The sequence below is a fragment of the Propionicicella superfundia DSM 22317 genome, assembly GCF_000423465.1.
GTDB classification, from domain to species: domain Bacteria; phylum Actinomycetota; class Actinomycetes; order Propionibacteriales; family Propionibacteriaceae; genus Propionicicella; species Propionicicella superfundia.
Genome location: NZ_KE384022.1, coordinates 56,381 through 171,723 on the forward strand (window position 1 = coordinate 56,381; position 115,343 = coordinate 171,723).

The following is a 115,343-nucleotide window of genomic DNA, read 5'->3' on the forward strand; positions in this document are numbered from 1 at the left end:
CGCGGGTGACGCTGCCCGAGGTCGTCGCCCACATCGAGCACGCCCGCGAGGTCATGGGCATCGACCACATCGGCCTCGGCGGAGACTACGACGGCTTCGATGCCCCCGGACCGGAGGGGCTGGAGGACGTATCCCGGTACCCGGCGCTCTTCGCGGAGCTGCGCGACCGTGGCTGGTCGGACGACGACCTGCACAGGCTCGGCCACCGCAACATCCTGCGCGTCCTGCACGACAACGACGCGGCCCTGCGGACGGCCGCCGACCTCGCCTGATGCGGGCCGCTCCGTGCCCCTGTCGGCGTGCCCCGACGACGGGGCAATCGGTTCGCGAAACCTCCGCGGGCTTGCTAAGCTTCGATGGCTGTCCGGAGCGATCCGGACGGGTCCGGGTGGCGGAATAGGTAGACGCGCTAGCTTGAGGTGCTAGTGCCCGTTATAGGGCGTGGAGGTTCAAGTCCTCTCTCGGACACAAACCGGAGCCCCTGTCAGCCAGGGCGAAAGCCCAAGCTGGCGGGGGCTTTCGCATGTCCGGTCGGGCGGGCCGCTCGCCGCCGGACGGGTGCAGGCCGCGCCGGGCTCATGCAGGCCCGGGCCACCCCGCTACGGTGAGCCCAGGAGGAGCGCATGGCTGAGCCCAAGAACGTCGAGCACGGCGACCCCCAGGTTGCCCTGCCGAACGAGATCCTGCGATCTGTCGTCGGCAGCGGCGTCCACGGCATCGCCATCGCGGGTACCGACGACCACGACGAGATGGGTGTCTACATCGAGCCGCCCGAGTACCTGCTCGGCGTGGAGCCGCGTCGCCAGGACTACATCTGGCGCAGTCAGCCTGAAGGTGTGCGCAGTCGCCACGGCGACACCGACCTCGTCCTGTACTCGCTGCGGAAGTATCTGCGGCTGGCGATCAAGGGCAACCCGACCGTGATGCTGCCGCTGTTCGCACCCGAGGAGTCGCTGGTCATCGTGACGCCGCTGGGCGAGGAGCTCCGGTCGATGCGGACGTCCTTCCTCTCGCAGCAGGCCGTCGAGCGGTTCCTGGGCTACATGCACTCCCAGCATGAACGGATGCTGGGTCGGTCGAAACGCAACGTCCCCAGTCGTCCCGAACTCATCGAGCTGTACGGCTGGGATGTCAAGTACGGCAGCCACGCGCTCCGCCTGGCCCACCAGGGGTTCGAGATCGCGAGCACGGGTCACCTGACGCTGCCGATGCCGCCGGCCCAACGGAAGCGAGTCCTCGCGGTGAAGCGGGGCGAGATCCCGCGTGACGAGGTCTCAGCCGAGATCGCGCAACTCGAAGCCCACGTGCGCGAACTGCTCGACACCAGGCGTACTCCGCTCCGGGAGGCGGCCGACCTCGATGCCATCACCGCCTGGGCGGTCAGCGCCCACCGCCGCCACTGGGGTTGGGCATAGGACGCTCTCGACGCGGGCGTCCAGGGGATTCGCCGAGGACCTACAGGATCTTCTCGAAGACCATCGTCGCCTGGATTCGATCGCCGCCGCCGAGCCCCTTGCTGCCCGATGCTGCGGTGGTGATCGTGTGCAGCCGGTATCCGAGCGCGGCCTGAGAGTTGATCGCCTTCTCCAACTCGGTCAGGTTCCCGGAGCCCGTTCCCCACATCTTCTCTTTGAGGATGACCTGGAGGACGACATAACTCGCTCCCCGCGGCGCAGGGCGAGCCTGGCCGCCCGCCACGGCATCCGCTGCGATCCGATCGATCAGGCCGCCAGGGCCCTGCGGTCCAGGGGGCGCGGTCTGCACCTTGTCGGTCCAGTCCTTTCCGTCCCACCACCGCATTGTTCCCGAACCATCGTTGTACCAACCCGCCTGCGTCTGAGCCACCGGACTCCATCCCTCCTACGCCTGCCGACCTCGGCACACTAGCAGCGGCCGACTCACGGCATTCCGGCCCCGAGAGCAGGAACTCCCGCTCCACGGAAGACAACAGCCTCCACCAGGCGTGGTTCGCCACCGCGACGGTGGGGTCGCCCGCGAAGCCGCACAGGGGCGTCCTCAAACCCGAGAGGGATCAGCCCTCGTCGGCCTCGCGCACCAGCGTCCGGCCCGGCTCTGCCAGCAACCACCGCACGCCGGCGCGCGAAAGCAGGAGCACCAGGATCAACCCGGTCACGGCGAAGAACCCACCGAGCTTCACCTGATCCGCGAAGACCAACGCCACCAGTTCGAGCACGACGAACTTGCTGCCCACGAGGAGCGCCCACAAGAGCAGGGCGGCCGCGACCTTGCCCGGGACGGTCGTGGCGGCCTTCAGCCGTCGTTTGACGCGGTTCTTCGCCAGAACCACGACGTCGAGCACCAGCTTCAGCAGAACCGCGGTCAACAGTGACAGCGTGAACGTCTCCGCGATGACCAGCGGGACGTACTCCGCCGCCAGGTTGAGCACGACCACGTAGACGAACACGTCGACCACGTCGGCCGGATTCACGATCCGGGCCCGCGGCATCGCCGATCCCCCCACGGCCCCTCCTCCGGGTACAGAATCCGCCGCCCGCGATCGCAGGTTCATCGAGGCTAGCCTCCCGGCGAGCGCTTGCCCAGATCGTCATCCGCATGACCCCGGAGACAGGTTCCAGGAAACGAGCACTCCTCCGCGCTCGGGCTCCCGGGCCGTCGGGCCCCGCTCCGGCCTCATGCCCGCCGGGGGCGATCCGGGGATGCTCGCCGACACGATCGGCGCGCCGCTCCACCGTAAACCGGTTGCGCGAACACCGGTGCGTCCATACCGTTGCTGGCCGGCCAGAAGGAGGCTACCGGCATGCGATGCGAGGCGAAGCAGTTCCCCGCCACGGGGCTCGTCCCGCATGCCCGCCCAGGATCCTGACAGCATGCCAGCGAGCCCCGGACGCATCCGTCCGGGGCTCTTTCACATTCACGAAAAGAGGAACGACCATGAAACGGCTTGGCACGCGGCTCTTCGCCTGGGCCTCCGTCCTCGACGACCAGGCACGGGACCAGGCCCTCGCGGCGAGCCGGTTGCCGTTCGTCCACCCGCACATCGCACTGATGCCGGACGCGCACCTGGGCAAGGGAGCAACCGTCGGATCGGTCATCCCCACGCTGGGGGCGATCATCCCCGCGGCGGTCGGAGTGGACATCGGCTGCGGCATGATCGCGGTCCGCACCCCGCTGACCGTCGCCGACCTGCCGGCGGACCGGACGTCGGTCCGCGAGGCGATCGAGGCAGCCGTCCCGACATCCGCAGGCTCCTACAACACGCAGATCGCCCATGTACACACGCAGGAGCGGATCACCGAGCTGGAGGCCGAAGCCGAGAAGGCGAGGTTCGATCCCGAGGACTACGCGGCGAACTGGCGGCTCCAGGTGGGGACCCTCGGCTCCGGCAACCATTTCATCGAGTTGTCCGCCGACGAGCTGGGACGGGTGTGGGCGTTCCTGCACTCCGGCTCCCGGGGCGTGGGGAACAAGATCGCCCTCCACCACATCGCGGTCGCCCGGCGGCTGGCCACGCAGTGGTGGATCGACCTGCCCGATCCCGACCTGGCGTACCTGGTCGAGCGGACCGACGAGTTCTGGGCCTACATCCGGCATCTGCGGTGGGCGCAGCGGTTCGCGCTCCTCAACCGTGAGGAGATGATGGACCGGGTTCTCGCGTGCGTCGCCGGCTGGCTCGGCGTGGACCGGCTGGACCGGCTCGAAGAGGTCAACTGCCACCACAACTACACCGAATCCGAACGACACTTCGGCAAGCAGGTGTGGCTGTCCCGGAAGGGCGCGATCGACGCATCGGAGGGGGTCGCGGGCCTGATCCCGGGGTCCATGGGAACGGCGTCCTACGTCGTGACCGGCCGGGGCAACCCGATGGCGCTGCGGTCCGCCCCGCACGGCGCCGGACGGCAGCTCAGCAGGTCGCAGGCCCGCAAGAGGTTCACCGCCGACGACCTCGAGCGGGCGATGGGCGGGATCGAGTACCGTCACACGCCGGCGTTCATCGACGAGATCCCGGCCGCCTACAAGGACATCGACCAGGTCATGGCCGATGCCGCCGATCTCGTGGAGGTGCGGCACGTCCTGCGGCAGCTCGTCAACGTGAAGGGCGACTGAGGGCCCCGCATGGCCGCCCCGGCCGGTGTCACCTGCCGGGACGGCCTCGCCACCGGGGAGCGGTGCCTACAACCAGCGCCGCCCCTTCAGCAGGCCGATCAGGTGGTCGATGACGCCCGGGCTCATCCGCAGGCCGTTGTGCTCGTACTCGCTCGTCACCCACGTGCGGCAGTCCGGCAGCAGCGCGGCGGTCTCGAGCGAGAACCCCAGCGGCACGTACGCGTCGGCGTGGTACACCGCGGCCGCGACGGGGACATCGGCCTGCGCCAGCCGCTCGGGGAAGTAGAGCTGGTTCCACTCGTGGTCGGCGAGCAGATCTGCCGCCGCGGCGAACGGCATGAGCTCGGAGTCCTCGGCGAACAGCGTCCGGTGGATGTGCTCGCCCCCGAGCAGCGTGACATCTGAGCGGACCCGGTCGGGCATCGTCCGGTCCGCCGACCACCGCGTCGCGACGCCGTCGGCATAGCTCGACTCGTGGAGAACGGCGTAGACGGGATTCCGGCCCGCGAACGGCAGCGCGGCGGCGAGATCGTGCGAGAACGCCGACGATTCGGGATCGAGCTCCAGCAGGTAGTGGAGTTGCTCGGCCCCGCCCTGCATGCCGAGCCGGTGACCGACGGTGCGGAAGCGGTCGGACGAGACGAGATCGCCGTTCGGCAGGCTCACCCGCCCCTGCGCACACAGCTCGCTCAGCCGCCGGACGCGATCCCGATCGTCCGGGAAACGCCGGTAGTACGCCTCGGACTTGTCGATCATGATCCGCCACGTGTCCGCGTACACGTCGTCGGCCGAATGCCGCACGGCGCTCAGCCCGCCGGTGATCAGGGCTCCGGCGAGCGATTCCGGATGCACGGACAGATAGTGCAAGGTGGTGAACCCGCCGAAGGACTGGCCCAGCACCGTCCACGTCGGAGCCCCCAGTGCCTCGCGCACCAGCTCGCAGTCGTTGACGATCTCGTCGGCCCGCATATGGGTGAGGTAGGCCGCCTGGTCCGGTGCGGCCAGGCCCGTCAGCGGCCCGCCGACCTCGGCCTCGACCCGGCCATTCCGGCTGACGACCCGCGACGACACCGGCGTCGAGCGCCCCGTACCCCGCTGGTCGAGCATCACGACCTGGTATTCCTCCAGCACCCGTGGCAGCCACGGCGGACTCGCCGGCACCAGCGTCGGACGCGGAGCCTCACTCCCCGGCCCTCCCTGGAGGAAGACGAGATACGGCTTGTCACCGCCGCCCTCGCCGGTCACGACGCGGGCGAAGACCTCGATGGTTCCTGCGTCGGGGTCGGCGTGGTCCAAAGGAGCGTCGAGGGTGATGTCGGTCAAGGTCAGGCCCGCAAGGGTGTTCTTCGTCGTTCGCACAGGTTCCAGGCTATGCCGTCCCTCCGACATCCTCGGTCTCCGAGCCGAACGGGCAGGGAGCCCACCGCCGGGAACCGCACGGGCTAGGATCGAGCCAAAGGGCGGTGGGGCTCGCCCTGACAAACCTCCGCACACGCGGACAACGGTCCCTGCCCGGTGCCGATGGCATCGGGGCGGGATCCATTGCTCCTCCCCGACTCCGCGGCACCCTCGACCACGGCCCGATCCGGGCCCGACATCAGGGAGTGCATCATGTTCGAGATCGCATCGGTATCCGCGCTGGAGATCCTCGATTCGCGCAGTCGGCCGACCCTTCAGGTCACGGTGACCCTCGCCGACGGGACGACCGCCGACGCCGGGGTCCCCTCCGGAGCGTCGACCGGCACCCGCGAAGCCGTCGAGCTGCGGGACGGGGACACGGATCGCTACGGCGGTCTCGGTGTCCGCACGGCCCGCGACCATGTCGACGGCGAGATCTCCGCAGCGCTCCAGGGTCGCTCCTGGTCGTCTCTGGCCGACGTGGACGAGGCGCTGCGCGCCCTCGACGGGACTCCCGCCAAGGCCCGCCTCGGTGCCAACAGCATCATCGGGACGTCCATGGCGCTCGCCCGAGCCCTGGCGGTGTCCGCACGAACGCCGCTGTACGCGTCGCTGCCGGGCGTGGGGCGATCGCCGCGGCTGCCGGTTCCCTGCTTCAACGTCCTCAATGGCGGCGTCCACGCCCCCAACCCCCTCGATTTCCAGGAGTTCATGATCTCGCCTCTCGGTGCGCCGTCGCTGGCCGAGGCGGTCCGGGCCGGGGCCGAGGTCTACGCCGCGCTGCGGAGGCGGCTCGCCGACGGCGGGCACACGACGGGGCTCGGCGACGAGGGCGGATTCGCCCCCGACCTGGCCGAGCCGACGGACGTCCTACGGCTCATCGTCGACGCCATCACCGATGCCGGCTACACCCCGGGCACGGACGGGGTTGCGATCGCGCTCGACCCGGCGTCCTCGGAGTTCCAGCAGGCCGACGGCACCTACTCCGTCAACGGCCGTCCCTACTCCAGCGACGACATGATCGCCCTGTACACCCAGCTCGTGGACGACTTCCCGGTGTGGAGCATCGAGGACGGCCTGTCCGAGTCCGACCGGGCAGGGTGGCAGAGGCTCACCGCGGCGCTGGGAGAACGGATCCAACTCGTCGGCGACGACATCTTCTGCACCAACCCCGCCATCATCCGTGAGGCGATCGGCGACGGCATCGGGAACGCGGCTCTCATCAAGGTCAACCAGATCGGGACCGTGACCGAGACGCTCGCCGCAATGCGCGTGTGTCACGAGGCCGGGTACGCGCAGATGGTGTCGCATCGCTCCGGGGAGACCCCCGACACCTTCATCGCCGACCTGGCCGTCGCGACGGGGTGCGGCCAGATCAAGACCGGGGCCCCGGCCCGCGGCGAGCGCGTCGCGAAGTACAACAGACTCATCCGCATCGAGGCCGAGACCGGCCTGCCCTACGGTCTGAGGTGATGCCTTCGCGTGTTCTCCATGCCGAGCGCGGAGGGTGACTCGGGTGCGTCATCCCGTCGCTGCGACGCCTACCCGGCGTCCGGCAACCCGGTCGCCGAGGCCGCGGGCGTCGCGCTCCCTGACGAGACCGGCGCGACGCTGGCGGTCGCCGTCGCCGTCGCCGTCGCCGTCGCCTGCGATGTCGGCAGCGTCAACGCGACGCTGCTCCCGACGGCGAAGACGCCCATGCCGACCACTCCGATCGCGGCCGCCGTCACAAGCGCCGAGGACACCAGGATCGTCGGCTCCCGCAGCCCCTCCCGCACTCGGTTCCACACCTGCTGCAGCTGTTCGGTTCGCCTCGGCATTCCGACCGCCGCCCCCCTCGCGTTCGTCCGTCAACACCAGCCAGTGTCGCAAGCCCGGCCAGGAGCGAGCGTGGTGTTTCCTGTGCCGAGCCGATCAGTTTCCGTCCGGGTAAAGTACGACGATGGGATGACGTCGCGATGGGCGTGGACGGCGGCGCGAACGACGTCGAGTGGCTACAGTCCGTGAGTCGACGGCCATCATCCGAGGGAGACGCCATGGATCATCCGATCCGCTGCGCACGCGCCCTCGTCACGGGCGCGGTGACGATTCTCCGGCTTCCCGGACCGCGATCGGGCGGCCGGCGAGGAGGCTGAGGTCCCGTGCGTACCCGGGCGTCGATCCTGCACCTCGACCTGGACGCGTTCTTCGCGGCGGTCGAACAGCGCGACAAGCCCTCCCTGCGCGGCAAGCCCGTCATCGTCGGCGGAGTGGGGCCGCGGGGCGTGGTGTCGACCGCGTCCTACGAGGCCCGCCGCTTCGGGGTCGGCTCCGCGATGGCCATGGCGGAGGCGCGTCGCCGCTGCCCGCACGCGGCCTTCCTGTCAGGCCGGTTCGGGGCCTATCGCGACGCCAGCCGGATCGTGATGGCGTTGCTCGGGGAACTGTCCCCCCGGGTGGAGCCGCTCAGCCTGGACGAGGCGTTCGTCGACCTGGAGGCCGGCGAGCCGCGCCCGCTCGACGACGGCTCCCTGCTGCGCCTGGCGGAGGAACTGCGCACCCGGCTGACGGAGGCCACGGGTGGACTGACGGCGTCGGTCGGGCTCGGCAGCTCCAAGTTCATCGCCAAGGTCGCCAGCGAACTGGCCAAACCCGACGGGGTCCGCCTGGTTCTTCCCGGGTCAGAGGTGGACACGATCGCCCCCCTGTCCGCCCGGGCCGTTCCCGGTGTCGGGCCGGCGACGATGGAGCGGCTTGCGCGCCTCGGCGTCGAGACGATCGCCGACCTCCAGCGGCTCACGCGCGCCGACCTCGTGCGGGAGCTGGGGCGTTCGGCCGGGGAGCATCTCCACGACCTCGTGTTCGCGCGGGACGACCGCGCCGTCGAACCCGAGCGGGAGACGAAGTCCATCTCGGTCGAGGACACGTTCGAGCGCGACATCGTCGATCCGGAGACGCTCGCCGGGATCGCCGCGCGGCAGGCGGCCCATGTCGTGCAACGGCTGACCGGAAACGGGTTGTTCGCCCGGACGGTCACGTTGAAGGTCCGCCGGCCCGACTTCACGTCCGTCACCCGGTCGCGCACCCTCGACGGGGCGACCGGACGCCTCGATGTGGTGGCCCGGATGGCCCGTGACCTGCTCGCCGGGCTGGACGTCACCGGGGGCGTCCGACTGCTCGGCGTGGGCGTGTCCGGCCTGGTCGAAGTCGCACAGGAGCCGTTGTTCGACCTGGTGGACCCCGCGGCGCCCGCCGGCCGCGTCGTGGAGGAGTCCTCGGTGCCGGCGCGACGCGCCCCCGGATGGCACCCGGGGGCCGACGTGATCCATGACGCGTTCGGCTCCGGGTGGGTCTGGGGCACGGGTCTCGGTCGCGTCACGGTCCGGTTCGAGACCGCCGACACGCCGCCGGGGCCGGTGCGAACGTTCTCGATCGACGACCCTGCACTGCGACCGGCGGACGGCTCGACGGCCGACGGCGCGCCGCCTGAGGGCTGAGCCCGGCGATCAGGTCGGGTCTCCCCTGCTGCACGACCTGGCCATCACTCGGTCCGACGGACCTGTGCGGACTCCCCGAGAGGGCGTATGATTAGTTAGCTAGGTTAATGAGTTTAGTTAAGGATTTGGAGACGAATGCCGCAGACAGAAGGCCTGACGGAGCTCGCCAATGAAGTGCGTCTCGCGTGCCAGCGCGTCAGCCGCCGGGTGCGGTACGACAGCGATGGGGTGCTTCCGCCCCACCAGATGGCCGTCCTGTTCAGCCTGCTGCGCGGACGCCGGACGCCGGGCGACCTGGCCGCGTTCGAACGGGTCAGCGCGCCGAGCATGTCGAAGACCGTCGCCGCGCTCGCCGAGCAGGGTCTCGTGGAGAAGACCCCCGATCCCGAGGACGGACGTCGCTGCCAGGTCCTGCTGACCGAGCGGGGACACGATGTCGTCCAGGCTGCGATGGCGAACCGGGATTCGTTCATGGTGCAGCGCCTCGCCGGCCTTCCGGAGGCGGACCGCGAGACCCTCCGAAAGGCGGCTCACATCCTCACCGAGGTGATCTCGCAGTGACCGTGGACATCGCTCACAGCCGGACGTTCGCCTCGCTGTCGGTGCGCAACTACCGGTTCTTCTGGACAGGCTCCTTCGTCTCGAACGTGGGCACCTGGATGAACCGCGTCGCCCAGGACTGGCTGGTGCTCACGGTCCTCACTGACCATTCCTCCACCGCTCTCGGCCTCGTCACCGGGCTGCAGTTCCTGCCGATCGCCCTCATGTCGCCGCTGGCCGGAGCGTTCGCCGACCGGTTCCAGAAGCGGCACATGCTGATGATCACGCAGATCTCGCTCGCCCTGAACGCCGCGATTCTGGCCGTGCTGGTCAGCCTGGGCGTGTCCCAACTGTGGCACGTGTTCGTCCTGGCGACGATGGGCGGGGTCATCGCGGCCTTCGACCAGCCGGCACGCCAGGCGTTCGCGTCCGAGATGGTCGGGTCGGACCTCCTGACCAACGCGGTCGGGCTGAACAGCGCCTCGTTCAACGCCGCCCGCCTCATCGGCCCCGGCCTGGCGGGGCTGATCATCGCGTGGGTCGGCATCGCTCCCGCCCTGTGGATCAACGCCGCCAGCTTCGCGGCGGTCATCTTCGCGCTGACGGCCATGGACCCGTCGGAGCTGGAGCCGGCTCCCCAGCGGCGCGGCCGCGGGGCGATCCGGGAGGGATTCGCCTACGTCCGCAGGCGCCCCGACCTGCAATTGATCCTCGTGATGGTGTTCGTCCTCGGAACCTTCGGCATGAACTTCCAGGTGACGAACGCGCTCATGGCGACCGAGGTCTACGGGGTCGGGGCCGAGGCGTACGGATTACTCGGTTCCGTCATGGCAGCGGGATCCCTGTCCGCCGCACTCATCGCGGCCCGGCGGGAGCGACCTCGGCTGCGCGTCCTCATCGGCTCGATGGCCGGGTTCGCCCTCGGGACGTTCCTGCTCGCGTCCTCGCCGTGGTACTGGCTGTACGCCGTCCTCCTCATCCCGGTCGGACTGGCGGCGCTCACCGTCATGACGAACGCCAACGCCTCGGTGCAGTTGTCGACTCCGGCCCCGCTGCGCGGCCGGGTGATGGCCCTGTACATGGCGATCTTCCAGGGCGGAACTCCCCTCGGTGCGCCGTTCATCGGCTGGGTCGGGGACGTCTTCGGGGCACGGGCGACCCTGTACGTGGGGGCCGTGGCGACCGGGATCGCCGCGGTCGCCGCAGGCACTCTGCTGCTGTGGCGCTACCCCTCGCTGCGGGCGTCGGTGCGCCGATACGGACCGCACCGGCGGCACCCGGCCGTGCCCGCGCCGTTCGACACCGAGGAAGCACCGCGCTGACCTCGCCGAACGCTCCCGAACTGCCGGATTCCGGCCCATTTCCGGAAGTTCGGGAGCGTTCGGCGGACCGTCCGGACGCCCGTCTCCCGCTGAAGCCGGTCGAGGTGTTCGGGCAGGAAGTTGCATACGCCGATCTCACGCACGAGCCCCCGCTCGCGAGCTGCGACGAGCGCCTCCCACGCCTCGACATAGCGGTTCTGGATCGGGTTCGGCCAGTGAACGAGATAGAGGCCGAGCCGGTCCAGACCCGTGCGGTACAGGCTTTCCTCGACGGCGGCCAGCGCCTCGTCGTACGCATGGTGGCGCCCGGGAAGCTTGGACGGGACGATCACGTCGTCGCGTGGGACGCCGGCGGCGCGCACTCCCGCACCCAACGGCACCCTCGTTCTCGTAGGTGAACGCCGAGTCGATCAGCGTGTAGCCCGCACGGATCGCCGACGCAACCGACTAGGCCCCGGCCGAACCGGTGAGAGTGTACGTCCCGAAGCCGATGACGGGCAGGGTCAAGCCGCCGGCGGCGGTCACGGTGGGAATCATGGTGCCTCCTCGCCGTCCGCCCTAGACGGGTGCGCCGGCGCTGCTCCCGGCACTGCGCCGGCGCCGGCATGCCTCGCCCCGGCCCGGCCGCGCGCGACCGCGAGGCGCCACTCGCCGGAGTCCGTCGGCTCCACGATGCCTCGGTCGGCGAGCACGCCGAGCGATCCGAGGCATGCGCCGTACGGAAGGCCGCTCGCGACCGCGAGCTCGGCCGAGGTTCGCGACGCACGGGCCGGCAGCGCGTCGACGACCGCCCGCTGGCCCGCGTCCAGGTCGTCCCAGGTCGCCCGCACGTCGAGCAACGGCGGCTGCCGCCCGTCGAGCGGTCCGAGCTCAGCGATCACGTCGAGCGCGGACGTGACGAGCACGGCCTCCTGCTCGCGGATGAGGCGATTGGGCGTCACAGAGGCGGCCGACAGCACCGAACCCGGGACCGCCATCAGCACCCGGCCGAGCCGCGTCGTCCAGCTCGCCGTGTTCCGCGCGCCGCTGCGCACGGCGGCCTCCACGAGCACGGTTCCCTGTGCGAGTGCCGCGATGAGCCGGTTGCGCGCGAGGAAGCCGATGCGCGTCGGGTGCGCGCCGGGCGGGAGTTCCGAGACGAGCAGGTGCGCGGAGCGGATCTGCTCCAGCAAGGCGGCGTTGCCCGCGGGGTAGACACGATCGAGCCCACAGGCGAGCACCGCGACCGTCGCGGCGCCTCCGCCCAGCGCACCGCGGTGAGCGGCCGCATCCACGCCGTAGGCGCCGCCCGACACGACCGTCATGCCCTCCACCCCGACCTCTGCCGCGATGTCCCCCGCCACGGTGCGGCCGTAGGCGGTCGCCGCCCGCGACCCGACGATCGCCACGGCCCGACCGCACAGCTCGACCGGATCCGCCGGACCACGCAGCCACAGCCCCAGCGGCGGGCCGCCACGATCGGCGAGCGGCTCAGCGCCGCTCAGCCCGGCCAGCCGCTCGGGCCACTCGTCCTCGCCCGGGGTCACGAAACGGATGCCCTTCACCCGCGCGAAGCGCTCCACCTCGCCCAGCGACACCGACGCCGCCCGGGCCGCCCACCGCTCCGGGCTCCCACGCAGGACCGCCTGCCACACCTCCACGGCCCCGAACTCGCCGACGAGCGCGGCCGCCTGCGGATCACCGGGATCCACCACGCAGCTCAACGCCATTCGCGCCTCCCGCTCCTCCACATCCCCTCCTGCCTCGAACCGTCGACATCGTCGTTCACACCGCACTGCTCAACTCGTGCCCCAGACGCATCAGCAGAGCGGTCCGGACATCGGAGCCGCTCGGCTGGTCGCGCCCCGCGAGATCGCACAGCGTCCAGGCCACCCGCAGCACCTTGTCCACGCCACGGGCACTCAACTGGCCGCGGCTCACCGCTCGATCGAGGACGTCCGTCCCCTCGCGTGGCGCCAGGTCCCGGCGCAGATGCGCGCCGGGAACCTCGCCGTTCGTCGACCACGGCGTCCCGGCGAGACGCCACCCCTGCCGCTCCCGCGCGAGCCGGACCCGCTCCGCCACCGCCGCGGAGGGCTCTGCCCGCTCATCGGTCAGGTAGGCACGCCGCAGGGGACGCAACTGCTGCTGGATGTCGATCCGGTCGAGGATCGGCCCGGACAGACGCTCGGCGTACCGCCGGATGGTGAGGGGCGTGCACCGGCACTCGCTGCCCGGTGTCGTCGCGTATCCGCACGGACACGGGTTCGCGGCCAGCACGAGCTGGAAGCGCGCCGGGTAGGTCACCTGCCCCGCCGCTCGCGACAGCGTCACCTCGCCCGACTCCAGCGGCACCCGGAGCGCTTCGAGCGCCCGCGGGGAGAACTCGGGAGCCTCGTCGAGAAAGAGGACGCCGCGGTGCGCCACGGAGATCGCGCCCGGCATCGGCATCCGGGGGCCGCCGCCCACGAGCGACGCCACCGAGGCCGAATGGTGCGGGCTCGACAGCGGCGGCCGCCGCGACAGCCCCTCGACGGCGAGCCCGGCCAACGACCGGATCGCTGTGACCTCCAGAGCCTCGCCGAGCCCGAGCTCGGGCAGGATGCCCGGCAGCCGTTCTGCGAGCAGGGTCTTCCCCGCGCCCGGAGCCCCGTGGAAGAACACGTGGTGACGCCCCGCCGCGGCGACCTCCAGCGCCCACCGGGCGTCGGGCTGACCGGAGACATCGGCCAGGTCCTTCCCCGGCGCTGCGTTCTCGGGGGCGGGAGCGGTGTCTTCCGCCGACACCGCGGACACCGGCACCGGCCGGCCGTGCAGGATCTCGACCATGTCTGCCAGCGACCGGGCGCCCCACACCGTCATGCCCTCGACCAGAGACGCCTCGCCCACCTGCGGCATCGGCACGATCGCCCTGACCAGACCGGCCGCACGGGCACCGAGCAGGGCCGGAAGCAGCCCTCGCACCGGCCGCAGCCTGCCGTCGAGACCCAGCTCGCCGAGGAACACGGTCGCCGGAAGGAGCTCGGCGGGAACGACGCCGCTGGCGGCCAGCACGGCGGCCACGATCCCCACGTCGTAGTGGCTTCCGGTCTTGGGCAACGACGCCGGCGAGAGATTGATGGTCACCAACTGCGCCGGCCAGGCCAGCCCGGAACTGGCCACTGCCGCCCGGCACCGATCACGGGCCTCGTAGAGCGCCGTGTCGGGAAGCCCGACCAGGATGGTCCGGGGGAGGCCGCCGCCGATCGCCGCCTCGATCTCGATCGGAACTCCTCGCACGCCGATCAGCCCGATCGACGTCGCGATCGCCAGACTCACGAGATTCCCCGCACATGGGTGATCAACGGATCCCAGCCGGGACGCAGCAGAATGCCGATGCCGTCCACCCGGGACATCGTGCGCGGGTGGCGCTCCCGCATCCACTGCGCGGCGAGGATGCGCAATCGGGCCATCTTGGCCCTCGTGATCGCCTCCAGCGGTTCACCGAAGCCGAGCCCGGATCGCGTCTTGACCTCGCAGAACACCGTGACGGGGCGCTCCCCCGGCTCGACCGCGACGAGGTCGACCTCGCCGGCCGCGCACCGCCACCGGCGCTCCACGACCCGCCAGCCGAGCCCCTCCAGGTACTCCGCCGCCAGGTCTTCGCCCCGTTTTCCGAGCGTCTGCCGATCCATGCCGGTCACCTCCGACCGTGCCATGCGACGCCGCGAGCGCATCTGCTCGGCCGCCGCAGGTCTGTGGACACGTCGAGGATCTATCCACAGACTCCGGGAATCACCGGACATGGCGACGGCCACGCACGAGTCGCGCGTGGCCGTCGAGCACGAGGGCGAAGCCGTCAGGGGACGACGTCGAGCGTCGCGTCGTCCGCGCTCCCCCTCGTCGCGGTGCCGGCGGCGACGGGACCGCCGGCAGGATCCGGAGCGACCTCGGGCGCTCCGTCGCTGCCCGGACCGGCGGAGACGACAGCGCCGAGTCGCCGTCCGCGCAGCCAGTACGCGACGCCGAGAACGACGAACCACAGCGGCGTCACCAGGAGGGCCTGCCGCGTGTCGGGCTCGAGCGCCAGGATCGCGATCATCGCCGCGAAGAAGCCCAGGACGGCCCAGCAGGCCACGATGCCGACCGGCATCTTGTAGACCGACGCCGCATGCCTCTCCGGCGACCTGCGCCGGTACACCAGGTAGGACACGACGATGAGGCCCCACACGAAGATGAACAGCACCGACGCGACGGTCGTCGCCAGCGTGAAGGCGGCGATGATCGAGTCGGTCGTGTACAGGAGGATGATCCCCGGCACCAGGCAGGTGCAGGAGAACACCAGCGCCTTCGCGGGCACCCTGCTCTTCGACAACCGTCCGAACGCGCGCGGCGCCATCCGGTCCAGCGCGAGCCCGAAGAGCATCCGCGACGTCGAGAAGATGCCGGCGTTGGCCGACGACGACGCCGACGTGAGGACGACGAAGTTCACCACCGAGGCGGCGGCTCCGAGCCCGGCGAGCGCGAACATCGACACGAACGGGCTCACTTCCGGGTCGATCGACCGCCACGGGGTGACGGCCATGATCGCCGCCAGCGCACAGATGTAGAACAGCATCACGCGCACGGGGATGGCGTTGATCGCCTTGGGCAGCGTCCGCACAGGGTCCTTGGTCTCGGCAGCGGCGGTGCCGACGAGTTCGATCCCCAGGAAGGCGAAGAAGGCGATCTGGAATCCGGCCAGGAACCCGCCCGCGCCGGTCGGGAAGAAGCCCCCGTCGGCGACCATGTTCGTGAGCGACGCCTGATGCCCGTCAGGGGCGACGAACCCGGTCACGATCATGATGATCGCCACGGCGATGAGCGCGACGATCGCCACGATCTTGATGAGCGCGAACCAGAACTCGATCTCGCCGAACAACCGGACGGCGATCAGGTTGAGGCCGAGCAGCAGGGCGACCAGGACGGTCGCCGCGACCCACTTCGGCAGGTCGGGCCACCAGAACCGGACATACGCCGTCACGGCGGTCAGATCGGCGACGCCGATGACGATCCAGCAGAACCAGTAGGTCCAGCCGGCGAAGAAGCCGGCCCACGGACCGAGGATGTCCTCGGCGATGTCGCGGAACGACTTGTACTTCAGGTTGGACAGCAGCAACTCCCCCATCGCCCGCATGACGAAGAAGAGGAACGCGCCGATGATGGCGTAGACGAGCAGGATCGACGGACCGGCCAGGGAAATGGTCTTCCCCGAGCCCATGAACAGACCGGTGCCGATGGCACCGCCGATCGCGATCAGTTGCAGATGGCGGTTCCCGAGACCGCGATGGAGGGTCTGCTCGCCCTCCGGAACGGGATCCGCGTCGTGGGCGGGATGGTCGTGTGAACGCATGGAAACTCCTTTGTCTCCGCGTGCGGCCGCCGTGGGGCCGGCGCACGCTCGGGGTGGGACCGGCCGTCGTGGCCGGACCGGAGCACAGGCATGCCGGTGTACAGGCCTGCGGGGCGCGATCCAGCGATTCGGGACTGGACCGGGCACGGGGTTCGGCGGAACGACACCGCACGCGGACAGAGGCCGCGCGGATCGTCGGGACCCACCGGCCGGCTGATGAGGGGGTTGTGCCGGCCGGTGGGCGTCGTCCCGCCGCGTCAGGCCGCGAGCACGTGCTCGATCGGCGTGTAGCTGTGCTCCCAGGCCGAGGCGACAGGTTCGCTGGTGAGCTGACCGGCCGTCGTCGACAGGCCGCGCGCGAGGGTCCGGTCGGCGCGCAGCGCGTCGATCCAGCCGAGATCGGCGATCCTCGTGACATACGGCAGGGTCGCGTTCGTCAACGCGTAGGTCGACGTCACGGGGACCGCGCCGGGCATGTTCGCGACGGCGTAGAACACGCTCTCGTGCACCCGGTAGATGGGCTCGGCGTGGGTCGTCGCGTGGGTGTCGGCGAAGCAGCCGCCCTGGTCCACGGCGATGTCGACGAAGACCGATCCGGGCTTGGCCTGCGCGACCATCTCGTTGGTCACGAGCTTCGGCGCGCGTGCGCCCGGGACGAGCACGGAGCCGATGACGAGGTCGGCGTCGCGGACGGCGTCCTCGATCGCGTACGCGGTCGACATGAGCGTCTTGACGCGGCCCTGGAACTCGCTGTCGATATCGACCAGGCGCGATGCGCTGATGTCGAGGACGGTGACGTCCGCGCGCAGCCCGAAGGCGACCTGCGCCGCGTTGCGCCCGGCGGTGCCGCCGCCGATGATGACGACCTTGCCCGGCGCGACGCCCGGCACGCCCGGAAGCAGGATGCCGTCGCCGCCGTGATGCTTCATGAGCGCCTCTGCGCCGACCATGGTCGACAGGCGTCCTGCGACCTCGCTCATGGGCTGGAGGAGAGGGAGGGCGCCGGTGTCGGTCTGGACGGTCTCGTAGGCGATGGAGGTGACGCCCGAGGACACGAGGGCGTCGGTCTGCGGCTGGTCGGCCGCGAGGTGGAGGTAGGTGAACAGCACCAGGTCGGGGCGCAGGTACTGGTATTCGGCCGCGATCGGTTCCTTGACCTTCACGACCATGTCGACGCCCGACCAGAGGTCGGCGGCGGTGGGAACGATGGTGGCGCCGGCGCGCGAGTAGTCGTCGTCGCTGATCGCAGATCCGAGGCCTGCCCCGGACTGGATGAGCACCGAATGACCACGCTGGGTGAGCTGATGCGCGCCGGCCGGCGTTATGGCGACGCGGTTCTCCTGCATCTTGATCTCTGTCGGGATTCCGACCTTCATGGATGTGCCCTTTCTGATGTCACCTGACGCGGCCTCATTGCCACGTCTTGCGGTGGGACGAGTCTTGGGGCGCCCGGGGACGGCTGGAAGGGGTCTTGTTGCCGCGCCGAGGATCCTTCGACTACCCTGCGCGAATGGGCAGCAAGGAGTCCCGATCAGACGACCCCCGGTCGAAGAATCCTCGGGGACTGGACGCCACAGACATCCGCATCCTCCAACTGCTCATCGCGAACGCCCGGCTGACGTACCACGCGATCGCCACCTCCCTCCACATCGCCGAATCGACGGCGCACGCACGGCTGGCGGCTCTGGCGGAGCGAGGGGTCGTCCGCGGCTACCACGCCGATGTCGACCTCGCGGCTGTGGGCCGGCCGATCCAGGCCCTCATCCAGGTTCGGCTGCAGGAGCGTTCCCGCGACCGATTGCAGCAGGAGGCCGACCGCCTCAGCGCCGCCCCCGGCGTTCTCGAGGTGTTCTTTCTCGCCGGTCAGAGCGATCTGGTGGTGCGCGTGGCCTGTGGGGGGCCCGAACAGTTGCGCGACTTCGTTCTCAACGAGCTCAGCCGCCACGCCGCGGTGGCGGCGACCGAGACATCGGTCATCCTCGAGCACACCCGCGGACGCGGTCCGCTCATCGAGATCTAACGACGGCCCGGTCGACGGGGGCATGCCGACACCGCGTTGACAAGGGGAGACCTCCTCGGCGACTAGGATTACGCGCCGTGGGCCCGACATCGGGTCGTGGTCACGCGAAGGAGCGACCGTGAATGTCCTCATCCTCCAGTCCAGTCGATTCGGGCACACGTTGCGCATGGCGGAGCGGATCGCGGAACGCCTGACCGAGGCGGGCATGGCTGTCACGGTCGGGGACCTGGCACGGCATCGCTCCATCCCGCTCGACGATGTCGACGCCGTCGTGGTCGGCGCCTCCATCCGATACGGATACTTCACACCCGCGCTGAAGTCGTTCGCGGCCCGCAACGCGGACTTCCTGAACTCCCACCCCACGGCGTTCTTCGGCGTGAATCTCGTCGCGACCAAACCCGGCAAGGACACCGTCGACACCAACGCGTACACCTCGAAGTTCCTTGCGGCGACCCCGTGGCGCCCGACGGTGCGGGAGGTGTTCGCCGGCGAGTTGAACTATCCGGCCTACAACCCCGTGGACCGGTGGCTCATCCAGCTCATCATGAAGCAGACGGGCAAGCCCACCGACCCCACCGTCCACATCGACTACACCGACTGGGACAAGGTGGACGAGTTCGCGCACCGTTTCGCGGCGGCGGTGTCCGGCCCGTCGTCCTGAGGGTGGTCGGCCCGCCTCCCACGGCGTGGACGAGCACCGGACGGTGACGCGCGCGGGGGCAAGGGATTACGCTGTGCGCACCCGATTCCCGGGACTCCGGAACGGACGAGGAGACGCACCCATGGCCGTGATGTTCCACACCCCGCCCGCCTGGCCCGCGCCCCCCGCCGGATTCGTCCCGCCCGCCGGCTGGCAACCGGACCCGTCCTGGGGCGCGGCCCCGGCCGGCTGGGTCTTCTACACCGACAACGGGGCACCGGTCGCACCTCCCCCCGGCGCCTGGCAGCCGCCGGCCCCGGCTCCGCAGCAGCCCGGACCGTACGGTCCACCGCCCGGCTCGCCCGCGCAGCAGGGTTTCGGGGTGCCGCCGCAGCAGCCTCCCGCGCCGGCCAAGCGGTCCCGTACGCCGCTTCTGATCGGCATCGGAGTCCTCGTCCTCGTGCTCGCCCTGGGCGCCGTGTTCGCCGTGCTGTGGAACAGGTCGCGAGTCGCCGACCCGTCGCCGCCGGTGTCGTCGACGACGACGACAACCGAGGAGGTCGATGCCGGGCCGACGCTCACCCTGACACAGTTCGACGGCATCTACGAGCTCGGCGAGACCTTCCAGGGCGCGACGGTCACCGACCGCTGGACGAGCGCCAACTCTCCCACGCCGCGGTCCAATGCCTGCGAGCAGATCCTCATCGACGTCGTGCTCGGCGCCTCGGACCTGATCATCAGCGAGACGACCGAGGGCAACATCAACGCGGGCCGCTACCTCACACCGGCCGCCGCCGCCGGTGCGTTCGCCGATGTCACGGCTCACTGCAGCGATCGGGGATCCGGCACGCTGGAGGGCGGCAGCTACCTCAACACCGACTTCAGCAGCGGCTCCGGCACGACGCACGCCGTCGCGGTGGCCTACGGCAATGTGGTCATCATCGCCTACGTGCGCGACACCCCTGCCGACGACTCGATCGCGCGTGAACTGCGCGACGAGGTCGCCGACGCGGCCTCCTGAGTGCGCGCGCGGTTCAGCCGCGCACTTCGAAGGATCGCATCCGCTCCGGTTCGACCTCGGCCACCTCGACATCGGTGACCTGCGCGTACCGGGGACCGTGCTCCAACCATGTGAGCATTCGCGCGACCCGTTCGGGTGCGCCTTGAACGAGGCACCGCACCGTACCGTCGAACTCGTTGCTGACCCATCCCGTCAGTCCGAGATCGGTGGCGGCATTCAGCGCCGACCACCGGAATCCGACACCTTGGACGAGCCCGTGAACGACGACCGAGCGGGCGACAACCTGCCTGGTCATGACACTATCCTGCCTCAGAAAACCTGCTGCGGGGCGCGGTCGGGCGATGCGACGATGACCCGGTGACCGAGGATGTGCGCGGCCGGCTGCTGCGAGAACACGACGAGCAGGTGCGCTGCAGCGCGGAGGTGGACGGCGCCACCGATGTCGCCCGCATCGGCCCCCTGTGGCTGGGACGGTTCGGGACGCGCGGGTTCGTCTCGTACCGCGACCTCGACGGCGCCACAGGCGGCGCCGTCGACACGCTCATCGGGGCGGCGATCGCCCATTTCCGAGCCACGCCCGAGGTACGGCGATTCGAGTGGAAGACGCGCGGTCACGACGCTCCGGCCGATCTGGAGGATCGGCTCCTCGCGGCCGGACTGAGTCCCGAGCCGATCGAGACGGTCATGGCCGGGGCCGCGCACAGGCCGGCGGGGGACGTCCGGCTCGGCCCGGAGGTCACCGTGCGCCGCCTGACGCCCGGGCCCGGACTCGCGGCGGAGGTACGCGCCGTGGGCGTCCTGCACAAGAACGTCTTCGGCCCCGGCTCTCCCGATCTGGACGCCGACGTCCTCGCCGCGCTCACCACCGCGCCGGAGCGCAACGAGGTGTGGATCGTGGAGACCGGCGACCGGCGCGTCGTCGGGGCGGCGCGCCTGAGCCTGCCGCCGGGCACCCGGTTCGCCGGACTGTGGGGCGGCGCGGTCGATCCGTCCTGGCGGCACCACGGCCTGTACCGGGCACTGACGGCCGCCCGCGCGCGGTCGGCGCTGGCCATGGGCGCCACCCACGTCTACGCGGAGTGCACCCCGGCCAGCCGCCCGATCCTGGAACGCTCCGGTCTGCTGGCGATCACCACCACCACGCCGTACGTGTGGACGGCCTAGGATCTGCCCGTGGCGGGCGTCCTCCCGGCGCTGTCTCCGCCGTGTGCCCGCTCACGGCTGCACCCGCCCCGGAAGGGTGAGAATCTCGACCCCGTCGTCTGTCACGGCGATCGTGTGCTCACTGTGCGCGGTCCGGCAGCCTGTCGCGCTTCGGAGCGTCCAGCCGTCGGCATCGGTGACGAGTTCGGCGGTGTCGGCCATGATCCATGGTTCCAGCGCCAGGAGCAGTCCGGGGCGCAGTCTGTACCCGCGACCGGGTCGCCCCGTGTTCGGGATGTGCGGGTCCTGGTGCATCGTCGATCCGAGGCCGTGTCCGCCGAACTCGGTGTTGATCGGGTAGCCCGCCTCGTCGAGGACCGAGCCGATGGCATGGGAGATGTCACCGATGCGAGCGCCCGGTCCGGCTGCGGCGATCCCGGCTGCCAATGCGCGCTCGGTCGCGCTGATCATCGCGGTGCTCTCGGGAGAGGTCGCATCGCCCACGATGAAGCTGATGGCGGAGTCCGCGACGACTCCGGAGCGGGCGATGGCGAAGTCGAGCGTCAGGAGGTCTCCGTCGGCGAGGGCATAGTCGTGCGGGAGCCCGTGGAGCACGGCGTCGTTGACCGACGTGCAGATGTAGTGCCCGAACGGCCCCCGCCCGAAGGAAGGCTCGTAGTCGACATAGCAGGAGCGGGCCCCGGCCTCGACGATCAGGTCGTGGGTCCATCGGTCGATGTCCAGAAGGTTCACCCCCACCTCGCAGCGACTCCGCAGCGTTTGCAGGATGCCGCCGACCAGGGCGCCGGTGTCCCTCGCATGTGCCAGTCCGGTGGCGTTCAGGATCTCGATCATGTGGCCCCTCTCATGCCAATAACTATCCCGGCCATGTTATACCGGTACTAGAATCCCAGCCATGGTCAGGTTGCCACTCAGTCCCGCAGAGATCGAACGCGGCCGCCGTCTCGGCGCCCTCCTCCGCCGGGCGAGGGGGAACCGTTCGATGCTGGACACCGCGCTGGACGCCGGCGTGTCCCCGGAGACCCTTCGGAAGATCGAGTCGGGGCGCGTGGCCACCCCCGCCTTTCCGACCATCGCGGCGATCGCCGCTGTTCTCGATCTCTCCCTCGACGACCTCTGGGCCGAGATCAGCAGGCCCGACCCGGCCCGGCAGGCGGGTTCAGACCGCCCTGCGCGCGAACGCCTGGCGTCCTAGGCCGAGGCGGGAACCGGTGCCGACGCCGCGCGCGGCTCCGGTCTCCTCACGCCACGACATTGGCCAGGGCCTCCCCGTCGGCGTAGCGGCGCACCTGGTCACGCAGCAGACGGTGATAGTGCACGAACTCGATATCGGTCGTGCTCCCCACATGCGGCAGGACGATCGCATTGGGAGCGTCCCACAAGGGGTGTTCGGGAGGAAGCGGCTCGGGATCCACCACGTCGAGACCCGCCGACACCCGTCCTGACGCCAACTCGGCGAGCAACGCGCCGGTATCGACCACCGAGCCCCGCGCGGTGTTCACGAGCACCGCGCCGTCCTTCAGCAGCGCGAGCATCCCGGCGTCGAACAGCCCGTCCGTCTCCGGCGTCGACGGGCACTGCAGGATGACGACGTCGGCCTGCGGCAGCAGCTCGGCGAGTTCGGATGCCGGATGCACGACCGGGTCGGTGCGGGGCCGCCGCGCCACACGGACGACGCGGGCAGGCTCGAACCCGGCCAGGCGCGCCTCGATGGCCGCCCCGATCCTGCCGTAGCCGAAGATGAGGACGCTCTTCCCGGCCAGGCCCGGGGTGCGATGCCAGTTCCACTGGTGAGCGTTCTGGGATGCCTGGAATCCCGGCAGGTCGCGCAGCAACGCGAGGGTCAGCAGGACGGCGGTCTCGGCAGTGGCGGCATCGTGAACACCGGCCGCGTTGCAGATCGCGAGGCCCGGGCGTCGCACGGGCAGCGCGTGCTCGAACCCGGCCGAGCCGAGCTGCAGCACCTCCAGACGCGGCATCGACGGCACCCTGGGCACCCACGCCCCGGCGGTTCCGGCCTTGTTCAGGGGCGCGAAGAACGTGATCCGGCCGAGCGACGCATCCGGGAACGGAGCATCGGGGGACGGCCAGAAGACGTACTCGACCTCCGCCGGCAACGGGCCGAGGAACACCTCGGCCTCCTCGCGCGACGAGAACGGGATACAGGCCACCTTGCTCATGCGCTGTTCTCCTCTCACTCCGGCCCGCTCAGCGGCGGACCTCGATCCCGGCGGCGGCCATGGCCGCCTTGACCTCAGGAATGCCGAGCGTGCCGTAGTGGAACACGCTCGCGGCGAGGACCGCATCGGCCCCCGCCTGCGCGGCCGCGACGAAGTCGGCGGCGGTGCCCGCTCCGCCCGAGGCGACGATGGGAACGTCCACGACGGCACGCACCGCCTCGATCATCTCGATGTCGAAGCCGGCCGTGGTCCCGTCCGCGTCCATCGAGTTGAGCAGAACCTCACCGGCTCCGCGATCCACGGCCTCCTTCACCCATGCGAGCGCGTCCAGCCCCGCCGCCCGGCGACCGCCGTGCGTGGTGACGCCGAAACCGGAGGGGTGGCCCTGCTCGCGGCGCGCATCGAGGGACAGCACCAGCACCTGGTTGCCGAACCGTGCCGCGATCTCGTCGACGACCTCCGGGCGCCGGATCGCGCCCGTGTTGATGCTCACCTTGTCGGCGCCGCTGCGCAGCAGCAGGTCGACATCGGCGACGGAGCCGACGCCACCGCCGACGCACAGCGGGATGAAGACGGACTCGGCCGTGCGCCGCACCATGTCGCGCGTCGTGTCGCGCCCCTCCGCGGAGGCGGAGATGTCGAGGAACGTGACCTCGTCGGCTCCCTCGGCGCTGTACCGGGACGCGAGTTCGACAGGATCGCCCGCATCGCGCAGGTTCAAGAAGTTGACGCCCTTGACCACCCGTCCTGCGTGGACATCCAGGCAGGGGATCACCCGTACAGCGACGCTCATGCCCCGACCCTAGCCGGATACCCGCACGGGGTCACTCGAATCGGGGCCGGGCGGCCGGCGATGGCTACAGTGCGATCATGACCTCGATCGACGAGTCGTTCCTCGCCCTGCCGATCGCCGACCTGGCCGCCGTGGCGCTTCAGCGCGCGACCGACCTGGGGGCGGCCCACGCCGACGTCCGCGTCCACCGCAAACGGGTCGGGCGACGGATGCTGCGTGACCTCGAACTGGACAGGGCCGGCGACGACAGCGTCCTGGGCCTGGCGGTCCGTGTCGTGCACGGCGGCGCGTGGGGATTCGCCTCCGGCATCACACTCACCGCCGACGCGGCCGCCGCCCTCGCCGAGCAGGCGGTCGCGACGGCGAGGGTGGCCGCTGCGCTGACCCCGAGACCGGTCGAGCTCGCGCCCGAGCCCATGCACACGGGCGACTGGGCGGCGCCCTCCGAGATCGATCCGTTCACCGTCGACGAGACCGAGCGCCTGGGCAGGCTGCGCGACCTCTCCGAACGGCTGCTGGCCCACCCCTCCGTCACGCACACCCGGACCATGCTCGTCTACGTCCAGGAGACGACGGCCTACGTCGACACCACGGGCACGGACGTCCGCCAGCAGAGGGGTCGCATCTATCCCGCCTTCGAGGCCGTCTCGGTCACAGCCGACGGGTTCTCCTCGATGCGTACCCTCGCACCCCCGACAGGCCGTGGGTGGGAGTACCTGACCGGCACCGCCTGGGACTTCGATGCCGAGATCGCCGAGCTCGGCGACCATCTCGCCGCGCACGTCGCCGCCCCGAGCGTCGAGCCCGGCCCGACCGATCTGGTCATCGCCCCCACCAACCTGTGGCTCACGATCCACGAATCGGTTGCCCACGCCACCGAGCTCGACAGGGCCCTCGGCTATGAGGCGGCGTACGCGGGCACGTCGTTCGCGACGGTCGACAAGCTCGGCAGCCTGCAGTACGGGTCCGCAGCGATGAACGTCACCGGGGACCGGACCACCGAGCACGGGATGGCGACCGTCGCATGGGACGACGAGGGCGTGGCCGCCCAGCGGTTCGACATCGTCCGCGACGGCGTGCTCGTCGGGTACCAGCTCAACCGGCAGATGGCCGCCGAACGGGGCCTTGGCCGCTCCAACGGCTGCGCCTACGCCGACTCGCCCGGCCACATCCCGCTCCAGCGGATGCCGAACGTCAGCCTGGAGCCCGCACCCGACGGCCCGGGGCTGGCGGAGCTCATTTCCCGCGTGGACGACGGGATCCTCGTCGAGGGCGACAAGTCCTGGTCGATCGACATGCAGCGCTACAACTTCCAGTTCACGGGCCAGCGCTTCCACCGCATCCGCAACGGGCGTCTTGCCGGGCAGGTCCGCGATGTGGCCTACCAGGCGACCACGACCGACTTCTGGGGGTCGATGGAGGCCGTCGGCGGGCCGCAGACGTACCTGCTGGCCGGCGCCATCAACTGCGGGAAGGGCCAGCCGGGCCAGGAGGCGGCCGTCAGCCACGGGTCGCCGGCCGCCTTGTTCCGCGGCATCAACATCCTCAACACCGTCGCCGAGGGAGGCCAGTGATGCCCGTCGCAAGCTGGATCGAGGACGCGTTCTCCGCGCAGCGCAGCAGCGAACTCACCGTCATCGTCACCGAGACCTCCGAGGCCAATCTTCGCTGGGCGCACAACTCGCTCACGACCAACGGGCAGATGCACGACAGGACGGCGACCGTCATCGCCTACGACGTCACGGGCGACGAAGCCGCGACCGCCGTCGTCAGCGGTCCGCTCCCGTTCCGGGAGGCGCTGCTCGACCTCGTGGCGCGCGCCACCGACGGTCTCGCGAAGGCACCCCGGGAACAACCAGGGACGCTGCCCGCCGGGCGCGCCGACGCCGGCTTCGCCGCCCCCCATCCGGCGGAGCAGGCGGGCATCGAGGTGCTGGCCGGCATCGCCGCGGACCTCGGAGTCGCCTTCGGCGCAGCCCGTGAGAGCCAGGCCTTCTTCGGGTTCGCCGAGCACCGGCTGACGACGACCTGGCTGGCGACGAGCACGGGCACGCGGCGCCGCCATGTCCAGCCGGCAGGACGGTTCGAGCTCAATGTGAAGGACTCCGCCACCGGCGGCTCGGCCTGGGTCGGCGCCGCGACGCGCGACTTCACCGACGTCCGGGTCGGATCCCTCGTGGCCGAGGCGCTGCGCCGGCTGGAGTGGTCGCGTCGCAGGATCTCCCTGCCGCCGGGACGTTACGAGACGCTGCTGCCCCCGTCGGCCGTGGCCGACCTGATGCTCGACGCGTACTGGGCGATGAACGGACGCGACGCCGACGAGGGACGCAACGTCTACGCCGGACCGCGGACCGGGTCCAACCGGATCGGCGAACGACTCGCGGTGCTGCCCGTCACGATGGCCAGCGACCCGCACGAGCCCGGCATGGAGCTGGCCGACTTCGCCGTCGTCCCGGCCTCCAGCGACGGCATGGTCTCTGTCTGGGACAACGGAGCCCCGGTCGACCGCGTCGAGTGGATCCGGGGCGGGACGCTGGAACGCCTCGTCCGCACCCGCGCAGGTCACCGTGCATCCGGGGAGACGACGCCGTGGGCGTTCCCCAGCGAGAACCTCGTCATCGACACCGGCAGCGAGGACACGCTCGCCGACATGATCGCCGCCACCGAGCGCGGGCTGCTGCTGACCTGCCTGTGGTACATCCGCGAGGTCGATCCCGAGACGCTCCTCCTCACCGGCCTGACCCGTGACGGCGTGTATCTCATCGAGGACGGCGAGGTGGTGGCGGAGGTCAACAACTTCCGGTTCAACGAGTCTCCGATCGGCCTGCTGCGACGCGCGACCCAGGCCTCCGTGGCCGAACGCACTCTGTGCCGGGAATGGAACGACTACTTCCTGTGGACGGTCGCGCCGGCGCTGCGCATCCCCGACTTCAACATGTCGACCGTCTCGCAGGCCACCTGAGCGACGCGGGAGCCCCGCCGCCCACGACGCGGTCGGGGCGGCGGCCCGAACGCGCCGTCTGCACTTGTGCGGACCTTCGCGACGACGGGCCGCGACGGGGAGGGACCGCGCTAGGTTGAGATCATGACGCTTTCCTATCGACCGCTCGGGCACAGCGGCCTGATGGTCTCGAAGGTGGGTGTCGGCACGAACGCCTTCGGGGCGCGCGTCGACCAGGCGACCACCACCGAGATCGTCTCGGCCGCCATCGACCAGGGCATCAATCTCTTCGACACCGCCGACCTCTACGCCGACGGGCGGAGCGAGGAGTTCCTCGGCAACGCTCTCGGCAGCCGTCGCGAGCACGTGATCCTGGCGACCAAGTTCGGGCTCACCCAGGCCCCCGGGGAGCCCTGGGACGCGATCGGGTCCCGGCGCTTCATCCGCCGCGCCGTCGAGGCGAGCCTGCGCCGCCTGGGCACCGACTACATCGACCTGTACCAGATCCACCGCCCCGACCCGGGCACGCCGATCGCCGAGACGTTGCGGGCGATGGCCGCGCTCGTCGACGAGGGCAAGGTCCGCTACATCGGGTGCTCGAACTTCTCCGCGTGGCAGGTCACCGAGGCGCACTGGGCGGCTCGCGAACTCGGCATCGAAGGGTTCGTGTCCGCGCAGAACGAGTACTCGCTGTACAACCGATCCGCGCAGCTCGAGCTCACCCCCGCCTGCGCAGCGGCCGGGATGGGCGTCCTGCCGTACTATCCGCTCGCGGCAGGCCTGCTGACCGGCAAGTACCGGCGCGGCGAGGCCGCCCCCGAGGGCAGCCGACTCGCCCATCCCAGCCAGGCGAAGAAGCTCACCGGTGCCGATTTCGACAAGGTCGAGGCGCTGGCGGCCTACGCCGAGGAACGCGGGATCCCCCTGCTCACCCTCGCGATCTCCGGCCTCGCCGCCCAGCCGATGGTCGCCTCGGTCATCTCGGGTGTGAGCCGTCCCGAGCAGATCGCGGTGAACATCGAGGCGGCGTCCTGGGAGCCGACGAGCGCCGACCTGGACGCCCTCGACGAGATCCCCGGCCTCCACGCGGGTTCGTACACGGGCTTCGCGACGTCCGACCCCAACCCCTACTGGCTCAGTCGCCGGCTGCGCTGACGTCGACCACGCCGCGCCGCATCCGGTACACGACCTCCCGGCACGTCGCCTGCAGGTCGGTCCCGGCTGCGGCGACGGCGACCTGGCCCGCGAAGTCGATGACCTGGCGTGCCCAGCGCACGAAGTCGCCGGCCGTGAGACCCGACAGATCCAGCACCTCGGTCAGCGGCCGTCCGGCACACCAGGCGAACGCGGCCTCCGCGAAGCCGATGTCGGGGTCGCGTCCCTTGTCGACCTTGAAGTCCCGCTCGACGTCGGCGACGTCGCGCCACACGCGCCGGACCGCCGACTGGACGGCCTCGCTGGCGCGATCGGGCATGCGACGCGGTGCGCCGTCGCCCGCACGGGACTCGTAGACCAGACTGGACAGGACGGCGGCCACCTGCGGGGCGTCCAACGCGTCGAGCAGCCGTCCTCGGAGGCACTCCGCCGTCACGAGATCCAGTTCCGTGTACAGGCGGGCGAGGACGCGCCCGCTGTCGGTGACGCGGTTTCCGTCGAGGTAGCCGAGCGATTCGAGGACGCCGCAGATCCTGTCGAACCTCACCCCGATGGTGTTGGTGCGCCGGTCGATCTGCGCCTGCAGGCGATCGGTCTCCCGCTCGATGCGCAATGCCTGCTCCGCCCATCGGGCGTGGTTCTCGCGGTCGGGGCAGTCGGCGCACGGGTGCGCGGCGAGAGCGGCGCGCAGCTCGACGACGCGGGCGCGTGCCGCCGCGTCCATCGCGGCGGGTTCGTAGCGCTCCGGCTGCGGGTCGAGTTCGGCGAGCCGGCTGCGAAAGGCCGCCTGCAGGCTGCGGCGGGCATCGGGCCGGCGCGGGTCGAAGTGCTTGGGGATGCGCACGCGACCGGCGACCGCGCCCGGGGTCGGGAAGTCGTCGGGGGTGAGTCGCTTGACCTGGCGGTCCGCGGTCAGCACGAGCGGTTTCGGCCCCTGCCTGTCGGAGGCGTCGCCCGGATCGATGACCACCACCCATCCGGCCCGCCGACCGCCGGGGACGAACAGGATGTCCCCCGGCTTGAGACCGAGCAGCACATCGTGCGCCTCGGCTCGCCGGTCGGCCTTGCGCTGCCGGGCGGCGGCCGTCTCCACGGCTCCCAGCTCCGATCGCAGCCGTGCGTACTCGGCGAAGTCGCCACGGTCGCAGGCCGCTTGCGCCAGGTGCTCGGCGATGAGCCGACGGTTCGTGGCGACCGTCCGCGAGACGCCCACGATCGACGCGTCGGACTGGAACTGCGCGAAGGACTGCTCCAGCAGCAGCCGTGCCCGTTCCCGGCCCGCCGAGCCCACCAGGTTCACGGCCATGTTGTAGGTCGGGGTGAAGGACGACCTCAGCGGGTAGGTCCGCCGCGACGCGAGCCCGGCCAGGGCCCGCGGGTCGAGCCCGGGCTGCCAGCACACGACGGCGTGACCCTCGACGTCGATGCCGCGGCGTCCGGCCCGCCCCGTGAGCTGCGTGTACTCCCCGGGGGTGATGTCGGCGTGGGTCTCGCCGTTGTACTTCACGAGCCGCTCGAGGACGACGGACCGGGCGGGCATGTTGATGCCGAGGGCCAGCGTCTCGGTCGCGAACACGACCTTGACCAGCCCCTTGCCGAAGGCCTCCTCGACGCACTCCTTGAACGCGGGCAGCAGACCGGCGTGGTGCGCCGCGATGCCTGCCCGCAGCGCGTCGGCGAACTCGTCGTAGTGCAGCGCGGCGAGATCGGCCGGGTTGAGCCCCCCTGCGTGCCGTCGGGCGATCTCGTCGAGCTGGGCGGCCTCGGCCCGCGTGGTGAGCCGGAGCCGGTCGCCCAACAGGTGCCGGACGGCCGCGTCGCATCCCTGCCGGGAGAAGATGAAGTAGATGGCCGGAAGAAGACCGGCCGCGTCGAGTTCCCGAACGACGTCGGACCGGCGCGGGACCAGGGAGCGCGACCGCTCCTGCCGGTCGCGGGCCGCTGCACCGCCGAAGCTGCCCGATCCGTACCTGGTGTGCGTCATCCCCTTGCCGCTGCGGCCACGCGGACGTCGTGCATCGTCGCGGACCCCGCGCGCCTCCTGCTTGGCGATCCGCACCAGCTCGGGATTCACCTCCGTCTGTGCGACGCCCTCGCCCGCGAACAGGTCGTAGAGCCGCCTGCCCGCGATGACGTGCTGGAAGAGCGGCACGGGGCGGCGTTCGGACAGCACGACCCTGACGTCGCCACGCACTTCGTTCAGCCAGTCGCCGAACTCCTCGGCGTTGCTGACGGTCGCCGACAGGGATACGAGCTGGACGTCGGGCGCCAGACCCAGGATGACCTCCTCCCACACCGCTCCGCGGAACCGGTCGGCGAGGTAGTGCACCTCGTCCATCACGACATAGCCGAGATTCCGCAGGGTCGGGCTTCCGGCGTAGATCATGTTCCGCAGCACCTCGGTCGTCATGACGACGACGGACGCCTCGGAGTTGACGGTCGTGTCGCCGGTCAGCAGCCCGACCCTGTCGGATCCGTACCGGGCGACCAGGTCGCGGTGTTTCTGGTTGGACAGCGCCTTGATCGGCGTCGTGTAGAAGCACTTGCGTCCGCCGCCGAGGGCGAGGTGCACCGCGAACTCCCCCACCACCGTCTTGCCCGCGCCGGTCGGTGCCGCGACCAGGACCCCCGACCCCGCCTCGACGTACCGGCACGCCTCGACCTGGTAGGGGTCGAGCGGGAAGTCGTAGCCTGCTGCGAACGCGCGCAGCTCCGGGCTCTCGGCAGGCAGATCGGGCACGTCAGGGAACATACACGGTGAGCGCACGAGGAACCGCGCGCAACCGGAGCGGCACGTTGCCGAGCTCCTCGCCGTCGGCCATGCCGTACAGGCCCTCGCCGTCGACGAGCACCTCGCGAGCACGCAGCCGCTCCACGCACGGATCCTTCACGAACGTGCCGTCGTACATCGACGGCAGCAGCCGCACCAGGGTCATCCGGCTGACGGGGTGCACGATCGTGATGTCGAGCAGCCCGTCGGCGACGTCGGCGCTGGGGCAGATGCGCATACCGCCGCCGAAGACGCCCGCGTTTCCGACGGCGACGAACATGGCCGGGATCGACCGGGGGTGACCGTCGATCATCAGCCGGTACGGCAACGGCTCCCAATGACGGGTCTCGGCCAGCGCCGCATACCCGTACGACAGCGGGCCGAGGTTCATGCTCACGCTGTTGGCCCGCCGGTTCACCCGCCCGTCGTAGCCTGTCGAGACCACCGCGCCGACGAACCGGCGCTCCGCCCCGCCCACGAGCGGCCCCTGCGCCTCGGTGAGGTCGATCCGCTGCGTGCGTCCCTGCACGACGACCTTGGTGGCGCCGAGAGGGTCCGCCGGGACGCCCAGCCCGCGACAGAAGTCGTTGCCGCTGCCGGCCGGGATCAGGCCCACGGGGACGTCGGTCTCGGCCGCGGCGTTGAGCCCGAGGTGCATCATCCCGTCGCCGCCCATCACGAGCAGCGCGTCGGGCCGGTGCCCCTCGATCCGGGGCCGGGCGTGGGCGACCGTGCTGATGCAGCGGAGCCGGGCCTCGTCGTAGCTGGACGTCTGGAACACCCGGAGCTGCGCACCCGGGATCTGGGTCAGAAGCTGGGTCGCCACGCGTGGCAGCAGCCGCTGAGCCCGACCGCGCCCGGCGGTCGGGTTGACGACAAGAGTCAGGGTCGGCCCGTTGTAGCTCGTCAGCACGCGCTCAGAGTTCCACAAGCAGGTCGGATTCGGCCAGCCGCTTGGCTTTCCTCTTGTCGAGCGAGCGGCAGACGACCTCGGCGGCGATGTACAGGACGGCCATCGGGACGGCGATCGCGCTCATCGAGAACGGATCGGTCGACGGCGTGACCACCGCTCCGAAGACGAAGCAGCCGAAGACCGCATAGGCGCGGAACTTGCCGAGAGAGGCCCCCTTCACCACGCCGGCGAGGTTCAGCCCGACGAGGAAGACCGGCAGCAGGAACGCCACGCCGGAGGCCAGCATCAGTTGCAGCAGCATCACGAGGAACGAGTTGATGTCGAGCATGTTGGTGACCTCCACCGAGTCGGGGGTGAAGGTCAGCATGACGGCGATCCCCTGCGGCAGGATCAGGTATCCGACGACGATCCCGGCGAGGAACAACGGCACCGCCGCACCGATGAACAACAGCGCTGCCTTCTTCTCGTTCTGCTTCAGGCCCGGCATGACGAACGCCCACACCTGATACAGCCAGAACGGGCTGGACAGGACGATCCCCGCGGCGGCCGTGACGCGCATGGCGAGGGCGAAGGGCGCCACGATGCCGATGTTGACGACCGAGGTGGAGATGTCGGGGCGCGACACGCGCAGGGCTTCGACCGCCGTCGACCACGGCTGCAGCAGCAACGCGTACAACGGCTGGTAGAAGAAGGCCATGACGATCATGCCGAGGATGATCGAGACGATCGCCGCAACGAGCCGGTATCGCAGCTCGCGGAGATGATCGCTCAGCGACATGACGCCGTCGGGCGGTACCGGCGGCGGCTTGAGCCACGCGAGGCTGAACCTCTTGCGTGCCACGGAACTCGATCAGTCGTTCGGCTTCTCGGAGGGCGGCTCGGCCTCGACAGCCTTGGGAGCGGCCTCGGTGCCGGCCTGCTCGGCCTTCTCCTTGGCGTCCTTGGCGCTCAAGCCCTGGGTCTCCTCCTTGAACTCGCGGATGGCCCTGCCCGCGCCCTTGCCGAGCCCGGCCAGTCGCGCACCCGCGGTGCCGCCGAAGATCAGCAACGCGACGAGGGCGATGATCACCCACTCCATGCCCCCCGGCAAACCCATTCTGCGCACCCTCCTCGAAGAAACCCCTGCCAAGTCTAACCGTGGTAGGCCTCGGGCCGTTCCAGCCGGTCGAACTCGATCTGCTCCAGCAGCGTCGACAACTCCTCGGCCTGCACGCCCAGGCGCTGCAGCTCGAACATGAGATCCGATGCCTTGTGCCACAGCCAGATCCCGTACATGACGAGCATGATCACGCCGGCGACGGCGATGCCTCCGAAGATCAATGCCCACATCATGGGGACGACACTAGTCCATCCGCCGGACGTTCCGACCGTCCCGGAAGACCCGCCCGGGGGGATCACGATCCGGCGAGGCCGGCCCCGGCGTAGGCGGCGAGGGCGGCCCGCGCGGCCTCCCGCACGGCCGCCGCCGCATCGTCCTCGACGACCGTCGCGTCGCCGCCCAGTCGCAGCAGGAGCGCATCCAGCCAGCCCTGGTCCAGCACCGACAACTCGACACGCAGCCCACCGGGCGTCTCGGCCACGGACCGGACCGGATAGTACTCGGCGACCCAGCGCGCGGGCCGGTCGAGCATCAAGGTGACGGTCGTGCCCCGCGCCAGCCAGTCGGTGTCGTCGGCGGGTGGTTCGGGATGTGCGCCCACCGGCCGGCCTGTCGGCGTCGCCTCGGCGATCCGGTCGAGCCGGTAGGTACGCCAGGCTCCGGCATCGTGGCTCCATGCCCGCAGGTACCCGACGCCGTCCCGCGTGTAGAGCTGGGCAGGGTCCACGACGGGCTCGGTCGTGCTCCCCCGCCGCGCGCCGTCGTACACCAGGCGCACGGCCTGTCCGTTCTCGATCGCCGCGTTCAGAGCATCGCGGACGTCCTCGCGGCCGCTTGCGAGGACGACCTGCACGATCTCGTCGGCGGCCGGCGCGGCGCCGCTCAGCTTCGCGATGGCGGCGTCGACCACGGCCGCCTGTTCCCCGGCGGCGAGTTCCCGGACGGTTCGCAGCGCGACGGACAGGCTGAGCGCCTCGTCGGGGGTGAACCGCATCGGGCGGGCGAGGAACGACGCGTTCGAGAGGTGGATCACGCCCTCGCTGTCGAGGGCGTCCATGTCGATCTCGGTGAGCAGCCCCGGGCCGGGGCCGACCATCCACAGCACTTCGAGGTCGGACCTCACCTGACGGGCGGTGACGCCGAAGACCCGTGCGACCTCCGCGACCGCCACGCCTGGGTGCTGCAGCAGATACGGGGTCAGCGCCAGAATGCGGCGCACCTGCTCCTGGGAGGTCATGCCGCCCCCGCGACGCGCCGCAGCCCCGCCAGCACGGCCTCGCGGAGCGGCGCCGGTTCGAGGACGAGGACGTCGGCGCCGTCCGATCGGAGAATCCCCGCGAACTGTTCGAGATCGGCGAAGGGGACGCGGTATGGGTCGTACCCGGCCGGCGCGGCGATGTCGGTGGCACGCGTGCCCTGCCTGCGCACGGCGGGAGCGCGTCCGGGCCGGATCGCCAGCACGGCCTCGGCGACGGGCGCATCGGGCGCGAACCGCGCGGTCAGCGCGTCCAGGTCGACATCCTCGGGGACGGTGTACGTGACGGCGGTGATCGTCACGTCGGAGGAGATCCGCGACAGCCGGAACATCCGGGGCTGGCCTTTGTCGACGTCCCGCCCGACCACGTACCAGGCGCCGTTGCGACTGAGGATGCGCCACGACTCCACGGTGCGCACTCGGCCGGGGCCCTTGTACGCGAAGCGCACCCGACGGCGCGTCGCCGTGGCGCGCCACAGCGGCAGGAACGCGGGCTCGTGCGCGGTCATGGTCGGCGCGAGGGCGGCGATGCGGTCCGCGTCGACCTCGACGCCGGCGGCTCGCAGCTTGGCCACCGCGGCCACCGTCGAATCCGCCATCGCCGCCTGCTCCCACACGTGGGCCGCGATCGCGAGGATCTGCGCCTCGGCGGCGGTGAACGAGATCGGCGGGAGTTCGAACTCGCTGCGCGCGATGCGGTAGCCGACCTCGTCGTCGAACAGCGACGAGTTGCTCCCTGTCTGGATCGGCACGCCGAGGGAGCGCAGTTCGTCCTTGTCCCGCTCGAACGCCCGCTCGAAGGCCTCGTCGGAGAGCCCCGCGTATCCTTCGACGCCCTCGCGGATCCGGTCGCGCCCGACGTACCGGCCTGCGCTGAGCAGATAGAGGGTCAGGTTCAGGATTCTCTCGGACTTCGCTCTCGCCACGAACACCCCCTGCCCTCGGCGGTGACGTTACCATCACACGAGTCGGTCCACAGGCGCATCGGGGAGGGACACGTGGCAGGCAGATTCGCGCCCAGCCCGACGTCCGACCTGCACGCGGGCAACCTCCGCACCGCCCTGCTGGCCTGGTTGTTCGCCCGCACGACGAGCCGCGAATGCGTGCTGCGCGTGGAGGATCTCGACCAGCAGCGGGTCGCGGCGGCGCACGGCGTGGCGAACCGGCAGGTGGCCGACCTCGCCGCCCTCGGGCTGCGCTTCGACGGGGACGTGTGGTGGCAGTCGTCACGACGCGACGCCTACGGCGCGGCCGTCGCCCGGCTCGGCGGCGACGTGTACGAGTGCTTCTGCACGCGGCGCGAGATCGCCGAGGCGGCCGGAGCGCCGCACGCCGACGGGCACCGCCCCTATCCCGGGACCTGTGCGACGCTCACCCCCGCCGAGCGCGCGAGGCGCCGGGCGGCGCGCCCCCCGGCCCTCCGGGTTCGGGCGCGCGGGGTTGTGCAGACGATCCGCGACCTGTACGCGGGCGAGGTCACGGGCACGGTGGACGACTTCGTCCTCGTCCGCAACGACGGCGTCGCCGCGTACAACCTGGCCGTGGTCGTCGACGACCTCGCGCAGGGTGTGGATCAGGTGGTGCGGGGCGACGACCTGCTCAGTTCCTCCCCGCGCCAGGCCTGGCTGGCGCTACGGCTCGGCGGGACGCCGCCGGAGTATGCCCACGTCCCGCTCGCGGTCAACACCGAAGGGGTCCGGCTCGCCAAGCGTGACGGTGCGGTGAGCCTCGCGGATCTGGGCCGGCTGGGTATCGCGCCGGCCGCCGTCCTGTCGTGGATCGCGGAGTCGCTGGGGCTGGCCGCTCCGGGGGAGTCCGTCACGGTGGAGGTTCTCGCGGAGCGGTTCGACCCCGCCGCACTCCCCCGCTCCCCGTGGGTGGTGCGCCCCCCGCAGCCCGGCGACGCCGTCGGTTGAGACGCGCCGCGGCGCTCAGCCGGCCGCGTACAGGATGTCGATCACGTAGACGAGCGTGTCGCCCGCCTCGACCTTCGGGGCGCGACGACCGGTCGGGTAGGCGAGCCCGGGCGGGATGACCAGCAGGACGCGCGAACCGACGGTCTGCCCCGGCAGCCCCTGCTGCCACCCGCTGATGAGGCTGCTGAGCGCGGAGGTCTCACCGGTCGTCCAGTTCTCCTCGACGACTTCCTTGGTCTTCCAGGACACGCCGGTGTACTTCACGAGGACCGTCGAGGACGACGTCAGCTTGGCCCCGTCCCCGGTGATGAGCGTCTGTACCTGCAGGGTCGCCGGCGGGTCGGCGTCGGGGATGGTGATGGTGGGCTTCCCGTCGGCGAACGTCACGGTCGGCAGGCCCTCCTTCGGGGTGACGGCCGTCCCGGACGCGACCTCGTAGGAGGTGTCGAGGATGTCCACGACGAACAGGATCGTGTCGCCGGTCTGGATGCTGCCGTCGGACGAGCCGCCGTTCGCGTCGTAGCCGTCCTTGCCGGGGATGCCGATGAGGATCCGGCTGCCGACCTGCTGCCCGAGCAGGCCCGTCTTGAAGCCGGTGATCACCTGGTCGATCGCGAACTCGGCGGGCGTGCCCCCCGAGAACGACTCGTCGAAGACCGTGCCGTCCCGGCCGTTGACGCCGTAGTAGTTGATCTTCACGATCCCGTTGGCGGGGACCTTCCGCCCTGTGCCGGCCTTGAGCACCTTCACCATGGTCTCGCCGACGTAGAAGGGCTTCGCGAAGGTGACCGTCGGCGTCGCGCCGACGTCTCCCTTCACCGTGATGCTGCTCAGGTCCTTCGCTGTGGCCACCGCCGATGCGGTCGGCGTCGTCCCGGCCGTCGTCCCGGTCGTTCCGGTGGGGCTGGGGCTGGGCGATGCGCAGGCCGCGAGGGACAGCGCGAGCGGGATCAGACCGGCGATCAGGACGGCGCGAGCTTTCGACACGCGTTCGAGGGTACCGGACGCCGCAGGCGAGAATCGCACCGGTGGGGTCTGTGGGCACAACCCACAGGAAGTGGATGCCGCGTGCCCCGGGCCGGCGGGGGCGTATCCGCCGGGCGGCGGGAGCTCACAGGCCCACGAGATCCATGAGGGCGCCGAGCTCTTCCCGGGTGAGCGGGCGCGTCGCGCCTTCCTTGAGGGTGCCCAGCCGGACGGGGCCGATGGCGATCCGCGACAGGCGTGCGACCGGATGCCCGACCGCGTCGAACATGCGCCGCACGATCCGGTTTCGCCCCTCGTGCAGGACGACGCGGACGAGCGTCCGGTGCGCGGACTTCTCCACGACGCGCACCTGGTCGGGCCGGACCGGGCCGTCCTCGAGCGTCACGCCCTTCTCCAGGCGCCGCACGGTCTTGGCCGTCAGCAGCCCCTCCACCTGGGCGAGGTAGGTCTTGGTCACCTCGTACGACGGATGTGCCAGCCGGTGCCCGAACTCGCCGTCGTTGGTCAGCAGCAGCAGGCCCTCGGTGTCGGCGTCGAGCCGCCCGACATGGAACAGCCTCTCGTGGCGGTGCTTGCCGAGCAGATCGCCGATCGCACGCCGCCCCTCGGGGTCGGACATGGTCGAGACGACCCCCCGTGGCTTGTTGAGGACCAGGTACAGGTGTCGCTGCGGCGGCGGGACCCGGGAGCCGTCCACGCGGATGACGTCGGCCATGGGGTCGACGCGCCGCCCCTGCTCGGTGACGAGCTTCCCGTTCACCTCGACCCTGCCCTCGGCGATGAGGATCTCGCTCGCGCGGCGTGAGGCGATCCCCGCTTCGGCGAGCACCTTCTGCAGCCGGACTCCCGTCGGTTGTTCCATGCAGGCATCATCGCACCTCTTCGGACGCGGTCCTCGGCAGCACGGCTCAGCGCGACACGGTGACGGTGTACGTACGCGGCGCGTAGTCGGTGATCGTGTAGCGCCCGCAGTCGATCGTGACGGACGGGCCCGTGGCGAGCGCGTCCGGGATCGACGGCTTCTCCCCTGTCGTCGTCACGACGAAGCTCACCGGGACGTCGTAGTCGGAGCTGTTGACGAGCCAGGCGTGAGGACGGAAGTCGGTTCGCACCTGGACGAGCCGCGAGGGGTCGACCAGGTACGCCTTGATCGGCCGGATCGTCCAGAACGTGCCCGCGCCCGCGCGGCCCGATGCGTCCACCCACTCCACGACGCAGTCCACGGAGTCGTCGACCATGGCCGTCCGCGCCGCCGACGCCACAGCGAGCCCGGACGCGGCGAGCACGCCGACGGCGGTCACCCCCGCCGTCAGAGGAAGCGCCCGGGCGAGCACGCCGTCGATCCGTGCGAGGGCGAGCGCAGCGACGCACGCGGCGACGGGCAGCGTCGCGAACAGGATCGGCTGGAGATACCGCGCCGCGAGGTTCACTCCGGTGAGGTTCCACGCGGGCGTGATGACGAGTGTCGCCACGACGGTGGCGCTGAGCGCCAGCGCCGCGGGCCGGCCGGTCCGCCGACTCCACAGGAGCAGGGCCACGACCGACGCCAGGCATGCCGCGTACAGCGCGACGGCGATCCAGCCCGACGTCCCGGCAAGCCGTTGCAGCACACGGCCCCCGTAGAAGCGGATCGCGCGCCACGGGGTCGAGTGCAGGTAGGTCTGCGCGGTGCCGCCCGTGAGGCCGGAGAAGGGCACTCGGCCGAGCAGCCCGGCGGCACAGCCGACGATCAGGCTCGCCGCGATCCCGGCGGCCCGCCGCAGGTGCTCCCGCCCGGCCAGCACGAGCGTTCCGGCGGCGGCGACGACCGGGGCGACGGACCACAGGGCGTACAGGGGATTCACGAGGACGGCACCGGCCGCCAGCAGGCCGAGGACGACCGCGAGGACGACGACGCGGCGCCCCTCGGCGTCCGCGAGGGCCGCCACCAGGGCCAGCGTGACCAGCAGCGCGACGACGGTGGACGCGTAGTACGTCGAGGTGGTGACGAGCGACGCGAGTTCGAGGTCGTTGTGGCTCCGGGTTCGATCGAGGCAGACGAAGACCGCGAGCGTCCCGAACCCCAGCAGCGAGCCGGCGACCTGGACAGGGGGCGACAGGTCGGGCAGGACGATGCGGACGGCGAGGCGCAGGCAGGCCGACACCAGCAGGAGGTTGACGACCGCGACGATGAGGATCGTCGGGTGGATCCCCAGGCCCAGTGCGCCGACCGCCAGGTAGACCGCCAGTTCGGGGAAGAACAGCACCGGCGAGAAGATCCAGTCCTGAGCCTGCCCGGACTGCAGCGAGCCGGCGACGAGCGTGGGAAGCACCGAGTCTCCGTCGTAGAACAGCAGCCACGCCCGGTCGCTCTGCGCGAGCATCGCGACCGCCCCGCAGGCGAGCGCCGTGGAAAGAACGAGCCACGCCACCTCGGCGCGCCAGCCCCGACGGGCGGAGGCGTTCCTGCCCGCCTCGCGATCCCCGCGGCGCGCCGCTCCGCCTCCCCGCTCCCGCCGGGTTCGGTCGGACGCGAGCGAGGAGGCAGGTGACCCGGTCACGGGCGCGAAGCTACGCCGCCCCGCTGTGCTCTCGGTGGGGGCCGGCTCGCATCCGTCCCAGAATCGCCTCGCTGTCATCGGGGTGTGGCACGATGGTCGGCATTCAGCACCCGGTTCCGGAGAAAAGGAGTCGACATGCGCGCCCTGTCCGACCGCCTGATCCTCGAACACGTGCAGACGCTCGGGCACGAGCATCCGCCGATCCCGCTGGAGAGCGTGGACTATTCCGTGAAGGATCCCGTCGGCATGTCCCGGCGATTCGGCCGCGTGCTGGATTTCCTGGCGCGTGTGGAGCTGGAGGTCGAGCGCAACGTCCTCGAACTGCTCGTGCTCCTGCCCGGCGTCGGCGAGGCCGATCGCATGTTCTATGCCGACGTGTGGGCCGACCAGGAGATTCGCCACGGCGTGATCCTCGACAAGCTGCAGAACGACATCGGACGTCCTCCGGCCGAGCCCGACACCACCGTGTCCACCGGGGTGCGGATCCTCGGCATGCTCGCCCACTTCCCGGCGATCCACGACATCATCCGGCTGCTGTACTACCTCACCGGCGCGGCGACCGAGCGCCAGGCCGTGCTCGCGTACAACCGCCTCGAAGCGGGGCTGATCGAGATGGACGAGCAGGCCATCGCCCGCACGGTCATCGGCCAGATCAAACGCCAGGAGCCGGGCCATTACGCGTTCTACAACATGTCGGCGACGCTGATGTTCCAGCAGGGGGAGTTGCGTCCGTGGCAGGTCTTCCTCGCCCGGCAGTTGCGCAAGCTGTCGTTCGAGCCGGTGGGGATGTACGGGGACCGCACCCGCCAGGCGGAGTTCGGCGGGGTCGCGATCGCGCTCGGCCTGGACGAGGACCTCGCCCGGATCGCCCGTGACGTCGGCCGGGTCGAGCACAGCCTCCTGTGGGCGAGCAAGAACGGGATGGAGGTGCCGCCCTACATCCTGAAGGCGTTCGAGGAGTCCGTGGCCGCGTTCCGCAGCGGCCGTTCGTTCGCCGCCTGAGCAGCCCGCCGCGCGCCCGTTTGACTCCGGCCCGGGCGGGCGCCACGCTGGCGAGGTGGCCACGAACATGGGCGTCTTGCCGACCCCCCGCGACGCGCGCATCCTCGCCGCCGCCGCCGGGGCGGCCGCTACCGCCCTCGTGCTGGCCGCCGGGTGGGGTTCGGTCACCTTCGACTCGATGCAGACATACGTCTCGGAGGGCGCGACGGTCACGGTGACCGCGGAGTCGTCGTGGGTCACCCAGGTCCTGATGCAGCTCGTGACGTATGCCGGCACAGCGGCCGGCCCGCTGCTCGCGGCGGCGGTCCTCCTGCTCGCCTACAGCTTCGTGTTCCGGGTGCGCGGGGCGGCGCCCGGCGGCGACGGCGAGACCGGATCGCCCGAGGCGTCCGACACTCCGGACGCCGAGACACCGAGACGCGCAGCCGAGACGCCGGGGGACGCGGACGCTGCCGCCACGACCCCCGGCTCCGCCCGCACCGATCCGGAGCCCCTCCGGGAGCCGCCCTCCGACCTGCGTGCCTTCATGCGCCCGGAGCCAGGCCATGACTGAGCCCGCCGCGTCAACCCCGGTGACTCCCCCCGCGTCGGCCCCTCGGCCGGAACGGCGCCGGGAGCGCCTGCTGGCCGCGATCGCGTGTCTGGCCGCACTGGTGCTGGTCGCGGTCGGCGGCCTCGTCGACCAGGCATCCTCCGGCGTCATGGACATCGTCGTGGTGGACGGCGGCTGGTACAGCCACCCCACGGTGGCGTCCACGATCCTGGTGTACGCCGCCGGGGCGGCGCGGAGCGCCGTGGGGCTGCTGCTGGCCGCAGCGATCCTGCTCGTCACCCACAGCCTCCTGCCCCGCCCGCGCCCTCAGACCCCGCCGAACGCTCCGAAACTGCCGGAAAACGACGGCTTTCCGGCAGTTTCGGAGCGTTCGGCGGGGGCTTCCTGACGGTCACGAGGACGAGGACGCCTCCGGCGGATCGGCGAGCTGCACCAACTCGGCCTCCAGCACCGACGCATCGGGCAGGTGCGGCGCGATGGGCGGCAGCTCGTCGAGGGAATCCAGGCCGAGCCGCTCGAGGAACGACGACGTGGTCGCGAACAGCGCGGCACCGGTGACCGGGTCACGACCCACCTCGCCGATGAGATCCCGCAGCACGAGCGTGCGGACGACCCCGTCGACGTTCACCCCGCGGATCGCCGCGATCCGGCTGCGCGGCACCGGCTGCAGGTACGCGACGATGGCGAGCGTCTCCAAAGCGGCCTGCGACAGCTTCGCCTGCTGCCCGTCGATCACCCACGCCGCGATCGCATCGGCATGCTCGGCGCGGGTGTAGTAGCGCCACCCCCCGGCGACCCGGCGGAGTTCGAACCCACGCCCGGTCTCGTCGTAGAACGCCACGAGCGCCGCGAGCGCGCGCTCGACGTCAGGCACCGGCGCGCCGACGGCACGGGCCAGGTCGACGGCGGCCACCGGCTCGGTCGCCTGCATCAGGATCGCCTCGATCGGGCCGGCCAGTTCGGCGGATCCGGCGTCATGCGTCATCGGGGTTCTCCTCGCCCTGGGTGCCTTCATAGTCGTCGGTGATCTCGTGCACGTCGCCTCCCAGCCACCGCACGGTCAGCTCACCGAGCGGCGTGAGCTGTTCGAACACCACGACGCGGTCGCGGAACAACTCCAGCAGGGCCAGGAAGCGCGCCACCACGACGAGGGTGGACGTCGCGTCCGCGACGAGCGTGCGGAAGGACGACACCGGCGAGGCGGACAGCTTGTCCACCAGCAGCGCCGCCTGCTCGCGAACGCTCACCTGCGGAGCATGGAGGTGCGTGAGCGACACGTGAACGGGCTCGGGCGGTGTCAGCGCCCTCCCGGCGAGAAACGCCAGCTCCTCGGCCGAATGCTCGAACCGCAGTTCGGGCAGCAGTCGCGCATACGCCTCCTCGAGGCCACCGGGGCGCGGCTGTCGCAGATCCTCGACGGCCAGCCTCTCCGCCAGTTCGCCGGCGACGATCTTGAACGCCCGGTACTGCAGCAACCGCGCGAACAGCAGGTCACGCGCCTCCAGCGCGGCGATGTCCTCGGCATCCTCGACCTCGCCGGACGGCAGCAGCCGAGCGGCTTTCAGGTCCAGCAGCGTCGCGGCCACCACCACGAACTCGCTCACCTCGTCGAGGTCCCACGCATCTCCGGCGTCGGCCTGCATGCGCCGCAGATACGCCAGGAACTCGTCGGTCACGGCCGAGAGCGCGATCTCGGTGACATCGAGCCTCCGCCGGCCGATGAGCTGGAGCAGGAGATCGAAGGGGCCCTCGAAGTTGTCCAGGTGGAGAGCGAAACCGGTCCCCCCGTCCGCCGGACTGCCGGGCGCGTCGTCGTCGGTGCGCTCGACGGTCATCGCCCCAACCGGAGCACGAGGTCGGCGCCGGCGCCGGCGGAGGTCAGCTCGGAGAGCGCCCCCGCGACCGCGGCGCGCACGATGCGGCCCCTGTCGACCGAGATCCCGAACTCGCGCCGGAGCCGGATGCGGGCGTCCTCGATCGCCTCCAGTTCCCCGGTGCTGAGGTACACCGTGATCTTCTGGTCGTGGCGGACGCGTCCCGACGCCTCGCTCCCCGGCTCGGCGGCATCGGCGGCGTTCACGGGGACGTCCGCTGCCGGATCGGGCGCGGTCGAGCGGAAGAGCTCGCCGGCTCCCGGCAGCCTCACGCGCCGGGGCACCGGAGCAGAACCTCTCGCGCGAGCAGCCGGTACTGTTCGGCGCCGGCGCTGTCGGGTGCGTACGCCGTGATCGGCTCGCCGGCGGCGGATGCCTCGGGAAACCGGACCGTGCGCCGGATGACCGTGTGGAAGACCCTGTCGCCGAACCTCTCGACGACCCGGTCCATGACCTCACGGCTGTGCAGGGTACGCGTGTCGAACCGGGTCGCGACGATGCCCAGCAGTTCCAGGTCGGGGTTGATGCGCTCGCGCACCTTGGCGATCGTGTCCTCCAGCAGGGCCACCCCGCGGAGGGCGAAGAACTCGGCCTCCAGCGGGATGATCACCCGGTCGGCACAGGTGAGCGCGTTCACCGTGAGCAGCCCGAGCGATGGCGCGCAGTCGATGAGGATGACGTCGTACACATGACGCACCTTGTCCAGGACGCGCTTCAGCGTGTGCTCCCGTGCGACCTCGGAGACCAGTTGCACCTCGGCCGCCGACAGATCGATGTTCGCCGGCAGCAGGTCCATCCCCGGTGTGGCCGTCGCCTGGATGACGTCCTCGATCGCGACCTCCCGGCCCAGCAGGAGGTTGTACACGCTCCGGTCGAGCGTGTGCGGGTTCACTCCGAGCCCGACCGACAGCGAGCCCTGCGGGTCGAAGTCCACCAGCAGGACCGCCCTCCCGGTCTCCGCGAGCGCCGCGCCCAGGTTGATCGTGGTCGTGGTCTTCCCCACGCCGCCCTTCTGGTTGCACATCGCAATGATCACGGCGTGAGTGTTCTCGGGTGCGGGCGGCGCCGGCGGGATGTCGGGCAGCGGCCGGCCTGTCGGTCCGTACTCGCCGGCGTCGACCTCGCCGGCATCGGCGCCGGCGCTCTGCCTGCTCCGATCGGGGCCGAACAACCCGGACTGCATCTCTTCAACGCTGCTCACACGTACTCCTCGGTTTGCGGGCAGCCTAGTACGCGCGCGGGTGGGAGGATGCGAAGACTTCCCGGAGGTGGTCGACGGTCACGAGGGTGTAGAGCTGCGTCGTGGTCACCGACGCATGCCCGAGCAGTTCCTGCACGACTCGGACGTCGGCGCCGCCGTCCAGCAGGTGCGTGGCGTACGAATGGCGCAGGGTGTGCGGCGAGACCTCCGCCGTGAGCCCGGCCGCCGCGGCACGGTCCTTGAGGATCGCCCACGCGGACTGCCGCGAGAGCCGCCCGCCACGGGCGTTGAGGAACAACGCCGGGCCCGGGGACGGCCCCCGCAGGAACGCCGCACGCCCCGCGCCCAGCCAGCGCGACAGCGCCGCTCGAGCGAAGGTGCCGACGGGCACGACCCTCTCCTTGCCGCCCTTGCCGAGCAACCGCAGGCCGGTCGACTCGTCGGCGGAGAGCAGGACGCGGGTGATGTCGTCCACGTCGAGGGACACGACCTCGGAGATGCGCGCGCCGGTGCCGTACAGGAGCTCCAGCAGGGCCTTGTCGCGCAGCCCGGCCGGGTCGGAGGTGTCGATCCCGTCGAGCAGCGCCTGCGTGTCGGCGATCGACAACGCCTTCGGCAGCCGTCTTCCGACGGACGGCAGGTCCACGTCCGCCGCCGGGTCGGACGGCGTCCGGCCCTCGGTCGCCGCGAACCTGTGGAGACTGCGCACCGCCACGAGCGTCCGGGTGACGCTCGCCGGCGCCAGATGCTGCCCGCCGGAGAGTTCCCGCGCGAAGGCCTCGACGTCGGAAGGGGTCACCGCGGCGAGGTCGGCGATGCCGCGTGCGGCGCAGAACTCCGCGTAGCGGGCCAGGTCCCGCCCGTAGGCCAGCAACGTGTTGCGCGCGAGTCCGCGCTCGACGGTCAGGTGGTCGAGGAAGGCCGCGATCTGCGCGCCGACCGTCTCGGGCACCCGCTCTCCCCTAGTCCGCCGCGCGTCGCGCCGCCCACGCCTCGCGGGCGGGCCAGAGCGCGTCCGCCGGACGCAGCGTGTCGAGTCCGCGCTCCAGGGCCAGCGCGAGCGCGAGCGTTCCCGACACCATGGACGGGCTTTGGACCCGGCCGGCGAGGACGGCGTCGACGAGGTCGGCGACGGGAACCCACACGGCGTCCATGTGGGCCTCTTCGCCCTCCAACTCGAAGCCGTCGGGCCGGTCGGTGGGCGTCAGACCCGTGGCGAGGAACATCCGGATCGACTCCTCGCAGCCGCCCGGGGTGGTGAACAGGTCGACCAGCACCCGCCAGTCGGACGCTGCGAGTTGCGCCTCCTCGGCCAGTTCGCGCCGGGCCGCGACGAGGTAGTCCTCGCCGGCGTGGTCCAGCAGGCCGGCCGGCGGTTCGTAGAGGCGGTAGCCGACAGGGTGCCGGTACTGGCGAACGACGGCGACCCGACCGGCGTCGTCCAGCGCCATCACGCCGACCGCTCCGGGATGGGCCATGTATTCGCGGGTCATCCGGCCGCCGTCGGGTGTCTGCACCACGTCCCGGATGAAGTCGCACACCCGACCCCGGGCCAGGACGTCATGGTGCAGCACCGGCCACGGATCGGGGACGTCGGCGATGTCGAGCCCCGCGACCTCCTCGTCGCCGCCGTTCACTGGTCGTCCTCCGGCAGGCGCGACGAGAGCTTGCGGGTGAGAGCGGCCCGGATGAGCCCCGCGAACAGCGGGTGCGCCTTGGTCGGGCGCGACTTCATCTCGGGATGCGCCTGCGTCGCCACGAAATACGGATGCCGGGCGCGGTCGAGTTCCACGAACTCGACGAGGTTCCCGTCCGGAGACGTCCCGCTGATGTGCAGGCCGACCGACTCCAGCCGTTCCCGATAGGAGTTGTTGACCTCGTAGCGGTGCCGGTGCCGCTCGCTGACCTGCGTCGTGCCGTACTGCTCGGCCACGATCGAGCCCGGGGTGAGCGTCGCCGGGTACGCGCCGAGCCGCATCGACCCGCCGAGGTCCCCGCCGCCGGACACGATGTCCACCTGCTCGGCCATCGTGGCGATGACGGGGTGAGCGGTGCCGGGGTCGAACTCGGTCGATGCGGCGCCGTCGAGCCCCGCCAGGCTGCGGGCGACCTCCATCACCATGCACTGCAGCCCCAGGCAGAGGCCGAGCACGGGAAGCTGGTTCTCACGGGCGTGCGTGATCGCGCCGATCTTCCCCTCGACGCCGCGGATGCCGAATCCGCCCGGGATCACGACCCCGTCGACGTCGCCGAGCGCCGCCGCCGCCCCGGCCGGCGTCGCGCAGTCGTCGCTGGCGACCCACCGGATGTGGACCTTCGCCCAGGCGGCGAAGCCGGCGGCGCGCAGCGCCTCGGAGACGGACAGATACGCATCGGGCAGGTCGATGTACTTGCCCACGAGGGCGATCGTCAGATCCTCCTTGGGCTGGTGGACGCGCAGCAGCAGGTCGTCCCACTCGGTCCAGTTCACGTCACGGAAGTGGACGCCGAGCCGGCGCACCACGTACGCGTCGAGACCCTCGGCGAACAGCACCCGCGGAATGTCGTAGATCGACGGGGCGTCGGGGCAGGACACCACCGCCTCCTCGTCGACGTCGCATGCGAGCGAGATCTTTCGCTTCACCGACTCGGGGACGTCCCGGTTCGACCGGCACACGATCGCGTCCGGCTGGATGCCGACCTCACGCAGCGCAGCCACCGAATGCTGGGTGGGCTTCGTCTTGAGTTCTCCGCTCGGCCCGATGTAGGGCACCAGGGAGACGTGCAGGAAGAGGACGTTCGCGCGGCCGACGTCCCGGCGGACCTGACGGGCGGCCTCCAGGAACGGCAGCGACTCGATGTCGCCGACCGTGCCGCCGATCTCGTGGATCACGATGTCGACGCCCTTGCCCGCCTTGGCGAGCATCCGGTCCTTGATCTCGTTGGTGATGTGCGGGATGACCTGGACGGTGTCTCCCAGATAGTCGCCGCGGCGCTCCTTGGCGATCACCGTGGAATAGACCTGGCCGGTCGTCACGTTGGCGGCGGCGCTCAGGTCGACGCCGAGGAATCGCTCGTAGTGGCCGATGTCGAGATCCGTCTCGGCGCCGTCCTCGGTCACGAACACCTCGCCGTGCTGGAAGGGGTTCATCGTCCCAGGATCGACGTTGAGATACGGATCGAGCTTCTGCATGGACACCCGTAATCCGCGTGCCACCAGGAGCGTCCCGAGGCTGGATGCGGTCAGCCCTTTGCCGAGTGAGGAGGCCACGCCTCCGGTCACGAAGATGTGCTTGGTCTGTTTCCCGTTCCCCACGGGGTTTCAGCCTATATCGAATCTGCCCCGTCGCGCGCACCGGTCCCAGGCGCGCCGGATCACTCCGGCCGACGGAAGAGCCGGCCGAGGAAGTGCAGCGCCGTTCCGGGCGGATCGGAGCGCGTGAACGCCCACTCGGGATCGGTGAGCATCCGCGCCCCCGCGAGGCCCGCGACCATCGCGATCACCGCGAGAACCGTCGTCACTCCGTTCCCGGTGGCCGCGACCACATCGGCCTGGTCGAAGTAGATCAGCGTGCGCAGCGCGGCGGATCCCGGGATCGACACCAGCAGCGTCGGCACGGTCATGATGATCTTCTCCATGTCGAACAGCTTCGCGACGACCGCACAGAGGAGCCCCATCAGGAAGCAGCCCACGAAGGTGGCCACGTGCATCTTCACGCCGGCGTCCAGCAGCAGCAGCCGCGGCACGTTGCCGATCAGGCCGATCACTCCCGAGGCGACCGCCATCCAGAACGGCGTGTTGAACATCATCGCCCAGCCGAAGACGGCGAAGAAGCTGGCCAGCAGCAGGGCGAGCCAGATCAGGACCGGGTTCCCGGTGAGCGCGGGCACGGGATCCGGGGAGGCACCGGCGACGGTGATGACGATCCACACCCCGATCGTCATGGCCAGCAGCACCATCGCGGCGTAGGTGAGCCGGGGAATGCCCGCCATCAGGTCGATTCGGGTGAGGTCCAGGCCCGCCGTGACCAGGGGGAATCCGGGAATCAGGAAGATGGCGGCGCAGATCAGCCCGGCCGACATGCGCGCGCTGGAATCGCCCATCGCCAGGTCGAGCAGCCGCGTGAGGCCGACGTAGAGGCCGGTGGCGAGCGCCGCCGAGGTGAGGACCACCGCGAGGTGGTTGAGCTGTCGGCTGCTGAGTGCCCGGTGCACCCCGTAGGCCAGCGCGGACGCCGGAAGGACGGCGACCACCTCGCGCCAGCCGCCGTTGGTCAGGATCGTGATGGATGCGCAGGCGAGAGCCACCAGCGGGATCAGCAGCCACGCCGGGTAGAGCCGGGGTGTCCGCTCGATCCGGTCGAGCATGGCGTCGACCTCGGCGACCGTGGCCCGCTCCGGCAGTGAGTGCGCGAAGTCCTTGAGCAGCGCGATCCGGTGGGCGTTCACGCCGGGGGCGTTGATCTCCTCCACCTGCGTGCGAAAGGTGTTGCGTCGCCGCACCGTGAGGGTGATGTCGGTGAAGGTCACCTCCGCCCGGATCCGGCGCAGGCCGACCGTCGCGGCGACGGCCCGCATCACCTCGCGCACACGCAGCCCGGAGGTGCCCGCACCCAGCATCAGGATCCCCGACCGCAGCACCACGTCGGAGCGGCGGATCAGGTGTCGGGGTTCGAGGGCGTCCTCGTGCTCGTGCTCGTGCTCGCCGGCGTGTTTCACGCCCCAAAGGTAGCGATCCGCGCCCCCGCCGACATCCACGACCTTCGCGGCGGACGGGTTCGTCCGGGCGCCGGGGATCCGGCGCCCCGCCTACGCACCGTCCGTCGCCGCGTCGTAGGCGAGGATCGTGTCGCCGCCTTCGGTGATCCGCGCACCGACGCCGTCGTCGGTCCACAGCTCGACGTCGATCTCCCCCGCCCCGCCGGGGTCGTAGGCGCGATAGACGTACCGGCGGTTGTCGAGGTGGAGCGTCGCGATGCGGGAGGTCGCGACCCAGGGACGTTCACGGCGCACCGCGAGCAGGGCGGAGTGGAGCCGGAACATCGCCGCGCCGTCGTCGTCGAGGTCGGCGGGCGACGCGGGCAGCGCGGGACGGATGGCGTCGTCGCCGCCGAGGCGCTCCTCCTTGACCGCCTCGTAGCCGCGTTCGTCCCCGTAGTAGATGCTGGGGATGCCGGGCACGGTGAGGAGCACGACGGCCGCCAGTCCCGCCTTCGCCCGGCCCACCTGCGTCGCGATCCGGGTGACGTCGTGATTCCCGACGAAGGTCTGGGGGACGAAGTAGCGCAGGAAGTCGTCGCTGTGCTCGCGCAGGGTCCAGTCCAGTTCGTAGAAGTTGTCGTCCTTCAAAGAACTCCAGACGGCCTTCCACAGGCGGTACTGGGTCACGGTGTCCATGGTCGACAGGTCCACGATGCTGGGATAGTCGCCGTGGATGACCTCGCCGAGGAACCATGCCTCCCGATGCCGCGCCCGGACCGCCGGAAGAACGTCCCGCCAGAACTCCAGCGGCACGGCATAGGCGGCGTCGAGCCGCCAGCCGGCCACTCCGCGGTCCAGCCAGTACGTCATGACGTCGACGACGTAGTCCCTCGTCCTGCGGGACGAGTGGTCCAACTCGACGAGGCCGGGGTGTCCCTCGAACACGCCGGGCCGGGGATCGCGGGGATCGGACCAGTCGATCGCGAACAGCGCCGCATCGGGATGGCCCGGGCCCTCGCGCAGGACATCTCTGTACGCCGGGTGCTCCGATCCGACGTGGTTGAAGACCCCGTCCAGCACGACCCGCAGGCCGCGCGTGGACGCCGTCGCGATCAGGTCGGCGAGATCGGTCCCGTCCCCGAGCCGCGGATCGATCCGGTAGTGGTCCAGCGTGTCGTATCCGTGGGAGGTGGACGCGAAGACCGGGCCGAGCAGCAGGCCCGAGACACCGAGGTCGGCGGCGTAGTGGACCCAGGGCAGCAACCGCCGCAGCCGGTGGGAGCCGGGGGTGTCGTCCGTGTCACGGATGGGCGCTCCGACGGATCCGAGCGGGTACACCTGCCACCACGTCGATTCGGTCGCCCACATCTGCGCATCCCTTCCAGGAGGGGCACCCATGCTACCGGCGCCCGTGTGACGGGCTCTGTCAACCGGCCCCGAGCTCCAGCAGTTCCGCGGCGCGCGCCCTGCCCGCGGCCGTCGCCTCCCCACCCATCATGCGCGCGAGCTCGTCCAGCCGGGCATCGCCGGCCACCGACACGATCCCGCTCGTGGTGACCTCGCCGGTGTCCGTCTTCGTCACGACGAAGTGCCGGTCGGCGAACGCCGCCACCTGCGCCAGGTGCGTGACGACGATGACCTGGGAATGGGCCGACAGACTCCGCAGCCGGCGGCCGACCTCGAGCGCCGTCGCACCCCCGATGCCCGCGTCCACCTCGTCGAAGATGAACACCTGCCCCGGCGTGTCGCCCGCCAGCACGACCTCGAGCGCGAGGCGCACCCTCGACAGCTCGCCGCCCGAGGCCACCTTCGCCAGGGGTCCGGGAGCGCTGCCCGGGTTCGCGGCGAACAGGAGCGCGATGTCGTCGGCACCGTCGGGGCCGAGGCGTCCGAGCGGCCCGACCTCGAACCTCAACACTGCGTGCGGCATCGCCAGGGCGGCCAGTTCGGCGACCGCCGTCTCCGCCAGGCTGGTCGCCGCCGCGGTCCGCAGCCGGGTCATGGCGTCCGCCATCTCGGTGAGATCCGCGCTGAGAGCGTCGACCCGCCCGGCAAGCTCCTCGATGCGTTCGTCGGCACCGCGCAGGGACGCCGCTCGCGAGGTCCCTTCGGCCGCCCACGCCAGCACCTCGTCGCAGTCGGCCCCGTACTTGCGGGTGAGCGTCTGCAGCGCGGATCGGCGTCCGGCGATCCACTCCAACCGGCTCGGGTCGGCGTCGAGATCCGCCAGGTACGACGCCAGGTCCTGAGCGACGTCGGCCACCTCGTATCCCAGGACGGCCAGGCGTTCCGCCTGCGCTGCGAGGGCCGGGTCCTGACGGGAGGCGCTCTCCAGAGTCCTGCGCGCGGCCGCGAGCAGTCCCGTCGCGTCGGGAGCGTCGAGGTCGTCGGTGGTGCCGGCGAGACCTGCGAGCGCCGTCGACGCGGCGAGGCGCAGGTCGTCGGCCGATTGAAGCCGCTGCGCCTCGGCCGCGAGCGCGACGTCCTCGCCCGGCTGGGGTCCGATCCGCTCGATCTCGTCCAGGCCGAACTGGAGCACGTCGAGTTCCCGGGCGCGCTCCCGGGCAGCCGTCTGCAGGCCGGCGAGCTCGGTGGCGGCCTGTGCTCGTTCCGCATACGCGGCCTGGTACCGCTGGAGGACCTGCGCGAGCTCCGGTCCGGCGTGAAGGTCGATGACCTCGCGCTGCCGATCCGGTGTCCCGAGGCGGAGCTGCTCGGACTGGCCGTGCAGCGTGACCCATTCGGCCAGCAGCCCGGCCGCCACTTTGACGGGGACGGCCGACCCGCCGGCGAACGCACGGGACCGCGTCCCCGTGAGCTGCCTGGCCACGAGCAGCTCGCCGTCGTCGAGCTCCGCGCCCAGTCCCTCGGCCGCTGCGGCCACTCCCGCGTCGACCACGAAGCGCCCCTCCACGATCGCCCGGCCGGCACCGATCCGGATCAGCCGAGGATCGGCCTTCGCCCCCAGCAGCAGCGCGAGCCCCGTGACGACCATCGTCTTCCCCGCCCCGGTCTCGCCCGTGATGGCGGTGAAACCGGGGCCCGGCTCGATGGCCGCGTCGGCGATCACTCCGACGTCGCGGATGCGCAGCTCAGTCAACACGGGGGCCACCCGCATTGCGCCACCCGTCGACGGGGAGGCCGAACTTCCGCACGAGACGTGTCGTGAACGGCTGTTCGGACGTCCGTGCCAGCAGCAGCGGGTGCGCGCCCTGCGTGGCCTCGATCTCCATCCCGGCGGCGATGTCGAAGGTCCGGCGACCGTCGCACCACACGACGCCGTGGGAATCGTGCCCGCTGAGCATCCGGATGCGGACCGTCGACAGCGGGCTGAGCACCATCGGGCGGGCGAACAGGGCGTGCGCGCTGAGCGGCACCAGCAGGAGCGCGAAGACGTCGGGCCACACGACCGGTCCCGAGGCGCTGAACGCATAGGCCGTCGACCCCGACGGCGTCGACACGAGCAGTCCGTCCGCCCACCAGCGGGACAGGGGGCGACCGTCCACCTCCACCAGGACGTCGATCATGCGTTCGCGTGCCTGCTTCTCCAGCGACACCTCGTTGATCGCGAAGGACGACCAGATCTGTTCCCCTCCCGGCGCGTCGCGGACGGTGACGTCGACGGTGAGCCTCCGCTCGACGCGGTAGGTCTTGTTGACGACGCAGTCGATGAGGGACGGGATCTGGGACGCCTCCAGTTCGGCGAGGAAGCCGACATGGCCGAGGTTCACTCCGAGGATCGGGATCCCGCGGGGCACCGCCCACTCGGCGGCGCGCAGGATCGTGCCGTCGCCGCCGAAGGCGACCGACAGCTCCGCCGGGTCGAGGCCCGTGTGCGGGCCCAGATGTGCGTCGGGAAGGAGGGCGCGGAACTCGTCGAGCCGATCGGGCTGGACCAGGCACAGGATTCCGGTGCCGCGGAGGCCGGAGATGAACTCGACTGCCGAGTCGAAGGCCTGCTGCCGCGCCGGATGCAGAGCCAGCGCGATAACCCGGGTGTCAGCCACACTCGCAGCCTAGACGACGCGGCTCCCGCCGTGCGGTGGTGCCCCCAGGAGCAGGAAGTGCTCGATGTTCCCGTCCTGGCCGGGCAGGCGCGACGGCCCGCTCCACGTGGGCGGATGGCCGAGATCGGCCGCCAGCGCCGCCACCGCGGCGACGGCCTCGTCCCGCCGGGCCGCATCCCGGACGACACCGCCGCGCCCGAGTCGCTGCCGTCCGACCTCGAACTGAGGCTTCACGAGCAGCAGAGCGGCGCCCCCCGGTCGCAGCGCGTCCAGCAGCGGCGCGAGCAGCAGCCGCAGGGAGATGAACGACACATCCGCCACGACCCAGTCGACGGGTTCCTCGTCGAGGTCGGCACGGGTGAGATCGCGTAGGTTCACCCCCTCGCGGACGCGGACCCGCGGATCCGCGGCCAGCGTCGGCGCGAGCTGTCCGTGCCCGACGTCCACCGCGTACACGGGGGCGCAGCCCGATTCCAGCAGCACCTGCGTGAACCCGCCTGTGGACGCCCCGGCGTCCAATGCCCGGCCGGACGGGCGCAGGCCGGTGTCGGCGAGCGCACCCAGCAGCTTGTGCGCGGCCCGGGACACGTAGGGATCCCGCTGAGCGAGCGTCACCTCGTCGGCGTCGCCGACGAGCGTCGATCCCTTCGTGATCGTCCGGCCGTTGACCCGTACCCAGCCGGCGTCGAGACACGCCCGCGCCTGGGATCGGGAGCGCACCAGCCCGCGGGCCGCGAGTTCGGCATCCAGCCGTCTGCGGGGAACGGCGCCGTCCATCACCGGTCCGGGGAGTCGTCCGCCCCCGGCCCGGGCGCACGAGGCTCGTCGAGGATCTTCGCCAGCGCGTCCGACAATGCCCTCAACCCGGCGACCTGGTCGGCGGGGTCGTCCGTCAGCCGGCCGAGCGACGCCAGCGCGCCGTCGACCTCCGCCTGCCCCGTGATGGGCACGGCAACCGGCTCCGGCGAATCCATGGGCGGGATTCTAGCGCCCGTCCGCAGCGCTGGACTCCCCCAGCCCGCGGGCCGCCAGAGCCTCTCCGGTGACCTGAGCGAACCGGACGCCGCGGATCACGACCGGGGTGAGGAACAGCGCCGGGTTGTGGCGCCCGCCCCGTGCGCGAAGGGCGTCGCGAACGTCGCCGACGCAGCCGACGATGTACGGGATGCTGCGCAGCATGAGGCCGCACGCCAACGCGATGCGCTCCGGGTCGATGCCGATGCGACGAAGAGGCCCGAGGAAGGATGCGAGGGCGTCCAGCAGGACCGACCCCGGAGTCGTCGCCATGAGCAGCCGGCTGGCGTACAGCGCCACCACGATGTTGCCGACGACGACGATCGCGGCGTCCCACGCACCCACCACCCCCTGATAGGCACCGAGGAACGCCAGCATCGCCAGCATCCCCCACGGCAGGACCAGCACGCCGAATCCCACCCGCGCCACGGACAGGCACGCAGCCGCCGACACCAGGAAGACGAGTGTGACCGGCGCCCGTTGCACGAACAACGGAGGCACCGCGATCAGGAGGGTGACCAGATAGGTGACGCCGACGTTCATCCGGTGGAAGACCGACGTACCGGGGGTGTAGATCCCGAGGAAGTCCTGGCGCACGGCTCAGCCCATCGCGGCGCGGTAGTGGGCGACGGCCGGGCCAGGGCGGCCGTCGAAGGAGATCCGGCCACCGTCGATGACGAGAATCCGGTCGGCCGTGGCGGCGAACTCGAGGTCGTGCGTGGAGAAGACGACCTGCTGGTCGAGCGCGGCGAGCTCGCGGAGGAAGCGGTTGCGGTTGCGCAGGTCGAGCAGGGTCGTGGGCTCGTCCGCGACCACGATCGAGGGGTTCACCGCGAGCACCGCGGTGAGGGCGACGAGTTGCCGCTCACCACCCGACAGGGCGTACACGCTCTGTTCGGCGACCCCGTCGAGTCCGCGTTCGGCGAGCAGCGCCCTGGCGCGCCGCATCCGCTCCTGCCGCGGGCGGATCGACGCCCGCAGGCTCAGGGCGACGTCGTCGAGAGGGGTGGCCATGACGAGCTGGGCGAGCGGGTCGGTGAAGACGAACCCCACCTGGGCGCGGACGGCCCTTCCGTTCTGTGCGACGTCGAGCCCGTCGACGACGACGGTGCCCTCGGTCGGGACGATGAGACCGTTGAGAAGACGCAGCAGCGTCGACTTTCCCGATCCGTTGGCACCGATCACGGCGACGCGCCGCTCGTCGAGATCGGCCGTGATGCCCGCGAGGAGCGTCTTGGCCGGGTGGCCGGGGACGGGGACGGCGACGGTGACGTCGCGGAGGCGGATCACCTCAGGCGGCGGCCGGACCGGCGGCGGTCCGACGGCGCTCGCGAGAGCCGAGCAGGGCAGGGAACGCCTTGTGCACGCCCACCGCGACGCCGGCGGCGATGACCAGCTTCACGATGTCTCCCGGCCAGAAGACCAGGTCGGCGGCGAACGCCTTCGCGAATGTCCAGTTCGGCAGGGTGCTCCACCACGCGACGCCGATCGCGTGGGTGAGGACCGTGGCCAGCGCTCCGCCGACGAGGAACCACACGAACAGCAGGGACGACCCGCGGCGCGCGGCCCAGGCGGCCACCAGGCCCGCGACGAGGGCGGCCAGCGGGAACGACAGCAGATATCCGGCCGTCGGGCCGGCCAGGACCGACAGACCCGAGCGTCCCCCGGCGAAGACGGGAAGGTTCGCGAACCCCATGACCAGGTACAGCGAGGTGGCCAGGAGGCCACGCCATGGGCCGAGCACGAGCCCGGTGAGGATGACGCCGAGCGTCTGCAGCGTGAGCGGGACCGCACCGCCGATCGTGATCAGGGACGATGCGGAGATGAGTGCCGCGAACACGGCGATCAGCGCCACGTCCGTGGCGGCCGACGGCGTGCCGGTCTGGGCCATGCGAGGGCTCCTTCGAGTGGCGGGCGGCCGCCGGTGTCACCGCCGACGGCGTTGCGGCGCGATCTCTGCCGTCACTGGCCCTGTCCGGCGGGAACGAGGTCGAGCTCGTCCAGCGCCTGAGTGTAGTCGAGCCCCGGCTGCGCCCATGCGAGCTGGGCCACCGCCCACAGGCCGTCGAGCTGATCCTCGAGGTCGCCGCCGGGTTGGTCGAGCCGGATCTCGCTGCCGACGATCGTGGCTTCGGCCGCACCGCACGTCGCCCGGCCGCCCGCCAGGCTCGCCACCCGCGGCGGCGCCAGGAGGGCGCGCATGTCGGCGCCGATGTACGTCGGGCGTCCTTCGGGCCCGGCACCGAGCAGGTCCAGCTTGCCGTGGGCCCCGGTGAAGACGAAGAGCGAGTCCATCGCGACGTTGTTCGCGCCGATGATGTCGGTGTCGATCCGGTCGCCGACGAAGATCGGCCGGTCGGCGGACCACCGGCGGACCGCCTCGTCGAGCAGCGGCCGGTCGGGCTTCCCCGCCGTGACAGGCTCGACGGCGACCGAGGAGCGGACGGCGTCGATCTGGGGGCCCGCACCGGGGACGAGGCCCCGCTCGGTGGGCCGGTTCCTGTCGAGATTCGTCGCGAAATAGACCGCACCGGCATGGATCGCGTAACACGCCTCGTTGACCGAACTCCAGTCGAGGTTCGGGTCGTAGCCCTGGATGACGGCGGCAGGCTCGTCGGTGGCCGAGGCGACGACGGTCAGCCCCACGGCGCGGACCTCGTCGGCCAGCGCGGACGTCCCCACCACGAGGACCTTCGCGCCCGGCTGCAGATGCTGAGCGAGCAGGTGCGCGCCGGCCTGGGAACTGGTGAGCACCTCGTCGACGCTGGCCGGGATGCCGAGGCTGGTGAGGTGATCGCTCACGGTCGTGGCGGCACGAGCGGCGTTGTTGGTGATGAAACCGACGCGCTTGCCGCGCTCGTGCAGTCCCGCGATGCCTTCGGCGGACCCCCCGATGGCATGGGGACCCAGGTAGATCACCCCGTCCAGGTCGAACATCGCCGTGTCGTACGCATCGATCAGCTCTGCCATCTTCGCTCCGTTCCTCGTCGAGCCGTGCCCGTCCGACATTACCGAGCGCGACGGCGGCGCAGGCGCGTGCCCAAGGGAGTGCGCAGATGCGTGCCGTCGGTCGTCAGTGCGCGGAATCGGTGCGTTCGTCCTCCTCGAGCGGCAGAAGGCCCTGTTCGGCGGGGCCGGTCGCCTCCCCGTGGCCGGCCGGCCCGGTCTCCGATGAGGGGTCGTCCGGCGTCGAGCTCACCGGCTGCCCCTCGACCCGCGGGTCTCCGGGTGGCGCCTCGGGCGACGGGGCCAGCGGCTGCTCCTGTTCGGCGGCATCGCCCGCCTCGTCGTCGTCGCCGCCGGCGTCCGGAGAGTTCAGCGACTCGCCCTCGAGCAGGTCCAGGTCGACCGCGAGGACGAGGCCGCAGAGGCGTTCCACGCGTTCGGCGGCGTCGGTCTCACCCGTCGTGTCGAGGCGTGCCGCGCGGGAGAACCACTCCAGCGCTGCCGGCTCGTCCCCGGTCTGCTCGTGCAGATCGGCATACGCGTAGGCGAGGCGCGCCCGCAGCGGCGCGGCCAGGTGAGGCCGATCCAGTTCGGTCGCGAGGATCCGCTGCGCCTCGGCCGTCTGCCCGAGATCCACGCGGGCACCCGCCTGCACGAGCTTCAGTTCGATGTACAGCTCCGGAGCGGGCGTCGCGCCCAATCCCTCGCTCACGAGGGTGAGCGCCGCCTGCGGGCGGCCAAGCCCTCGCTCGCAGTCGGCCGCCAGCGCCAGGAAGTCGTTCGATCCCGTCATGCGACGGACGGCACGGAACTCGTTCAACGCCGCACCGTACTCCCCGGCGGCATAGGCGGTCTCTCCTGCGACCTGTCGCACCACCGGCAGCCGCGCCGCCCTCCGGCGCGCGGCCTCGGCATGCGCGTGGGCGAGGACAGGATCGGAGTCGACCAGCATCCCGGCCATCAGGAGATGGCTGCCGACGACCTCGGCCATGCGTTCGGAAAGCCCGCGCAACTCCGCCCGGATCGGCGCGGGAAGCTGGCGCAGATTGAGATCGTCCGGGTAGGAGGGCTCGTCGGCGCGCGGACGCAGACCGGGACGGACCTCCTCGCCGACGAATCGCCGTGACTCCTGGCGCGCGGCATCCCTGGTCCGGTCGTCTCCGCCGCGGTGATCGCGCGGCCCTCGGCCACGCCCGTCGTCGTTCGTCCCGCCGCCGCGATCGCCCGGCCTCGGGCGGCGCTCGGCCGGCCTCCGGTCGCCGCCACGTCCGTCCTGGACGTCACGCTCCGGCCGTGGCCCCGCGCCTCGCCGCGTCGTGTCCCGACCGCCACGATCCCGAGCGTCGCCGTCCCGAGCGTCCCTCTGCCGGGTGCCGCGACCCGCGTTCGGCCCGCGGGCGTCCCTCGGCGCGCCGCTCTCGCCCGACCACGCACGCCCCGAGTTCCTCGCGCCCCGGGGATCGGTCGCCGCCGGGCGGCTCCGCCCTCGTCCCTGCGACCCCGTGCGCTCACCCGACCGGCCCCCGTCGCGACGACGCCCGTCCGTCTCGGACGACGGGCGGGTCCTCTCCCGCCCTTCCGACCAGGGCCGGGGCCCCGCCGACCGACCGTCGCCGCGCCGGGCACCCGCCCGGGTCCCGGATCCGCCCGGACCGCCGTTCCACGCACCATCGCCGCGCCGACGCCCGTCGGAGCCCGCAGGCCGTCGCCGGGCTCCGTCCCCGCCGGCGTCCCAACGCCGCGCGCGCCCCGAGCCGGAATCCGCCGACCCCGACGGGCGCTCGCCCGCCGCTCGCTGTTCCGGCCGCGATCGGCCGGTCGCACCGCCTCGTCCCGCTGATCCGCCACGGCTGCCGCTTCTCGCGCTTCGCCCCTGGGACCAGTCGCCACGCCGCTCCGTGCGCTCCTGCGAGCCGCCCTCAGCGCCGGCACGTTCCTTTCGTCCCGCTGATCCGCCACGGCCGCCGCTTCTCGCGCCTCGCCCCTGGGACCAGTCGCCACGCCGCTCCGTGCGCTCCTGCGAGCCGCCCTCAGCGCCGGCACGTTCCTTCCTCGACCCGCTCTGCGGGCCTCGCCCGGTACGCGGCTTCGATCCGCGCGGCTCCGGCCTCCCGCTCCGGCCTCGTCCTGCTCCTCGCGCCCCACCGGGGTTCGACGAGCGACGACGTCCGTCGCCATCGGGCCGGCGCGCGTCCTCGCGCCTCCCGTCCTCGGATCCGCTCACCATCGTCCTCCTGCGGCCATCGCCTCGCGTACGACCTGCCAGCCTACGCGCTCCGGAAAAGAAAAACACCTCCGTGGGTTTCCCCACGGAGGTGTTGAATGTCCGGCAATGTCCTACTCTCCCACACAGTCCCCCGTGCAGTACCATCGGCGCTGAGAGGCTTAGCTTCCGGGTTCGGAATGGAGCCGGGCGTTTCCCTCTCGCCATGATCACCGTAACTCTGTGGAGTTGTGGCGACTCACCCATTCCTGGGGAGCTCCGACCGTTCCTCCAGAACTACACAGTGGACGCGAAACAAGTGTTGTGTGTAAACAAGCCCTCGGCCTATTAGTATCGGTCAGCTCCATGCATTACTGCACTTCCACGTCCGACCTATCAACCCGGTGGTCTACCGGGGGCCTTACCAGATTAACTCTGTGGGAGTCCTCATCTTGAAGCATGCTTCCCGCTTAGATGCTTTCAGCGGTTATCACTCCCCAACGTAGCCAACCAGCCGTGCTCTTGGCAGAACAACTGGCACACCAGAGGTTGGTCCGTCCCGGTCCTCTCGTACTAAGGACAGCCCTTCTCAAGACTCCTACGCGCGCAGCGGATAGGGACCGAACTGTCTCACGACGTTCTAAACCCAGCTCGCGTGCCGCTTTAATGGGCGAACAGCCCAACCCTTGGGACCGACTCCAGCCCCAGGATGCGACGAGCCGACATCGAGGTGCCAAACCATGCCGTCGCTATGGACGCTCGGGCAAGATCAGCCTGTTATCCCCGGGGTACCTTTTATCCGTTGAGTGACGGCGCTTCCACGTGCCACCGTCAGATCACTAATCCCGACTTTCGTCCCTGCTCGAGATGTCTCTCTCACAGTCAAGCTCCCTTGTGCATTTACACTCGACACCTGATTGCCAACCAGGCTGAGGGAACCTTTGGGCGCCTCCGTTACCTTTTGGGAGGCGACCGCCCCAGTCAAACTACCCATCAGGCACTGTCCCTGATCCGGATAACGGATCTAGGTTAGATAACTAGTACAGCCAGAGTGGTATTTCAACGTTGACTCCACACGAACTGGCGTCCATGCTTCAAAGTCTCCCACCTATCCTACACAAGCTGCACCAATCACCAATACCAAACTATAGTAAAGGTCCCGGGGTCTTTCCGTCCTGCTGCGCGTAACGAGCATCTTTACTCGTAGTGCAATTTCGCCGAGTTCGTGGTGGAGACAGCGCCCAAATCGTTACTCCATTCGTGCAGGTCGGAACTTACCCGACAAGGAATTTCGCTACCTTAGGATGGTTATAGTTACCACCGCCGTTTACTGGGGCTTAAGTTCAGTGCTTCGCTTGCGCTAACACGTCCCCTTAACCTTCCAGCACCGGGCAGGAGTCAGTCCGTATACATCGTCTTGCAACTTGGCACGGACCTGTGTTTTTAGTAAACAGTCGCTTGGGCCTGGTCTCTGCGACCCTCAATGCTCAGGGAGCAAGTCCCGTCACACATCAGGTCCCCCTTCTCCCGAAGTTACGGGGGTATTTTGCCGAGTTCCTTCACCACGATTCTCTCGATCGCCTTGGTATTCTCTACCTATCCACCTGAGTCGGTTTAGGGTACGGGCGGCGCACAACTCGCTCACGAAGATTTTCTAGGCAGCATAGGATCACCGCAATACGCCAGCCGGAGCTGGCCACTCATCATGTCTCAGGCGCATGGGGTGCGGATTTGCCAACACCCCGCCCTACACATTTAAACAAGGACTACCATCGCCTTGCGCGGTTACCTTCCTGCGTCCCTCCGCAGCTTGCCTAATACAAGATTGGGTCACAGACTCAGTGGGCTCGGACCGAAGTCCTCCTCCACCTCGCGTGCTTAGCATCACTCGCCTCGGCAGGATCGTTGTTTTGCCGGTACGGGAATATCAACCCGTTGTCCATCGACTACGCCTGTCGGCCTCGCCTTAGGTCCCGACTTACCCAGGGCAGATTATCTTGACCCTGGAACCCTTGGATATTCGGCGGACGGGTTTCTCACCCGTCTGTTGCTACTCATGCCTGCATTCTCACTCGTGTGAACTCCACGGTCGGGTCACCCCACCGCTTCGCAGCGCACACGACGCTCCCCTACCCATCCACAATAATGTGAATGCCACAGCTTCGGCGGATTGCTTGAGCCCCGCTATATTGTCGGCGCAGAATCACTTGACCAGTGAGCTATTACGCACTCTTTCAAGGGTGGCTGCTTCCAAGCCAACCTCCTGGTTGTCTCTGCAACTCCACATCCTTTTCCACTTAGCAATCTCTTAGGGGCCTTAGCTGGTGATCTGGGCTGTTTCCCTTTCGACTATGAAGCTTATCCCCCACAGTCTCACTGCCGTACTCTAACTTGCCGGCATTCGGAGTTTGGCTGATTTCAGTAAGCTTGTAGGCCCCCTAGACCATCCAGTGCTCTACCTCCGGCAAGAAACGTACGACGCTGCACCTATATGCATTTCGGGGAGAACCAGCTATCACGGAGTTTGATTGGCCTTTCACCCCTACCCACAGCTCATCCCCCAGGTTTGCAACCCTGGTGGGTTCGGGCCTCCACGACGTCTTACCGTCGCTTCACCCTGGCCATGGGTAGATCACTCCGCTTCGGGTCTAGAGCACGCGACTAATCGCCCTATTCGGACTTGCTTTCGCTACGGCTTCCCCACACGGGTTAACCTCGCCACGTACCACTAACTCGCAGGCTCATTCTTCAAAAGGCACGCCGTCACCCCCGCCCACGAGGGGCGTTAAAGGCTCCGACGGATTGTAGGCAATCGGTTTCAGGTACTATTTCACTCCCCTCCCGGGGTACTTTTCACCTTTCCCTCACGGTACTTGTCCGCTATCGGTCATCAAGGAGTATTTAGGCTTAACGGGTGGTCCCGCCAGATTCACACGGAATTTCAGGGGTTCCGTGTTACTTGGGGTGACGCTCGAGAGGGTATGGTTTACGTCTACAGGGGTGTTACCTTCTGTGCCGGACCTTTCCTGAGTCCTTCGACTTCACCAAACCTTTGTAACTCTCTGACCGATCGACAGCTCGGTCTGAGCGGCCCCACAACACCGCACATGCAACGCCTGTCAGCTATCACACACGTACGGTTTGGCCTCTTCCGCGTTCGCTCGCCACTACTTACGGAATCACTTTTGTTTTCTTTTCCTATGGGTACTGAGATGTTTCACTTCCCCACGTTCCCTCCAACTGCCCTATGTGTTCAGGCAGAGGTCGCCAGACATGACTCTGGTTTCTTTCGAGGTTTCCCTATTCGGAGATCCCCGGATCGAAGCTCGTTTACCAGCTCCCCGGGGCTTATCGCAGGTTACAACGTCCTTCATCGGCTCTTGATGCCTAGGCATCCACCGATTGCCCTTAGTAGCTTGTTGTTCACTACTAGATGCTCGCGTCCACTGTGTAGTTCTCAAGTAACGGGCGGAACCGGTCACGTCACTCCAACGGAGATCAGTCGGCCGGCCGCAGAAGGGATTGCAGCTTGCGCCACCGACCCTTCAGGACCCAACAGCGTGCTCAGGTATCGGACTCACTCACACGATTTCCACTCCCTGACGGGTTGTACTGACGCGTGACCGTGCCCTCCACTTAATAGTCAATGTTCCACTTCGGTGCCTACAGCCCCTGAGACATTCGCCCAGGATGACTGTGCTGGACAGGTTGATTAGGCCTGCCATGGGCTCCTTAGAAAGGAGGTGATCCAGCCGCACCTTCCGGTACGGCTACCTTGTTACGACTTAGTCCTAATTACCGGTCCCACCTTCGACAGCTCCCTCCACAAGGGTTAGGCCACCGGCTTCGGGTGTTACCGACTTTCATGACTTGACGGGCGGTGTGTACAAGGCCCGGGAACGTATTCACCGCAGCAATGCTGATCTGCGATTACTAGCGACTCCGACTTCATGGGGTCGAGTTGCAGACCCCAATCCGAACTGAGACTGGCTTTCTGGGATTCGCTCCATCTTGCGATATTGCAGCCCTTTGTACCAGCCATTGTAGCATGCGTGAAGCCCTGGACATAAGGGGCATGATGACTTGACGTCATCCCCACCTTCCTCCGAGTTGACCCCGGCAGTCTTCTATGAGTCCCCGGCCGAACCGCTGGCAACATAGAACGAGGGTTGCGCTCGTTGCGGGACTTAACCCAACATCTCACGACACGAGCTGACGACAGCCATGCACCACCTGTATACCGACCTTGCGGGGCACCTGTCTCCAGATGTTTCCGGCATATGTCAAACCCAGGTAAGGTTCTTCGCGTTGCATCGAATTAATCCGCATGCTCCGCCGCTTGTGCGGGCCCCCGTCAATTCCTTTGAGTTTTAGCCTTGCGGCCGTACTCCCCAGGCGGGGCACTTAATGCGTTAGCTACGGCACGGAGAACGTGGAATGTCCCCCACACCTAGTGCCCACCGTTTACGGCGTGGACTACCAGGGTATCTAAGCCTGTTTGCTCCCCACGCTTTCGCTCCTCAGCGTCAGGAAAGGTCCAGAGAACCGCCTTCGCCACCGGTGTTCCTCCTGATATCTGCGCATTCCACCGCTCCACCAGGAATTCCGTTCTCCCCTACCTTCCTCTAGTCTGCCCGTATCGAAAGCAGGCTCAGGGTTAAGCCCTGAGTTTTCACTTCCGACGCAACAGACCGCCTACGAGCTCTTTACGCCCAATAATTCCGGACAACGCTCGCACCCTACGTATCACCGCGGCTGCTGGCACGTAGTTAGCCGGTGCTTCTTCTGCAGGTACCGTCAGAAACCCTTCGTCCCTGCTGAAAGCGGTTTACAACCCGAAGGCCGTCATCCCGCACGCGGCGTTGCTGCATCAGGCTTGCGCCCATTGTGCAATATTCCCCACTGCTGCCTCCCGTAGGAGTCTGGGCCGTATCTCAGTCCCAGTGTGGCCGGTCGCCCTCTCAGGCCGGCTACCCGTCGCTGCCTTGGTAGGCCATTACCCCACCAACAAGCTGATAGGCCGCGAGCCCATCCTTGACCGTCGGAGCTTTCCACCTCACTGGATGCCCAGCGAGGTCATATCCGGTATTAGCAGCTGTTTCCAACTGTTATCCCAGAGTCAAGGGTAGGTTGCTCACGTGTTACTCACCCGTTCGCCACTGATCAGAAGAGCAAGCTCTCCGTCACCGTTCGACTTGCATGTGTTAAGCACGCCGCCAGCGTTCGTCCTGAGCCAGGATCAAACTCTCCGTTGAAAAATTTCGGTGTGGCTTTTATGCCGTTACCGTCAACTTCAGTTTGACACTGACACAATCCATTGCTGGATTGATCAATAATCAAAGGAATCCGTTCTCGTGTCTGCCGAATCGCTACGCTCATCGCACATTCCCGAGGACGGGGTTTTTATTATTGTGCATTGACTTTAAGCACGCTGTTGAGTTCTCAAGTTTCGGGTGCGCACCGCGCCTTTGGATCTCTCCGCCAGCTTGGGGCAACTCGCCTTACTTTAGTGACCCTCCGAGGCCTTGTCAACTTGGCCTCTTTCAGGTTACTTTCCTGCAAATCGTCGCTTTCCGATCGGCTCAATCGCCGCCCGGGGCAACCCGACTTACTCTAGCCACCTTCGGAGCCGAAGTCAACTCGCTCTTCGGATCCATCCCCTCCCCCTCTTCTGCCGAGCAGGTGGAGCCCCGTTCTGGGCACACACCTGTTCACTGCGGTTGAGTGAGTGTGGGATGGCCTCCCGATCCGGCCGCCGAGCTGTCAGGCTCTTCGTCCGTGCCACCGAGGAGGCTTGAAGAACATTACCCAGTCGGCGGGCACGCGTCAAATCGCGTCGCTCGCCGGGCATAACACCTAGTCACGCGCGATTTCGACGGCGCCGACGGTCTTCCGGCCGCGACGGACGACGGCGTAGCGGCCGTACAGCAGGTCGCCGGCGCCCACGCGCGCGTCGACGGACGACACCCGCTGGTTCTTCACGTAGGCCCCGCCCTCCTCGATCGCACGCCTCGCCGCCGATCGCGTCGCGACGACCCCCGCGGCCTCCAGGACCTCCACGACGGTCGGGTTCTCCTCGCCGACATGCAGGACGCGTCCGCCGAGCTCGGCGAACACGGCGCGCACCGTCGGCTCCGTGAGCGCATCCAACTCGGATCGCCCGAACAAGGCCGCCGCGGCGGCGACCGCCGCCTTTCTCTCGGTCGGTGAGTGCACGAGATCGGTCACATCGTCTGCGAGCGCCCGCTGGGCGGCGCGCAGATGCGGCTTCTCCCGCGTCAGCGCCTCCAGCTCCGCGATCTCCTCGGGCGGTCGCTCCGTGAAGATTCGCACGTACTCGATCACCTTCTCGTCCTCGGCGTTCAAGAAGAACTGATGGAACGCGTACGGACTGGTCATCTCGGGATCGAGCCAGACGGTGCCAGCCTCCGTCTTGCCGAATTTGGTCCCGTCGGCCTTCGTGACCAACGGTGTCGCCAGCGCGTGGACCCGTGCCTGATCCGATCTGCGGATCAGCTCCACCCCGGCCGTCAGGTTGCCCCACTGATCGGAGCCACCGGTCTGCAGGGTGCAGCCGTACTGCCTGTGCAACTCACGGAAGTCGAGGGACTGCAGCAACACGTAGCTGAACTCCGAGTAGGAGATCCCCGACTCCAGCCGCGACCGCACGACCTCACGGTCGAGCATCCGGTTGACCGAGAAGTGCTTGCCGACGTCCCGCAGGAAGTCCAGCGTCGACAGCGTCGACGTCCAGTCGTAGTTGTTCACCATGCGGGCCGCCGCCGACCCGTCGAAGTCGACGAATCTCGTCAACTGCGTATGGATCCGCGCCGCCCACTCGCCGACGACGTCCCGCGGATTCATCACCCGCTCCCCGGCCGCCTTCGGATCGCCGATCAGGCCCGTGGACCCGCCGACGAGGAGCAACGGCCGGTGACCCCCGCGCTGGAGTGCCCTGACGACCATGATCTGCACGAGGTTGCCCATGTGGATGCTCGGCGCGGTCGGATCGAACCCCACATAGAACGTGATCGGCCCCGCGTCCATCTCGGCCTTCAACGCCGCGAGGTCGGTGGAATGGGCGATCAGCCCCCTGCTGCTCAGTTCGTCGATAACCGGGTTCACGCGTCGCACCCTACCGGCTGCCCGGGGAGGACCGCCTCAGGATTCCCCGTGCGGAAGTGCCTCCGCCCAGATGCGCGCCGCCTCCACAGCCTCACGCACCGCCACAAGCTGCTCGGCGACCCGTGCGGGCGCCGTCCCGCCGACGGCGTCGCGCGACGAGATCGACCCCTCCACGGTGAGCACCTCCAGGACGCCGGGCGTGAGACGTTCGTCGATCGCCGCCAACTGCTCCGGCACGAGATCCGCCAGTTCGATCCCCTCGGCCTCGCACAGCCGGACCGCGGCGCCGGCGATGTCGTGCGCCTGCGCGAACGGCACCCGTCGCCGGACGAGCCAATCGGCGAGGTCCGTCGCGAGCGAGAAGCCACGCGGCGCCAGCTCGGCCATCCGAGCGGTCCGGAACCTCAGGGTCCGGACCATGCCGGCGACCGCCGGAAGAACCATCCCGAGCTGGTCGATCCCGTCGAACAGAGGCTCCTTGTCCTCCTGGAGATCCCGGTTGTACGCCAGCGGCAGGCCTTTCAGCGTCGCGAGCAGCCCGGCCAGGTTGCCGATCAAACGGCCCGCCTTGCCCCTCGCCAGTTCGGCGACGTCCGGGTTCTTCTTCTGCGGCATGATGGACGACCCCGTCGACCACGCGTCGTCCAGCTCGGCGAAGCCGAACTCGTGGGTGACCCACAGGATCACGTCCTCCGAGAGGCGCGAGAGATCGACCGCGATCTGAGCGAGGACATAGGCAGCCTCCGCCACGAGATCGCGGGCGGCCGTGCCGTCGATCGAGTTCGCCACGGCGCCGCGGAACCCCAGACGGTGCGCGACGAACCCCGGATCCAGACCGAGAGAGGTCCCCGCGAGCGCGGCCGACCCGTAGGGAGACAGACTCAGCCGCGCATCCAGATCGCGGAATCGCTCCAGGTCGCGGACCAGCGGCCAGGCGTGGGCCAGCAGCGCGTGGGACAGGAGCACCGGCTGGGCATGCTGCAGGTGGGTGCGGCCCGGCATGGGGACGCCCAGGTTCGTCTCCGCCTGCCCCGCAAGCGCCTCGATCACGCCCGCGACGAGTTCGCCCAGATGCCGCAGCTCGAATCGGAGGTACCGCCGGATCAGCGTCGCGATCTGGTCGTTGCGGGACCGTCCCGCCCGCAGCCGGCCACCGAGCTCGGGGCCGACCTCGGCCACGAGCCCGCGTTCCAGAGCGCCGTGGACATCCTCGTCGGCCTCCGAGGGGCGGAATCTCCCCTCCGCCACCGCGACGTCGAGCCGGTTCAGCCCGGCGAGCATCTCCCGGCATTCGTCGTCGGTGAGCAGCCCCGCCCTCAGCAGCGCCTCCGCGTGCGCTTTCGACCCCGCGATGTCGTGATGTGCCAGCCGCCAGTCGAAGTGCGTCGACCGGGACAGATCGGCCATGGCCGCCGCCGGGTCGGTCCCGAACCGGCCGCCCCAGAGGCGGCCTTCGTGGCTGTCAGTCATCGGTGCTGTCTCCCGTGTCGGTGTAGGACATGAACTCGTCGGCGAACGCCGCCCCCGCGTCGGTCCCGCGGTGGATCACCAGGACCGTATCGTCTCCGGCGATCGTCCCCGCGATGGTCCGGCTCGGGGTGTGGTCGAGGCCCGAGGCCAGCAGTTGCGCGGCACCCGGCGCGGTCTTGATGACGGTGAAGTTGCCGAACCCCTCCACCGCCACCACCAGTTCGGCCGCGAGGCGCGCGAGGCGTCGGCGCTGGCTGCTGGCGAGGCGCTCCTCGGACGGCACCGTGTAACTCATGCCGTCGTCGTCGCGCACCCGCCTGGCGCCGAGCTCGGTCAGATCCTTCGACAGGGTCGGCTGTGTCACCTGGATGCCGATGTCGGCCAGACGAGCCACCAGTTCCGTCTGCGTCCGGATGCGCTCGGTACGGATCAGCTCGGCTATCCGCGCCTGCCGGGAGACCTTCGTCATCGGCCCCGGCTCCTCGGGCTCATGACGCCTCCAGAAGAGCCGGCAGCGCGCCGAGGAACGCATCCGCCTGGGCGGCCGTGAGGATGAGCGGCGGGGCCAGGCGGATCACGTCCGGCCGCGGGGCGTTGACGATGAACCCGGCATCGAGCGCGGCGGCAGCGACCGCCTTGGCGGTGTCGCGGGTGAGGACGATGGCGCGCAGCAGGCCCTCTCCGCGCACACCGGCGACGGCCGGATGCCCGAGTCCTTCGACCCCGCGCGCGAGCCGATCGCCGATGGCGACGGCGTTGTCCAGCAGGTGCTCGCGCTCGATGGTGTCCAGGACGGCCAGCGCGGCCGCGGTCGCGACCGGGTTCCCCCCGAACGTGCTGCCGTGCGAACCGGGCCCGAGGGCGTCGGCCTGGTCCCCGACGGCGACGCAGGCTCCGATCGGGATGCCGCCGGCGAGGCCCTTCGCGAGCGTCACGACGTCGGGCAGAATGCCGGCGGACTGGTGGGCGAGCCAGCGGCCGGTGCGGCCGATGCCGGTCTGCACCTCGTCGATCCACAGCAGCGCACCCACGCGCGTCGCCGCCGCGCGCACCGCGGCGAGGAAGCCCTCGGGTGCCGGGACGACGCCCGCCTCCCCCTGGATCGCCTCGACCACGACGGCCGCCACGGTCTCGTCGAGCGCCGCCTCGACCGCCGCCGTGTCGCCGTACGGCAGGAACGTCACGTCGCCGGGCAGCGGCGCGAACGGCTCGCGATACGCGGGGTTCGCGGTGAGCGCGAGCGCACCCATCGTGCGTCCGTGGAAGCTGCCCTCGAACGCGATCACCCGGGTGCGCCCCGTCGTCCGGGTGAGCTTGAAGGCCGCCTCGTTGGCCTCGGTGCCGGAGTTCGTGAAGAACACCCGCGCCGGCGTCCCCGGAGACGTCGCCGTCACGAGCGCGGACAGACGCTCGGCAAGCGCGATCTGCGGCTCCGACGCGAAGAAATTCGACACGTGCCCGAGGGTGCTCAACTGCGTGGTCACCGCCTCGATCAGGGCCGGGTGACCGTGCCCGAGGACGTTCACCGCGATCCCGCCGAGCAGATCCAGATACTCCTTGCCCGCGGCATCCCAGACGCGCGCGCCCTCACCGCGCACCAGCACCGCCTGCGGAGGACCGAAGGTGTTCATCACCGCCTGCGCGTACCGCTCGACGGCCGTCGCGCCCGCCACCTGTGTCATTGCTCGCCTTTCTGTTTCACGACCATCGTCCCGATGCCCTCGTCGGTGAAGACCTCCAGCAACAACGAGTGCGGCTGACGCCCGTCGATCACGGTCGCGCGCGGCACGCCGCCCTCGACGGCGCGCAGGCACGCCTCCATCTTCGGGACCATGCCCGATTCCAGCTCCGGCAGCAGATCCTCCAGTTCGGCCGTGGTCAGCTCGCTGATGACCTCGTCGCTGTTCGGCCAGTCCGCGTAGAGGCCCTCGACGTCGGTGAGGACGACGAGCCGCTCGGCACCGAGCGCGATCGCCAGCGCGGCGGCCGCGGTGTCGGCGTTCACGTTCCGCACGGCGCCCTCGTCGTCGGGTGCGACCGTCGCGACGACCGGGATGCGCCCGGCATCCATGAGGTCGAGGACCGAGTCGGGATTCACCTCGACGACATCGCCGACAAGGCCGAGGTCGACCTCCTCGCCTTCCACGACGACGCCCAGCTTCTCCGACCGGAACAGGCCCGCGTCCTCGCCGGACAGGCCGACCGCCAGCGGCCCGTGCGCGTTCAACAGGCCCACGAGCTCCCTGCCGACCTTGCCGACGAGAACCATGCGGACGACGTCCATCGCCTCGGGCGTCGTGACCCGCAGCCCCCCGCGGAACTCCGAGGAGATGCCGAGCTTGCCGAGCATCTGCGAGATCTGCGGACCTCCGCCGTGCACCACGACCGGCCGCAGTCCGCACCGGCGCAGGAACACGACATCATCGGCGAAAGCGCGCTTCAAGTCGTCGTTCAGCATCGCGTTGCCGCCGTACTTGATGACGATCGTCGACCCCGCGTACCGCTCCAGCCACGGCAGCGCCTCGATGAGGACGGCGGCCTTCGCCTGGGTGGTGGCGAGGGCTCCGGCGACGGTGTGCAGTTCTGGGCTCACGACGAGTACTCCGCGTTCTCCTTGACGTAGCCGTACGTCAGGTCGTTGGTGAGGACGGTGGCAGCGGCCGGACCGGCGTGCAGATCGATCTCGAGGACGACGTCCCGCCCCGTGAGATCGACGAGGCCGCGATCCTCGCCGATCCCGCCCTGGCGGAACACGGTCACGCCGTTGAACGTGACGTCCACCCGCTCGGGCTCGAAGGCGGCCGCGGTCGTCCCGATCGCGGACAGCACACGGCCCCAGTTGGGATCGGCTCCGAAGATCGCGCACTTGAACAGGTTGCTGCGCGCCACCGAACGCGCCACCTCCAGCGCGTCGGCCTCCGACAGGGCGCCGGTCACGACGACCTGGATGTCGTGCGCGGCACCCTCGGCGTCGGCGATGAGCTGGCGCGCGAGGGAGCCGCAGCATTCGGTGAGAGCATTCGTGAGATCCTCTTCCGACGGCACGATGCCGCTCGCCCCGTTGGCAAGGACGACGACCGTGTCATTGGTCGACATGCAGCCGTCGGAGTCCGTCCGGTCGAAGGTGAGCGATGCGGCCTTGCGCAGCGCCCGGTCGAGCACGGCGGCGGAAACCTCGGCGTCGGTGGTCACCACCACCAGCATGGTCGCCAGCGCGGGGGCCAGCATCCCCGCACCCTTGGCCATGCCGCCCACCACCCATTCACCTGGACCGGCGACGGCCTGCTTGGCGACGGTGTCCGTCGTCATGATCGCCTCGGCCGCATCGGTTCCGCCCTCGGCCGACAGTGCACCGGCGGCGAGCGCGACTCCGTTGCGGACGGCGTCCATCGGCAGCCGGACGCCGATCAGGCCGGTCGAGCAGACCGCCACGTCGCCGGGCGGGACGCCCAGCGCGGCACCGACCCACTCGGCCGTCTGCACGCTGTCGGCGTACCCGTCCGCCCCCGTGCAGGCATTCGCACCTCCCGAGTTCAGCGCCACGGCGCGCAACGCACCGTCGCCGACCGCGTGTCGCGACCACTGAACGGGCGCGGCGGGAAACCGGTTCGATGTGAACACGGCCGCCGCGGCCACACCCGGTCCGTCGTTGACGACCAGCGCGAAGTCGCGCGTGGCCTTGATGCCCGCGGACACGCCCGCGGCCCGGAAGCCCTTGGCTGCTGTGACGCTCACGGTGCGACTCCGATCATCGGCAGGCCCGTGGACTCGGGAAGTCCCAGAGCGAGGTTCATGGACTGGATCGCGCCGCCCGCCGTGCCCTTCGTGAGGTTGTCGAGCGCGCTCACCACGACGAGCCGGCCGGCGTCGACGTCCACCGTCGCCTGGACGTGGACAGAGTTGGACCCGAGGATCGCCTGCGTCTGCGGCCATTCGCCCTCGGGCAGGACGTGGACGAACGGTTCCTCCGCGTAGGCGGCGGCGTAGTGGGCGTGCACCGCAGACGGGTCGAGCGCGCCCGCCAGCGGCGCCGTGCAGGTCGCGAGGATGCCGCGCGACATGGGCACCAGGACCGGGGTGAAGGACACGCTCGGCCGGGTCGCCCCGAGGCGCCGGAAGTTCTGCAGCAGCTCCGGGACGTGCCGGTGGACCCCGCCGACGCCGTAGGCGCTCGCCGATCCCATCAGCTCTGCGCCCAGCAGGTTGACCCGCAGCGAGCGTCCGGCGCCCGACGGTCCGCTGGCCGCGACGACGACGACGTCCTCGCCGGTGACGAGTCCGCCGGTCAGGGCCGGCAGAAGCGCGAGCGTGACGGCCGTCGGATAGCAGCCCGGGACGGCCACCCGACGCGTGTCCGCGAGCACCTCGCGCTGGCCGGGCAGCTCGGGAAGCCCGTACGGCCAGGTCCCCGCATGCGGCGACCCGTAGTACTTCCGCCATTCCTCGGCCGAGGCGAGGCGGAAGTCGGCGCCCGCGTCGATCACAAGGGTGTCGGGCGGCAGCCCGGCGGCGACCTCGGCGGACGCGCCGTGCGGCAACGCGAGGAAGACCACGTCGTGGCCGGAGAGGACCTCGGGCGTCGTGTCGGCGACGATCCGGTCGGCGAGTGGAGTGAGGTGCGGGTGGTGTCGCCCGAGGGGCGTCCCGGCGCTGGTCTTGGCCGTCAGCGCCCCGATCTCGATCTCGGGATGCCCCGCGAGCAGGCGCAGGAGCTCTCCCCCGGCATAGCCGGTGCAGCCGGCGACAGCGATGGTGTACGTCACGGAGAATATTATGCACCTTGACGAATAGTATCGCCACCGAGTTTCGCGCAGCGGGATCCTCGGGACGCCGCGCTCGGGATCAGGCGGATCGGCGATCCGGCATGCGGCGTCCACGACCGCGCCCTCGGCGCAGCCCTGCCGCCGACAGCGCCGTCACACGATCGCGTCCATCCGCGACCGCGCCGGTTCGCTTCGCACCGTTCCGGGCGCCCGAAGCCCTGTCGCCGGCCACCGACCCGGATCGCCCCGAGCCCGACGTCACGCGTCGCGGCTGCGGCTCCCCACGGCGTGCCGCCGCCGGCGGCGCGTCCGACGGTTCCACCTTCGCGGCAGGCGCGCCGGTGAGTTCGCGTACCGTCGCGTCACCGGCGGAGACGTCCACCGCAGGGGCGGTGATCCTGGCCGCCCGCGCGAGCGCCTGGAAATCCCGCCGCTGTTCGGGCAGGACGAGCGTGACGACGTCCCCCTCGTGTCCGGCACGCGCGGTGCGCCCCGAGCGATGCAGATAGGCCTTGTGCTCGGCGGGCGGGTCGACATGCACGACCAGCTCGATGCCGTCGACGTGAATGCCACGCGCGGCGATGTCGGTCGCGACCATGACCCGGACCTCCCCCTCGGCGAAGGCCCGCAGGCCCCGCTCGCGGGCGTTCTGAGAGAGGTTGCCGTGCAACTCGACCGCCGGAACACCGTCGGCGGTCAACTCACGGGCGAGCTTGCGCGCCTGGTGCTTGGTGCGCGTGAACAGCAGTCGGCGTTCCGCACCGGAGGCGAGCGCGCGGACGACCCGGCGCTTCTCACCGGCGTCGCCGACCAGCAGGACATGGTGCGTCATGGCCGCCACAGGAGACTGTTCCGAGTCGACGCTGTGCACCAGTGGACGGCTCAGGAAGCGCTTGGCGAGCTTGTCGATGCCGTTGTCCAGCGTGGCGGAGAACAGCAGCCGCTGACCACCGGCCGGCGTGGCCGCGAGGATGCGCGTGACGCCCGGAAGGAAGCCCAGGTCGGCCATGTGGTCGGCCTCGTCGAGCACCGTCACGACGACAGCGTCCAGGTGGGCGTGCCCCTGACCCATCAGGTCCTCGAGTCGTCCGGGCGTGGCCACGACGATGTCGGTCCCGCGCTGGAGCCGCTGCACCTGGCGCTGCTGGCCGACGCCGCCGAAGATGGTCATCACCGTCAGCCCGGCGGCCGCGGCCAGCGGCTCCACGACGGCCTGGATCTGGCCGGCGAGTTCGCGCGTCGGCGCCAGGATCAGGCCCCGGGGGCGACCCGGCCGGGTGCGTTGCGGCACCGCGCTTCCGGACGGCACGAGCCGGGCAAGGCGAGCGACGAGGGGCAGGGCGAACGCGAGGGTCTTGCCGGAGCCCGTGCGGCCCCGGCCGAGCACGTCGCGGCCGGCCAGCGTGTCGGGCAAGGTGGCGGTCTGGATGGGGAAGGGGGTTTCGATTCCCTGGCGGGTCAGGGTCGAGACCAGCGGGGACGGGACGCCCAGCGCGGCGAAGCCGGCCTTCTCGGAACGAGACCGGGCGTGATCGGGATGAGACAAGAAGATTGCTGCTTTCGGAGTAGGTTCACCACGGTCCATTTCCGTTCGCTGCTCGATGGAGACCCACCTGCGCGGCACGGAATGTGATGCGATGCCGGGCTGCGACGACCGCGCCCTAGAAGCCAGTATCGCACAGTGTCCACGGCCGACCCGGCCGGTCCTCGCCAGACACGACGCAGACAACGAGGGATCGATCATCCTCGAATGCTTCGAGCCCGGAAACCCGACCAGCATCGCCTTCCGGCTCCGCGTCACACGCCTACGCCAAGGAGCCCGCAATGCCTGACCCGTCGAACACCCCGCAGGACCGGGAACCCGTGGATCTCGCCGAGTTGCGGCGGATCGCCGAGGCGCGGGCGGCCGCGTCCGACGGCTGGGAACTCGGCGACGGCTGGGCGTACGAACTCGGCCCGTACCCCGATCAGGGACCGCTGCGGTCCGCGTTCGCCGGCCTGCAGTTCAAGGACCAGGCAGCGCGTGCTGCGGATCGGGAGCGTGCCCAGCTCAATCTGGCATACGCCCGGGCGTCAACGGCGGTCATCGCGCCGAAGGTCCGCACCATGGCTCTCTTCGCCGCGGACCTGCGCTTTGGAATGGGGGTCAGGCGCTATGGCGTCGCAGGTACTCGTCGAGCGCATCCCGGACAACGTCCGACTGCCGGAGTCTCTGGGTCGGGGTGGCCGGCCCATGCGAACGCGACGGCGAATCTGCGAGCACGGGTACACCCGGGAGAGGGTAATCGAACGGGTGTGCGAGAGAAGGGGCACGCAGTGGCATGCCAGGAGCCAGGATGTGGGAACCATTGTGGGAACCAGAGCTTGGCGACGGGATGCGATACGCCCGCGAGGCTTGGGATTCCCCCTGCCTACGCGGGCGTCTACGCCTACCGACCTGCTCCCCGGCCTGGACTCGAACCAGGAACCCTCTGATTAACAGTCAGATGCTCTGCCGATTGAGCTACCGAGGATCGCTGAACGCGAATGGAAACGTTAGCAGACCTGATGGCGGTCACGACAATCGAGAACGCACGGCCGTGACGTCACACGTCGTACTCGGTCGCGAGCCGGATGAGCTCGCGCTCGACCTCCTCCAGGGCCGTCGGGGTCAGCCTGCCGCCCGAGGCCACCGACCAGCCCCAGGTGATCGTCGTCTCGGCACCCAGCGTCCGCCGCGCGGTGATGGTCACCTGTCGCGTCGCCCCGGCCGGCTGGAGCGCACGCCGGAACAGGATCGTGGCTTCGACACGCTCGCGGAAGACGCCCGGCAGAGAGCCCGCGTCGGTGAGGTGAAGCCGCTGCTCCGTCCCGTCCAGCTTCGTCCAGTGGAGTTCGTTGTCGTCGGGGTTCCAGCCGCCGTGCTGGATCTCGTGCCAGGCGACCTGGTCCCAGTCGCCGGGGGAGGTCCAGACCAGCCGATCGTCCAGCGCCACCGCGTAACCGATCCCCGTGCTCGCCCAGGCGAGGACGTTCGGCTTCCCGCCGATCAGCGGCCCGAGCGAGGTGTAGACCTCCGGCGGGAGTCCCCCGCGCCGAAACATGCCCATACCGCCATTGTGCCCGGCATCTTGCGTCCGGTGTGGAGGATGCCGAGCATGGAGGCATGTCCGACACATCGCAGACCTCTCCCCAACTCGGGATCGGCGACATCCTGGCCGCCGACCTGACCGACTGGCGCCTGCTCGCCCAGGATCTGCACGCGCGGTTCCGCACCGGCGCGTTCGCGACAGGGCTCGACTTCGTGACCGCAGTCGGTGGCGCGGCCGAGACGGCGGGCCACCATCCCGGCATCCGGCTGGAGTACGGCTGGGTCGACCTGACGCTGCGCACTCACGAGGTCGGCGGCGTCACACGGCGCGATGTCGACCTCGCCCTGCGCATCAGCGCGATCGCCCGGGCGATGGGCCTGCCCTCGGAACCCGGCGCCCTCGCCGAGGTCGAGCTGGCCCTCGACACCGCGATGGTCCCCGAGCAGGGACCGTTCTGGGCGTCGCTGCTCACGGGCTCCACCGCCAACGCCGCCGGTGACGACGTCGTCGACCCCGCACGGCGCGTCCCGCTGCTGTGGTTCCAGCACACCGACAGCGACCGGCCGGACCGGCAGCGGTTCCACCTCGACGTCTGGGTCCCCCACGATGTCGCCCAGCGGCGCATCGACGCTGCGCTCGCCGCCGGAGGGACCCTCGTCACCGACGAATACGCACCGTCTTTCGTCGTGCTGGCCGATCCCGAGGGCAACCGCGTCTGCGTCTGCACCTGCCTCGAACGCTGACACCACCGGTCACGCCACCTCGCACGCACCCTGCGATCGAAGCCGCTCCAGCGCCGTCGCCTCCAGTCGGCGCGCCGTGGTCACGCCGATGCCGAGCGACGCGGCCACCTGCGGCCAGGACGCCCTCGGCCCACCGACACCCAGCCGGTAGCGCACCTCGATCACCCGGCGCTCCGCCGGCGGCAGCCCGGCCACGAGCCGCGGCAGGTCCGCCGGGACGAGCCCCGGACACGCCGCGCCCGGATCCCATCGCCGGTCGGGGACCTCGACGCCCCCGTCGGCCGTGTGCAACGGGACGGTGGCCGGCTCGGTGGCCAGCCAGCCGGCGACGCGGTGGACGTCCTCGCCGGTACGGGCGGCGACCTCGGCCGTCGACGGCGGCCGTTGGTACACCTGGAACAGCTCTCCGGCCATCCGCCTCGTCCGCGACCGCCGGCCGCGCCGTTTGGCCGCCGCCGAGGTGAGCGTCGCGTGGGCGTCCACCCGGCCCATCGCGGCCCGGATCCAGGGGCCCGCCGCCGTCGCCGGCCGGACGCCGCGGCGATGGTCGAAACGCTCCAGCGCCTCGATCAGCCCCACGCACCCCTCCTGGAACAGCTCGTCCTGCGATCGCCCGGTACGCCGCGCCTCCTGTCGCGCGAGAAACCCGACCAGCCGCAGATGCGCCTCGATGAGTTCACGCCAGGCCCGCCGGCCAGCCGCGGCGACACGGGCCAGTTCCGCGGGCGTCGCCCCGACACCGGTGGTCACCCGGCCGCTCAGCACCTGCTCGGCATACACTCCCGCCTCGACCGCGATGGCCAGTGCGACGTCCGTCCCGTCGTCGCGCCGGTCCTCCGGCTCGCTGTTGTTCGTCGTCATAGGCCGACCCTGCCCCACCCGGGGGCCGGATCCGCGGCCCGGACCGGACCGGTGGAGGCAGCATCGCGACAACACTCGTCGCTGTGGATCGGCTCACAAGCGGTCCCGTTCGTGGGCAGGGACGCGACCGGCCGGACCCGACGCCCGCCCGATCGCGGTCACTCCGTGAGCGAGCTCGACTCCTGGTACAGGTCGCGGCGACGTTCCTCCAGCTCCAGCAACTCGGAGAACAGCCGGTTGTAGCGCGTCGTGTCCTCCACGGGGTTCGTGCGCTGCAGGCGGGACTTCAACTCGGCGATCTGCCGCATGACCGCCAGAAGCCGCAGCCGCGCGGCGTACTCCCGCGCATAGCCGGACGAGGGCTCCCGCAGCACGGCCTCCACCCCCAGCGCGACGATGAGCTGGTCCAGCACCTCGTCCGCAGCGGCGCGACGCACCGCCTCGCTCCAGTTCCCCGCGCGCTCGGCGGTACTCAGCGCCACGAAGACCGCCCGGTACGCGGGATGGGTGAAGTCGTCGGCCGTGACCCCGTCCCACGCGGCGGCACCGTCTCCGCCGAAGACCTCCGGCGCCTGGAGCATGAGCTTGAGGGTGCCGCGCTCGACGGCAAGCGCGCGATCGCGCGGATCGGGCAGCGTGCGCAACGGCAGCCCTCCGTCGGCCGGTTCCACCGGATCGGCGTCACGACGCCGTCCGCCCCTGCGGACCCGCGCCACCTCGGCGCGCACCTCGTCAGGGTCGAGGCCCACCATGCCCGCGAGTTCGCGCGCATACCCGCTGGCCACGGCGTCGTCGCGGATGCTGCCCACGAGCGGAGCCGCCTCCCGCAGCGCCGCCACCCTGCCGTCGGCGCGGTCCAGATCGAACTTCGAGATCGTGTTCGCGAGGACGAACCTGTACAGCGGCCGGCGCGTCCCGATCAGCTCGCGCAGCGCCGCGTCTCCCTGCTGCTCGCGAAGGTCGCACGGATCCAGCCCGGACGGCTCGACGGCGACATAGGTCTGACCGATGAAGAACCGGTCCTCCTTGAACACCTTGAGTGCGGCCGCCTGGCCGGCCGCATCGCCGTCGAAGGTGAAGATGACCTCGCCGCCGAACGCCTCGTGGTCCCCCATGAGACGCTGCAGCAGCTTCGCATGATCGGCCCCGAACGCCGTCCCGCACGAGGCGACGGCGGTGTCGACACCGGCGACGTGGCACGCCATCACGTCGGTGTACCCCTCGACGACGACGGCCTGGCTCTTCTTGCCGATCGCCGTGCGTGCCAGGTCGAGCCCGTAGAGGACGTGCGATTTCTTGTACACGAGCGTCTCGGGGGTGTTGATGTACTTGGCCGGCATCCTGTCGTCGTCGAACAGCCTGCGCCCTCCGAAGCCGAGCACGAGCCGCCCGGCGTCCTTGATGGGCCACAGCAGCCGCCCCTGGAAGAAGTCGTAGCCGGACTCGCGGACGAGACCCGCACGCACCATCTCCTCGTCGCTGAACCCCTTGGCCCGCAGGTGGGTGCGGAGCAGGCGACCGCCACGCGGCGCGTACCCGACACCGAACCTCTCGGCGACATCGCGGTCGAACCCACGACCGGCCAGTTGCTGCCGGGCGGGCAGCGCCTCGGGGCTGAGCAGGAGTTCCTGGAAGAACTCCATGGCCGCCTGGTTCGCCTCCAGGACGCGCATCCGCGCGCCGGGCTCGACCCGCGGGCCTGCATCGTCGTAGCGCAACTGGATCCCGACCCGGTCCGCCAGCAGCTCGACCGCCTCGGCGAAGGACAGATTGTCGATCCGCTGGACGAAGGTGATCACGTCGCCGCCCTCGCCGCACCCGAAGCAGTAGTACAGGCCGCGCGCTGGGGTGACCTGGAAGGACGGGGTCTTCTCCTCGTGGAAGGGGCACAGGCCCTTCAGCGTGCCCGATCCGGCGCCGCGCAGGGTGACGTGGGAGGAGACAACGTCCTCGATCCGCGCCCGTTCCCGGACCGCGGCCACATCCTCGTCATTGATCCTGCCCGCCACGCAGCAGAGTCTAGCCAGCACGGTCGCGGAGCGGTCCCGTGGGTCTGCCCACGCGGGGCCCTGGCCGGGAATGAACCATCCTGCTAGTATTGTTGAACGGTCAACCAAACCGGAGGACGACATGAACGACCAGCAACTGCCCGCGGACACCGCGATGGGCACGGTGAGCCTCGACGTGGGCGATCTCGACGCGATGACCGCCTTCTACCACGACGTGATCCTGCTGGACGTCCTGTCCTCGGCCGGTGACGTCGCAGAGCTCGGTCGTGCCGGACGCACCCTCGTCCGCCTGCGACACCGCCCGGGCCTTCCCCGCGGCGAGCGCCGCAGCGCCGGGCTGTTCCACACCGCGCTCCTGCACCCCGACCCCACCTCGCTCGCGACCACCCTCGCGTCCGTCGCCGTCCACGCCCCGTCGCTGTACACCGGCGCCGGCGAGCACCTCGTCTCGCAGGCGTTCTACCTCGACGACCCCGAGGGAAACGGCATCGAACTGTACTGGGACAGGCCGCGCAGCGAATGGAGCTGGGACGACGCCGGGCACGTTCGCATGGACACGCTGTACATCGATCCCAACGGCTTCCTCGCCGAACATCTGGCCGCCGACGCCAAGGACTTCGTCCTCACCGATCCCGACCGGCGCCACGAACGCCCGCTCGCGCCGGACGAGGTCGTCGGGCATGTCCATCTCAAGGTCGGGCAGGCGGCGCGCGCGAAGGACTTCTACGTGGGCCTGCTGGGATTCGAGCTCACCGCCGAGATGCCCGGCGCCGTGTTCGTGTCGGCGGGCGGCTACCACCACCACATGGCGATGAACACCTGGGCGTCCCAGGGGGTGGGCCTGCGGAGCCCCGGCCTCGGTCTGGGCCGCGTCGACATCGAACTCCCCGGCCGGGATGCGGTGCTGGCCGCTGCCGCGCGACTGCGCGCGGGCGGCGTCGCCGTGGCCGACTCCGGCGAGGCGGTCGAGGCCGACGATCCGTGGGGGAACCGCGTCCGGCTGACCGGCGCCTGACCGACCCCGCCGGGCGCTCCGATCGATCCGCCCGGAGTCTCGAGACGCCTGGAGTCCACCGCGGGCCGGACGGCGCCCCTCAACCTGCGCCGGCGGGCGCCCGCCGGGTTCCCGGAGCCCGGGAATGCCTGCGCGGGCCGGGGGGCACGCCCTCCGGCCCGCGCGGGAGACCCGCGGGACGAGGTCTACTCGGCGTCGAGATCCTGCTCGATGAGGGACGCGATCGCCGAGACCGCCTCCTCGTTGTCGGACTCGACGGTGACCTCCGCGCCCTTCGCCGCGCCCAGCGTCATGATGAGCAGGGCAGATGCCGCATCCACCGGCTCCTCACCGGTGACGGACAGGAGGATCTCGTCGTCGAACTCATCGGCCTTCTCGGCGATGACCGCCGCGGGGCGGGCATGCAGCCCGACGGAGGATCCGACGATGACGGTCTTGGATGCCATGCTTCTTCCTTTCCTGGTGGTGGGCCCGATTCTCACACAGTCGAGGTCTTCGGCGCGCCGATGGACTTAAGTGCTAGCACGAGAAGGCCCGAAACCACCACCCCGGCGAGCAGAGCGGCAACGAATCCCCAGATCGGATCGATCGCGAAGAAGACGAAGATGCCACCGTGCGGAGCCTTCGACGTGACCTGCAGCGCCATGCTCAGGGCACCCGTGACGGCGCCGCCGGCCATCATCGACGGGATGACGCGCAGCGGGTCGGCCGCTGCGAACGGGATCGCGCCCTCGGAGATGAACGAGGCACCCAGCAGCCAGGCGGCGCGACCGTTCTCCCTCTCCACCTCGGTGAACAGCTTCGGACGCAGGGTCGTGGCGAGCGCCATCGCCAGCGGCGGGACCATCCCTGCGGCCATGACCGCGGCCATGATCTGCAGAGAGCCCTGGTTGTCGATGCTCAGCCCTGCGGTGGCGAACAGGTAGGCCGCCTTGTTGACGGGGCCGCCGAGGTCGAAGCACATCATGAGGCCGAGGATGACGCCCAGGACGATGGCGAGGCCCGGAGTGTCGTTGAGACCCTGGAGCGCGGAGGTCATCGCGGTCATGAGGGCGGCGATGGGCCGCGCGAGCACGAGGTACATCAGACCGCCGGTGAGCAGGGTCGTGAACAGCGGGATGATGACGACGGGCATGAGGCCCGCGAGCCACCGGGGCACCTGGAGCCGGCCGAAGGCGTACGCGATGAGACCGGCGATGAGACCGCCGACCAGACCGCCGAGGAAACCCGCGCCGGTCGCGACGGCCACGGCACCAGCGGTGAAGCCGGGCGCGATGCCGGGCCGGTCCGCGATGCCGAATGCGATGTAGCCGGCCAGCGCGGGGACGAGGAACCCGAAGGCCGCCCCGCCGAGCGCGAACAGGACCGCGCCGATGTACTCCATCAGGCCGCCGGGCGGCAGGTTCGTGAGCGAGTTCTGCAGGATGATGTCGGCCGCCGAGGCGTTGATCGTGTACCCGCCGAACAGGAAGCCGAGGGCGATGAGAAGACCACCCGCGGCCACGAACGGAATCATGTACGACACGCCGGTCATGAGCGCCTGCTGGATGCGCTTGCCCCAGCCGAGCTGCGAGCCGTGCGCCGCGGTGGCCGTGGCGGCGGACGCGTCGCCGGCCACGCGACGGGCCTGCGGGTCGGCCGCGGCCGCGATCGCCTCCTCGATCATCCGGCGGGGTTCGTTGATGGCTCTCTTCACGCCGGATTCGATGACCGGCAGCCCGGCGAACCGCTCGCGCCCCAAGACTCCGACGTCCGTGGCGAAGATGACGGCCGACGCGGCGGAGATCTGCTCGGCGGACAGCGGCTCCGTCGCGCTCGATCCCTGCGGCTCGACGAGGACATCGACGCCGAGTTCCTTGCCGGCGTTCACCAGGTAGTCGGCAGCCATGTAGGTGTGGGCGATACCGGTCGGGCACGCCGTGATCGCGGCGATCGTCGTCGCGGCCCCCGCCGTGACGGGGCCGGCGGCGGCCGGGGCGGGGGTGGGGACGGCGCCCGCGGCGGGCGCGGGCTCGGCGGCGGGCTCGACGACCCCCCGGACCAGGGACACGATCTCGTCGGGCGTGGCGGCGGCACGCAGCCCGGCGAGGAACTCCGGTTTCACGAGGGCACGGGCGAGCTTGGTCAGCAGCTTCAGGTGATCGGCGCCGCCCTCCGCGGCGGCCGCGATGAGGAAGACGATGTCCGCAGGGCCGTCCTTCGCCCCGAAATCGACGGGGGACGGCAGCCGGGCGAACCCGAGCGACGCCTGCGAGACGGCGGCCGAGCGGCAGTGCGGGATGGCGAACCCTCCCGGCATGCCGGTGGACGACTTCTCCTCCCGCGCCAGGGCGTCGGCGGCGAGGCCGGACGCCTCGGCCCGCCCGGTCGCGGCGACGATCCCCGCGAGGGAGGCGATCACCTCGGCCGGGGTGGCACCGAGATCGACGTCCAGCGTGACCAGTGATGGCTCGATGAGCGACGGTGATGACATGGTGGTGTTCCTTCCGTGAGGGAGTGGGCGTACGACGTCAGTGATCGAGCGCCGTCACCGTGACGGCTTCCGGGTCGGCCTGGCCGGGCCCGGGGAGGGCGGACCCGGGAAGAGCCGCGGCGGCCGAGCCGTAGGCGACGGCCGAGCGCAGGCAATCGGCCGGAGCCGATCCTGCGGTATGGGCGAGCAGGAACCCGGCGAGGGACGAGTCGCCTGCACCCACGGTGGACTTCACGACGGTGGGGGGCGGAGCGGCGTGCCAGGCCTGGCCCCCCACGCTGAGCAGCGCACCCGCGCCGCCCAGGGTGACGAGGACGAACTCGACGCCGCGACCGTTGAGGTCGGCGGCGGCTCGCCGGATCCGGGCGAGGTCGCCGGCCGCGGCGCGCTCCTCCATCTCGGCCGCGTTCATGCCCGTGAGCTGGCCCAGTTCCTCGGAGTTGGGCTTGACGAGGTGGGGCGCGGCCTCGGGGAACGCTCGGGCAAGCGCTTCGAGCGGGGCGTCGGACGTGTCGACGGCCACCCTCACGCCGAGGGGGCGCAGGGCCCGGACCATCTGCGGGTACCAGTCGACAGGCGTCTGCGGAGGCAGCGAGCCCGACAGCGTGACCCAGAGGGCGTTGCGGGCGCTCCCGACGAGGACATCGGTGAGCAGGTCGATGTGCGCGGCGGTGAGCGGCGCGCCGGGCTCGTTGAGCTTGGTCGTCGTCCCGTCGGGCTCGGTGAGAGTCAGATTCGTGCGGACGGGGGCGCCGATCTCGACGTTGCGGAACGGCACATCCAGGTCGCGGAGGGCGTCCAGCAGCGGATCGTGCCGATCCGCCGGGACGACGGCGAGGACGGGTCGCCCGGCCATGTGGACCGCGCGGGCGATGTTCACGCCCTTGCCTCCCGGCTCGACGGTGATATCGCCCAACCGATGGACGCCGCCGCGCACCAACGGCGCGGGCAGCTTCGCGCTCCGGTCGAGACTGGGGTTCGGAGTGACCGTGACGATCATGCGGTGATGACCTCGATTCGATGAGCAGAAAGGGCTTTCAGGTGGCTGCGACGGGCGCCGGAGTCGGTCACGAGCACGTCGACGTCATCGAGGTCGGCGAACTTGACCGTCGTCTCGACGCCGAGCTTGCTGGCGTCGGTGAGGACGACCACCTTGTCGGCGCACTGCACCATGGCCCGTTTGACGGCCGCCTCGTCCCAGTCCGGCGTCGACAGCCCGTGTCGCTCGCTGACCCCGTTGGTGCCGAGGAAGGCGACGTCGACGCGCAGGCTGCCGAGGGCCTCGGGGTTCCCGACCGTGGCGTGCGTGAGCGGCCGGACGCGTCCGCCGAGCATGTGCACCTGTGCGGCCGACCGACCCGCCAGCACGACCGCGGCGGGCAGCGAGTTGGTGAACACCGTGGCCGTATTGTCGGCGGGGATCAGCCCGGCCAGCCGCGCCGTGGTCGTGCCCGCGTCCAGCAGCACCGTCCCGCTCGACGGCACGAGCGCCAGCGCTGCTGCCGCGATTCGTTCCTTCTCACGAGCGAACTCGCTCTGGCGCGTGTCGAGCGCGCGCTCGGGAAGAGCGAGCAGTTCGGGCGGGACCGCGCCCCCGTGCACCCGGCGGAGCAACCCCGCCTTGTCCAGCGCCTCAAGATCGCGCCGGATGGTCTCCGGCGTCACGCCGAAGAGCTCGGCCGCGTCGACGACCGACAGTCTCCCCTCGGTGCGAGCGTGTTCCACAAGCGCGTGCCTGCGTTCCTCCGCGTACATGGCCACGATGCCTCCCAACCAAACGGGCGTTTGATTGAGTCCGACTCTATCCGTTTATGTGGAGTGGACGCAAGAGTTCCGGACAGATTCGGGCATACGAATCACAGACAAACGGGCGCGTCGGTGCGGCCCTCCGGTCACGCGCCGCGACCGATCCCCTTCGGCAGCCGGGAGACATCCCAGCCCAGAAGCTCCGATGCCTTGTCGAAGGCGAACTTGTCGGTCATCCCGCCCACGTACGTGACGGCGGCGACCGTCGCATCCGCGGCGTCCCGCCCGCTCGGCAGGACCTCGGCGTGGGCGGTGTAGTACTCCACCAGCGCGCGCAGCACGTCCACGACCGCCGCAGCTTGCGCGACGGACTCGGGACGGGTGTAGATGCGCTCGTAGTTGAAGGTGCGCAGCGCGGCAAGAGCCTCGTAGGCGGCCGGATCCATCCCCACCTGCCCGGTCGCGGCCACCGAGTGCGCGATCGCGCGCACGAAGGTACGGATCTGGTCCCGTCGCGTCCGGCCACAGACCTCCGTGACGACGCGCGGGAGGTCGGAGAGGTCCACGATCCCCGCTGCCACCGCGTCCTCCAGATCATGGGCGCAGTAGGCGATCCGATCCGACCAGCTCACGATCTCCCCCTCCACCGTGGCAGGGGCCGGACGCGACCAGGAGTGATTGCGGACGCCATCCAGCGTCTCCACGCACAGGTTCAGCGGGGTGAGCACGACGTCGGCCCCCCACGGGCCGTGGTCGTACCCCCCGGGCAGGAACACGTCGAACGCATCCTCGCTGGCGTGCCCGCCGGGACCGTGCCCGCAGTCGTGCGCGAGCGCGATGGCCTCGGTCAGGCTGACGTTGGCGCTCACCGTCCTGGCGATGGACACGGCGACCTGAGACACCTCGAGGGCGTGGGTCAGCCGCGTCCGCTGATGGTCCGTCGGAAACACCACCACCTGCGTCTTGCCGGCGAGCCGGCGGAACGCGGGCGAGTGGATCACCCGGTCCCGGTCACGTTCGAAGCAGGTCCGCTCGGGGTCGGGCTCCTCCGGCAGCGCGCGACGACCGGCGCCGCGCGCGAGGGCGGCGCCGCGGGCCAGGCGCTCCTCCTCCCACTCCTCCCGCGCGATCCGCCCGATCGGCCGCGCCAGGTCGATCCGGGCGCAGGAGTCGCCGTGGGCTCGCACCTGATCGCCGCTGGGATGCCCGGCCGTCGTCTGCGCCCAGGCGCGCGCCCGCGCCGTCGGCGCGCCGTCTGGCCCGTCCATCATGCCGCTCCTTCGTCCGTCAGCCGCCCGAGGTGGCCAGCTCGGCGGCGGACAGATCCGTGTCCTCGTCGAGGTCCTGCGAGTCGAGCCAGCCGTACGGCAGGACGACCTTCTCACGCGGCGAGCCCTGCCGCCCGCGCGGCGACCCCAGTTCCCCCTCGGGGAACGGCAGCGCTGCGTCGAGCTCCGCGAGCCAGCGGTCCAGGTCGGCGAAGCCGGAGACCGTCGCGAGCCCGCGCCGCACCTCGCCACCGACCGCGAATCCCTTGAAGTACCACGCCATGTGCTTGCGGAGGTCGATCAATCCCCGCTCCTCGCCATGGATGCCGGCCAGCAGTTCGCCGTGCCGCCGCACCGTCGCCGCCACCTCGCCCAGCGTCGGCAGCGCCACGCGCGGCCGCCCTGCGAAGGCGTCGGCGAGGTCCCGGAACAACCAGGGACGTCCGAGGCAGCCACGCCCGACGACGACACCGGCGCACCCCGTCTGCTCGACCATCGCCAGCGCGTCCGCGGCTTCCCAGATGTCTCCGTTGCCGAGCACCGGGATGTCGACCGCGGTCACGAGGTGGGCGATGCGATCCCATCGCGCCGTGCCGGAGTACGACTGCGCCACGGTGCGTGCATGGAGCGTGATCGCCGAGCACCCCGCATCCGCCGCGATCCGCCCGGCGTCCACATAGGTCACGTGGTCATCGTCGATGCCGATGCGCGTCTTCAGCGTCACCGGCACCCCGAAGGGCGCGGCCGCCCCCACTGCGGCGCGGAGGATCGCGGCGAGCCGGTCCCGTTTCCACGGGAGCGCTCCCCCTCCGCCCTTGCGCGTGACCTTGGGGACGGGGCATCCGAAGTTGAGATCGACGTGGTGGACGCCGAACTCGCCGCACAGGATGCGCACGGCCTCACCCATGACGGACGCGTCGACCCCGTACAACTGCACCGACCGGATCGCCTCGTCGGGGGCGAACGAGAGCATGTCGAGCGTCTTGGGGATGCGCTCGACGATGCCCCGGGACGTGATCATCTCGCACACGTACAGCCCCGCCCCGTGCTCGCGGCACAACTGGCGGAAGGCGAGGTTGGTGACGCCCGCCATCGGCGCGAGGACGACCGGCGTCTCCACCCGCAGCGCCCCCAGCACCAGGCCGCCCGTCCGCTCGCCCGTCGCCGTCACCGCACCTCCTGGAAACCCACATCCGTCGGATCGACAGCTTACGTCCCCGATCGAGTTGCCGATCGGCCGGAACTAACTGATAATGACTCTCATGTCGAACAGGATTCTCGCAGGGCTCGTCGCAGCCACGCTGCTCGCCTTCGGGCTGACGGCCTGCTCCCCCGCCGCGGAGAGCGGCAAACTCAAAGTCGTCGCAGCGTTCTACCCGCTCGCGTATATCGCCGAGACGGTCGGCGGGGACCAGGTCGAGGTGTCCAACCTCACCCAGCCCGGCGCGGAACCGCACGACCTCGAACTCACCGCTCAGCAGATCGCCTCCATCTCCGACGCCGACCTCGTGCTGTACCAGAAGGGGTTCCAGTCGGCGGTGGACAAGGCGATCGAGGCCAATCCTCCGAAGCACGCCATCGACACGTCGACCCTGGTCACGATGCTGGAGGCCACGGCCGAGGACGAGCACGAGGGCGAAGAGCACGAAGGCGAGGACGAGCACACGACCGACCCCCACACCTGGCTCGCCCCGCAGAACATGGTCGCCTTCACGACAGCCGTCACCGACGAGCTGAAGCAACTGGGATCGTCCCACGCCGACACGTTCGCCACCAACGGCGCACAGCTCACCAGCGACCTGAAAGAGCTCGACAGCCGCTACTCCACGGGCCTGAAGACCTGCTCCGTGCGCGATTTCATCACGTCCCACGCCGCCTTCGGATACCTCGCCAAGGCATACGACCTCACCCAGCACGGCATCGCAGGCCTCGATCCGAGCGTGGAGCCGACCACCGCCCGGATCGCGGAGATCCAGTCCCTCGCCACCCAGTACAAGATCACGACGATCTTCTTCGAGACGCTCGCCTCCCCCGCCATCGCCGAGTCCATCGCGACCGACCTGAACCTGAAGACCGACGTCCTGGATCCGCTGGAAGGAGTGACCGAGGATTCCCAGGGCACGAACTACATGGAAATAATGGACTCGAACCTGACCGCTCTGAAGAAGGCGAACTCTTGCTCATGAGCACCGCGTCCACCCCGGCCGTCGTGGTCTCGCACCTCGGCGTCAGCCTGGGTGGACTGCCCGTTCTGCGGGACGTCTCCTGCCGCGTGGAGACCGGTGACGTGACCGCGCTCCTCGGTGGCAACGGCGCGGGGAAATCCACCCTGCTCAAGGCCATCCTGGGCATCCGCCCGCACGAAGGCGGCGACATCGACCTGTTCGGGCGGCCGCTGCGGTCGTTCCGCGAATGGCACCGGATCGGCTACGTGCCCCAGCGCGGGAGCCTGCAGCTCCGGCAGGCGACCGTCACCGAGGTCGTGTCCTCGGGCCGCCTCGCCCGTCGCCGCCCGTTCTTCCCGCCGTCGCAGGCCGATCGGCTGGCGGTCGGCCACGCGATCGAGGCGGTCGGCCTCGCCGACCGCCGCCGCGACGCGTTCGCAGACCTGTCCGGCGGACAGCAGCAGCGGGCGCTCATCGCCCGGGCGCTCGCCGGCGACCCCGACCTGCTGCTGCTGGACGAACCGTTCGCGGGAGTCGACCTCGCCACACAGGAGCGGGTGGCCGAGGTCCTGCGCGACCTGCACGGCGAGGGACGGACGCTGCTGATCGTGCTGCACGAGCTCGGCCCCCTCGCCGCCGACATCGACAGTGGCATCGTCCTGCGCAACGGACGCGTCATCTCGACCGGTCCGCTGGAGGCGCACCAGCATCACCGCGACGGTCACGAGACCGTGGAGCCCGGCGGCCCGCCCCCGCTCGTCGCAGGCGTCGGAGAGGACGTCGGATGATCGACATTCTGATGCTCCCGTTCATGCAGCGCGCCCTGCTGGCGGCGTTCGCGATGGGGCTCATCGCCCCCGCCATCGGCACCTTCATCGTCCAGCGACGCCTCGCGCTGCTGGGCGACGGCCTCGGCCACGTCGCGATCGCCGGCGTGGGTCTGGCGCTCGCCACCGGCTCGGCACCGCTGCCCCTGGCGATCATCGTCAGCGTCGTGGGCGCCGTCGGCGTCGAACTGCTGCGCCAGTACGGCAAGGCGAGCGGAGACGTCGGCCTGGCCATCCTCTTCTACGGCGGACTCGCCCTCGGCGTCCTCCTGGCCGGGGTTGCCGGGCAGGGCGCCGGCGGACTGTCCCAGTACCTCTTCGGATCCCTCCTGACGGTGACCCCGTCCGACCTGTGGATCATCCTCGGCCTCGGCTTCCTCGTCCTCGTGCCCGCGATCGGTCTCGCCCCGCAGATCTTCGCCCTCGCCGCCGACGAGGACCACGCCCGCACCCTCGGACTGCCCGTCCGGCTGTACAGCATCCTGCTCGTCGTCCTCGCGGCGATCACCGTGGCCCTGTCCATGCGCACGGTCGGGCTCCTGCTCGTGTCGGCGCTGATGGTCGTCCCGGTGGCTGCCGCCAACAACATGGCGCGGAGCTACCGCGGGGCGATCGGGATGTCCCTCGTGCTCGGTGTCCTGGCCTCGGTCGGCGGCGTCCTCGGCTCCTACTGGCTGAACGCGGCCCCCGGGGCGACCATCGTCATCATGGCGATCGCCTTCTTCGCCCTCTCATGGCCCGTCGGGACGCTGCTGGCCCGCCGCCGCGCCCCGGTGCGGGAGATCGCCGAGCCCGAGGAACTGCCGCACACGACGACACCCGTGCCGCACCCGCACGTCCATTCCGACACCTGCGGTCACGTCATGGTCCATCACGACGATCATGTCGACTTCATCCACGACGGCCACCGGCACGCCGCGCACCTCGACCACTACGATGAGCACTGATCACCATGACCGAACATCCCACGCTGCCCCAGCCGCTCCGCCGTACCCGCCAACGGGCGGCCCTCGCCACCCTCCTGGCCGGGTCGAGCGAGTTCAAGACCGCGCAGGATCTGCACGGTGAGCTGATGGCTGCCGGCGAGCAGGTCGGCATCGCAACCGTCTACCGCACTCTGCAGTTGATGGCCGACGCGGGCGAGCTCGACGCGATCCGCACAGCGGACGGGCATGCGGCCTACCGCAGTTGCTCGACACGGCACCACCACCACCTGATCTGCCGCGACTGCGGCAAGACCGTGGAGATCCAGGCACCCGACTTCGAGACGTGGGCCGGCGAGATCGCACGCGCCAACGGCTTCACCGACATCGCCCACGAACTCGAGCTGTTCGGCCGCTGCGCCGACCACGGAGGATCGGTCAGCGCCTGACGAAGTACTCGTCGTACCACAGCAGGAAGCTGTAGACCGACCAGATCTTCTTCATGTTCTGCGCCTTCCCGGCGACGTGGTCGTCGAGGAGGGTGAGGATCTTGTCCTGCTGGAAGAACATCGCCGCCTCGGGGGACGCGAACGCACCTCGCACCTGCGCCGCGTACCGCTCCTGGCGCAGCCAGTCGTTGAGCGGCACGGGGAATCCCAGCTTCGGCTTGTTCGCGGTCCGCTCGGGGATCTCGCGCAACGCGGCCTTGCGCAGCGCCGCCTTGGTCGAGTCCTTCTGGACGCGGTACTTCGTGGGGATGCGCAGGGCGACCTTGAGCACCTCGCGATCCAGGAAGGGCACACGGAGCTCCAGCGACGACGCCATCGACATCTTGTCGGCCTTCAGCAGGATGTCGTGGAGCATCCACGTGTAGAAGTCGACGTACTGCATCTTCGTGACGTCGTCGAAGCCGGCGACACGGTCGAAATAGGGCTTCGTGTAGTAGGACGGCCTGTGCGCCGGGATGCGCTCGGCGAGGATGTCCTCCCGCTCCGCGACCGTGAAGTTGTACTCGTGGCGGAAGAACCGCTCCTCGATGGGCTCTGCCGAGCGCATCAGGAACCGCTGCCCGTGGAACGCGGGCAGTTTGGACACGACCCGCGCGATCGCAGCCCGCACCCGCGCCGGGACGACCTTCTCGTAGGGGGCGTAGTTGAGAGGCTCCGTGTAGCCGTTGTACCCGCCGAAAAGCTCGTCGGCCCCCTCGCCGGAGAGGACGACCTTGACGTGCCGAGCGGCGTTCTTGGCCAAGAAGTACAGCGGGACGGCCGACGGGTTCGGCAACGGCTCGTCCATGTGGTACTGGATGGTGCCCGCCGACCCGAAGAAGTCGTCCGCCGAGATCTTGTTGGCGACGTTCTCGACGCCGATGACGTCGCTGAAATCCTGCGCGTACGACAGCTCGGAGTACTTCTCCTCCTCGTAGCCGACCGAGAACGAGGTCACCGCCTGGATCTTCGCCAGCTCGTTCGTCGCATAGCTGGAGTCGACGCCGCTGGACAGGAAGCACCCCACCTCGACGTCGGAGATCTTGTGCGCACGCACCGACTCGGAGAACGTGTCGGCGATGCGATCGACCCAGTCGTCCATGCCCGGCTCGTCGTCGGGCGCGAACTCGTAGTCGAAGTAGCGCGTGACCGACAGGACACCGTCGGAGTAGGTGAAGTACTCACCGGCCAGCAGCTTGAACACGTCCACGAACATCGTCTCGCGGTCGGGGATGTACTCGAAGCTCAGGTACTCGGGCAGCCGACGGGTATTGACCTGCTTCACGAACGCGGGATGCGGCAGGAACGACTTGATCTCCGAGCCGACGAGGAACGTGTCGTCGTGGTGGTAGTAGTACACCGGCTTGATGCCGAACACGTCACGCGCCCCGAACAGCTTCTTCTCGGCGGCGTCCCAGATGAGGAAGGCGAACATGCCCCGCAGCCGGTTGCAGATCTCCGGTCCGTACTCCTCGTAGCCGTGGAGGATGACCTCGGAATCGCTGGCGGTCTTGAACGTGTGCCCCCGCGCGACGAGGTCGGTGCGCAACTCCTGGAAGTTGTAGATCTCGCCGTTGAACACCAGCACCAACGTGTCGTCCTCGTTGGTCATCGGCTGACGGCCGCCCGCGAGGTCGATGATCGACAGCCGCCGGAAGCCCAGCGCGACACCCCCGTCGACGTAGTAGCTGTCGTCGTCGGGGCCGCGGTGGGCGATGGTGTCGGCCATCGCCTCGATCAGCCCCTGCTGCGCTCCGAGATCCGTCTCATCATGGACGTAACCGACCCAGCCGCACATGGAACCCTTCCGCGTTAGACGTCGTGCTTGACGGACTTGCCGCTGACCTCGATGGTCCTGAGCGCCAGAGCGTCCAAGGAGTCCACGACGTCAGGCGCGAGGCCGAGATCGTGACCGAGGATCGAAAGCTCCGTACATCCTAGAACAACGGCCTCGGCTCCCCTGTCGCGCAGGTGACCGGCGAGCGCGTCGAAGCGCTCCCGGTCGACCGGGACGCCCGCCTTGACGCCGTTGTAGATGACGTCCATGACCTCGGCCTGGGTCTCGGGAGCGGGGACGACGCACTCCAGTCCCGCCGCCTCGCACGCCAGGTGGTACGTCCGGGCGAACAGCGTCCCGTCGGTCGCCAGGACGCCGAGCCTGCGCAGGCCCGGGACGCGGCGACGGGCACGCGCGATCGTCTCGTCGATGATGCTCAGGAACGGCACCCGCACCGACGCGGCGAGCTCGGTGTGGAACCGGTGCGCGGTGTTGCACGGCATCGCGATCGCGATCACGCCGACCGCCTCCAGCGCACGGGCGTCGGCCAGCATCACCGGCAGCGGATCGGCCTCGCTGCGCCCGACGATGAACGCCGTGCGATCGGGAATCGTGGCGTGCTGCAGGACGACGAGGTTGACGTGCTCCTGGTCGGTCGCGGCATCGGTCAGCGCGACGATGCGGTCCATGAAGTAGACCGTGGCCAGCGGGCCGACGCCGCCCAGCACGCCGATCGCCTGCTCGATCACCGCTGCCGCCCCAGGTACCGGTGGAACTTGCGCACCTGGTTGAGATGGTAGGCGGCGTTGTACGCCCGGCGCTTGAGCGTCAGATCGGGCGCGTAGACCTGCGGGTCGGACCAGCGTCCTTCACGGAACAGGCCCATCGCCCGCTCACGCATCGCGTCGTCGGCGACATAGCGGGAGATGACGTACTTCGGCACGAAGGTGAACAGGTGCTCGTTCGTCGCGACCTGCACCCCCTCCATCGGCTCGTTGCGCACGAGATCGCGGACCATCCACTCGGCCACGTTGTACCCGGCCGCCGTGTTGTAGAAGTTGCTGCGGCCCAGGCGGACGTTGATCTCGAAGAACTTGTAGGAGCCGTCGCGCGGGTCGTACTTCACGTCGAAGTTCGAGAACCCCGTGTACCCGATGTGCTCCAGGAACGCCGTGGCGTCGGCGACAATCCGTTCGTTGGGCTCGGAGATGATGGCGCACGGGTTGCCGATGGCCGAGGGGACGTGTTCCTCCAGCAGCGTGTGGCCCGCACTGGCGAACCGCACGGTGCCGCTCGCGTCGGAATAGCACGTCAGCACCCGCATGCCGGTGTCGGCGCCCGGGATGAACTCCTGGATCAGGAACTTGTAGTCGTAGGTCGAGCTGCGGACGTTCCGCAGCACCTCCTCCAGTTCGGCCCGCGAATCGAGGATGAAGACCTTCTTCTTCCCGGGGAACTGCGCATAGTGGTACAGGGCGCTGTCGGCCGGCTTGGCGACCACCGGGAAGGGGAAGTCGAAGTCCAACGGGGTGTCCTCGGCGACGTCGTAGACGAACGTCCCCGGATGGGCGATGCCGAGATCGGCGAGGATCTCGTAGAACCCGTCCTTGCGGACGATGCGGTTGAGCAGATCCTCGTCGATGTAGGGGATGAGGTAGTAGGGAGAGAGCAGATCCTTGTTCTCGATGAGGATCCGCACGTACCAGTCGCCGCAGCCGATGACCAGCAGCTTGATGCCCGTCGACTCGTACTCCCTGCCGATCGACACCAGGGTGTCGAGCAGCACCTGCTCCTGCTCGAGGTTCTCGACGTAGCGGTGCTCGACGAGACGGCTCAGCGCGATCGGCCCCGACCTGGTCATGTTCACGACGAGAGGCTGCAGTCCGTACGCCTCGTGGAACGTCCGTACCAGGCTGTAGGCGGTGATGTCGCCGCCGAGGATGACCGGCCGGAAATCGTGGGTCGTGAACTGCATCGCGTCCTCTCGTCTGTCGCACATGATAGGCCAGCGTCCACCGCCGCCCCCGGCGCCACGACCTGGCGGGACGTCCCCGCACGCGGCGGCCGGACGGTCAGTCGAACCCGTTCGCCGCCGTCCTCGCCGGAGCGGTCGTCGCGTCGATCCACGCCGCGAAGAACGCGTCCAGATCCTGCCCCGAACGCTCGGCGGCGAAGGCGCGGAACTGCTCCAGCGAGCGGGGGCCCTCCTGCTGCGCCCAGGCGCGGAACACGGGGAAGAACACCTCGTCGCCGAGCCGGTTCCGCAGCGCCTGCATGGCCATCGGCCCGCGGACGTACACGACCGTGAAGAGTCGTTCGACGCCCGGATCGGCCAGGCTCACCTGCCACGCCCCGAAGCGCCGGTAGGTGCGCTCGAAGGTGTCGCCGGCCGAGACGCCGCCGACCCGCTCCGCGTAGACCCACGTCGCGAAGGACGCCATGGCCTCGTTGTCGAAGATGTCGTCCCACCGTGCCAGCGTCACCGTGTTGCCGACCCACATGTGCGCCATCTCGTGGACGATCGTGTCGGTGTCGACCGAGCGTGCGTTGTACACCGGGCGCCCGGCCGTCTCCAGCGCCCCGAACCACATCCCGGCCGACGGGACGACGCCGCCGATGTCCGCCAGTGGATACGGGCCCAGGAACTCCTCCAGGGAGCGCACGATCTCGCCGGTGCCGCGCAGGGTGGCCAGCATCTGCGTGCGTTGCCGCGCGGCGATCTGCGTGCTCACGGCGTACACGTAGGGCCAGTCGCCGTCGGTGCCGGTGACCATCTCGAAGGACCCCATGGAGAGGAACACCGCATACGTCGGCACGGGTCGGCGCTGCTCGTAACGCCAGGTGTCCCGGGCAGGGTCGTCGTCGGCCGTCCCGACCAGCCGCCCCACACTGAACGCCTCCATCCCGGCTGGGACGGTGACGGTCACGTCGAACGCCGCAGGGTCGCTCGGATGGTCGTTCGACGGGAACCAGACGGGGGCCGACGCGGGTTCTCCGGCCGCCGTCCACTCCTCTCCGTTGACCAGCCACACGGTGTCGTCGGCCGCCGCCGGGTCGCCACCGTAGGTGACGGCCACCGTGAACTCGGCGCCCCCGGCGATGGGCTCGGCGGGAGTGAAGCGGACGTCGCGCTCCCCCGGTTCCTGCGTGAAGTCCGCGGGCTCGCCGTTGACGAGGACGGCGCTGACGGGAAGCAGCAGGTCGAAGGACAGCGAGGTCCAGGCGCTGCCCGCGGCCGCCCTGGCGGTCATGACCGTCGTCCCGCTGAGCCGCTCGGTGCCCGGATCCCAGGCCACGTCGATGTCGTAGGCGAGGGCGTCGTACCCGGTCGCTCCCGCCGCGGGGTCGTAGTCGTCGCCGACGCCGTCGGCGCCCTTCGCGAGGGGGAGCGGCGTCCTGGTCGGCGTGGTCGTTCGCGGCGCCTCCGGTGAAGCCGGGGATCCGTCGGGCGGCCGCGACCGCCAGGCGAGGATCCCCGTGCCCGCGATGCACAGCGCGACCAGTCCGATGAGGACGATCCACAGGACGCGGCGCGGCGGATCACCGTTCGACATGCACCAAGGATCGCAGGCGGTGGTCCAGTTGCCAGCCCACGAAGGACGCGACGAGGTCGCTGGCCTGCCGCTGCACGATATCGGGGACCGCGCGGGTCGAGACCCAGTCGCCGTCGCGGAGCGCGAGCAGGTAGGGCATCGTCCGACTGCGCGGGACCGCCGAGCCGGGCGGGCGGCACTGGCGGCAGACCGCGCCTCCGGCGGTCGCGGAGAACGCCTCGTGGGGGCCTGGCGCACCGCACGCGGCGCAGGTGTCGAGGCTCGCTCCGTAGCCTGCGAGCGCGACGGCGCGCAGCAGGTACGAGTCCATGATCATGCCGGCCGGCCGGGGACCGTCGGGTGTCCCTGTGGTCAGGGTCCGCAGCGCGCCGACCAGGAGCAGGTGCTGGCGCAACGCGGGCTGGTGGTCCTCCCCGACGACCCGGTCGGCGGTCTCGGTCATCACCTGGGCGGTGGTGAACAGCCGGTAGTCGGCACGCATCGGCTCGGAGAAGGGGTGGAGCGTCACGGCCTGCGTGATCGTGTCGAGGGTGCGGCCGGAGGCGATCTCCAGGTCGACGTGGGAGCACGGCTCGAGGCGTCCGCCGAACTTGGACGACACCCGGCGTACCCCCCGCGCGACGGCCCGCACCTTGCCGTGCAGCCGCGTCAGGAGCGTGACGATGCGATCGGCCTCGCCCAGCTTGTGGGTACGAAGGACGATGGCCTCGTCGCGATAGGTCGGCACCGGTCCATTGTCTCCCGCCACGTCCGCCGGTGCCACGCCACGCCGCGCCGTCGGCGACAGGACAGGCCACGTCGTGCGGTCGTGCGGAGTCGGCCGGGCCGCGAGCGGCCGGGGTCGGGGCATCGCGAGGAGCGGGCAGGAGCATCGCTCCCGTGGACGCAATAGGCTCGAGGCGTGACTCGACCGCCGACACCGCATCCCAGCGGCGCGCGCCCTCCGGTGCTGCCCGCCGACCTCGTCCCGCAGCACGTCGCGCTCGTCATGGACGGCAACGGACGCTGGGCGAAGGCCCGCAACCTGCCCCGCACCAAAGGGCACGAAGCAGGCGAGACGTCCCTGTTCGACGTGATCGAGGGCGCGATCGAGATCGGCGTGAAATACCTGTCCGCCTATGCGTTCTCGACCGAGAACTGGCGCCGGTCCCCCGCCGAGGTGACCTGGCTCATGGGCTTCAATCGCGACGTCATCCACCGCCGCCGAGACCAGCTCGACGACCTCGGCGTGCGGGTGCGATGGGCGGGCCGACGGCCCCGGCTGTGGAAGTCCGTCATCTCCGAGCTGGAGACCGCCGAGAGCCAGAGCCGGGACAACAGCGTCCTGACGCTGCAGTTCTGCGTCAACTACGGCGGCCGAGCCGAGATCGTGGACGCCGCGCGGGCGATCGCCGCCGCCGCGCAGCGCGGCGAGCTCGACCCTGCGCGACTCACCGAGGATCGCTTCCGGCGGTTCCTCGACGAACCCGACATCCCCGACGTCGACCTGTTCGTCCGGTCGTCGGGCGAGCAGCGGACGTCCAACTTCCTGATCTGGCAGTCCGCCTACGCCGAGCTGGTGTTCCTGGACCGGCTGTGGCCCGACTTCGACCGGCGCGACCTGTGGCGGGCGATCGAGATCTACGCACACCGCGACCGGCGCTTCGGCGGAGCGATCCCGAACGAGGTCACGCCACCGCGCTGAGTCCGTGTGCCGGATGGGTGAGCCCGTCGACGACGGAGGGTGAGCCCGTCGACGACGGAGGGTGAGCCCGTCGACGACGGAGGGTGAGCCTGTCGACGACGGTGGGTGAGCCTGTCGAAGCCACCCGCGAGTCACGCCCACGTCCTTTCGACAAGCTCAAGGACCGGTGGGACAAGTTCAGGTCCTTTCGACAAGCTCAAGGACCGGTGGGACACAAGCTCAAGGACCGGTGGGACACAAGCTCAAGGACCGGTGGGACACAAGCTCAAGGACCGGTGACCGATCGAGCTAGTCGGCCCCGAGATCGAAGCTGGAGCGCTCTTGGGCGCCCTCGATCAGCGGCTCGTCCACGCTCTTGTCGGGCCGGGCCTCGATCTGGGCCGCCTTGCCCGCCTCGACGTGCCCCACGAGTTCGCTGACCTCGCCGGCGATGACGCCGATGGCCGAGTACTGCTCGAGCCGGGTGCGCGAATCGGCGATGTCGAGATTGCGCATGGTGAGCTGACCGACCCGGTCCTCAGGGCCGAATGCCGCATCGCCGACCCGCTCCATCGACAGCCGCTCGGGCTGGTAGCTGAGCGAAGGCCCGGACGTGCTCTGGATCGAGTAGTCCTCGCCGCGCCGCAACCGGACGACGACCTCCCCGGTGACCGCCGACCCGACCCACCGCTGCAACGACTCGCGGATCATCAACGACTGCGGATCCAGCCAGCGCCCCTCGTACAGCAGCCGTCCGAGCTTGCGGCCCTCGGAGTGGTACGCCGCGATCGTGTCCTCGTTGTGGATGGCGCTGACCAGCCGCTCGTAGCCGATCTGCAGCAGCGCCATACCGGGCGCCTCGTAGATGCCGCGCGACTTCGCCTCGATGATGCGGTTCTCGATCTGGTCGGTCGTCCCCAGCCCGTGCCGGCCGCCGATCTCGTTGGCCTTGCGGACGAGATCGACCGGCGACTCGAAGGTCTCCTCGTTGATCGCCACCGGGCGTCCTTGCTCGAACCGCAGCGACACGTCCTCGGTGTCGATCCGCACCTCGGGACGCCAGGACGCGACGCCCATGATCGGCTCGACGATGTCGACCCCCTGCGTGAGGAGTTCGAGCTCCTTCGCCTCGTGGGTGGCGCCCCAGATGTTGGCGTCGGTGCTGTACGCCTTCTCGGCGGAGTCGCGGTACGGCAGACCGCGCTCGGCCAGCCACGCCGACATCTCGGCGCGACCGCCCAGCTCGCGCACGAAGTCCGGGTCGAGCCATGGCTTGTAGATGCGCAACTGCGGGTTGGCGAGCAGACCGTAGCGGTAGAAGCGCTCGATGTCGTTGCCCTTGTAGGTGGAGCCGTCGCCCCACACGTTCACGTCGTCGGACTGCATGGCCCGCACAAGGTACGTCCCCGTGACCGCGCGCCCGAGCGGCGTCGTGTTGAAGTAGGTCCGCCCTGCCGAGCGGATGTGGAACGCGCCGCACGTGAGCGCCGCGAGGCCCTCCTCGACCAGCGGCAGCGTGCAGTCCACCAGCCGTGCGATCTCCGCTCCGTACGCGAGCGCCCGTCCCGGCACCGACTCGACATCGGGTTCGTCGTACTGACCGATCACCGCGGTGTACGTGCAGGGGATGGCTTTGTTCTCGCGCATCCAGGCCACGGCGACGGAGGTGTCGAGACCGCCGGAGAAGGCGATCCCCACGCGCTCGCCTTTGGGCAGGGACATCAGGACCTTGGGCATGGACACGATCCTATGGGTGGACGCCCCGGGCCGCTCACCGCCGACACGGTGCGGACGACCGGCGGCCCTCCGGCGCGAGTGTGCGACGGGCCGAAGAGCCCCGGAACGCCGCGGCGGCGGGTGCATCCGCACCCGCCGCCGTCCGTCGTGGCGACATGTTCGCCGTGTCGGTCCTACTTGCCGTCCCTCTTGAACAGCGACGAGATGAGGTCGCGGTTCATCTGGCTGATGACGTCCAGCGGGATCTGCTTGGGGCAGACCGCCGCGCACTCACCGATGTTGGTGCAGTTGCCGAACCCCTCCGCCTCGTGCTGGGCGATCATGCCCTTCACCCGCAGATGACGCTCGGGCTGGCCCTGCGGCAGCATCGCGAGATGGACGATCTTCGCCGAGGTGAACAGCATCGCCGAGCCGTTCGGGCACGCGGCGACGCAGGCTCCGCAGCCGATGCAGGTCGCTGCGTCGAACGCCCGATCGGCGTTCTTCTTGGCGATGGGAGCGGCGTGCGCGTCGGGGGCGGTGCCGGTCGGGGCGGAGATGTACCCGCCGGCCTGGATGATCCGGTCGAACGCCGTCCGGTCGACGACCAGATCCTTGATGACCGGGAAGGGCTCGGCCCGCCACGGTTCGACATCGATCACCGCGCCGTCGGAGAAGCTGCGCATGTGAAGCTGACACGTGGTCGTCACCGACGGGCCGTGGGCCACGCCGTTGATGACCACGCCGCACATGCCGCAGATGCCCTCCCGGCAGTCGTGGTCGAATGCGACGGGCTCCTCGCCCTTGACGGTGAGGTCCTCGTTGAGCATGTCCAGCATCTCGAGGAACGACATGTCCGGTGAGACATCGGCAACCTGGTAGGTGACCATCCGTCCCTGGGCCTCGGCGTTCGGTTGCCGCCAGATGCGAAGTGTGATGTTCACTTGTAACTCCGTTGCTTCAGCTCGATGGACTCGTAGATGAGGGATTCCTTGTGAAGCACGGGTTTCCCACCACTGCCGAACTCCCACGCGGCGACGTAGAGGAACTCGTCGTCGTGGCGCAGCGCCTCGCCGTCCTCGGTCTGCGACTCGGCCCGGAAGTGGCCGCCGCACGACTCGCGCCGATGGAGCGCGTCGATGCACATCAGCTCGCCGAGCTCGAAGAAGTCGGCGACGCGACCCGCACGTTCGAGGGACTGGTTGAAGTCCTCGTTCACGCCGGTCACCAGGACGTTCTCCCAGTACTCGGCCTTCAGGTCACGGATGAGTCCGATCGCCTTCTTCAGGCCCTCGGCGGTCCGCTCCATGCCGCAGTACTCCCACATGATCTGGCCGAGTTCCTTGTGGTACGAGTCGACGGTCCGCGTGCCCTTGATGGACAGCAGCTTGTCGATGCGTCCCTTCACCGAGGCCAACGCCTCCTGCGCGGCCGGGTGCGAGTCGTCGATCTTCTCGAACGGCGCGTCGGCCAGGTAGTCGTTGACCGTGTTCGGCAGCACGAAGTAGCCGTCGGCGAGCCCCTGCATGAGGGCGGACGCACCCAGCCGGTTCGCGCCGTGGTCGGAGAAGTTCGCCTCGCCCGCCACGTACAGGCCCGGGATGGACGATTGCAGGTCGTAGTCGACCCACAGGCCACCCATGGTGTAGTGCACGGCCGGGTAGATGCGCATCGGCAGTTCGTACGGATCCTCGCCGGTGATCTGGAGGTACATGTCGAACAGGTTCCCGTAGCGGGCGGCGACGCCGTCCTTGCCGAGCCGGGAGATCGCGTCCGCGAAGTCCAGGTAGACGCCGCGGCGGACCTGCCGCTCCACACCGTCCTGCCCGACCTCGGTGACGGCGGGGCCGACCCCGCGACCCTCGTCGCACATGTTCTTCGCCTGCCGCGACGCGATGTCGCGGGGGACCAGGTTGCCGAACGCCGGGTAGATCCGCTCCAGGTAGTAGTCGCGGTCCTCCTCGGCGATCTGGCGGGGATCCTTGTCGCAGTCCTCGGCCTTCTTCGGCACCCAGATGCGCCCGTCGTTGCGCAGCGACTCCGACATCAGGGTCAGCTTCGACTGCGTGTCGCCGTGCACCGGGATGCACGTCGGGTGGATCTGCGTGTAGCACGGGTTGGCGAAGTACGCACCCTTGCGGTGTGCCCGCCAGTTGGCGGTCACGTTGCAGCCCATGGCGTTGGTCGACAGGAAGAACAGGTTGCCGTAGCCGCCGGTCGCCAGCACGACGGCGTCGGCGTACCACGTCTCGATCTTGCCGTTGACCATGTTGCGGGTGACGATGCCGCGGGCGCGGCCGTCGGCGACGATCAGTTCGAGCATCTCGTGCCGCGTGTGCATCTTCACCGTGCCGGCCGCCACCTGACGCTCCAGCGCCTGGTACGCGCCGATCAGCAACTGCTGGCCGGTCTGGCCGCGGGCGTAGAACGTGCGCTGCACCTGCACGCCGCCGAAGGAGCGGTTGTCGAGCAGGCCACCGTACTCGCGGGCGAAGGGAACGCCCTGCGCGACGCACTGGTCGATGATGTTCGCACTCACCTCGGCGAGACGATGGACGTTGGTCTCGCGGGCGCGGTAGTCGCCGCCCTTCACCGTGTCGTAGAACAGCCGGTAGACCGAGTCGTTGTCGTTGCGGTAGTTCTTCGCCGCGTTGATGCCGCCCTGGGCGGCGATCGAGTGTGCCCGCCGCGGGCTGTCCTGGTAACAGAAGTTGAGGACGTTGTACCCGGCCTCGCCGAGGGACGCGGCGCCGGCGCCACCGGCGAGCCCCGTCCCGACGATGATGACCGTCATCTTGCGACGGTTCGACGGATTGACCAGCCGCGCCGTGAACTGGCGCTCCGACCACTTCTTGTCGATCGGGCCGGCGGGGGCCTTCGTGTCCGCGACCGGATCGCCCTCGATGTAGTAATCCACTGCGTCGTTCATCGTCATCAGCCTCCGAAGGGTGCCAGGTGCAGGAACACGAACGTCGGCGGGAGCATGAACCCGACGTACAGCAGGATCGCCACGAAGTACGCCAGCCCGTTGAGAACCCGCTCGGCCTTCTTGCTCAGGTTCGCGCCGAGCGTCGTGAAGGCGCTCCAGAACCCGTGCCGCACATGCATGCAGACAGCGATCATGCACACCGCGTAGATCACCCACACCAGCGGGCTGGAGAAGGCGCCGAGGAACATGAGGTACGGCGAGTGCTGGGTCTGCTCCAGGTCATACCCCAGCGGGACCGTCTTCGTCGTGAACTGCAGAATGTGGAAGATGATGAACAGCGCGAGGATGATCCCGCCCCAGCGCATCGTGCGCGCGGAGTACGTCTGGACCTTCCTGGTCACATGCTGGTACTTGGATCCACGCGCCTTCGCCGACCTGTGCCACAGGTAGATCGCCGACCACATATGCAGGACGACGGCCGCGAGAAGGAAAACACGGAAGATCCAGATGAACCAGCCACTGGGCACGAGCGGGTAGAGGATGTCACCCTTGAGCCACTCGGCATAGTGGTTGAATGCCTCCTCGCCCATGAACATCTTCAGATTGCCGTACATGTGCATGAGAAGGAAGCCCACGAGGATGAGGCCGGTCACGGCCATCAGCGCCTTGATGGCTACCGATGACCGCACCGCTCTCTGATGGGTTGTTAGAGTTGTAGTCGCCACACCGACACCATACGGCCTCACGGGTTTTCAGGCCTGGCCCCCCACCAAACTCCTGCAGGATCTCTCGCCGAACGGCCGATCTGCACGTCTTTTCGGTCACGACCGGCCTGTGTACACCTTTCCGGGAGAGGTCGTGCCGAGGAGGGTGCTGACCGTGACCATGGTGTAGCCGGCCTTGTTGAGCGTCGCGATGAGCTTGGGAACGCCCTTCACCGTCGACGAGTGGATGTCGTGCATCAAGATGATGCTGCCCGGCCGGACCTCCGACATGGCCACCGAGGTCAGCTTGTCCGCGGAGCGGTGCTTCCAGTCCAAGGTGTCCACGTCCCAGGTGATGATCGCCATGCCGTTGGCCGCGCACAGCTTCTTGACCGCTGCGTTCATGGCCCCGTACGGCGGCCGGAACAGGGTGATCCGGCGACCGGTCTGCGCCTCCAGGCGCTGCTTGGAACCGGCGATCTGCTTGGTCATCCCCTCCGTGCCCAGCTTGGGCAGCGCCGGATGGCTGATCGAGTGGTCCCCGATCTCCATGTACGGGTTGGCCGCCACGGACGCTGCACCGGAAGGGTTGTTCGCCGCCACGGAGCTGAGGAAGAAGAAGGTCGCGGGGACCCGTGCCGCCGTCAGCGTCTGCACGAGGGACGCCGCCTGGCTTCCCGGACCGTCGTCGAAGGTCAGGGCCACGCAGGCGTGCCTGCTGCAGTCGACCTTCGTCCCCAGCGCGGGCTGGGTGACGGCCCGGCGCGCCGTGCCGTTGGCCGCGCCGGACTTCGACCCGGTAGCCGTGGCCCGGGCGGTCGACGGCTGCGCCGTCCGCGGCGACGCGGAGGACGCAGAACCTGTCGCGGTCGCCGACGCGGATGCCGAGGCGACGGACGCGGAGGAGGCCGCGGCGGACGGCGCTGCCACGGTCGCCGACGCGGCCGGCGTGGCCGTGGACGCGACCGGATCGGCGGTGACCACCGTCGCCGCCCGCGCGCACCCGACCATCGACACGGCGAGCGCGACGACGCTCACGACCGCCACCACGGCATCGGTTCTGGTGCTCACCAGCAACTCCGCTTCCGCCAGGGGGCGGCGCAGTAGACCGCCCCGGTCTGCCAGGTGTTCGGGGACGACAGTTCGGCCACCGGCACGAGCGTGAAGCCCGCCTCGGTGAGTCGCGACACGATCTCGGGGATCGCATCGACGGTCGTCGCATGGATGTCGTGCATGAGGACGATGTCGCCCGCCTCGGCGCCGGTCGCGGAGGCGATCGTCGCCTCTGTGGACTTCGTCTTCCAGTCGAGCGTGTCGATGGTCCACTGCACGAGGACCTGGTTCTGGGCGCCCACGATCTTGTTGATCCGCCGGTTGTGGCTGCCGTACGGCGGTCGCATCATCACCGGCCAGTCGCCGGTGATCTTCTGTAGTGCCACGGCATTGCGTCGCACCTGGTCTTTCGCCGCCTCGTCGCCGGACGCAGGCAGGGCGTTGTGCCGCCAGGTGTGCGAGGCGACCTCGCTGCCGCTCAGCGCGACGGCCTTCACTCCGGCCGGGTCCTCCTCGATCATGGAACCCAGTTGAAAGAAGGTGGCCGCGACACCCGCGTCGGCGAGCGCGGCGACAGCCTCGGCCGTGCGCTCACCCGGGCCGTCGTCGAAGGTCAGCGCGACGCACTTGCGCGACCGGCAGTCGCCGACGACGTCCGCGTCGGGTCGAGACCCCGCCGCCGCGGTCGCCAGCGTCGTCACACCCGGTCCGTCCACGCCCTGCGTGTAGTGGGACGGGTGGGTCGCGGCGCCGAGCGCCTCGTCGCCGAACTCCGACAGCCATTCCTGCGCGACATCCTTGTCGATCGACACCGTGAGAAGGGCGTCGGCGGCGCCTGCCGCACGTCCGGCGAAGGAGACGACCAGATCACCGCTCTCGTCGAAGCCGATCGCCGGGCCGGTGCCCTGCGGCGCGCCCGGCGACCCCAGCGCGGCGGTCGCCGCCGCCTCGTCTCCGCCCTTCGCGCCGACGTCGGCCGCCACGGCCTTCACGAAGGCGTCCCACGAGCCGGGGTCGATCAGCACGGCGCCGGTGGCGACCGTGCGGGCACCTTCCGCGTACCACAGGCTGACCGGTACGACCGCCTCGCCGGCGCTGCCACCCGCGGTGGCGACGGTCAGCACCACGCCGAGCAGGTCGTTCGAGGCTGCGATCGCGTGCCATGTCACGTCGACCGTGCCGCCGGACCTGCCCCGGGCTCGCAGCGCCTTGTTGCGCACGATCTGCGCCGCCAGGTTGAGAGCTGTCGCCCTGGACACCTCCGGCACCGCGGTGGTCACGCCGTCACCCGACAGCGTCGCGTGGGTCAGCCCGCCGATCAGCGACTCGTCGACGACCGCGAACGCCGCCTCACGCGTGGTGGGGGAAGGGGCCGGGGTCACAGGTGCCGTGTCCTGCGCACAGCCGGCCAGCCCGAGTGCGATGGCGATCACCATCGCCGCACGCGACGCCCCAGAACGGAACACGATCTCTCCTTCATGAACCTGTCATGATCCTATGAGATGGGAACGCTGTAGCCGCGCGGCACCACCCGTCAGCCAGAAGGTATTTCGTCATCTCCGGGCGTGTCGGCGCCACATGGCCCGTCGGCAGCGCCCGCTGCCGGCTCCGGATGCGCCTCGTTCACCGCCCGGGTGCGCGCCCGCGCCTGCTCCCGGCGCCACGCGGCGATGGCGGCATGGTGGCCCGACAACAACACCTCGGGGACGTCGAGCCCGCGCCACGAGGCGGGCTTGGTGTAGTTGGGATACTCCAGCAGACTCCAGTCGGCCGAGTGGGACTCCTCGACGAGCGACTGCGGATTCCCGAGCACCCCGGGCAGGAGCCGGACCACCGCCTCGACGATCGCGAGCGCGGCAACCTCTCCCCCGTTCAGCACGTAGTCGCCGAGACTGATCTCGTCGACGGGGAGGATCGTGCGGGCGTACTCGACGACGCGCGCATCGATCCCTTCGTACCGTCCGCAGGCGAGGATGAGATGTGACTCACGCGCCAGCGCGTCGGCCGTCGCCTGCGTGAAGGGCACTCCGGACGGGGTCGGGACGATCAGCCGCGCCCCGGGCCGCGCGAGGTCGTCCAGGGCGAGCCCCCACGGCTCCGGCTTCATGACCATCCCCGCTCCACCGCCGTAGGGCGTGTCGTCGACGGTGCGGTGCCGATCGCTGGTCCACGCGCGCAGATCGTGCACGGCGACGTCGATGATGCCCGTGGCGGCCGCTTTGCCCACCAGCGACAGGTCCAGCGGGGCGAAGTAGTCGGGGAAGATCGTGACGATGTCGAGCCTCATCGCGCCTCCACCGCGGCGTCGTCGAGGAGCCCGGGCAGGTCGACGACCGTGCAGGTCCCTGCCGCGAGGTCGACGTCGGGAACCAGTTCGGCCACGAACGGGACATAGCGGGTCGCATCGCCCACGCGCACGACGAGGAGGTCCTGGGCGGGAGGGTGTTCGACAGCGACGACCGTCCCGATGGTTCGGCCCTCGCGCGTGCGGACCGTGAGTCCCACGAGCTGCCTGTCGTAGAACTCCTCGGGATCGACGGGCGTCAGGTCGGCGGGGACCGCAGCCAGCAGGACGGCACCGCGCAGCTCATCGGCGGCCGTCCGGTCGGCGACGCCGGCGAACCCGACCAGCAGGCTGCCACCGTGGCGCCGGGTTCGCTCCACGGTGAGGACCCGGCCGTCCTCGGTGATCAGCCGCGAACCCGGCGCGAACCGTGTCTCGGGCTCGCTCGTCGCGAGAGCGACGGTGACCTCGCCACCGAGCCCGTGCCCGCGGCCGACTCTGCCGACGATCACCTCGACCTCGTCCACGGACGTCTCCTTCATGCCGAGACGCCCCGAACCGATGGTCCGGGGCGTCGAGGGTCTTCTCAGCGACGGCCGCGCGACCGCCTGTCGACATCGACGAAGTCGACTCGGATCGGACCGCGATCGTTCAGCGCCGCGACCACCGTTCGCAGTGCCGACGCGGTACGTCCCTGTCGTCCGATCACCTTGCCGATGTCGTCGGGGTGGACACGGACCTCCAGCACGCGCTGGTGCCGCCGGTCGGCATCGGTCACGCGCACGTCGTCGGGGTTCCGGACGATGCCCTTGACGAGATGCTCCAACGCCTCGGCGAGAACGGTCACGCGCCCTCGTCCGCGTCGGCCGACGCCTCGGCGTCGGCGGCCTCGGGCTCGGCGGCGGCCGGTGCCTCGTCCTTCTTCGTCGCGGTGAACGCGGCGACGGCGGGGTCGTCGTTCAGGTCGGCCAGGGCGGCGTTGAAGACCGCGGCCTTGTCGGCGCGATCGGGTTGCGGCTCGATGCCGGAGGGGGCGTCGGAGCCGCTGAACTTCTGCCAGTCACCGGAACGGGTGAGCAACGCGACGACCGCCTCGGTCGGCTGCGCGCCGACCGACAGCCAGTACTGGGCGCGCTCGGAGTCGACCTGGATGATCGACGGATCGCTCTTCGGGTGGTACAGCCCGATCTCCTCGATCGCGCGACCGTCGCGCTTGGTGCGGGAGTCCATGACGACGATGCGGTAGTGCGGATCGCGGATCTTGCCGAGCCGCTTCAGACGAATCTTGACAGCCACTTGTGTGGGTTCTCCTGTTGGACTTCAGCCGGGGACGATCCCGGCTCGGTGGACGAGTCTGCACCCGATCGTGGGGAATCGCGCACAAGCTCAGATGGATCTCGACCGCGGGGCGAGAGAGGGCACCCGTTGACGAGACGCGCATCGCATTCTGCCAGATTTCACCCCGCGGGGCGAACCGGTGGGGCCCGGACCCCTGCCCCTGTGCGCCGAACGCTCCGCAACTGCCGGATTCGCGCGAGTTTCCGACAGTTCCGGAGCGTTCGCCGGGGCGTGGTGGACGCATGCCGCGACGGTATCGATGCATGTCAGGATGGCATGGTGTCCGACGTGCACTCCCACCTGACCACCTGGCCGGCCGCCGAACGGCCGGAGTTGCTCGCACCGGCGGTGGCAGCCGCTCTGACGTATGTTCTTGGCGCCCGCGTGTTCGAGATCGACCCGGCGCTCGCCGACACCGCCGCGATGTGCGCCGCCTACGACGTGCCGTTGGACACCTCCGCGAACTGCGTGCTCGTGACGGGACGCCGCGGCGGCGACGAGCGCCACGTCGCGTGCGTGGCGCTCGCCACGACCCGCGTCGACGTCAACACGTTCGTTCGCAAACGGCTCGACGTGCGCAAGGCGTCCTTCAGCGCGATGGAGTTCGCGGTGTCGGCCAGCGGCATGGAGTACGGGGGGATCACGCCGATCGGCCTGCCCGCGGGCTGGCCCGTCTGGATCGACGCCGCCGTGGCCGCGACCGCCGAGGTCATCGTGGGCTCCGGCATCCGCGGATCGAAGATCCTGCTGCCCGGAGCCGATCTCGCACTGCTGCCCGGTGCGGAGGTGCTCGAGGGGCTCGCCGTTCCCGTGCTGCGCTGAGCTCAGGCCTGCGACCGGTTGTAGTCCGGGCGCGCCATCCGGAACACATCGCCCAGGGTCGCCCACTCGTCCACGCCCAGCTTCGACAGGGGCCGCAGATCCTGCGGCCGCGGATGGGGTCCTTCGGGGTGGTTCTCCTCGATCACGTCCGCGTCGATGACCCAGCCGAGAACCTCGCCCACGACGAAGTGACCGTCGCCGAACTCCACGATCTGATGCAGGCGGCATTCGAGGGTGCACTGCGCGGACGCCGGCCGGGGAGGCGCGACGAAGACGCTCGGCTCGGCGGCGATGCCGCACTCGACGAACTCGGACCGGTGCGGCGGGAAGTTGCTCGCCGTCTCGTTGACCTGGCCGACATGGCCGGGCGTCGCGACCGTCACCGTGAACTCGCCCGTCTCCCGCACGTTGCGGACGGTGTCCTTCACGCCGAACGAGGTGAAGCCGATCATCGGCGGCCGGCTGGACACGATCGTGAAGGCGCTGTACGGAGCGAGGTTGTCGACGCCTTCGGCCGAACGCGACGACACCCAGCCGATCATGCGGGGAGCGACGGACGCCGTCAGCAGGCGGTACGCACGCTGCGCGGACTGCTCCGCCGCAGGGAACGTGCGCTTGGCTGCCACGGTCACAGGCTAGCCCGAACGCTTCGACCGGTGCCGGGCGCCGTTCATCGTGGACGCCGTCAGAGACCCTGCCGCTTGGTCTTGTCGAACAGCTTCTGCACGTCGGCGGGAAGCTGGAAGTTCTGCATCGCCTCCTGCAGTTCGGCCTGGCTCTGCGGCTGCGGCGCGGCCTGCGCGACCGGAGCCGACGGAACCGCCCCGGCCCGCTTGGCGGGGTTGCCGGACACGCGGGAGCCCTTGCCCTTCTTGCCCTTGCGCTGCTGGGGCGGGGTGCGCTTGCCCATCCCCGGGATCCCCGGCATCCCGGGCATTCCCCCGGCGAGCGACTGCATCATCTTGCGGGCCTCGAAGAACCGGTTCACGAGGTTGTTGACGTCGGCGACGACCGTGCCGGAGCCCGCCGCGATGCGACGGCGCCGCGAGCCGTCCAGGATCTTCGGATTGTCCCGTTCGGCCGGCGTCATCGAATAGATGATGGCCTCGATCCGGTCGATCTCCTTCTCGTCGATGTTCTTCACCTGATCGATCCCGCTCATCCCGGGAAGCATGCCGAACACCTTGGACAACGGGCCCATCCTGCGGACGGCCTGCATCTGCTGCAGGAAGTCCCCCAGCCCGAACTCGCCCTGCCCGCGCAGCAGCTTCTCGGCGGCCTTCGCCGACTGCTCGGCGTCGAACGTCTTCTCCGCCTGCTCGATGAGGGTGAGCATGTCGCCCATGCCGAGGATGCGGCTCGCCATCCGGTCGGGGTGGAAGAGGTCGAAGTCCTTCAGCCCCTCGCCGTTGGAGGCGAACATGATCGGCCTGCCCGTGACCCGGGCGATGGACAGCGCGGCGCCGCCGCGCGCATCGCCGTCGAGCTTGCTGAGGACGACCGCGTCGAATCCGACTCCGTCGGCGAACGCCTGCGCGGTGTTGACGGCGTCCTGGCCGATCATCGCGTCCACGACGAACAGCACCTCGTCCGGACTGGTCGCCTCCTTGATGCGGACGGCCTGGTCCATCAGCTCGGCATCGACGCCCAGCCGGCCTGCAGTGTCGATGACGACGACGTCGTAGAGCTTCTGCCGCGCCTCGGCGACACCCCGGCGGGCCACGTCGACCGGGTCGCCGACCCCGTTCCCCGGCTCGGGGGCGAACACGTGCACGCCGGCGCGCTCGCCCACGACCTGCAACTGCGTGACGGCGTTCGGACGCTGCAGGTCGGAGGCGACGAGCAGCGGCGAATGCCCCTGTTCCTTGAGCCACAGGCCGAGCTTCCCGGCGAGCGTCGTCTTGCCCGCGCCCTGGAGGCCGGCGAGCATGAGGATGGTCGGGGGCCTCTTCGCGAACCGCAACTGTCGTGTCTGGCCGCCCAGCACGGCGACGAGTTCCTCGTTGACGATCTTGATGATCTGCTGCGCCGGGTTGAGAGCCTGGTGCACCTCGGCCCCGCGCGCCCGCTCCTTCAGCGCCGCGACGAAGTCCTTGACGACAGCGAGATTGACGTCGGCCTCGAGCAGGGCGATGCGGATCTCACGCGCCGTCGCGTCGATATCGGCGTCGGTCAGGCGTCCCTTCCCGCGCAGGGAGCGGAAGACGTCGTTCAGCCGGTCGTGCAGGGTGTCGAACACAGAAGCATCCTTCGCAGGTCCACGCGCAACGGGCGTGCGCGCAACTGGGCACCAGCGTACCGGGCGGGATGGACCGGCCGTACGGCGTCGCTACGTTCCGGGCCGGGCCGCTACGCCGGGGCCGCGACGCTACCGGTCCCCCGGTAGCTTCGCGGCCGGAGGGTAGCTACGCGGGGGGTTTCCGCCAGGCCGCAGGACGCGTGGGAGCCGGAGCACGAACTGCGCCCCGGGCCCGTCGGCGTCGACCAGGCGGATCGAACCGCCGTACCGGTCGGCGGTATCCCGCACCAAGGAGAGCCCGATGCCGTGGCCGGAGCGCGCGGCCTCCTCGCTGCCCCGGGCGAACCGGTCGAAGACCCGATCCGGATCGATCCCCCGCACTCCGGGACCGCGGTCGCGGACCGCGATGCGGACATCCCGTCGCCCCGTCTCGATGCTCACCGTGACCTCCGTGCCCGGCGGCGCATGCTTGACGGCGTTGTCGAGCAGGGCGGTCAGCGCGCGCTGGAGGGCGATCGCCGGAAGGGCGACCCGGGCGTCGACCATCCCGGCGACCGTGATCGCGACATCGCGGCTGCGCGCGAGGACGTCCAGCGACTCGACCGTCGCCGTGACGACGTCGACGACCCGCGACGATCCGTGTGTCGTGGGCGCATCCGCCTCGGCGATCGCCAGCAGGTCGGTGACGATCGCGCTGAGGGACTGCGTCTCGCGCCGCAGCGTCTCGACCGTCGCCGCCGTCGGATCCTCCGGCGGCAACCGTCGCTGAAGAAGCTGCAGGCGGGTGTCGAGGACGGCGATGGGCGTGCGCAACTCGTGACCGGCGTCCGAGACGAACCTGCGCTGCAGTCGTAGCGACTCGGCGAGGGGCGCCACGGCTCGCCGGGTCGCCGACCAGCTCGCGAACGCGGCGATGACGACGGCACACCCCCCGATGGCCACGGCGGCGGCGAGCAGATCCGAGACCTCGACCTCGATCGAGCCGCCCGGCTCGCGCGGGGACTCGTGCGCATGGCGCAGCACGAAGACCACCATGGCCGCCAAGGTGATGAGAACCAGGACGCCGGTGGTCACCGCGAGGTAGCCGCCGACGCGACGAGCGGCGGCGCGCACGGCCAGCCGGTCGGGGTCGCGCAGGTCGTCGCTCATGTGAGGCCCAGCCTGTAGCCGCGGCCGCGCACCGTCGTGACGATCTCGGGAACCGTCTTGCGGCGGATGTAGTGGACGTAGGTGTCGACGACTCCGAGGCTGTCGCCGGCGTCGAAGACGCGATGGAGGATCTCCCGTCGTGAGAAGGTCCGGCTCGGGTCCGAGGCGAGCAGCTCCAGCACCTGGCACTCACGCTCGCTGAGGATGATCCGGCCGACGTAGGGAGAGTGGATCGCGCGGCTGCGCGGGAAGAAGTCCCAGTCGCCGATCCGGGTCGGAGAGCCGTCGGTGCCGAACACCCGGCAGATCGCGCGAAGCCGCGCGAGAAGCTCATCCAGGTCGAACGGCTTGACCAGATAGTCGTTGGCGCCGGCATCGAGCCCGTCGACCCGGTCACGGACGGTGCCCAGCGCGGTGAGCACCAGGACCGGCGTCGCCACACCCGTACGCCGCAGCGAGGCCACCAGGTCGATACCGTCTCCGTCGGGCAGCCGCCGGTCGATGACGAGGACGTCGAACTCCGCGCGCGCCGTCTCGGCCGCTCCGCCCGCGAGGCTCGTGGCGAGCATCACGTCATAGTCGTCCTCCAACGCCTCGCACAGCAAGGGTCCGAGATCGGGATCGTCCTCCACCAGCAGCAGACGGTCCCTGCGATCGGCGACAGGCGCGTTCACGGTGCCGGCTCCGCGGAAACGATGGCGACCACGACCGGAGCGTACGTCGTCGCCGGGCGGCGTAGGGTGCGAATGCGTGAGGGCCCCGGCCGTCCGGGTGACGAGGCGCCACCGCGGACCGCGGCCGACGCCGGGCGACCGGCCGGGTCCGGCCGTCGGCGAGAAGAGGCAGGATGTGGGTGGCATATGCGATCGGCTCGGCGGTGTTCGCCGGGCTGACCGCGATCCTGGCCAAGATCGGCATCCGCCACACGCCGTCGAACCTGGCGACCGCGATCCGCACCGTGGTCGTGCTCGCCTTCGCCTGGCTCGTCGTCTTCCTGGTCGGGTCCCAGAACACGATCACCGACCTCTCCGGCACCACCGTGGCCTTCCTCGTGGCGTCGGGACTGGCCACGGGCGCGTCCTGGCTGTGCTACTTCCGGGCGCTGCACCTGGCCGATGTGAACCAGGTCGCGCCGGTCGACAAGTCCAGCATCGTCCTGACCGTGCTGTTCGCCATCGTGCTGCTCGGCGAGACCGAGAGCCTTCCGACGCGGCTGGCCGGGATCTGCCTCATCGGCGTCGGGACCTTCCTCATGATCGAGCGGCGTGCGGCCGCCCGCGGAGCGCAGTCCTGGAGCTGGCTGCTGTTCGCCATCGGCTCGGCCGTGTTCGCCGCTCTCACGTCCGTGCTGGGCAAGGTGGGCATCTCCGGAGTCGAGTCCAACCTCGGCACCGCCATCCGGACCGGGGTGGTCCTCGTCATGGCGTGGATCGTCGTCCTCGTCTCCGGGGAGCACCGCCTGCTGCGCACCGTCCCCCGCCGGGAGCTGCTGTTCATCGCCGGCTCCGGCGTCGCGACCGGCGCGTCGTGGCTGTGCTACTTCCGGGCGTTGCAGGACGGCCCGGCGAGCGTCGTCGTCCCGATCGACAAGCTGAGCATCGTGCTCACCGTCGCGTTCGCGACCCTGATCCTGCACGAGCCGCTCCCCCGCCGAGCAGCGTTCGGGCTCGTGCTCATCGTCGCGGGCACACTGCTGATGCTGGTGTGACGTCTCCGGCGATCCGCGCCGGGGCGACGCCTGTCGGCGCATCCGCGGCCCTCACGCCGCACCGGGGCCGGCTCGTCGTGCCCGCAGTCGGCGCAGGAGCGCGGTGAGGACCACCGGGACGACCGACACCAGCACGATCCCCACCGTCAGCAGTTCCACGTTACGGGCGACCCACGGGATGTCGCCGAGGTAGTACCCGGCCACGGCGAGCCCTCCGGCCCACAGGCACCCACCGATCGCGTTCCAGAGGCTGAACGTGAGACGACCGATCGACGAGATCCCGGCCGCGGGAGCCAGGAAGGTGCGGACGATCGGGACGAAGCGGGCCATGACGATCGCCGCCGTGCCGTGGCGTGCGAAGAACGCGTCCGCCTCGTCCAGATACCGCTGCCGGAAGATCCGGGCGTCAGGCCGGAACAGTCCTCGTCCGCGGCGGCGCCCGATGGCGAAGCCGACCTCGCCGCCCAGAACGGCCGCGGCGGCGGCCACTCCCGCGATGGACGGCCAGGGCACGTCCAGGTGCGTGGCGAGCAGCGCCGCGGCGAAGACGAGGCTGTCTCCCGGCAGGAACGGGAACAGCAGCCCGTTCTCGACAAAGACGATGACCGCGATCAGGGCGAGAGCGAACGGGCCCGCGGCGACGAGCAACGAGGTGACATCCATGCCGCCATGGTCACTGTCCGTGTCCAAGAAACCTCTCAGCATCGACGGCGAGCACGCGGCCTCGGCCGGGAGTCATCGCGCCGGTACACCGGTTCGCCGCCACGCTCACGACCGGCGCCAGCAGCATCGACGCGACGACATCGCTCGGGTAGTGGACGCCGAGCCGGACGCGGGACCATGCCGTCACCAGGACGATCACGACGCCGACCACGATCGCCACCCGGCGCGTGCGGCCCGGCGCCAGCGCCAGGATCACGGCGCAGCACAGCGCCGCGGCGAAGGCCGTGTGCCCGCTCGGGAAGCTGAAGCTCTCCGGGGTCGCCACCGGCCCACTCGCGAACAGGGAGCCGGGACGGGGGCGGCGCACGACGAGCTTCACGGCCTCGGCCACGGCCCACGGCACCGCGATCCACGTCGCGACCGCCAGGCCGCGACGCACCGACCGTCCGCGAACGGCGACCCGGACCACGACCAGGAGTATCAGCGCCACGGCCCCGAGCGGGCCGAACGCGACGTCGACGCCCACGGCGACGGCGTCGAGCCACGGCGCTCCGAATCGCCCGACGGCGGCGATCGCCTGCGCCTCGGCGTCCGACCATGCCGGGGTCGCCACGATCAGGAACCCGGCGAGGAGGACCGCGCCGACCACGACGAACGCCGAGACCAGTGCCGGAAAGAGAGTGCGCGAGTACCCAACCGAGGACATCCCAGCAGCATCGCGGGCGCGTTCCAAGAATCCCCTCAGACTCCACGGGCGCGGACAGTGCCCGGGCGGACCGGTCAGTCGGTGGCGAGCAGGGCGTCCACGAAGCCCTCTGCATCGAAGGGGGCCAGGTCGTCGACCCCCTCGCCGAGGCCGACGAGCTTGACCGGGACCCCGAGCTCGTTCTGGACCGAGATGACGATGCCGCCCTTCGCGGAGCCGTCGAGCTTGCTGAGGACGATTCCGGTCACGTCCACGACCTCGGCGAAGATCCGCGCCTGGGTGAGGCCGTTCTGACCGGTCGTCGCGTCGATGACGAGCAGGACCTCGGTCACGGGGGCCTGCTTCTCGATGACCCGCTTGATCTTGCCGAGCTCGTCCATCAGACCGGTCTTCGTGTGCAGCCGGCCGGCCGTGTCGATGACGGCCACGTCGGCACCGTCGGCCTTCGCCCGACCCACGGCCTCGAACGCGACGCTGGCCGGGTCGGACCCCTCGGGGCCGCGCACCGTCGGCACGCCGACCCGACTCCCCCACGTCTCCAACTGGTCGGCGGCCGCGGCACGGAAGGTGTCCGCCGCACCCAACACGACCGACTTCTCCTCCGCGACGAGGACGCGAGCGAGCTTTCCGATCGTGGTCGTCTTGCCCGTGCCGTTGACGCCCACGACCATGACGACGCCCGGTTCCCCGTCGGCGCCCTCGGTGCGGAGGCCGCGATCCATGCCGGGACGGACGAGCTCCAGCAGCTCCTCGCGGAGCACCCCTCGGGCCGTGGCCGGGTCGGACACGCCGTCGACGGCGAGGCGTCCCCGCAGCCTCTCGACGAGGGTGGTGGTCGTCGTGACGCCCAGGTCGGACGTGATGAGGGTCGCCTCGAACTCGTCCCAGGTGTCCTCGTCGATGCGGTCCCGCGCCAACAGGGTCGCGAGCCCGCGGGCCAGGGCGTTGTTGCTCGACGCGAGGCGCCGCCGGAGACGGGCCATCCGCGTTCCCGGCGCCTCGGGCGCCTCCGGCCCTGCGGGGGGCTCGACGATCTGCGCGTCGA

The 115,343-nt window shown here is 70.0% G+C and carries 110 protein-coding genes, 2 tRNA genes and 3 rRNA genes (2 of these 115 running past the window's edge); 30 read left to right on the forward strand and 85 right to left on the reverse strand.

Translation table 11 applies throughout. The annotated features are described in order from the left end of the window. The 3 genes from G555_RS0113840 to G555_RS0113850 all read left to right on the forward strand — a co-directional run. Positions 1-272, forward strand: the 3' portion of a protein-coding gene (locus G555_RS0113840) for a dipeptidase (RefSeq protein WP_028709321.1). It extends 760 nt beyond the left edge of the window; the window shows 272 of its 1,032 coding nt (coding positions 761-1,032); its start codon lies off the left edge, out of view; it ends in the stop codon at positions 270-272. Positions 273-382: 110 nt separating this feature from the next. Continuing rightward, positions 383-468: transfer RNA gene (locus G555_RS0113845), tRNA-Leu, on the forward strand. 155 nt (positions 469-623) lie between these two features. Further along, on the forward strand, positions 624-1,415 hold the full coding sequence (locus tag G555_RS0113850; protein ID WP_028709322.1) for a nucleotidyltransferase domain-containing protein: 792 nt from the start codon (positions 624-626) through the stop codon (positions 1,413-1,415). Between the two features lie 40 nt (positions 1,416-1,455). Here the strand turns inward: G555_RS0113850 and G555_RS21440 are convergent, their stop codons facing one another. After that, on the reverse strand, positions 1,456-1,845 hold the full coding sequence (locus G555_RS21440; protein WP_084635285.1) for a DUF2510 domain-containing protein: 390 nt from the start codon (positions 1,843-1,845) through the stop codon (positions 1,456-1,458). Between the two features lie 187 nt (positions 1,846-2,032). Beyond that, positions 2,033-2,482 (reverse strand): hypothetical protein, encoded by a 450-nt coding sequence (locus tag G555_RS0113860; protein WP_211223268.1) that lies wholly within the window; start codon positions 2,480-2,482, stop codon positions 2,033-2,035. 431 nt (positions 2,483-2,913) lie between these two features. On the opposite strand from G555_RS0113860, the gene G555_RS0113865 reads away from it, so the two are divergent. Then, complete coding sequence (locus G555_RS0113865; protein WP_028709325.1) at positions 2,914-4,086, forward strand: RtcB family protein; 1,173 nt, start codon at positions 2,914-2,916, stop codon at positions 4,084-4,086. A gap of 66 nt (positions 4,087-4,152) precedes the next feature. Here the strand turns inward: G555_RS0113865 and G555_RS0113870 are convergent, their stop codons facing one another. Continuing rightward, positions 4,153-5,475 carry an alpha/beta fold hydrolase gene (locus tag G555_RS0113870; protein WP_051209242.1) on the reverse strand — a complete coding sequence of 441 codons (1,323 nt, stop codon included), beginning with the start codon at positions 5,473-5,475 and terminating at the stop codon, positions 4,153-4,155. A 222-nt stretch (positions 5,476-5,697) separates the two neighbouring features. Here G555_RS0113870 and eno point away from each other — a divergent pair, with 222 nt between their 5' ends. After that, positions 5,698-6,957: a phosphopyruvate hydratase gene (gene eno / locus G555_RS0113875; protein ID WP_036923139.1), complete on the forward strand. Its 1,260-nt coding sequence runs from the start codon at positions 5,698-5,700 to the stop codon at positions 6,955-6,957. A gap of 68 nt (positions 6,958-7,025) precedes the next feature. Here the strand turns inward: eno and G555_RS0113880 are convergent, their stop codons facing one another. After that, positions 7,026-7,304 (reverse strand): hypothetical protein, encoded by a 279-nt coding sequence (locus tag G555_RS0113880; RefSeq protein ID WP_028709328.1) that lies wholly within the window; start codon positions 7,302-7,304, stop codon positions 7,026-7,028. 321 nt (positions 7,305-7,625) lie between these two features. Here G555_RS0113880 and G555_RS20145 point away from each other — a divergent pair, with 321 nt between their 5' ends. The 3 genes from G555_RS20145 (at position 7,626) to G555_RS20150 (ending at position 10,822) form a co-directional block, all read left to right on the forward strand. Then, on the forward strand, positions 7,626-8,960 hold the full coding sequence (locus G555_RS20145) for a DNA polymerase IV (RefSeq protein ID WP_051209246.1): 1,335 nt from the start codon (positions 7,626-7,628) through the stop codon (positions 8,958-8,960). A gap of 135 nt (positions 8,961-9,095) precedes the next feature. Then, a complete protein-coding gene (locus G555_RS0113890) occupies positions 9,096-9,521 on the forward strand; it encodes a MarR family winged helix-turn-helix transcriptional regulator (protein WP_028709329.1) in 426 nt (141 codons plus the stop codon). Continuing rightward, positions 9,518-10,822, forward strand: coding sequence for an MFS transporter (locus G555_RS20150; RefSeq protein ID WP_211223269.1), 1,305 nt, complete (start codon positions 9,518-9,520; stop codon positions 10,820-10,822). Before G555_RS0113890 ends, G555_RS20150 begins: the two co-directional genes overlap by 4 nt. On the opposite strand, the gene G555_RS22010 is transcribed toward G555_RS20150, so the two are convergent. The 6 genes from G555_RS22010 to ald all read right to left on the reverse strand — a co-directional run bounded on the left by G555_RS22010 (position 10,726) and on the right by ald (position 17,548). Next, positions 10,726-11,196, reverse strand: coding sequence for an aldo/keto reductase (locus G555_RS22010; protein WP_245581283.1), 471 nt, complete (start codon positions 11,194-11,196; stop codon positions 10,726-10,728). The two genes, G555_RS20150 and G555_RS22010, sit on opposite strands and share 97 nt — an antisense overlap. Positions 11,197-11,355: 159 nt before the next feature. Further along, entirely contained in the window at positions 11,356-12,552 is a 1,197-nt protein-coding gene (dprA, locus tag G555_RS20160; protein WP_156887573.1) for a DNA-processing protein DprA, read from the reverse strand. A gap of 34 nt (positions 12,553-12,586) precedes the next feature. Then, positions 12,587-14,119 (reverse strand): YifB family Mg chelatase-like AAA ATPase, encoded by a 1,533-nt coding sequence (locus G555_RS0113915; RefSeq protein ID WP_028709330.1) that lies wholly within the window; start codon positions 14,117-14,119, stop codon positions 12,587-12,589. Continuing rightward, the gene (locus G555_RS0113920; protein WP_028709331.1) at positions 14,116-14,475 is read right to left on the reverse strand and encodes a YraN family protein; all 360 of its coding nucleotides are present in this window, start codon (positions 14,473-14,475) and stop codon (positions 14,116-14,118) included. The genes G555_RS0113915 and G555_RS0113920 overlap by 4 nt, the downstream gene beginning before the upstream one ends. Positions 14,476-14,639: 164 nt before the next feature. Next, a complete protein-coding gene (gene cycA / locus G555_RS20165; RefSeq protein ID WP_084635286.1) occupies positions 14,640-16,172 on the reverse strand; it encodes a D-serine/D-alanine/glycine transporter in 1,533 nt (510 codons plus the stop codon). A gap of 257 nt (positions 16,173-16,429) precedes the next feature. Then, entirely contained in the window at positions 16,430-17,548 is a 1,119-nt protein-coding gene (gene ald / locus G555_RS0113930) for an alanine dehydrogenase (protein WP_028709332.1), read from the reverse strand. Positions 17,549-17,682: 134 nt separating this feature from the next. Between ald and G555_RS0113935 the strand changes: the two genes are divergently transcribed. From G555_RS0113935 to G555_RS21450, 3 genes are all read left to right on the forward strand, one after another. Further along, a complete protein-coding gene (locus G555_RS0113935) occupies positions 17,683-18,192 on the forward strand; it encodes an Lrp/AsnC family transcriptional regulator (RefSeq protein WP_028709333.1) in 510 nt (169 codons plus the stop codon). Between the two features lie 118 nt (positions 18,193-18,310). Beyond that, on the forward strand, positions 18,311-18,853 hold the full coding sequence (hemG, locus tag G555_RS0113940) for a menaquinone-dependent protoporphyrinogen IX dehydrogenase (protein ID WP_028709334.1): 543 nt from the start codon (positions 18,311-18,313) through the stop codon (positions 18,851-18,853). A 121-nt stretch (positions 18,854-18,974) separates the two neighbouring features. Next, positions 18,975-19,853 (forward strand): hypothetical protein, encoded by an 879-nt coding sequence (locus tag G555_RS21450; protein ID WP_028709335.1) that lies wholly within the window; start codon positions 18,975-18,977, stop codon positions 19,851-19,853. 13 nt (positions 19,854-19,866) lie between these two features. Here the strand turns inward: G555_RS21450 and G555_RS0113950 are convergent, their stop codons facing one another. Next, positions 19,867-20,148 carry an acylphosphatase gene (locus tag G555_RS0113950; RefSeq protein ID WP_028709336.1) on the reverse strand — a complete coding sequence of 94 codons (282 nt, stop codon included), beginning with the start codon at positions 20,146-20,148 and terminating at the stop codon, positions 19,867-19,869. A 62-nt stretch (positions 20,149-20,210) separates the two neighbouring features. Between G555_RS0113950 and G555_RS0113955 the strand changes: the two genes are divergently transcribed. Continuing rightward, the gene (locus G555_RS0113955) at positions 20,211-21,017 is read left to right on the forward strand and encodes a GNAT family N-acetyltransferase (protein ID WP_028709337.1); all 807 of its coding nucleotides are present in this window, start codon (positions 20,211-20,213) and stop codon (positions 21,015-21,017) included. Between the two features lie 51 nt (positions 21,018-21,068). Here G555_RS0113955 and map read toward each other — a convergent pair whose 3' ends face one another. After that, complete coding sequence (map, locus tag G555_RS0113960; RefSeq protein ID WP_028709338.1) at positions 21,069-21,851, reverse strand: type I methionyl aminopeptidase; 783 nt, start codon at positions 21,849-21,851, stop codon at positions 21,069-21,071. Between the two features lie 61 nt (positions 21,852-21,912). Between map and G555_RS0113965 the strand changes: the two genes are divergently transcribed. Further along, entirely contained in the window at positions 21,913-22,212 is a 300-nt protein-coding gene (locus tag G555_RS0113965; RefSeq protein ID WP_028709339.1) for a helix-turn-helix transcriptional regulator, read from the forward strand. Between the two features lie 46 nt (positions 22,213-22,258). Here G555_RS0113965 and G555_RS0113970 read toward each other — a convergent pair whose 3' ends face one another. Continuing rightward, on the reverse strand, positions 22,259-23,197 hold the full coding sequence (locus tag G555_RS0113970) for an NAD(P)-dependent oxidoreductase (protein WP_084635287.1): 939 nt from the start codon (positions 23,195-23,197) through the stop codon (positions 22,259-22,261). 28 nt (positions 23,198-23,225) lie between these two features. Further along, positions 23,226-23,990, reverse strand: a complete 765-nt coding sequence (gene hisF, locus G555_RS0113975; RefSeq protein WP_028709341.1) for an imidazole glycerol phosphate synthase subunit HisF — start codon at positions 23,988-23,990, stop codon at positions 23,226-23,228. A gap of 77 nt (positions 23,991-24,067) precedes the next feature. Between hisF and G555_RS0113980 the strand changes: the two genes are divergently transcribed. The 3 genes from G555_RS0113980 to G555_RS20175 all read left to right on the forward strand — a co-directional run bounded on the left by G555_RS0113980 (position 24,068) and on the right by G555_RS20175 (position 28,086). Next, positions 24,068-25,564 (forward strand): TldD/PmbA family protein, encoded by a 1,497-nt coding sequence (locus G555_RS0113980; protein ID WP_036923143.1) that lies wholly within the window; start codon positions 24,068-24,070, stop codon positions 25,562-25,564. Beyond that, the gene (locus G555_RS0113985) at positions 25,564-26,952 is read left to right on the forward strand and encodes a metallopeptidase TldD-related protein (RefSeq protein ID WP_036923145.1); all 1,389 of its coding nucleotides are present in this window, start codon (positions 25,564-25,566) and stop codon (positions 26,950-26,952) included. Before G555_RS0113980 ends, G555_RS0113985 begins: the two co-directional genes overlap by 1 nt. Positions 26,953-27,075: 123 nt before the next feature. Beyond that, positions 27,076-28,086: an aldo/keto reductase gene (locus tag G555_RS20175; RefSeq protein ID WP_051209254.1), complete on the forward strand. Its 1,011-nt coding sequence runs from the start codon at positions 27,076-27,078 to the stop codon at positions 28,084-28,086. Here G555_RS20175 and G555_RS0113995 read toward each other — a convergent pair. The 7 genes from G555_RS0113995 to G555_RS0114025 form a co-directional block, all read right to left on the reverse strand. Next, positions 28,067-30,826: a DEAD/DEAH box helicase gene (locus tag G555_RS0113995; protein WP_425413850.1), complete on the reverse strand. Its 2,760-nt coding sequence runs from the start codon at positions 30,824-30,826 to the stop codon at positions 28,067-28,069. The genes G555_RS20175 and G555_RS0113995 overlap by 20 nt on opposite strands. Position 30,827: 1 nt before the next feature. Beyond that, on the reverse strand, positions 30,828-31,769 hold the full coding sequence (locus G555_RS0114000) for a diacylglycerol/lipid kinase family protein (RefSeq protein WP_028709345.1): 942 nt from the start codon (positions 31,767-31,769) through the stop codon (positions 30,828-30,830). A gap of 4 nt (positions 31,770-31,773) precedes the next feature. Continuing rightward, entirely contained in the window at positions 31,774-32,610 is an 837-nt protein-coding gene (gene tatC, locus G555_RS20180; protein ID WP_051209260.1) for a twin-arginine translocase subunit TatC, read from the reverse strand. Positions 32,611-32,619: 9 nt separating this feature from the next. Beyond that, the gene (locus G555_RS20185; RefSeq protein ID WP_051209263.1) at positions 32,620-32,865 is read right to left on the reverse strand and encodes a Sec-independent protein translocase subunit TatA/TatB; all 246 of its coding nucleotides are present in this window, start codon (positions 32,863-32,865) and stop codon (positions 32,620-32,622) included. A 35-nt stretch (positions 32,866-32,900) separates the two neighbouring features. Continuing rightward, positions 32,901-33,101 carry a hypothetical protein gene (locus G555_RS0114015; protein ID WP_028709346.1) on the reverse strand — a complete coding sequence of 67 codons (201 nt, stop codon included), beginning with the start codon at positions 33,099-33,101 and terminating at the stop codon, positions 32,901-32,903. A gap of 62 nt (positions 33,102-33,163) precedes the next feature. Continuing rightward, positions 33,164-34,105 (reverse strand): helix-turn-helix transcriptional regulator, encoded by a 942-nt coding sequence (locus G555_RS0114020; RefSeq protein ID WP_028709347.1) that lies wholly within the window; start codon positions 34,103-34,105, stop codon positions 33,164-33,166. Further along, positions 34,102-35,049, reverse strand: a complete 948-nt coding sequence (locus tag G555_RS0114025; RefSeq protein WP_028709348.1) for a helix-turn-helix transcriptional regulator — start codon at positions 35,047-35,049, stop codon at positions 34,102-34,104. The genes G555_RS0114020 and G555_RS0114025 overlap by 4 nt, the downstream gene beginning before the upstream one ends. Before the next feature lie 72 nt (positions 35,050-35,121). Here G555_RS0114025 and gluQRS point away from each other — a divergent pair, with 72 nt between their 5' ends. Further along, positions 35,122-36,039, forward strand: coding sequence for a tRNA glutamyl-Q(34) synthetase GluQRS (gene gluQRS / locus G555_RS0114030; protein ID WP_245581284.1), 918 nt, complete (start codon positions 35,122-35,124; stop codon positions 36,037-36,039). Positions 36,040-36,054: 15 nt separating this feature from the next. Here the strand turns inward: gluQRS and G555_RS0114035 are convergent, their stop codons facing one another. From G555_RS0114035 to G555_RS20190, 3 genes are all read right to left on the reverse strand, one after another. Beyond that, entirely contained in the window at positions 36,055-37,026 is a 972-nt protein-coding gene (locus G555_RS0114035; RefSeq protein ID WP_051209266.1) for an FKBP-type peptidyl-prolyl cis-trans isomerase, read from the reverse strand. A 124-nt stretch (positions 37,027-37,150) separates the two neighbouring features. After that, entirely contained in the window at positions 37,151-37,888 is a 738-nt protein-coding gene (locus tag G555_RS0114040) for a pseudouridine synthase (protein ID WP_028709351.1), read from the reverse strand. A 46-nt stretch (positions 37,889-37,934) separates the two neighbouring features. Then, a complete protein-coding gene (locus G555_RS20190) occupies positions 37,935-39,566 on the reverse strand; it encodes a hypothetical protein (protein WP_156887575.1) in 1,632 nt (543 codons plus the stop codon). A gap of 135 nt (positions 39,567-39,701) precedes the next feature. On the opposite strand from G555_RS20190, the gene G555_RS0114050 reads away from it, so the two are divergent. The 3 genes from G555_RS0114050 to G555_RS0114060 all read left to right on the forward strand — a co-directional run bounded on the left by G555_RS0114050 (position 39,702) and on the right by G555_RS0114060 (position 41,509). Continuing rightward, positions 39,702-40,568 carry a hypothetical protein gene (locus tag G555_RS0114050; protein WP_028709352.1) on the forward strand — a complete coding sequence of 289 codons (867 nt, stop codon included), beginning with the start codon at positions 39,702-39,704 and terminating at the stop codon, positions 40,566-40,568. 67 nt (positions 40,569-40,635) lie between these two features. Further along, the gene (locus G555_RS0114055; protein WP_028709353.1) at positions 40,636-41,121 is read left to right on the forward strand and encodes a hypothetical protein; all 486 of its coding nucleotides are present in this window, start codon (positions 40,636-40,638) and stop codon (positions 41,119-41,121) included. Continuing rightward, the gene (locus G555_RS0114060) at positions 41,114-41,509 is read left to right on the forward strand and encodes a hypothetical protein (RefSeq protein WP_156887576.1); all 396 of its coding nucleotides are present in this window, start codon (positions 41,114-41,116) and stop codon (positions 41,507-41,509) included. Before G555_RS0114055 ends, G555_RS0114060 begins: the two co-directional genes overlap by 8 nt. A gap of 3 nt (positions 41,510-41,512) precedes the next feature. On the opposite strand, the gene scpB is transcribed toward G555_RS0114060, so the two are convergent. The 18 genes from scpB to G555_RS20205 form a co-directional block, all read right to left on the reverse strand. Continuing rightward, a complete protein-coding gene (gene scpB, locus G555_RS0114065) occupies positions 41,513-42,106 on the reverse strand; it encodes an SMC-Scp complex subunit ScpB (protein ID WP_028709355.1) in 594 nt (197 codons plus the stop codon). After that, positions 42,096-42,956 carry a segregation and condensation protein A gene (locus tag G555_RS20195; protein ID WP_051209273.1) on the reverse strand — a complete coding sequence of 287 codons (861 nt, stop codon included), beginning with the start codon at positions 42,954-42,956 and terminating at the stop codon, positions 42,096-42,098. The genes scpB and G555_RS20195 overlap by 11 nt, the downstream gene beginning before the upstream one ends. Next, positions 42,953-43,279, reverse strand: a complete 327-nt coding sequence (locus G555_RS0114075; protein WP_028709356.1) for a hypothetical protein — start codon at positions 43,277-43,279, stop codon at positions 42,953-42,955. The genes G555_RS20195 and G555_RS0114075 overlap by 4 nt, the downstream gene beginning before the upstream one ends. Then, positions 43,264-44,178 (reverse strand): ParA family protein, encoded by a 915-nt coding sequence (locus G555_RS20200; protein WP_051209276.1) that lies wholly within the window; start codon positions 44,176-44,178, stop codon positions 43,264-43,266. Before G555_RS20200 ends, G555_RS0114075 begins: the two co-directional genes overlap by 16 nt. A gap of 43 nt (positions 44,179-44,221) precedes the next feature. Beyond that, the gene (locus tag G555_RS0114085) at positions 44,222-45,148 is read right to left on the reverse strand and encodes a site-specific tyrosine recombinase XerD (protein WP_036923149.1); all 927 of its coding nucleotides are present in this window, start codon (positions 45,146-45,148) and stop codon (positions 44,222-44,224) included. Between the two features lie 10 nt (positions 45,149-45,158). Beyond that, the gene (locus G555_RS0114090; RefSeq protein WP_028709358.1) at positions 45,159-45,797 is read right to left on the reverse strand and encodes an NUDIX domain-containing protein; all 639 of its coding nucleotides are present in this window, start codon (positions 45,795-45,797) and stop codon (positions 45,159-45,161) included. A 32-nt stretch (positions 45,798-45,829) separates the two neighbouring features. Then, positions 45,830-47,491 carry a CTP synthase gene (locus G555_RS0114095; RefSeq protein WP_028709359.1) on the reverse strand — a complete coding sequence of 554 codons (1,662 nt, stop codon included), beginning with the start codon at positions 47,489-47,491 and terminating at the stop codon, positions 45,830-45,832. A gap of 59 nt (positions 47,492-47,550) precedes the next feature. Then, entirely contained in the window at positions 47,551-48,894 is a 1,344-nt protein-coding gene (locus G555_RS0114100) for a threonine/serine exporter family protein (RefSeq protein WP_028709360.1), read from the reverse strand. 90 nt (positions 48,895-48,984) lie between these two features. After that, positions 48,985-50,244, reverse strand: a complete 1,260-nt coding sequence (locus G555_RS0114105; RefSeq protein ID WP_028709361.1) for an alpha-amylase family protein — start codon at positions 50,242-50,244, stop codon at positions 48,985-48,987. Positions 50,245-50,302: 58 nt separating this feature from the next. Next, positions 50,303-51,979: a DNA repair protein RecN gene (recN, locus tag G555_RS0114110; protein ID WP_028709362.1), complete on the reverse strand. Its 1,677-nt coding sequence runs from the start codon at positions 51,977-51,979 to the stop codon at positions 50,303-50,305. Next, entirely contained in the window at positions 51,969-52,883 is a 915-nt protein-coding gene (locus G555_RS0114115; RefSeq protein ID WP_028709363.1) for an NAD kinase, read from the reverse strand. Before G555_RS0114115 ends, recN begins: the two co-directional genes overlap by 11 nt. A 9-nt stretch (positions 52,884-52,892) precedes the next feature. Then, positions 52,893-53,660: a TlyA family RNA methyltransferase gene (locus G555_RS0114120; protein ID WP_036923155.1), complete on the reverse strand. Its 768-nt coding sequence runs from the start codon at positions 53,658-53,660 to the stop codon at positions 52,893-52,895. After that, positions 53,660-53,857, reverse strand: a complete 198-nt coding sequence (locus G555_RS0114125) for a hypothetical protein (RefSeq protein ID WP_028709365.1) — start codon at positions 53,855-53,857, stop codon at positions 53,660-53,662. Before G555_RS0114125 ends, G555_RS0114120 begins: the two co-directional genes overlap by 1 nt. A gap of 10 nt (positions 53,858-53,867) precedes the next feature. Then, positions 53,868-54,494, reverse strand: coding sequence for an energy-coupling factor transporter transmembrane component T family protein (locus tag G555_RS0114130; RefSeq protein WP_028709366.1), 627 nt, complete (start codon positions 54,492-54,494; stop codon positions 53,868-53,870). Between the two features lie 3 nt (positions 54,495-54,497). After that, a complete protein-coding gene (locus G555_RS0114135) occupies positions 54,498-55,187 on the reverse strand; it encodes an energy-coupling factor ABC transporter ATP-binding protein (protein WP_028709367.1) in 690 nt (229 codons plus the stop codon). A 1-nt stretch (position 55,188) separates the two neighbouring features. After that, positions 55,189-55,788, reverse strand: a complete 600-nt coding sequence (locus tag G555_RS0114140; protein WP_028709368.1) for a biotin transporter BioY — start codon at positions 55,786-55,788, stop codon at positions 55,189-55,191. A gap of 71 nt (positions 55,789-55,859) precedes the next feature. Beyond that, positions 55,860-56,867 (reverse strand): HAD-IIA family hydrolase, encoded by a 1,008-nt coding sequence (locus G555_RS0114145; protein ID WP_028709369.1) that lies wholly within the window; start codon positions 56,865-56,867, stop codon positions 55,860-55,862. Positions 56,868-56,970: 103 nt separating this feature from the next. Next, positions 56,971-57,804: a tetratricopeptide repeat protein gene (locus G555_RS20205; protein WP_211223270.1), complete on the reverse strand. Its 834-nt coding sequence runs from the start codon at positions 57,802-57,804 to the stop codon at positions 56,971-56,973. Positions 57,805-57,810: 6 nt separating this feature from the next. Here G555_RS20205 and G555_RS22405 point away from each other — a divergent pair, with 6 nt between their 5' ends. Next, the gene (locus G555_RS22405) at positions 57,811-57,969 is read left to right on the forward strand and encodes a hypothetical protein (RefSeq protein ID WP_156887578.1); all 159 of its coding nucleotides are present in this window, start codon (positions 57,811-57,813) and stop codon (positions 57,967-57,969) included. 1,198 nt (positions 57,970-59,167) lie between these two features. Here the strand turns inward: G555_RS22405 and rrf are convergent. From rrf to G555_RS0114220, 13 genes are all read right to left on the reverse strand, one after another. Further along, positions 59,168-59,284 (reverse strand): 5S ribosomal RNA (gene rrf / locus G555_RS0114160). Positions 59,285-59,374: 90 nt separating this feature from the next. Then, positions 59,375-62,468: ribosomal RNA gene (locus G555_RS0114165) — 23S ribosomal RNA — on the reverse strand. A 314-nt stretch (positions 62,469-62,782) separates the two neighbouring features. Next, positions 62,783-64,301 (reverse strand): 16S ribosomal RNA (locus G555_RS0114170). Together the 16S, 23S and 5S rRNA genes form the textbook arrangement of a ribosomal RNA operon. A 601-nt stretch (positions 64,302-64,902) precedes the next feature. After that, the gene (gene tyrS, locus G555_RS0114175; RefSeq protein WP_028709370.1) at positions 64,903-66,171 is read right to left on the reverse strand and encodes a tyrosine--tRNA ligase; all 1,269 of its coding nucleotides are present in this window, start codon (positions 66,169-66,171) and stop codon (positions 64,903-64,905) included. A gap of 36 nt (positions 66,172-66,207) precedes the next feature. Next, positions 66,208-67,641, reverse strand: a complete 1,434-nt coding sequence (argH, locus tag G555_RS0114180) for an argininosuccinate lyase (RefSeq protein WP_028709371.1) — start codon at positions 67,639-67,641, stop codon at positions 66,208-66,210. Further along, a complete protein-coding gene (gene argR, locus G555_RS20210) occupies positions 67,634-68,110 on the reverse strand; it encodes an arginine repressor (protein WP_036923158.1) in 477 nt (158 codons plus the stop codon). The genes argH and argR overlap by 8 nt, the downstream gene beginning before the upstream one ends. A gap of 19 nt (positions 68,111-68,129) precedes the next feature. Next, entirely contained in the window at positions 68,130-69,323 is a 1,194-nt protein-coding gene (locus G555_RS0114190) for an acetylornithine transaminase (protein WP_028709372.1), read from the reverse strand. Further along, positions 69,320-70,234, reverse strand: a complete 915-nt coding sequence (gene argB / locus G555_RS0114195; protein WP_028709373.1) for an acetylglutamate kinase — start codon at positions 70,232-70,234, stop codon at positions 69,320-69,322. The genes G555_RS0114190 and argB overlap by 4 nt, the downstream gene beginning before the upstream one ends. After that, positions 70,231-71,376 carry a bifunctional glutamate N-acetyltransferase/amino-acid acetyltransferase ArgJ gene (gene argJ / locus G555_RS0114200; RefSeq protein WP_028709374.1) on the reverse strand — a complete coding sequence of 382 codons (1,146 nt, stop codon included), beginning with the start codon at positions 71,374-71,376 and terminating at the stop codon, positions 70,231-70,233. Before argJ ends, argB begins: the two co-directional genes overlap by 4 nt. Then, on the reverse strand, positions 71,373-72,404 hold the full coding sequence (gene argC / locus G555_RS0114205) for an N-acetyl-gamma-glutamyl-phosphate reductase (protein WP_028709375.1): 1,032 nt from the start codon (positions 72,402-72,404) through the stop codon (positions 71,373-71,375). The genes argJ and argC overlap by 4 nt, the downstream gene beginning before the upstream one ends. Positions 72,405-72,483: 79 nt before the next feature. Further along, the gene (locus tag G555_RS20215) at positions 72,484-73,950 is read right to left on the reverse strand and encodes a DEAD/DEAH box helicase (protein WP_051209287.1); all 1,467 of its coding nucleotides are present in this window, start codon (positions 73,948-73,950) and stop codon (positions 72,484-72,486) included. 894 nt (positions 73,951-74,844) lie between these two features. Then, a tRNA-Asn gene (locus G555_RS0114215) sits at positions 74,845-74,917 on the reverse strand. Positions 74,918-74,989: 72 nt separating this feature from the next. Next, on the reverse strand, positions 74,990-75,493 hold the full coding sequence (locus G555_RS0114220; RefSeq protein WP_028709376.1) for a hypothetical protein: 504 nt from the start codon (positions 75,491-75,493) through the stop codon (positions 74,990-74,992). A gap of 56 nt (positions 75,494-75,549) precedes the next feature. Here G555_RS0114220 and G555_RS0114225 point away from each other — a divergent pair, with 56 nt between their 5' ends. After that, the gene (locus G555_RS0114225; RefSeq protein ID WP_036923160.1) at positions 75,550-76,218 is read left to right on the forward strand and encodes a 4a-hydroxytetrahydrobiopterin dehydratase; all 669 of its coding nucleotides are present in this window, start codon (positions 75,550-75,552) and stop codon (positions 76,216-76,218) included. A gap of 9 nt (positions 76,219-76,227) precedes the next feature. Here the strand turns inward: G555_RS0114225 and G555_RS0114230 are convergent, their stop codons facing one another. Beyond that, on the reverse strand, positions 76,228-77,079 hold the full coding sequence (locus tag G555_RS0114230; protein WP_028709378.1) for a sigma-70 family RNA polymerase sigma factor: 852 nt from the start codon (positions 77,077-77,079) through the stop codon (positions 76,228-76,230). Positions 77,080-77,237: 158 nt separating this feature from the next. Continuing rightward, positions 77,238-79,106, reverse strand: a complete 1,869-nt coding sequence (gene dnaG / locus G555_RS0114235; RefSeq protein WP_211223286.1) for a DNA primase — start codon at positions 79,104-79,106, stop codon at positions 77,238-77,240. Positions 79,107-79,209: 103 nt separating this feature from the next. Between dnaG and G555_RS0114240 the strand changes: the two genes are divergently transcribed. Further along, on the forward strand, positions 79,210-80,103 hold the full coding sequence (locus tag G555_RS0114240) for a VOC family protein (protein ID WP_028709380.1): 894 nt from the start codon (positions 79,210-79,212) through the stop codon (positions 80,101-80,103). A 185-nt stretch (positions 80,104-80,288) separates the two neighbouring features. Here the strand turns inward: G555_RS0114240 and G555_RS0114245 are convergent, their stop codons facing one another. From G555_RS0114245 to dusB, 6 genes are all read right to left on the reverse strand, one after another. Next, positions 80,289-80,549, reverse strand: a complete 261-nt coding sequence (locus tag G555_RS0114245) for an HPr family phosphocarrier protein (RefSeq protein ID WP_028709381.1) — start codon at positions 80,547-80,549, stop codon at positions 80,289-80,291. Positions 80,550-80,581: 32 nt separating this feature from the next. Beyond that, positions 80,582-82,576: a PTS fructose transporter subunit IIABC gene (locus tag G555_RS0114250; RefSeq protein WP_028709382.1), complete on the reverse strand. Its 1,995-nt coding sequence runs from the start codon at positions 82,574-82,576 to the stop codon at positions 80,582-80,584. Between the two features lie 37 nt (positions 82,577-82,613). Next, positions 82,614-83,576 carry a 1-phosphofructokinase family hexose kinase gene (locus G555_RS0114255; protein ID WP_028709383.1) on the reverse strand — a complete coding sequence of 321 codons (963 nt, stop codon included), beginning with the start codon at positions 83,574-83,576 and terminating at the stop codon, positions 82,614-82,616. Then, positions 83,573-84,331 carry a DeoR/GlpR family DNA-binding transcription regulator gene (locus tag G555_RS0114260; protein ID WP_028709384.1) on the reverse strand — a complete coding sequence of 253 codons (759 nt, stop codon included), beginning with the start codon at positions 84,329-84,331 and terminating at the stop codon, positions 83,573-83,575. The genes G555_RS0114255 and G555_RS0114260 overlap by 4 nt, the downstream gene beginning before the upstream one ends. A 137-nt stretch (positions 84,332-84,468) precedes the next feature. Beyond that, positions 84,469-85,590: an HD domain-containing protein gene (locus tag G555_RS0114265; RefSeq protein WP_156887600.1), complete on the reverse strand. Its 1,122-nt coding sequence runs from the start codon at positions 85,588-85,590 to the stop codon at positions 84,469-84,471. A gap of 19 nt (positions 85,591-85,609) precedes the next feature. Beyond that, a complete protein-coding gene (gene dusB, locus G555_RS0114270) occupies positions 85,610-86,761 on the reverse strand; it encodes a tRNA dihydrouridine synthase DusB (protein ID WP_281168202.1) in 1,152 nt (383 codons plus the stop codon). A 91-nt stretch (positions 86,762-86,852) separates the two neighbouring features. Between dusB and G555_RS0114275 the strand changes: the two genes are divergently transcribed. From G555_RS0114275 to G555_RS0114290, 4 genes are read left to right on the forward strand one after another with little or no spacing between them, the layout of a single operon-like run. Next, positions 86,853-87,776: a metal ABC transporter substrate-binding protein gene (locus tag G555_RS0114275; protein ID WP_245581285.1), complete on the forward strand. Its 924-nt coding sequence runs from the start codon at positions 86,853-86,855 to the stop codon at positions 87,774-87,776. Further along, positions 87,773-88,543, forward strand: a complete 771-nt coding sequence (locus G555_RS0114280) for a metal ABC transporter ATP-binding protein (protein WP_028709388.1) — start codon at positions 87,773-87,775, stop codon at positions 88,541-88,543. The genes G555_RS0114275 and G555_RS0114280 overlap by 4 nt, the downstream gene beginning before the upstream one ends. Continuing rightward, positions 88,540-89,529: a metal ABC transporter permease gene (locus tag G555_RS0114285; RefSeq protein ID WP_211223271.1), complete on the forward strand. Its 990-nt coding sequence runs from the start codon at positions 88,540-88,542 to the stop codon at positions 89,527-89,529. The genes G555_RS0114280 and G555_RS0114285 overlap by 4 nt, the downstream gene beginning before the upstream one ends. A 5-nt stretch (positions 89,530-89,534) precedes the next feature. After that, a complete protein-coding gene (locus G555_RS0114290; RefSeq protein ID WP_028709390.1) occupies positions 89,535-89,954 on the forward strand; it encodes a Fur family transcriptional regulator in 420 nt (139 codons plus the stop codon). On the opposite strand, the gene asnB is transcribed toward G555_RS0114290, so the two are convergent. The 5 genes from asnB to recO all read right to left on the reverse strand — a co-directional run bounded on the left by asnB (position 89,944) and on the right by recO (position 96,051). After that, positions 89,944-91,791: an asparagine synthase (glutamine-hydrolyzing) gene (asnB, locus tag G555_RS0114295; protein WP_028709391.1), complete on the reverse strand. Its 1,848-nt coding sequence runs from the start codon at positions 91,789-91,791 to the stop codon at positions 89,944-89,946. The two genes, G555_RS0114290 and asnB, sit on opposite strands and share 11 nt — an antisense overlap. Positions 91,792-91,805: 14 nt before the next feature. Next, positions 91,806-92,519, reverse strand: a complete 714-nt coding sequence (gene cuyB, locus G555_RS0114300; RefSeq protein WP_051209291.1) for a cysteate racemase — start codon at positions 92,517-92,519, stop codon at positions 91,806-91,808. Next, positions 92,516-93,769: a carboxylate--amine ligase gene (locus G555_RS0114305; protein ID WP_156887579.1), complete on the reverse strand. Its 1,254-nt coding sequence runs from the start codon at positions 93,767-93,769 to the stop codon at positions 92,516-92,518. Before G555_RS0114305 ends, cuyB begins: the two co-directional genes overlap by 4 nt. Positions 93,770-93,842: 73 nt before the next feature. Beyond that, complete coding sequence (locus tag G555_RS0114310; protein WP_028709394.1) at positions 93,843-95,324, reverse strand: M1 family metallopeptidase; 1,482 nt, start codon at positions 95,322-95,324, stop codon at positions 93,843-93,845. Then, entirely contained in the window at positions 95,311-96,051 is a 741-nt protein-coding gene (recO, locus tag G555_RS0114315; RefSeq protein ID WP_028709395.1) for a DNA repair protein RecO, read from the reverse strand. Before recO ends, G555_RS0114310 begins: the two co-directional genes overlap by 14 nt. Before the next feature lie 174 nt (positions 96,052-96,225). On the opposite strand from recO, the gene G555_RS0114320 reads away from it, so the two are divergent. Then, positions 96,226-97,008 carry an isoprenyl transferase gene (locus tag G555_RS0114320; RefSeq protein ID WP_028709396.1) on the forward strand — a complete coding sequence of 261 codons (783 nt, stop codon included), beginning with the start codon at positions 96,226-96,228 and terminating at the stop codon, positions 97,006-97,008. Between the two features lie 288 nt (positions 97,009-97,296). Here G555_RS0114320 and argG read toward each other — a convergent pair whose 3' ends face one another. From argG to rpsP, 10 genes are all read right to left on the reverse strand, one after another. Continuing rightward, positions 97,297-98,724 (reverse strand): argininosuccinate synthase, encoded by a 1,428-nt coding sequence (gene argG / locus G555_RS0114325; protein WP_028709397.1) that lies wholly within the window; start codon positions 98,722-98,724, stop codon positions 97,297-97,299. A gap of 173 nt (positions 98,725-98,897) precedes the next feature. Continuing rightward, positions 98,898-99,647: a succinate dehydrogenase/fumarate reductase iron-sulfur subunit gene (locus G555_RS0114330; RefSeq protein ID WP_028709398.1), complete on the reverse strand. Its 750-nt coding sequence runs from the start codon at positions 99,645-99,647 to the stop codon at positions 98,898-98,900. Continuing rightward, positions 99,644-101,632, reverse strand: a complete 1,989-nt coding sequence (locus tag G555_RS0114335; protein WP_028709399.1) for a fumarate reductase/succinate dehydrogenase flavoprotein subunit — start codon at positions 101,630-101,632, stop codon at positions 99,644-99,646. Before G555_RS0114335 ends, G555_RS0114330 begins: the two co-directional genes overlap by 4 nt. A 5-nt stretch (positions 101,633-101,637) precedes the next feature. Then, entirely contained in the window at positions 101,638-102,291 is a 654-nt protein-coding gene (locus tag G555_RS0114340; RefSeq protein WP_028709400.1) for a succinate dehydrogenase cytochrome b subunit, read from the reverse strand. A gap of 162 nt (positions 102,292-102,453) precedes the next feature. Continuing rightward, a complete protein-coding gene (locus tag G555_RS20220) occupies positions 102,454-103,407 on the reverse strand; it encodes a polysaccharide deacetylase family protein (RefSeq protein ID WP_084635290.1) in 954 nt (317 codons plus the stop codon). Beyond that, the gene (locus tag G555_RS21455) at positions 103,404-104,855 is read right to left on the reverse strand and encodes a polysaccharide deacetylase family protein (RefSeq protein WP_028709401.1); all 1,452 of its coding nucleotides are present in this window, start codon (positions 104,853-104,855) and stop codon (positions 103,404-103,406) included. Before G555_RS21455 ends, G555_RS20220 begins: the two co-directional genes overlap by 4 nt. A 68-nt stretch (positions 104,856-104,923) precedes the next feature. Further along, complete coding sequence (gene trmD / locus G555_RS0114355) at positions 104,924-105,676, reverse strand: tRNA (guanosine(37)-N1)-methyltransferase TrmD (RefSeq protein WP_028709402.1); 753 nt, start codon at positions 105,674-105,676, stop codon at positions 104,924-104,926. Next, on the reverse strand, positions 105,673-106,200 hold the full coding sequence (rimM, locus tag G555_RS0114360; RefSeq protein ID WP_425413851.1) for a ribosome maturation factor RimM: 528 nt from the start codon (positions 106,198-106,200) through the stop codon (positions 105,673-105,675). Before rimM ends, trmD begins: the two co-directional genes overlap by 4 nt. Positions 106,201-106,259: 59 nt before the next feature. Then, positions 106,260-106,520, reverse strand: coding sequence for an RNA-binding protein (locus G555_RS0114365; protein ID WP_028709404.1), 261 nt, complete (start codon positions 106,518-106,520; stop codon positions 106,260-106,262). Continuing rightward, a complete protein-coding gene (gene rpsP, locus G555_RS0114370; protein ID WP_028709405.1) occupies positions 106,517-106,969 on the reverse strand; it encodes a 30S ribosomal protein S16 in 453 nt (150 codons plus the stop codon). The genes G555_RS0114365 and rpsP overlap by 4 nt, the downstream gene beginning before the upstream one ends. Before the next feature lie 318 nt (positions 106,970-107,287). On the opposite strand from rpsP, the gene G555_RS0114375 reads away from it, so the two are divergent. Next, a complete protein-coding gene (locus tag G555_RS0114375) occupies positions 107,288-107,833 on the forward strand; it encodes a YbaK/EbsC family protein (RefSeq protein WP_028709406.1) in 546 nt (181 codons plus the stop codon). 2 nt (positions 107,834-107,835) lie between these two features. Here G555_RS0114375 and G555_RS0114380 read toward each other — a convergent pair whose 3' ends face one another. The 4 genes from G555_RS0114380 to G555_RS0114395 form a co-directional block, all read right to left on the reverse strand. After that, positions 107,836-108,459, reverse strand: coding sequence for a flavin reductase family protein (locus G555_RS0114380; RefSeq protein ID WP_036923326.1), 624 nt, complete (start codon positions 108,457-108,459; stop codon positions 107,836-107,838). A 59-nt stretch (positions 108,460-108,518) separates the two neighbouring features. Then, the gene (gene ffh / locus G555_RS0114385; protein ID WP_028709408.1) at positions 108,519-110,072 is read right to left on the reverse strand and encodes a signal recognition particle protein; all 1,554 of its coding nucleotides are present in this window, start codon (positions 110,070-110,072) and stop codon (positions 108,519-108,521) included. 129 nt (positions 110,073-110,201) lie between these two features. Then, positions 110,202-111,221: a sensor histidine kinase gene (locus tag G555_RS20230; RefSeq protein WP_051209295.1), complete on the reverse strand. Its 1,020-nt coding sequence runs from the start codon at positions 111,219-111,221 to the stop codon at positions 110,202-110,204. Beyond that, positions 111,218-111,895 carry a response regulator transcription factor gene (locus tag G555_RS0114395; RefSeq protein WP_028709409.1) on the reverse strand — a complete coding sequence of 226 codons (678 nt, stop codon included), beginning with the start codon at positions 111,893-111,895 and terminating at the stop codon, positions 111,218-111,220. Before G555_RS0114395 ends, G555_RS20230 begins: the two co-directional genes overlap by 4 nt. 179 nt (positions 111,896-112,074) lie before the next feature. Between G555_RS0114395 and G555_RS23125 the strand changes: the two genes are divergently transcribed. Continuing rightward, on the forward strand, positions 112,075-112,929 hold the full coding sequence (locus G555_RS23125; RefSeq protein ID WP_245581287.1) for an EamA family transporter: 855 nt from the start codon (positions 112,075-112,077) through the stop codon (positions 112,927-112,929). A gap of 51 nt (positions 112,930-112,980) precedes the next feature. Here G555_RS23125 and G555_RS0114405 read toward each other — a convergent pair whose 3' ends face one another. From G555_RS0114405 to ftsY, 3 genes are all read right to left on the reverse strand, one after another. Continuing rightward, positions 112,981-113,592 (reverse strand): VTT domain-containing protein, encoded by a 612-nt coding sequence (locus G555_RS0114405; protein WP_036923166.1) that lies wholly within the window; start codon positions 113,590-113,592, stop codon positions 112,981-112,983. A 10-nt stretch (positions 113,593-113,602) separates the two neighbouring features. Next, positions 113,603-114,298, reverse strand: a complete 696-nt coding sequence (locus tag G555_RS21460) for a phosphatase PAP2 family protein (protein ID WP_051209299.1) — start codon at positions 114,296-114,298, stop codon at positions 113,603-113,605. A gap of 74 nt (positions 114,299-114,372) precedes the next feature. Continuing rightward, positions 114,373-115,343, reverse strand: the 3' portion of a protein-coding gene (gene ftsY / locus G555_RS0114415; RefSeq protein ID WP_156887602.1) for a signal recognition particle-docking protein FtsY. Its footprint extends 172 nt past the window's final position; only the last 971 of its 1,143 coding nucleotides appear in the window; its start codon lies beyond the right edge, outside the window — the gene reads right to left on this strand; it ends in the stop codon at positions 114,373-114,375.

Coding starts and splice junctions, on each gene's coding strand:
- G555_RS0113850 (WP_028709322.1), top strand. CDS start 624: ATGGCTGAGCCCAAGAACGTCGAGCACGGCGACCCCCAGGTTGCCCTG.
- G555_RS0113865 (WP_028709325.1), top strand. CDS start 2,914: ATGAAACGGCTTGGCACGCGGCTCTTCGCCTGGGCCTCCGTCCTCGAC.
- G555_RS0113870 (WP_051209242.1), bottom strand. CDS start 5,475: ATGTCGGAGGGACGGCATAGCCTGGAACCTGTGCGAACGACGAAGAAC.
- eno (WP_036923139.1), top strand. CDS start 5,698: ATGTTCGAGATCGCATCGGTATCCGCGCTGGAGATCCTCGATTCGCGC.
- G555_RS0113880 (WP_028709328.1), bottom strand. CDS start 7,304: ATGCCGAGGCGAACCGAACAGCTGCAGCAGGTGTGGAACCGAGTGCGG.
- G555_RS0113890 (WP_028709329.1), top strand. CDS start 9,096: ATGCCGCAGACAGAAGGCCTGACGGAGCTCGCCAATGAAGTGCGTCTC.
- G555_RS0113920 (WP_028709331.1), bottom strand. CDS start 14,475: ATGGATCGGCAGACGCTCGGAAAACGGGGCGAAGACCTGGCGGCGGAG.
- cycA (WP_084635286.1), bottom strand. CDS start 16,172: ATGCGTTCACACGACCATCCCGCCCACGACGCGGATCCCGTTCCGGAG.
- ald (WP_028709332.1), bottom strand. CDS start 17,548: ATGAAGGTCGGAATCCCGACAGAGATCAAGATGCAGGAGAACCGCGTC.
- G555_RS0113935 (WP_028709333.1), top strand. CDS start 17,683: ATGGGCAGCAAGGAGTCCCGATCAGACGACCCCCGGTCGAAGAATCCT.
- G555_RS21450 (WP_028709335.1), top strand. CDS start 18,975: ATGGCCGTGATGTTCCACACCCCGCCCGCCTGGCCCGCGCCCCCCGCC.
- G555_RS0113950 (WP_028709336.1), bottom strand. CDS start 20,148: ATGACCAGGCAGGTTGTCGCCCGCTCGGTCGTCGTTCACGGGCTCGTC.
- map (WP_028709338.1), bottom strand. CDS start 21,851: ATGATCGAGATCCTGAACGCCACCGGACTGGCACATGCGAGGGACACC.
- G555_RS0113965 (WP_028709339.1), top strand. CDS start 21,913: ATGGTCAGGTTGCCACTCAGTCCCGCAGAGATCGAACGCGGCCGCCGT.
- G555_RS0113970 (WP_084635287.1), bottom strand. CDS start 23,197: ATGAGCAAGGTGGCCTGTATCCCGTTCTCGTCGCGCGAGGAGGCCGAG.
- hisF (WP_028709341.1), bottom strand. CDS start 23,990: ATGAGCGTCGCTGTACGGGTGATCCCCTGCCTGGATGTCCACGCAGGA.
- G555_RS0113980 (WP_036923143.1), top strand. CDS start 24,068: ATGACCTCGATCGACGAGTCGTTCCTCGCCCTGCCGATCGCCGACCTG.
- G555_RS0113985 (WP_036923145.1), top strand. CDS start 25,564: ATGCCCGTCGCAAGCTGGATCGAGGACGCGTTCTCCGCGCAGCGCAGC.
- G555_RS20175 (WP_051209254.1), top strand. CDS start 27,076: ATGACGCTTTCCTATCGACCGCTCGGGCACAGCGGCCTGATGGTCTCG.
- G555_RS20185 (WP_051209263.1), bottom strand. CDS start 32,865: ATGGGTTTGCCGGGGGGCATGGAGTGGGTGATCATCGCCCTCGTCGCG.
- G555_RS0114015 (WP_028709346.1), bottom strand. CDS start 33,101: ATGATGTGGGCATTGATCTTCGGAGGCATCGCCGTCGCCGGCGTGATC.
- G555_RS0114020 (WP_028709347.1), bottom strand. CDS start 34,105: ATGACCTCCCAGGAGCAGGTGCGCCGCATTCTGGCGCTGACCCCGTAT.
- G555_RS0114040 (WP_028709351.1), bottom strand. CDS start 37,888: ATGGAACAACCGACGGGAGTCCGGCTGCAGAAGGTGCTCGCCGAAGCG.
- G555_RS0114050 (WP_028709352.1), top strand. CDS start 39,702: ATGCGCGCCCTGTCCGACCGCCTGATCCTCGAACACGTGCAGACGCTC.
- G555_RS0114055 (WP_028709353.1), top strand. CDS start 40,636: ATGGGCGTCTTGCCGACCCCCCGCGACGCGCGCATCCTCGCCGCCGCC.
- G555_RS0114060 (WP_156887576.1), top strand. CDS start 41,114: ATGACTGAGCCCGCCGCGTCAACCCCGGTGACTCCCCCCGCGTCGGCC.
- scpB (WP_028709355.1), bottom strand. CDS start 42,106: ATGACGCATGACGCCGGATCCGCCGAACTGGCCGGCCCGATCGAGGCG.
- G555_RS20195 (WP_051209273.1), bottom strand. CDS start 42,956: ATGACCGTCGAGCGCACCGACGACGACGCGCCCGGCAGTCCGGCGGAC.
- G555_RS20200 (WP_051209276.1), bottom strand. CDS start 44,178: ATGCAGTCCGGGTTGTTCGGCCCCGATCGGAGCAGGCAGAGCGCCGGC.
- G555_RS0114105 (WP_028709361.1), bottom strand. CDS start 50,244: ATGTGGGCGACCGAATCGACGTGGTGGCAGGTGTACCCGCTCGGATCC.
- G555_RS0114120 (WP_036923155.1), bottom strand. CDS start 53,660: ATGGACGGCGCCGTTCCCCGCAGACGGCTGGATGCCGAACTCGCGGCC.
- G555_RS0114125 (WP_028709365.1), bottom strand. CDS start 53,857: ATGGATTCGCCGGAGCCGGTTGCCGTGCCCATCACGGGGCAGGCGGAG.
- G555_RS0114140 (WP_028709368.1), bottom strand. CDS start 55,788: ATGGCCCAGACCGGCACGCCGTCGGCCGCCACGGACGTGGCGCTGATC.
- G555_RS0114145 (WP_028709369.1), bottom strand. CDS start 56,867: ATGGCAGAGCTGATCGATGCGTACGACACGGCGATGTTCGACCTGGAC.
- G555_RS20205 (WP_211223270.1), bottom strand. CDS start 57,804: ATGGCCGGGATGCTGGTCGACTCCGATCCTGTCCTCGCCCACGCGCAT.
- G555_RS22405 (WP_156887578.1), top strand. CDS start 57,811: ATGGCTGCCGACGACCTCGGCCATGCGTTCGGAAAGCCCGCGCAACTC.
- argH (WP_028709371.1), bottom strand. CDS start 67,641: ATGACTGACAGCCACGAAGGCCGCCTCTGGGGCGGCCGGTTCGGGACC.
- argR (WP_036923158.1), bottom strand. CDS start 68,110: ATGACGAAGGTCTCCCGGCAGGCGCGGATAGCCGAGCTGATCCGTACC.
- G555_RS0114190 (WP_028709372.1), bottom strand. CDS start 69,323: ATGACACAGGTGGCGGGCGCGACGGCCGTCGAGCGGTACGCGCAGGCG.
- G555_RS0114220 (WP_028709376.1), bottom strand. CDS start 75,493: ATGGGCATGTTTCGGCGCGGGGGACTCCCGCCGGAGGTCTACACCTCG.
- G555_RS0114225 (WP_036923160.1), top strand. CDS start 75,550: ATGTCCGACACATCGCAGACCTCTCCCCAACTCGGGATCGGCGACATC.
- G555_RS0114230 (WP_028709378.1), bottom strand. CDS start 77,079: ATGACGACGAACAACAGCGAGCCGGAGGACCGGCGCGACGACGGGACG.
- G555_RS0114240 (WP_028709380.1), top strand. CDS start 79,210: ATGAACGACCAGCAACTGCCCGCGGACACCGCGATGGGCACGGTGAGC.
- G555_RS0114245 (WP_028709381.1), bottom strand. CDS start 80,549: ATGGCATCCAAGACCGTCATCGTCGGATCCTCCGTCGGGCTGCATGCC.
- G555_RS0114250 (WP_028709382.1), bottom strand. CDS start 82,576: ATGTCATCACCGTCGCTCATCGAGCCATCACTGGTCACGCTGGACGTC.
- G555_RS0114255 (WP_028709383.1), bottom strand. CDS start 83,576: ATGATCGTCACGGTCACTCCGAACCCCAGTCTCGACCGGAGCGCGAAG.
- G555_RS0114260 (WP_028709384.1), bottom strand. CDS start 84,331: ATGTACGCGGAGGAACGCAGGCACGCGCTTGTGGAACACGCTCGCACC.
- G555_RS0114265 (WP_156887600.1), bottom strand. CDS start 85,590: ATGGACGGGCCAGACGGCGCGCCGACGGCGCGGGCGCGCGCCTGGGCG.
- G555_RS0114275 (WP_245581285.1), top strand. CDS start 86,853: ATGTCGAACAGGATTCTCGCAGGGCTCGTCGCAGCCACGCTGCTCGCC.
- G555_RS0114280 (WP_028709388.1), top strand. CDS start 87,773: ATGAGCACCGCGTCCACCCCGGCCGTCGTGGTCTCGCACCTCGGCGTC.
- G555_RS0114285 (WP_211223271.1), top strand. CDS start 88,540: ATGATCGACATTCTGATGCTCCCGTTCATGCAGCGCGCCCTGCTGGCG.
- G555_RS0114290 (WP_028709390.1), top strand. CDS start 89,535: ATGACCGAACATCCCACGCTGCCCCAGCCGCTCCGCCGTACCCGCCAA.
- asnB (WP_028709391.1), bottom strand. CDS start 91,791: ATGTGCGGCTGGGTCGGTTACGTCCATGATGAGACGGATCTCGGAGCG.
- G555_RS0114305 (WP_156887579.1), bottom strand. CDS start 93,769: ATGTGCGACAGACGAGAGGACGCGATGCAGTTCACGACCCACGATTTC.
- G555_RS0114310 (WP_028709394.1), bottom strand. CDS start 95,324: ATGTCGAACGGTGATCCGCCGCGCCGCGTCCTGTGGATCGTCCTCATC.
- argG (WP_028709397.1), bottom strand. CDS start 98,724: ATGCCCAAGGTCCTGATGTCCCTGCCCAAAGGCGAGCGCGTGGGGATC.
- G555_RS0114335 (WP_028709399.1), bottom strand. CDS start 101,632: ATGAACGACGCAGTGGATTACTACATCGAGGGCGATCCGGTCGCGGAC.
- G555_RS0114340 (WP_028709400.1), bottom strand. CDS start 102,291: ATGGCCGTGACCGGCCTCATCCTCGTGGGCTTCCTTCTCATGCACATG.
- trmD (WP_028709402.1), bottom strand. CDS start 105,676: ATGAGGCTCGACATCGTCACGATCTTCCCCGACTACTTCGCCCCGCTG.
- G555_RS0114375 (WP_028709406.1), top strand. CDS start 107,288: ATGGTGTCCGACGTGCACTCCCACCTGACCACCTGGCCGGCCGCCGAA.
- G555_RS20230 (WP_051209295.1), bottom strand. CDS start 111,221: ATGAGCGACGACCTGCGCGACCCCGACCGGCTGGCCGTGCGCGCCGCC.
- G555_RS0114405 (WP_036923166.1), bottom strand. CDS start 113,592: ATGGATGTCACCTCGTTGCTCGTCGCCGCGGGCCCGTTCGCTCTCGCC.
- G555_RS21460 (WP_051209299.1), bottom strand. CDS start 114,298: ATGTCCTCGGTTGGGTACTCGCGCACTCTCTTTCCGGCACTGGTCTCG.